Here is a 105,902-nt window from a genome sequence, read left to right on the forward strand (position 1 = left end):
AATGATGATTTGCTATTGAGCAAAACTCTTTATGACGGCTTAAAATAATAGGTCAAAACAAAACCACTCTGAATTTGTTCGAAATAAACAGGTTTTGTTTCTATTTCTTTTAACCATTTAAAAATTAAAGCTTATGGACAATCAGATTTTAAAACCCAAATATTTGGGTTTAACGGGAATTTTTATCCTCAGTGGACTAACTGCTTGCTATGGTCAAGAAAATGAAACTGCTTATTTTTCCGATGTGACCGAAACCAGTATTCCATTGGATCCTAAGACACATGCTTTAGATGTTGTTTTAGTTGATGTAAATGGGGACGGTTCCTTGGATATAATTTTAGCAATGGAGAATCTACCAAACCGCCTTTATATCAATGATGGCAATGGTAATTTCACTTGGCAAAAAGGTGTTTTCAAGGATGCAAATCATGATACAGAGCATGTTCGTATTGCAGATATGGACAATGATGGATTTATCGACGTTGTATTTGTTGCAGAAGATGATCAAAACCATGAATATTATTTGGGAAATGGTGATGGTACGTTCAGAGATGTTTCAGACAGGTTGCTTGGCAAGAGTGAAGGTAATGGTTTAGATTTGGGTGATGTAAATGGAGATGGCTTGCCTGATATTGTAATAGGTAATACGGGAGATAATCCAGGGGTATTACTTTGGTTGAACAATCCAGAGAAGCCAGGGTTTTTAATTGATGTCTCTGCGGATAATTTACCGAACAATAAAGAGCAGGTTCAATCTGTGAAATTGTTTGATGCTGATGGAGACGGCGATCTTGACATGGTATTAGCTAATGAGGTGCCACCAAGCAGGTTGTATTTTAATGATGGCACTGGAAAATTCTCCGAAAAGGAGGGTGCTTTAGTTGAGACTGTAGATCTTCATTCGAGGGAGGTTATTGTATTTGACGCTGATAAGGATGGGAAGGAAGATATTTTCTTCGCTAACTTGACTAGCAATGGAGGTCAGAAGGAACGAAATCCACGAGGACGGTTATTTATGAACAAGGGTGACGGTAAATTCGTGGATGAAACTGAGAGTCGGATTCCGGAATATGATTTTTCTACGTATGCTTGTAATGTTATAGATTTTGATAGGGATGGGGATATGGATATTGTGTTGAGTGCTTTAAAAATCCCACCATTTGAGGCGATGCAATTTCAAGCTTTGAGAAATGACGGCAATGGGAACTTCACTTTAGCTACAGAAGAGGTGATTCCTAAGGTTACTGTTGAGCGTTCCTGGGGAAGCGATGTAGGAGATGTAAATGGGGATAAGATTCCGGATTTGTTGATAGGTGCATGGGGAGACCAAGTGCGCTTATTACTAGGTAAATAAAAAAAGAAAAAATAATTTTTTATTATAGATTTTATGGTTATCTTTGCACCTCGTTTGGTTGCAAATATTGTGTTTGTTGCCATCGAGAATTAAATGTTACGTTATTGCTTCCAACTTACTAACAAACATTTAACAAATTAAATCACAGAAAAAATGGCAAAAGAAGTCAGTGCGTTAGTAAAATTACAAGTGAAGGGCGGAGCTGCGAATCCATCTCCACCGGTAGGACCTGCATTAGGTGCTAAAGGTGTTAATATCATGGATTTCTGTAAGCAATTTAACGCTCGTACGCAAGACAAACCAGGTCAAGTATTACCTGTTGTGATCACTGTATATGCCGACAAATCTTTTGATTTTATCATTAAAACTCCACCGGTTGCTGTTCAATTAAAGGATGCAGCGAAGCTTAAGAGCGGATCGGGAGAGCCAAACCGTAAGAAAGTAGCTTCTATTACTTGGGATCAAGTAAAGACTATTGCGGAAGATAAGATGCCAGATTTGAATGCATTTACTGTAGAATCAGCTATGAGAATGGTTGCTGGTACAGCGCGTAGTATGGGTATCACTGTTTCAGGTGATGCTCCTTGGAAAAATTAATTAACGAAATCAGTTTAAGAAAGTGGCTAGATTAACAAAAAATCAAAAAGCGGCACTATCCAAAATTGAAGCTGGTAAAGCATACTCTTTAAAGGAAGCTGCGGCTTTAGTTAAAGAGATCACCAACACCAAATTTGATGCTTCTGTGGATATCGACGTTCGTTTGGGCGTAGATCCTCGTAAAGCAAATCAAATGGTTCGTGGTATTGCAACATTGCCACACGGTACTGGTAAGACAGTTCGTGTATTAGTTTTATGTACTCCTGACAAGGAAGAAGAAGCTAAGGCGGCAGGTGCAGACTACGTAGGTCTTGATGACTATATCAGCAAAATCGAAGGTGGTTGGACTGACGTTGACATTATCATCACAATGCCTAGTGTTATGGCAAAAGTAGGTAAATTGGGTCGTATTTTAGGTCCAAGAAACTTAATGCCTAACCCTAAGACAGGAACAGTAACTACGGAAGTAGGCAAAGCTGTGACTGAGGTTAAAGCTGGTAAGATCGACTTCAAAGTTGACAAAACAGGTATCATCCATACTTCAGTTGGTAAAGTGTCTTTCGACGCAGATAAAATCTATGACAACGCATTAGAAGTGTTACAAACGATTTCACGTTTGAAACCATCTGCAGCAAAAGGAACGTACTTCAAGAGTATTCACATTTCTTCAACTATGAGTCCTAGTATTCATATTGAAACTAAATCAGTAGCAGGAATTTAATCATGAGAAAAGAACTTAAACATGAAATTGTTGAAGCTTTAGCTGAACAGATTAAATCTTACGGTAATTTTTACATTACTGACACTGCTAATCTGACAGTTGAGAAGGTGAATAACATTCGTCGTAAATGTTTCGAGCAAGGAATCGAGATCAAGGTTGTGAAAAACACTTTGATTAAGAAAGCGTTGTTAGAGGCTGGCGTAGATTCAGAAGAGATCTTTGGCGTATTAAAAGGAGCGTCTACATTAATGTTTTCAGAAACAGGTAATGCTCCGGCGAAATTGATCAAGCAATTACGTAAAGAAGGTGAGAAGCCTGTATTAAAAGCAGCATATATTCAAGAGACTGCTTTTGTAGGTGACAACCAACTTGACTCATTAGTAACTCTTAAATCTAAAGAGGAACTTATTGCAGACGTTATTGCATTACTTCAATCTCCTGCGAAGAACGTTATTTCTGCTCTTCAATCAGGCGGAAATACAATTTCAGGCTTAGTAAAAGCTTTAGAAGAAAGAGGCTAACGAACCCTCAATTTAACAAACGTTCGTTAAATTTTAATTAACAATATTTTTTAAAGAAAATTCAAAAATTCAAAATAAAATGGCAGATTTAAAACAACTTGCTGAACAGTTAGTAAACTTAACAGTAAAAGAAGTTAAAGAATTAGCTGATATCTTAAAAGACGAGTATGGTATCGAGCCTGCTGCTGCTGCTGTAGCTGTTGCTGCTGCTCCAGGTGCTGGTGACGGTGCTGCTGCTGCTGAAGAGAAAACATCTTTCGATGTAATCTTGAAAGAAGCTGGTGGTCAGAAATTAGCTGTAGTTAAATTGGTTAAAGACTTAGCTGGTTTAGGTTTGAAAGAAGCTAAAGATTTAGTTGATGGTGCACCAAAAGAATTAAAAACTGGTGTTTCTAAAGACGAAGCAGAAGCTTTGAAAAAACAATTAGAAGAAGCTGGAGCTGTAGTTGAGATTAAGTAATCTCGCATAAAGCGCCAAAAACTTAGACTCTGATAGTCCAAATCTATCAGAGTCTATTCCTGTTTATAATATATAGTATATGGATCAAGCTCCTGCTGACGCTTGATCGGGAGATGAAATCAGCAGATGTTAGCTCAGTTTTTTTAAACTAAATTCTTATTCCCTTGGCAAACAATAATATTCAAAAAGAAAGAGTAAATTTTGCGACAAGTAAGAAGGTAATTGATTACCCAGATTTCTTGGACGTACAATTGGAGTCTTTCAAGGAGTTTTTTCAATTAGAAACTACTTCTGACAACCGCCATCAGGAAGGGCTTTACAAGGTTTTCGCAGAAAACTTCCCTATTTCTGATTCAAGAAACATCTTTGTGCTAGAGTTTTTGGATTATTTCATTGATCCACCGCGTTATGATATCCAAGAGTGTATCGAGCGTGGATTGACTTATAGCGTACCTCTAAAGGCTAAATTGAAGTTGTCTTGTAATGATGAAGAACACGAAGATTTCGAAACCATTGTACAAGACGTGTATTTAGGAACTATCCCGTACATGACTCCAAAAGGTACTTTCGTTATCAATGGAGCTGAACGTGTTATCGTTTCTCAATTACACCGTTCCCCTGGTGTGTTCTTTGGTCAAAGTAGACACACGAATGGTACTAAACTTTATTCTGCTAGGGTTATTCCTTTTAAAGGATCTTGGATCGAGTTTGCTACAGACGTGAACAACGTGATGTATGCCTATATCGATCGTAAGAAAAAATTCCCAGTTACTACCTTGTTACGTGCGATCGGTTTCGATTCGGATAAGGAAATCTTAGAACTTTTCGACCTTGCAGATGAAGTAAAAGTTAGTAAATCTGGATTGAAGAAATACGTTGGTCGTCGTTTAGCGGCTAGGGTATTGAACAAATGGACAGAAGATTTCGTGGACGAAGATACAGGTGAAGTTGTGTCTATCGACCGTAACGAGATCATCCTTGAACGTGAAACAATCTTAGAAGAAGACCATATTGATTTGATCATCGAAGCTGGAGTAAAATCCATTATCCTTACGAAGGAAGATGAAGCAAACAATGCGGACTATTCGATTATATATAACACTCTACAAAAGGATACGTCAAACTCTGAGAAAGAAGCGGTGGAACACATCTATCGTCAATTGCGTAACGCTGAACCACCTGATGAGGAAACTGCTCGTGGTATCATCGACCGTTTGTTCTTCTCAGATAAACGTTACGATTTAGGTGATGTGGGTAGATACCGTATCAACCGTAAATTGAAACTTGATACTCCTTCAGATACGAAAGTATTAACTCGCGAAGATATCATCGCTATCGTTAAGTATTTGATCAACTTGATCAACTCTAAAGCTGAGGTGGATGATATTGACCACTTATCTAACCGTCGTGTTCGTACGGTAGGTGAGCAATTATATGCTCAATTCGGTGTAGGTCTTGCTCGTATGGCTCGTACTATCCGTGAGCGTATGAACATTCGTGATAACGAGGTGTTTACACCTACTGATTTGATCAATGCTCGTACATTGTCATCAGTAATCAATTCATTCTTCGGAACGAACCAGTTGTCACAGTTCATGGATCAAACCAACCCATTGGCTGAGATTACGCACAAGCGTCGTTTATCAGCTTTAGGTCCTGGTGGTCTTTCTAGAGAGCGTGCTGGTTTCGAGGTACGTGACGTTCACTATACGCACTATGGTCGTTTGTGTACAATTGAAACACCTGAGGGTCCAAACATCGGTTTGATTTCATCATTGTCAGTACATGCTAAGATCAACAACTTAGGATTTATTGAAACTCCATACCGTATCGTTGAAGAAGGTAAGGTTGTAGTTGATAAACCTGTTGTTTATTTGTCTGCTGAAGATGAAGATGATAAAACAATCGCACAAGCTAACGCTTTGTATGATGATAAAGGTAATTTCTTAGATGCGAAAGTAAAAGCTAGATATGAGGGTGACTTCCCGATTATCGAGCCTGAGAAATTAGACTATATGGACGTTGCTCCTAACCAGATTACATCAATTGCGGCTTCATTAATTCCTTTCTTGGAGCATGATGATGCTAACCGTGCATTGATGGGATCAAACATGCAACGCCAAGCTGTTCCATTATTGCGTCCTCAAGCACCAGTTGTAGGTACAGGATTAGAAGCTCGCGTAGCTAAAGATTCACGTACTTTGATCAATGCTGAAGGTAATGGTGTAGTAGAATATGTAGACGCACAAGAAATTCATATCCGTTATGACAGAAACGACAACGATCGTTTAGTTTCTTTCGATGACGATGTGAAGGCTTATAGATTGACAAAATTCAAGAAAACCAACCAAAATACTTGTATCAACTTGAAACCTATCGTAAGAAAAGGTCAGCGTGTTGAAAAAGGACAGGTATTGTGTGAGGGTTATGCAACCGAAGACGGTGAATTGGCACTAGGTAGAAACTTGAAAGTTGCATTCATGCCTTGGCAAGGATATAACTTTGAGGATGCGATCGTAATTTCTGAGCGTGTTGTATCACAGGATTTATTCACTTCATTACACATTGAAGAATTCGAGCTTGAAGTTCGTGATACTAAACGTGGTGAAGAAGAATTAACAGCTGATATTCCTAACGTTTCTGAAGAAGCTACGAAAGACCTTGATGAAAACGGTATTATCCGTGTTGGTGCTGAGGTTGGCGAAGGTGATATCTTAATTGGTAAGATTACTCCAAAAGGAGAGTCTGATCCTTCACCAGAAGAAAAATTATTACGTGCAATCTTTGGTGACAAAGCTGGTGACGTTAAGGATGCTTCATTGAAAACTCCTCCTTCAATCAAAGGTGTGGTTATCGACACGAAGTTATTCTCTCGCGCTAAGAAAATGTCTAAAGAAGTTGAGCGCAAAGCATTAGAGAAACTAGAAGTTGCACATGACAGAAATGTTAAAGCACTTAAAGATCGTTTAGTTGATAAATTGTTCACTATTGTAAATGGTAAGACCTCACAAGGTATTTACAATGTTTACAAGGAGCTTTTAGTAGCTAAAGGAGCTAAGTTTACTCAGAAGATTCTTACAGATCTAGACTATAATAACGTAAATCCTACAGGCTGGACTACTGACGACGATAAGAATGACATGATCAAGATTGCATTGCATAACTACAACATTAAACTTAATGAGGAGTTAGGTGCATTCAAACGTGAGAAATTCGCTATTTCCGTTGGTGATGAGCTTCCATCAGGTATCGTTCAAATGGCTAAAGTATATGTAGCTAAGAAACGTAAGCTGAAAGTAGGAGATAAGATGGCGGGTCGTCACGGTAACAAAGGTATCGTAGCACGTATCGTACGTGATGAGGACATGCCATTCTTAGAAGACGGAACACCAGTTGATATCGTGTTGAACCCACTAGGGGTACCATCTCGTATGAACCTTGGACAGATCTATGAAACTGTATTAGGATGGGCAGGACAAAAATTAGGGGTTAAGTTTGCTACTCCAATCTTCGATGGTGCAGAGATGGACCAAGTAGAAGAGTGGGTACAAAAAGCTGAATTACCTAAGTCAGGTCGTACTTACCTTTACAATGGATTAACTGGAGAGCGTTTTGACCAACCTACAACAGTTGGTGTAATCTACATGTTGAAATTAGGACACATGGTTGATGACAAAATGCACGCTCGTTCTATTGGTCCTTACTCGTTGATTACTCAACAACCATTAGGTGGTAAGGCACAGTTCGGTGGTCAGCGTTTCGGTGAGATGGAGGTTTGGGCATTAGAGGCATTTGGTGCATCAAATATCCTACAAGAGATCTTAACTGTTAAGTCTGATGATGTTGTTGGTCGTGCGAAAACTTACGAAGCAATCGTAAAAGGAAACAACTTACCAACTCCATCGGTACCAGAATCGTTCAACGTATTGGTACACGAGCTTCGCGGATTAGGTTTAGATATCACATTAGATTAATCAAGCAAATTGAGCTTAAGAGGGTGAATAACCTTCTTAAGCTTTCACATACAGCTTTAACTTTTTACTAAGTATGTCTTACAAAAAAGATAATAAAATCAAAAGTAACTTTACATCGATTACGATCAGTTTAGCTTCTCCAGAAACTATTTTGGAGCGTTCAAGCGGTGAAGTTACTAAACCAGAAACCATCAACTACCGTACTTATAAACCAGAACGTGATGGTCTATTCTGTGAGCGTATTTTCGGTCCAGTAAAAGACTATGAATGTCACTGTGGTAAGTACAAGCGTATCCGTTATAAAGGAATCGTTTGTGACCGTTGTGGTGTTGAGGTAACTGAGAAGAAAGTACGTCGTGAGCGTATGGGACACATTAACTTGGTAGTTCCTGTTGCTCATATTTGGTATTTCCGTTCTCTTCCAAACAAAATTGGTTACTTATTAGGACTTCCAACTAAGAAGTTGGATATGATCATCTACTACGAAAGATATGTGGTTATCCAACCAGGTATCAAAGAAGAAGATGGTATTTCATATATGGATTTCTTGACAGAAGAAGAATACCTAGATATTCTAGATACTCTTCCTAAAGAAAACCAATACTTGGATGACAACGATCCTCAAAAATTCATCGCTAAGATGGGTGCTGAGGCATTGGAAGATTTATTGAAACGTTTGGATTTAGACCAATTGTCATATGATCTTCGTCACCAAGCAGCTAACGAAACTTCTCAACAACGTAAAAATGAGGCTTTAAAGCGTCTTCACGTTGTAGAAGCTTTCCGTGGTGCTAATGAACATATCGAGAACCGTCCTGAATGGATGATTGTTAAGATCGTTCCTATTATCCCACCAGAGTTACGTCCTTTAGTACCTTTGGATGGTGGTCGTTTTGCGACTTCAGACTTAAATGACCTTTACCGTCGTGTTATTATCCGTAACAACCGTTTGAAGCGTTTGATCGAGATCAAAGCTCCAGAGGTAATCTTACGTAACGAGAAACGTATGCTTCAAGAAGCTGTTGACTCGTTATTCGATAACTCACGTAAAGTAAATGCTGTTAAGACTGAAGGTAACCGTGCCTTGAAATCTTTATCAGATATTCTTAAAGGTAAGCAAGGTCGTTTCCGTCAAAACTTATTAGGTAAACGTGTTGACTATTCTGCTCGTTCGGTAATCGTCGTAGGTCCTCACTTGAAATTACACGAGTGTGGTCTTCCAAAAGATATGGCAGCAGAGCTTTACAAACCATTCATCATTCGTAAGATGATTGAAAGAGGAATCGTAAAGACTGTAAAGTCAGCTAAGAAAATCGTAGATCGCAAAGATCCAGTAGTATGGGATATCCTAGAGAACGTTTTGAAAGGACACCCAGTATTACTAAACCGTGCACCTACGCTTCACCGTTTGGGTATTCAAGCTTTCCAACCAACATTAGTTGAAGGTAAAGCGATTCAATTACACCCATTAGTATGTACAGCGTTCAACGCCGATTTCGACGGTGACCAGATGGCAGTTCACTTACCATTAGGTAATGCTGCAATTTTGGAAGCCCAAATCTTGATGTTGGCAGCACACAACATTCTTAACCCAGCGAACGGTTCACCAGTTACAGTACCATCACAAGATATGGTATTGGGTCTTTATTATATTACAAAAGGCCGTAAATCTGATGATAACCGTAAAATGAACGGTGAAGGAAGTACTTTCTATTCTGCTGAAGAGGTAATCATTGCCTTGAACGAAGCAAAAGTAGATCTTCACTCATTCATCAAAGTTAAAACTCGCGTTAAGACTAAAGAAGGAGAATTCAAAGATCAAATCATTGATACAACTGTAGGTCGTGTGATCTTCAACCAAATCGTTCCAGAGGAGGTAGGTTACATCAATGAACTATTGACTAAGAAGTCACTTCGTAATGTTATTGGAGAAATCGTTAAGAACACGGGTATGGCTCGTGCGGCGAAATTCTTGGATGACATGAAAGAATTAGGATTCCAGACAGCATTCAAAGGTGGATTATCGTTCAACCTTCAAGATTTGAACATCCCTGCTGCGAAAGCTGACTTGATCCAACAAGCTACAAACGAAGTTGAAGAAGTAATGAACAACTATAACATGGGTTTCATTACCAACAACGAACGTTATAACCAAATCATCGATATCTGGACTCGTATCAACAACAAGTTGACAGCGCACGTAATGGATATCCTTTCGAATGACAACCAAGGTTTCAACTCAGTTTACATGATGTTGGATTCTGGAGCTCGTGGATCGAAAGAGCAGATCCGTCAGTTATGCGGTATGCGTGGTTTGATGGCGAAACCTCAAAAATCTGGTACTTCAGGTGGTGAGATTATCGAAAACCCAATCTTATCAAACTTTAAAGAAGGTTTGTCCGTATTGGAATACTTTATTTCTACCCACGGTGCTCGTAAAGGTCTTGCCGATACAGCGTTGAAAACAGCCGATGCGGGTTACTTAACTCGTCGTTTACATGACGTTGCTCAAGATATGATTGTTGTTGAGCAAGATTGTAACGGTTTACGCGGTATCTATACTACAGCACTTAAGGATAATGATGATATCGTTGAACCATTGTATGACCGTATTTTAGGTCGTACACCATTAAACGATGTTGTTCATCCTGAGACTAATGAGTTGATCGTTGCTGCAAACGAAGATATTACTGAAGAAGTTGCTGAGGCTATCGAGGATGCAGGAATTGAAGGAGTTGAAATCCGTTCAGTATTAACTTGTGAGTCTAAGCGCGGAGTTTGTGCATGTTGTTATGGACGTAACTTAGCGTCAGGAAAACGTGTTCAATTAGGTGAGGCTGTAGGTGTAATTGCTGCACAGTCCATCGGTGAGCCAGGTACACAGTTAACACTTCGTACATTCCACGTCGGTGGTACGGCATCTAACATTGCTGCAGAATCTTCAATTATCTCTAAATACGATGGTAAGATCGAATTTGAAAACGTACGTACAGTTGAAAAAGAAGGCGAGTTTGGCCCTTATCAAGTAGTATTAGGCCGTTCAGGTGAGATCAAAGTTGTAAATGATGATAAGAAAGTTCTTTACCAACAAATCATCCCTTACGGATCGAACTTATACGTGAAAGAAGGCGAGAAAGTTGAAAAAGGCACTAAGTTAGTTGATTGGGATCCATACAATGCGGTAATTATCTCTGAATTTGCTGGTAAGGTTGAATTTGACGCAATCATCGAAGGTGTTACCTTCCGTGAAGAGTCTGATGAGCAAACTGGTCACAAAGAGAAAGTTATTATCGAAACTCGTGATAAAACTAAGAACCCATTGATCAAAGTTTTGGATAACAAAGGTGAGATCATTCGTTCATATAACATTCCAGTAGGAGCACACGTTTCAGTATCTGATGGACAGAAATTAAAAGAAGGAGCTGTATTAGTTAAGATCCCTCGTTCTACAGGTAAGACCCGAGATATTACGGGTGGTCTTCCTCGTGTAACTGAGTTGTTCGAGGCTCGTAATCCTTCAAACCCTGCTGTTGTTACTGAGATTGATGGTGTTGTATCTTTAGGTGGTGTTAAACGTGGTAACCGTGAGATTTCTATCGAGTCCCGTGACGGACAAGTGAAGAAATATTTAGTTCCACTTTCGAAACACATCTTGGTACAGGATAATGACTTTATCAAAGCTGGTATGCCACTTTCTGACGGTCAGATTTCTCCTGGAGACATCTTATCGATCAAAGGACCTTCTGCAGTACAAGAATACATTGTAAATGGTATCCAAGAGGTTTACCGCCTACAAGGTGTGAAGATCAACGATAAACACTTTGAAACAATCGTTCACCAAATGATGCAAAAAGTGAATATCGAAGATCCAGGAGATACTCGTTTCTTAGAGAAAGAGGCTGTAAACAAATGGGATTTCATGGAAGAAAACGACTCACTATACGACAAGAAAGTGGTTGTTGACGCTGGAGATTCTAAATCTTTACGCCCAGGTCAGATTGTAAATCTTCGTAAATTACGTGAAGAAAACTCAAGCTTGAAACGTCAAGATTTGAAATTAGTAGAAGTGCGTGACGCAATTCCAGCTACCTCAAGTCCATTGTTGCAAGGTATTACAAGAGCTTCTTTAGGTACGAAGTCATTTATCTCAGCTGCATCCTTCCAAGAAACTACAAAAGTATTGAATGAAGCTGCTATTGCAGGTAAACGTGATAACTTATTAGGATTGAAAGAAAACGTAATTGTTGGTCACTTAATCCCTTCAGGTACAGGTTTACGTCAGTACAGTAACATCATCGTAGGTTCTCGTGAAGAGTATGATCAGTTGTTAGCTTCGAAAGAAGAAGATTAATAAAACATTGGGAAGTTAATTCCCTGTTGAAATATTAAAAAGCTCGGTTGCAAAACCGAGCTTTTTTTATTAGGCTATTAAAGGTTTAAATCAACTTTTTCGTATTATATTTGTTCACACATATTATAACTATTAAATCATAATGGATTATTTTTTCGACCAGATTGTATGGGATTGGAATGATTTGCTCAAAGCGGTTTTGTCGCTATGTGCAGGTTTTGTATTGGGATTTGAAAGAGAATGGAAAGATAAATCAGCCGGATTCAAAACGATCTCCATCATCTGTTTGGGAAGTACGCTCTTTTCATTGTTGTCTTTTAAATTAGGAGCCGGAGAGTCTGAGGATGCAACACGTATTGCGTCCTATGTGGTTTCAGGTATTGGCTTTTTGGGTGCAGGTGTAATCTTCAAGGATGGGGTCAATGTGAATGGACTTACTACTGCCAGTATCATTTGGATGTCTGCAGCAATCGGTATGGCAATAGGGTTTGGAGTATATGTTATTGCGGCAATATTTTTATTGGCTTGTTTTGCCATTATAGTTTCTGGACCATTATTAAATAAATATATAATCCATAATGTTGTAAGGGTTTTAACAGTTAGTATGCATAGAAACGATCTAGAAGTAAAGGATAATTTGCTCAAAGCAATTAAACCTATGGCAAAACATGTTAAAATAAAAAAGCAGACGATGTCTGCTGATGTTCTCACCATTGAAATGGAGATATTAATAGATAAAAGAAATATCAGAAAATTTGAAAGAGCAGTTCTTGAAAATCAAAAACTTACCGAAATCAGTCTTTAATATCCTTTTGTTTTCCGTCTTGCCCAATTCAGTAAATTGTCACAATTTTCACTGATAGCACCATATTGATATTTTCCATCGATTTTCACGAAGAGTTTAGAACCTAGTCCCACTGCGCTTACTCCAGCATCAAACCATTTGTCAATACTATCTTCTGTACAGTCCACACCACCTGTTGGCATAAACTTCAATTTTGGGAAAATAGGTTTTATGCTTTTCAAAAATCCAGGTCCTAATGTTTCTCCAGGAAATAGTTTAACAAATGTGCACCCTACATTTTGAGCTGCTGCAATTTCGCTTGGAGTCATACATCCTGGAATCCATAGCATGCCATCTTTAATAGCTGAAGCAATGCTATCTGAAAATATCGGACTTACTAAAAAATCAGCCCCCATTTCACTAAATAGTTTCGCTTGGTCGGCATTCATGATAGTGCCGATTCCTAATTTTAAATCCTTGAAATTTTTATCCCTGTAATCCAGAAGTCCCTTAAAGTTCTTCTCAGCTTCAGGACCCCTATTTACAAATTCAAAAACTCGAATACCTCCTTGATAGCAACTGGTAAGGATTTTAATGCAAGTATTTATATCAGAGTCATAAAAAACCGGGATAACCGGACTTTGAACTATTTGATCTATAATTTGATTTTTCATATTAAATTGCTTTTCCATTTCCGAAGTCACCTTCAACAAATAATTTTTGATATCCCGCTGCTGTGGCAAAGTTTACTATTTCCTGCGCAGACATGTTGTTTTTTAGGGCATGAATCAACCCAGCCATAAAAGCATCTCCACTGCCAATCCTGTCAATCACTTCTTGGGTTTCATATGTATCAGATATGGTGTTTTCTGATTGACTATGATAAGTGCCAAAGAAAAGATTATGTTTTGCATGATCCATAAATCTAAAAGTATTCGCTATATATTTAGCTTTTGGAAAATGATTAAAAATATAATCAGAGGATTTCTGAGAACAATCAAAATACTTGTCTTTCTCAGTATTTCTAGTCAACCCTGGCTCTACTGGACTGCCAAGCATATTGTTTGCTGCCCAAATATTTCCCATAATTACATCACAATATTGCACCAGTTTGGGCATTATTTCTAATGGTGATTTACCATACTTCCATAATTTATTTCTATAATTTAAATCTACAGAAATAGTTATATTTCTTTTATTGGCTTCATTCAGAACCTGCTCCATTAACTCTGCCATGCCTAAAGATAGAGCTGGCGTCAATGCTGACCAATGCAACCAAATAACATCATCGAATAGTTTGTCAAAATCTAGGTCTTCTAATTTCAACAAACTAAAACTAGAATATTTCCTGTCATATACGACCTCACCGCTAGATAATCCATTTGCTGAAAGCAAAAGATAGCTGCCGATCCGATCCCCAGTAATTATGGATTTAGAACAGTCCACCCCAAAGTTCTCTAAGGTGTTTTTTAAATCGTTTGCAAATACATTATCTGGGAAAGCACTGCAATACTGAACCTGGTTTCCCATCTGAGCAAGCCCAACAGCAACATTTGCTTCCGACCCTCCAGGGAATATTTTTAAGCGATTTGAACCAGCCTCAAAGATTGATTCATTTTCACTTTGAAGCCTATAAAGTATTTCTCCGAATGTTAAGATCTGTGGCATAGGTTATAAAAAACTTCAATATAGTGGTTTTGAATTTATTGTCAACGATAAATTACGAAAACGATTAAGTAATTAACCAAAGGAGAATACCCATTTTTCGCTTTTATTTCAGTATTATTGAATTATAATCTAACCAAAAACTATGAGTATTCTAGAGAAATTTTCCCTAAAAGGTATGGTGATCGTTATAACGGGTGGTACCGGAATTTTAGGTAAATCATTTGTAAAAGCCCTTGCTGAAGCAGGAGCAACGATTGTTATCATTGGGAGAAATCAAGATAAAATCAATGAACGTGTTAATATGGCAACTGACCTGGGTGCTGAAGCCATTGGTTTGGTAGCTGATGTTATGGATGAACAATCCGTAAAAGATGCAAAACAAAAAATTGTCAATAAATATGGTTCAATTGATGGGTTGATCAATGCGGTAGGTGGCAATATTCCTGGAGCTACTATTGGAGATGACCAATCCATTTTTGACAATAAAATCCAAGATACCATCAAAGCAATTGAATTAAACTTATATGGTACAATCATTCCTACTCTGATATTTGGTGAATTAATTGCTGAAAAAGGTAAAGGCTCCATTATCAATATTTCTTCTTTGGCGGCATCTCGTCCACTGACTCGTGTATTGGGATATACTGTTGCAAAACATGGTATCGATGGATTTACTAAATGGATGTCAACGGAATTGGCACTTCGATATGGTGATCAAGTTAGAGTTAATGCCATTGCACCTGGTGTGTTTTTAACAGAACAAAATCGGACGTTGTTAACCAATGATGATGGAAGCTATACTGATAGAGCTCAAAAATTCATCAATGGAACTCCATATAGAAGATTAGGAGATCCTTCGGAATTAGAAGGTACCTTGATCTATTTGTTGAGCGATGCTTCGGCCTTTGTATCTGGAGAAGTCGTATTTGTAGATGGTGGTTTTAACTCATGGTGTGGTGTATAATATGGAAAATAAAAAAGTATTAGAGCAAACATGGAGATGGTATGGTCCAAATGATCCAGTATCTCTCCAAGATGTCAAACAAGCTGGAGCAACTGGAATTGTATCGGCTTTACATCATATCCCTCATGGTGAGGTTTGGCCAATTGAAGATATCCAAGAAAGAAAACGCATCATTGAAGAAGCAGGACTAACTTGGTCTGTGGTAGAGTCTGTTCCTGTCCATGAAGCGATAAAAACAAAATCGCCAGAAGCAGATGAATATATCAAACGATATAAACAATCATTGATCAATTTGGCAGCCTGTGGCATATATACAGTTTGTTATAATTTTATGCCAGTCCTCGATTGGACCAGAACTCAGTTGGATTTGATGATGAAAGATGGATCCAAGGCTTTATATTTTGATTGGATTGACCTTGCTATTTTTGATATATATATACTCCAGCGCGAAGGTGCGAGTCAAGATTATCCAAAAGAGGTTCAATTAGCAGCAGATAAAAAATTCTCCGAAATGGGAGAGGATGAGAAAACTCATCTCCAATTTAATATTCTAATGGGAATTCCAGGAGAAGGAGATATAACTTTAGAATCACTGCATAACAGCATCAATATTTACAAAACTATCGGTAGAGATGGTCTTAAGCAAAACCTTCTCTATTTCTTGGGCGAAATAGCTGACACCTGCGAGGCAAATGGAATTAAGATGACTATTCACCCCGATGATCCTCCATATCCAATCCTGGGGCTTCCCAGAGTGGTTAGCAACGAAGAAGATCTTACCTTTATAATCAATGAACAACCCAAGGAGTTTAATGGAATTTGTTTCTGTACCGGTTCTTTAGGAGCAGGACCTAAGAATGACCTTCCAAGTATATTGGAAAAGGTAAAGCATAGAGTATATTTTGCCCATTTAAGAAACGTGAAAAAAGATGAATTGGGTAGCTTTTATGAAGCTGATCATTTAGATGGGGATGTTGACATGTATGAAATTGTTAAAGGATTGAGTCAAGAAAATCAAAATCGTGAAAAACCGATTCCATTCAGGCCCGACCATGGCCATCAGATGTTAGATGACTTGGATAAGGTCACTAATCCCGGTTATTCTGCAATCGGAAGATTGAGAGGCCTAGCAGAATTGAGAGGATTAGAATTAGGGATTTTAAGATCTTAACCAATCTAAACCATAAACTAAAATTATGACATCAACTAAACCTACCAGATATCGGTGGACCATCTGCGCATTATTGTTTTTTGCAACGACCATTAATTATTTGGACCGACAAGTACTTTCCCTGACCTGGAAAGATTTTATAGCTCCCGAATTCCATTGGACTAACAATGACTATGGTAATGTAGCGGCTATATTCGCTATTGTTTATGCCATCTCCATGCTTTTATCAGGGCGGATAATTGATAAACTAGGAACTAAAAAGGGCTATATGTGGGCAATTGCGATTTGGTCTGTAGGGGCAATTTTGCATGCATTCTGTGGTATGATTACTTCAGGAATGTTAACAGGACAATGGCTAGTTACCTTTGAACAATCCAAAGAAATCATAGCTGGTATTGAGGATATCAGTAAAGTCGTCAATATTTCTGTAACCGTGTTTATTTTTGCAAGGATTGTATTGGCCCTTGGAGAAGGAGGTAACTTTCCTGCTGCAATGAAAGCCTGCGTAGAATACTTTCCTAAAAAGGACCGCGCATTTGCTACTTCCATATTCAATTCCGGGACAACCATTGGCGCATTAGTAGCTCCGTTGGTAATTCCAGTGATAGCTGCCCAATATGGTTGGGAAATGTCTTTTATTATTATTGGTGCCTTGGGATTTATCTGGATGGGATTTTGGCAGTTTATGTATAAAAAACCAGAAGAAAACCCACAAGTCAATGAGGAGGAGCTTAACTATATAAAACAAGATGTTGACCATGGGGAGATAGCGACAGCTGAAACACCAGTCACTTCCAAAGTTTCGATTCTGGAATGTCTAAAGTTCAAACAAACATGGGCATTGATTTTCGGAAAATTCTTCACAGATGGTGTATGGTGGTTTCTTCTATTTTGGTTTCCGGCTTATTTAAGTTCTGTGTATGATATCAAATCTTCAGATTTTGAAGGACAGATAGCAATTTTTGTACTATATGCTATTACCATGCTCTCCATCATTGGCGGTTGGTTGCCAACTTACTTTGTTGAGAAAAAAGGAATGGAAGTATATGCTGGTCGTATGCGTGCCATGCTCATATTTGCATTTTTTCCACTGTTAATATTGTTTGCACAGCCACTGGGTGAATATAGCTATTGGTTTCCTGTGATCTTGATAGGTATAAGTGCTGCAGCACATCAGTCATGGTCAGCCAATATATTCTCTGCAGTTGGGGATATGTTCCCTAAAAAGGCAATTGCCACTGTGACGGGTATCAGCGGATTAGCTGGAGGTATAGGTTCTTTCTTGATCAATAAGATCTCAGGAGTTTTGTTTGACTATGCTGAACAAACAAATATGAAAGTTTTTGGATTTGAAGGAATTGAATCTGGTTATTTTATAATATTTGCAGTCTGTTCAGTAGCTTATTTAATAGCATGGACCATTATGAGGATACTAGTTCCAAAAATGAAATTGATACATCTGTAGGGAGATATGAGATGTGAGATATGAGATATGGGAAATAGAATTTTTTAATAAAAACCCCTTTGTTACAATGCAAAGGGGTTTTTGTATTTATTTGATTTTATTTATCGAATGATTGGTAGTATTCGTATAATTCTTTGATATTCCCGGAGCTTAATATGGGCATGGCTTTTCTGAGCTTGTCGTCATCCCAATTCCACCATTTTAATTCTAATAGCATCTCGATTTCAGCATCATGAAACCTTTTGCGGATTAATTTGGCAGGATTGCCTCCAATAATCGAATAAGGCTCCACGTCTTTTGCCACCAACGCACGACTACCTATGACGGCTCCATCTCCAATTTTAATTCCAGGCATAATCATCGCCTCTGTACCTATCCATACATCATTTCCTATTACAGTATCGCCGGATGATTGATAACCATTCAGACTACCTTCAAATATGTCCACATCTGGCATGTAATAGAATGGGAATGTTGAAATCCAATCATACCTATGGCCTTGATTCCCCGCCATAATAAAACTAGCACCACTTCCGATTGAACAAAATGAGCCAATAATTAACTTGTCAATACCTTTTTCATCAGGAAATAAATAGCGAGCACAGTCATCAAATGAATGTCCATGATAATAACCCGAATAATAGGAAAACCTACCGGCAACTATATTGGGATTTGTAATATGATCTTTGATTATTTTGCCCTTAAAAGGGCTTTCGAAATAATTTTCCATTTTAGCTTTTTATGATTCAATAATATACTAGCAAAGCATTAGTTGCCTTACTTAAATTAGGTGTATGTAGTTGAATGCTGCTAATCTGACTTTTTCATTAATCAAATATAGTGAACTCTTCTTAATAGATTGCTTTCCATGTTGTTAATTCCTTTGAAAGAATTGAGGCAATTCAGGTTTCTGCCCTTTTTTGATTGCTTTGATATATGGTAAATAATGCTTTTTATACCATGGAATACTTTCTCTAAAACGATCTGACAGCCTTTCTTCCATTTGGTTGTTAATTTCTAAGGCTTCTTTCAGCTTTCCTTCCCCAACGAGTTTATAGATAAACAAAAGAGAAATGGAATATAAATTTTTAATCAAAATAAAGTCTTCAATTGGCTCCTCGGATTCAAAAATGTCTATATAATAATGATACGGTTTTGAGAAAAATTTTTCTGGAAACTCAGTTTCTATTTTTGCGAGGTATGCGCCGTCTAAATTATCGGCAATAGTGAAAAATTCATTTAATGATTTGATGACAGCCTGATCCTTTGATTTCAAGGGAAGCAACCATAATCCCCATACATTTAGTTTTTTTTCAAACTCCTTGTCGTATGGGATTAGTTCAAAAAGTGAAGTTTTAAAATGTGCGTTTTCGATTTTGGTGCTGGTTTCCACATTCTGCCATTTCATTAATAGATCATACTGAACATAAGTGTCAATGAATATAGAGCTAAATTCAACGTCTAAGGTTATATTATTGAAAATCCTACTATTGGATAACTTTGTTTTAACATCTTTAAAACAAAGCCATTTATGAGTATTTAAATCGTCTGATACCTCATATGAAAGAAAGGAGTAGTCTGATGATTCGATTTTTTGATTTACATAGTTTTCAACTGTTAGAACATTTTCAGCTATATTTTCAAGTGATTTTTTATTCTTGAGATAGGATGTGTAAATTTTATCAACAGTCTTTTTGGAATCCATCAGGAATTCAATTTTGGCTTTCTCATCTGGTGTTGGGAATCCGCCAAGTTCATTTGTCCGACTAGGAATTTCAAATTCTGTTTCCTTTTTCTTGATTGACAATAGGCTGTGTTGAATGAAAAGTTCGCGCAGTTTGAGAAGCTCTCCATTGTTTGTCCAATCCTCAAAATATTTTGGAATACCATCTTCTGATGAAATGTCAAATTCAAAAAATGCATTTAAAAACGCTAAATAGAAATCATGCATCAACGATTTATCCTTAAATTTTTCTGCTAACTCAATTCCTGTTGAAATTAAATTTAATGCGGGAATTTCCTGTGGTTCTTCTTTTGCTTCAGACCACTTACCTTCTTCAACTAACCTCTTCCAAGTATCGGAACCATATTCAGGAAAAATAAAACCATCCTCGTAAAAAACTACATCGCCTTCATCTGCTTGATCAATGTTGGAAGGTATCCAATTCTCTTCAATCGATGCAAAATATTCAGGGTCACTTTTGTAATCTGGGTGTTGATCAACAGGGAGTTTTTTAATATATCCGATTTTCTCCAAAAATGAAAAACAACGTAATGTGGTATAACTTGTATCAAAGCGATTTTGGAATTGGTACAGATTATAAATCAGATTACGTTGTTCTTCAATTGAAAGATTGCTCCTTTCAATGATAAGAATAGTACTTTCTACTAAATTTTCTATAGCATGGTATGACATAAAAATCCTAAATGTTTGATTTATAAAAATGCAAAAGATATTTCTAAAGCAATTTATACTTAACAGTTTAGGCTATTTACATTTTATCTACATACTAGGAATTTACGATTTCATCTACTGATTTGTTTACAAATATCTTGTTCAACAATAGGTTCTTGATTGCAGTTGGTTCTACAATATTTTCTAACTGTTCAAAATTTCCTATCAGGATAGGATAGTAATCTTGATCAACATCGGTAATTCCGTGAGAACCTTTCACCAAGCTTGAATCTAATGGAGTAATGTCTAATACTGCTCGGATACCAATTTTTTTCAATATTAGTTTATAGATTGCTCTAGATTTGGATGTCATGAACATTTCTACAGGATCATATCCTGGTTTTTTATGTATATCTACCATTCTAGCGTAATCTGGTGCTTTTGCATCATCCTCCCAGAAGTAATATGTAAACCAAGCATTCCTTTTCGCCAATAAAACTAGGTCTCCAGACCGTTCATGGTCTATGCCGTATGCTGCTTTATCTTCTTTGTCGAGGACTTTGTCAATTCCTGGTACATCTGCCAACAGTGCTTTTACTTTTTGTTTTGTAGCTTCAGATTTGGTATAGATATGTGCTATTTGATGGTCAGATACTGCAAATGCCTCCGACGCAGCAGCATCCAAAAGTTCTAATCCTCTCTCAACTCTGATATCCAGTAGTCCTTCCTTTCGTAAAATTCTATTGATATGAATAGGTTGGTCAACAGGACCTATTCCGTATTCAGAAATCAATACCACTTCTACTTTTCTTTCCTTAAAAAATGTGACCATCTTTTCTACCAATTCATCAATGAGTTTAAGCTCAACTGCTGTTTGTTCACCTTTTGGGCCAAATTTTTGTAAGCAATAATCTAGATGTGGCAGGTATATTAAGTTTAATGTTGGTTGATGTTTTTCTTCGACATACATTGCAGCGTTTGCAATCCAATTTGATGAAGTAATGTTTGCATTAGGTCCCCAAAAATTAAACAATGGGAATTTTCCAAACCTGTCAGTTAATTCATCTCTTAGGCTGCTAGGATAGGCATAGCAATCAGGCATCTTTCTTCCATCGGCTAAATAATTTGGCCTAGGGGTTGCCGAAAAATCGGCGCCATTGTACATATTATACCACCAAAACATTTGAGCGCATGTGAATGCTGGATTCATTTTCTTTGCGGTGGTCCAAATATTTTCACCTTGAACCAGCTTATTCGATTGCTTCCAAAATTGGATTTCAGATGCAGTTTCATCAAACCAACCATTTCCGACAATTCCATGTTCACTCGGGGTAACACCAGTTAAATAAGTCGTCTGAGCAGAGGTGGTGAGGGCAGGCAGAACCGGTTTAATATGTCGTAGTCTGTTCTCCTGTATGAATTTTTGAATAAAAGGTGTATGTTCTCCAATAACAGAGCTTGAAAGCCCAACAATATCAATTACAGCAATTCTTTTCATCTTAACTCTTTATTTTTTCCACTAACCAATTTATTTCCCTTGATATGGACTCCTCAATCGGGACCTGCAAAGTTTTGGGCAATACACCCCAAGTATAGGTTTCTACCTCAATATGATTGGTTCTTTGTTTCTCATTATGCAATCTAACAACCTTTAAGATATCTTCCTGTGTAGAATCTAGTTCTCCATAGCTTTCCAAAAAAATTGGTACATGGAAATGACTTCTCCATTCCACGTGGGTAGAATCATTACTGTCATTCAATGCATCTGGCAAATCTTTGTATTTTATCAAATTACCCGTACTATCCTTTGCAATTACTTGATGCAAATAGATAGGTTCGTTAAATTCTTTGAGCTTGTTCTTTTGCTTTTCTCTTGTTTCAGAATCCTCAGACAATTTCACTTTCAATGCAGAACTTACCTGGAACTTACCTATTTTAATCTTCAGTTCTTCAAGCTTGGCCATACACTTTTCATGATCTTCGTATTCTAGTGCAAAATGGCAAACGTCATAGCATAAACATATATAACGATTTATAATTGCCTTGGCTTGATCAGCATCCAATTTTTCTTTTTCCTGAAAGTACGAAATGGCCATTGGAATCAATTCTTCGCAGTACCACTCGATAAATTCCTGCGAATCTTCAAGCATGCCATCAGGTTCTGGTTCAATATCTAAATGCATATATTTTCCAGTAGTGACCTCTTTTTGGAAAAGGTATTCAGCTATGAGCAAAATATTTTTTGTACACAGATCTCTTTTGGACTTCCATGCCTGACTTTTGTCTTCATACCAAAATCGATAGGAAAGGGGAGAGGTAGAAATTCCACCTTCTTGTCCATTCTCCAACAGCTCGTTTAAAAGGTCAAATAGAGTTTTGGTATATTGAAATCTTTCCGCACTTGTCCAATCGGGAGCATGTACTTGATCTTTAACTTCTTTAATATGGAAATCACCATAAGGGAAACCATTCATTGTAAAAACATAGATTCCATTATCTTTCAACCATATCTTAAATTCCTGCAATTTCTGAGGATCTTTAAGATCTTCTGCTGCTTGTGCTGAAAGCCTTAACCCTAGTCCGAAATCTTGGTCGGGGGAAACTGCAGCTTTTATTTTTGGCAAATGCTTCTTCAATTCTTGAAAGTGATCCTGCCATGCTTCGCCAGGATGAATATTGCTGCAATAGGATATATGTGAATTAGCTAGCTTCATAAACTGGGTTTTGATCTTGACAAAAATTCTTGAGCAAATCAAGAGTCTTTAATACCAATGGATAATCTAAGTGGTGATAATCTTTGCCAACACCTAATTTTTCCAATAACACAATTGTTAATTTACCGCCTAGATGCTCTTGAAAATCCAACAACCCTGAAAGAAGAATAAACCTTGCTTCTTCAGTATCTAAAATTGGATGATATATAGGCAAACCTAACTTATTCATGAGCTCAACAACTCGATATGCTTCTTCCCGAGTGATATTTCCAATCAGATACGAGTAAAGCACATCAATAGAAATCCCAATGGAAACTGCCTCTCCATGCAATACCTCAAAATCAGTCATCTGCTCTAATTTATGGGCACTCCAATGGCCAAAATCAAGTGGCCTCGATGATCCTAATTCAAATGGATCACCATTACGGATATGTTCTAAATGTTTGTCAGCACATCTGAAAATCAAATCCTCCATTTCTGAAGAATTTCTTTCTTTTATCTTTTCAGCATTATTCTCAATCCATTCATAGAATGATAGATCCTTGATTAATGCTACCTTTATGGCTTCAGAAACACCCGCTATCCATGACCTTTCATCCAATGTTTCAAGGAATTCAAAATCGTTGAATACAGCTTTTGGTGGGGCGAATGTCCCTAAAAAGTTCTTCTTACCTTTAAAATTCACCGAATTTTTAACCCCAACACCCGAGTCATTCTGAGATAATACCGTTGTTGGAATTCGAATATGTTTAATCCCTCGATGGGATATCGTTGCTGCAAAACCGACCAAATCCAATATGGCTCCGCCTCCTATACCTACAATGTAGGAATGACGGTCGATACCGTACTGATCTACAGCCTGAATAATATTGTCCAAACAAGTTGGGTCATTCTTGCAAATCTCTCCGCCGGGAATTACCAATGGTTCACTTGCAAGGATAAAGTCTTCGGATTCCATAAAATAATTCCGAATCTGTTCAGCAAGATTAGAATGTGCATCCATAAAACCTTCGTCAATAACAAATAGAATTTTCTGTTTGAAACCGGGATTACTTTGGTCTGTTAAAAAATTTTTAAAAAGGTTGTTCCCCAAAGAAAATAATCCCTTGGTGAAGAAAACATTATATTGGTATTCTATAGTGAATTTTTGTTCTAATACGCGTTCCATATATTGAGATTTAGGTTACGGCAAATTTTTTAGCTAGGAAAATCGAAACAGGTAAAATAGCACAGATTGCTAATGCCAATACCCAATAACCCGAGATTGCTATCCAACTTGCATTCATTAAAATCAAAGCCAATACGCCAAACTTGACTGACTTCCGAACATCCTGTGGTGCTAATGATTTCAATGCCTTAAACAAAGGCGAAGCAATCATAACTGTGAAAAACAAGATAAATATAAATGCCAGATAATTTTTACTGACAAAAGCAAAATAGATTAAAGTAAGGATCACAAGTGCATACAGCCCCATGGATACCAAAATGGCTGTTTTATTATTACCATAAACTTCTCCTCGACTAATGTTAGTAACAGCAGCAATGTAAATAATAGGTACAATGGCAAGATAAAAATAGCTTAGCGAGTCTGGTAGAACTGCCATTCCCAATAACAAGTTCAATCCTCTACATGAACCCATTACAATTGGCCCAGCAATAAAATTGTGTTTTGCTTTCCCATTATACAGTAAGCACATCAACACAATTGCCAATGCAATATAAAAGGCTGTCATATTAACCTGATAGGCTAGAAAACATCCAAGTGAAAATGCAATAGTACCTAATATTGCTGCCGATGATTGTTTAACCTTTCCTGAAGGAATTGGCCTTTCTGGTCTTTCAATTTTATCTAACGCAGCATCAAAGACATCGTTGAATACTATGCCGCCAGTATATAGCAACATACTTGACAAAGTAATCCAGATCAAACTTCCGGTTTCAGGTAGCTCAGATTGCAGGAAAAGACAGGCTAATGCGACACCAGCTAAAACATCAGATATTGCTGTTAAAACATTGGAAGGCCTGATTAATTGGATCCATGCTTTCAACATAATCAGAGAATTAAGAAATAATAATCGAATCCTTATTTACTCTAGGTTGTTGTCCGCCACGAAGTATGGTATTACCTTCAAACTTTTCATTTGGATCTGCAAATAAAGTTTTGTCTAGATCATTTAGATCCATATGGTTGCTAACTTGAAAAGCATCCAATGCATTTTGGAAACAAACTTTTTCTACATCTTCTCTGGAGATACCATGTTGTAGCATCAATGCTGCAGTTTTAGGCACAGCCAATGGGTCGCTTATTCCCCAGTCAGCAGCAGAATTTACCATAATTCTTTCTGAACCATACTCTTTGACAATCTCAACCATTCTTTCATTACCCATTTTGGTAAAAGGGTAAATAGTAAAACCCGCATAAAACCCTCTGTCCAACACCTCTTTTACGGTTTCTTCTGAATTATGGTCGATAATAACTGTTTTAGGATCAAGACCATGTTCTACTGCCACATCCATGCTTCTTGTAGTTCCCTTAGTTTTGTCGCGATGCGGAGTATGAACCTGGACAGGTAGTCCGGCTTCTTTTGCGAGCTCTAGTTGAGCCCTGTAATATTTGTCCTCAGCTGGAGTTTGATCGTCATAACCGATCTCCCCAATTCCTAATACACCCTCTTTATAAATAAAATGAGGAAGTAATTCCATTACTTGTTCTGCTAATGCCTCGTTGTTTGCCTCTCTAGAGTTGAGACCTATAGTGCAGAAATGTCTAATCCCAAATTGAGAAGCCCTAAATCTTTCCCAACCAATAAGGCTACTGTAATAGTCCTTAAAAGTATCAATCCCTGTCCTTGGTTGACCAACCCAAAATGCAGGCTCAATCAACAAAAGAACTCCCGCATCAAACAGCGCTTGGTAATCATCCGTCGTTCGTGAAACCATATGTATATGTGGATCCACAAATTTCATCCCTTTAATTAATTCAAAGTCTAACGGCATTGGTCTCCCCATGCTCGCTAAGTCTCTATTTAATTCTGTACACATTCCTGTCTGATTTTAATTTTTCTCTAATAATTCTGGGCTAGTCTTGTTTTGCTGTTTTAAGATCTCTACAGCTCGAGGTGGTAGGTGATCCTTTGCCAGTTCCCATAACATAGGGTTGATCTCTCGCTTGGCGGAATCACGTTCATAAATATAGTCAACAATAGAATTTGAGAGATTTTCATTATTACGGTCATATAAACCGTAAATCTCCCTTATTTCCTTGCCGGTGAAAAAACTCTTTAAAACTAATTGGTTCCAAGCTTCTTCCTCCAAGTAAAGAGCAGGATATTTATTCCGCTCCATAATGGCTTCTTGAACCGGACCAATATTGTTACGGATACCTTCCTTGCAACGCTCAACCCAAATCCTTGGAAATTGATAAATATTCAAAGCCGAATACAAGGCTACAAGCTCTTGCATGTCAGCATAATTGAATAACTTTTCTATAAAAGTAAAATAAGGTTCCTGTTGATCTTCTATTAATCCTAGAAGATAAACTCTAGCAAGTCTAAGTACAGTCCAATTCTCAACAATCAATGGATTGTCATCGCTTTGGACCATACTTACTAATTTGTCCTTGCTATTATTTAATTTCCTGCTCAATGAGGAAAAAATTCTTACAAAACTGCTCGAATAATTATCTGCAATCGCCTTTTCACATTCTTCCATATAACTCTTTTCCTCTGCTGTCAGCATTTGGAACAAAGTTTCTCTCACTGTTGCTTTCCATTCCATGGTACGGATAATTATTTTATAATGATTATTTCAAGATTTTAATCTGCATGTCTTTGTATTCAACTTTCATAGGTGGACCAACATGCACTTGAACACCTATCAATCCTTTGTCCTTACGGTTTTCAGGATCATTGTCGACTACCTCAGCGATTACTTTACCATTGATGAAATGTGTCAGTTTATTTCCTTCAGCTACAATTTCCAATTCATTCCAATCATTTGGTTTTAAAATAGATTGAAGCTCTTCTGGTGTTGCAACTGAATCAATAATTTTCAGATTTGTCCAAGCATTGTTCTTGGACTCACCTTTATTTCCGTCTGCAGGATTTAAGATTTCAGTTCGTTGGCCACGGTAAGCTAAGGTCGTGCGCTTACGTTCTTCATAGTTCTGACCCGTGTAGTTGTTCTTGCCGTCAATGTCAGCTTGATATCCTCTCAACGCATTCGGAACTTCAGTGAAACGATCGCTTCTGTAATTTACACCACTATTTCCATTTTCGGAAATTTTAAACTTAGTTTTCAGTGAAAAGTCACCTATTTCACCACCTTTCCAGATCAAAAAAGTATTGTTTTTTAACGGTTCTTGGTCTTCTCGAATCTCTCCGGAAAGAACGCCATTTTCCATTTTCCAATACGTAGAATCTCCTTCCCAACCCGACAAAGAGTTGTCCTCAAACATGGCCACATAGCCTTCTTCCAAGCCTATTGTATCAGTCGATGTGCTGTCAACTTTGCTGTTTTGTTCCGCATTTGTACCGTTGCAAGAACTCAGTAAAACGGTCGCTGTAAGACAGATACAGCTAAATTTGAATATTTTTTTCATGATGAGAATTTCGTTTGATTATTTGTTCTTCCAGTCAACATGTGTGTCTTCCCATCTCCGGTTGTTGGCTGAGTTGATGACCGCTTCACAAACCTTCTGAGTCTCTAGTGCATCGCGGAAGGTAGGGTGGCATTCTTCGCCAGTTTCTAGAGTTTGTAAAAAATCTGCTACTTGATGAACAAATGAATGTTCGTAACCTACTGATAGACCAGGAACCCACCATTTATCCATGTATGGTTGATCGCCATCGGTAACATGAATAGATCTCCAGCCACGAACAGTAGAATCATCAGCGTTGTTGAAATACTCTAACCTATTTAGATCATGAAGATCCCATTTCAAGGAACCTTTTTCTCCATTGATTTCAAATGTGAAAAGGGCTTTGTGACCACGTGCATAACGTGTTGACTCGAATAGACCTAATGAACCATTGTCGAAATGACAATGGAATAAACAAGCATCATCAATTTTAACATCTTCCATCTTTCCAGTTTCATCATGAACACGTTGTTTAACAAAGATTTCTGTAACGGATGAAACATCTTTAATACCTCCATTAAGCCACATAGCAAGATCAATACAGTGAGCTAAAAGATCTCCTGTTACGCCAGATCCTGCAGCATCAGCATCCATCCTCCAGAATGCAGCGCCTCCTTGTGGAAGATTCTCATTGATCGTCCAATCCTGTAGGAAATTAGTGCGGTAATGAAATATCTTACCCAATGCGCCACTATCTACAATCTGTTTGGCCAAGGTAACCGCCGGTAATCGACGGTAATTGTACCAAATTGTGTTTTTCACCTTATTGGATTCTACTGCATCAACCATTTTCTCCCCTTCTTCAAGTGTTCTAGAAAGTGGTTTTTCACATAATACCATTTTGCCAGCAGCAGCTGCAGCAACGGCAATTTCCATATGCATATTATTTGGAGTACATATGTCTACCGCATCAATATCATCTCTTGCTATCAGTTTTTTCCAATCGGTTTCATATGATTCATATCCCCATTGTTCAGCAAAAGCCTTGACCTTGTCTTCACTACGAGCACACACAGCTTTCAAAACTGGCGTATATTCCAGATCTGGAAAAAAGTTACTTACACGTTTATATCCATTCGAGTGGGTTCTTCCCATGAAGCCACATCCGATTAATCCTATTCTTAATTCTTTTTTACTCATGATTTTTGATTTATTCTGACCAACCATTCAAATCCCGCACATCGATCATCGTTTTCAAGATTGAATTCCATGTTTCTTGTTTGTGCATTACTTCATTAGGGAACATACATCCATCCCAACAGATATGATTGAATGCTTTCGTCAGGTTGCCATTTTCATCTCTCAACCAATATCCTGCATCCTTTGCGATATCCAATCTCCCGTTCGGGTCTGTCGGAAGGCAATGTCTGCCGGTCTTATCATGTGAACCCGATCCGAATACTGTTCCATCATTCTGAGCAACGTGGAAATCAATTGTCCATGGACGCAACTTAGAAGTCAAGAATTTCAAGCCTCTTTCCAGTTCTTCGCGGTCCTCCCATTGGAAATCTTCTTTCAAGATGCGGTCTTCTGGCGCATTATATCCCAGTAAATAAAGGAAAGTGTGCGACATGTCCGCTTGGAATCCGATGTTGTCACGATCCACCATTTCTAATGTATCCAACATGGATTTCCAACTTTGCATTCCTCCCCAGCAGATTTCACCCTCAGCCGCTAAGCGTTCTCCATATTCTGCCGCAGCATCACAAGCACGACGGAAAGTATCAGCTATTAATTTAGTCCCTTCAGTAGGATTCTTTGCCCATTCTTCAACGCTAGTAGCTGAATCTATGCGAATAACATTGTTCGTGCGAATTCCTTCTTTTCTTAATTTATAACCAAATTCTGAAGCTTTTCTCACGACTTCCACAAAACGGTCACGATCTTCCTGCGAACCCATTGCTGATCCACCATCAGGTGGCCAAATAGGAGCTACTAAAGTCCCGATCGAAAGACCATACTGTCCACCTATCTTATCGACTACACTTTTTATATAATCATCCGAAGGGTCAAGTTTTACGTGCGGATCAAATAATCCTAAATCAACACCATCGAATTTTACTCCATTTACTTCTGCATTGGCCGTTTTTTCCAAAAGCTCATCCAATGAAATGATAGGCTCATGGTCTCCTTTTCCAACAATGCCTGGCCATGTAGCATTATGTAATTTTGGGAAATTGTTCTTGCTCATAACTAATTCTATTTATCAATTATTAACCTTTTACATCTAAATCTGGGTTGTCAGGACCAAAGTGTTTTAGCATAACAATAGGGTCTGTTTGCGAAAGATTCTGAATAGTAACCCCTCTTTTTGCTGCTTCCTCCGATACGAAGAATTCATCATTGGTCAATTGACCATAGCGGATTAAAGCTGGTGTTTCAATTGTCCAGTCATTCATTTTGCCATAACCTTGCATCATGATCAAGCCGTATGCCGCAGCATCGGTGATCGTTACAGTTTGCCCCGGGAATACTGTTAATTCCTTAGCACTGAATGCCGTGGATTTATAGCATACCCATTTCTCTGAATAACCAGCATTTTCCATTTCTTTCTCATCTTTCACAGGTAGGGGAGCCATAAACCTATTCTTCATCATGTCAGGGTCAACATTCAGATCCCAGTCAATGATATCCATCAAGGCATCGTAATCACCTTTCATATTTTCAGGAACTCCTTTCCACAACAACTCTTCAGGTATAATTGCTTCATTGACCAATGATTGGTACATCGCGAATACATCTGATGCTTTTTGAGGTTCGTAGGTACAAAGACTACCTGGTGCGTGCAATAGACCAGGAGGAACGTCCCAACCTGTCCCTGGTTCTAAACGGTAAGCCTGAGAGTAGTTGGTTATTTTATTATCTCCTTTTGCGAAATTTTCTAAACATTCTTTGATAGTTTCTTTAGAAGTTCCAGGAGCAATTCCCATAAATGTATAAGGGAAATCACCACCATGGTTGTTGAGCTGCGGCGGGAAATAATAAGCTTCAGGTTTTCCTTGTTGCTCAATTAAAGCCGCTTTTTCATCATTGTGATGGATATGATGCGGAAGAGGACCCATATTATCAAAGAATTTTGAATACATAGGCCAACTTTGGTATTCGTCCCATAACCTATTTCCAATCAGTTTTCCTTTTAATTCGTTGACACAATCCGCCAACAATACCTGCTCTGTTTTTCCGTTTTCTTCATATACAACAAAACTCAAACCTTCGAATTCTCCAGTAAGCGGACCATTTTTAGCTGGTGTAGTGGATGAAAACCATCTTTCATCTATACCACCTCTTTCACCACCTAAGACATAATAATCATCGGGGTGTAGCTTAATCCGTCTTCCTGGTACACAAAAAGATCTAGGAACCCAGTTTGGGGCTAGTCTCAATATTCCTTTTCCTTGTTCGAATGCTTTTTCAATGATGCTCATTCTATTTATTTTTATAGGTTTATATACTTGTTTACAAATTCGTTGATGGAGGTAGAAGTATTCAATATACTGATTTCTAAATTATATTTTCGCTTCTCTCCGGGTTTCAATTGGATTAATTCCCCACGCTCACGCATAAGTTTCTGTCCAAGAGGGGGATTTGTGCCAGGTTCGAGGCCCGTCACATATTCGCCTTTTCCCCAATGTTGCCAATTCGTTAACCATGGCAATTGGTTTTTGTTAAAACTTAATTTCAGAGCAAATCCTAATTTTTCATTGTAGATTCCACATTCAGCTTTTCCATCTGATGTTGCTTCTACATCTATTAGGGCTGCTTCTTCACCAGAACCGCTGTGATCTACACGTGGCTCTTGGCAAGTACGGAAGTCTTGACCTTCCTTGAATATTTTGTTGTCTTCCCCTGTTTCACGAGACGTCCAAGACCCTTTCCATAATAGCTTGGCTCCCGAATCAATAAAAGGCCATCCAAAGTTGAAATGGTATAAAATCATATGGGAAGAATTGATATTACCAACATTTTGAACTTCGTCATCCAAATAAATAGTTGGTTGACCAAGGGTACATCTTATGGTGCGCTTAACTTCGATGTTATCTCCTAAGGGATGGCCCTGAAATATTTTTGCTGTAATGGACATCTCCAGGTCCCCATTTGAGGGGTCTGGTTGCTTCACCGCGATAAGTTCTGCAGGACTATTGCTGTATTGGTCATGCAGCCCTCTCATTCCATATTCATCTTCCTCAGGTCCACCAACATGTGTCACTCCGCAAGTAGTCAATAAACCGCCTCCAAAAGTTCGGAGCCAATCTACTCCCTTATCAGAGAATGGCTGTGGAGCCGTAACTCCCAGTCGGCTCAGCCAACTCAAATTAAACTGGTTGAAAGAAGCATCCGCAATATCCAATCCCCTGTCGATAACAACTTTAAAACGTAATCCTGCTCCTGTATTGAACCATGCAATACGTGTTCCTTTCCCTCTGCCATTATCTAAAATGGAAGTTTCAATGCCTCCAACTTGAGCAATATGGGAGACTTTATTCAACCAGTCTTGATTTGAGTTTTCCAATTTTTAATTATTTTTTCTTATAAATCTCATTGTTCTCATTACCGCCTGACATCAAATAGGCAATAATATCTTTTACTTCATCCGGACTCATCACATTCAGCGTTCCTGGAGGCATGATCGATACTTCAGAACGATTCATTGATTTCACATCACTCTTCGCAAGAGTTTTTGTGACATGTGGTGCATAAGGATTTTGTGATATCACATAATTCTTTTCGTCCTCACTCATTAAACGTCCTAAAACCGAAGTACCGTCTTTCATGTTGAATACTTTTGACTCATATTGGTCAGAAATTACCTTGCTAGGCTCTATGATTGCTTCCAACATGTCACGTTTTGAGAAACGTGTGCCTAACTGCGTAAGGTCCGGACCAACTGATCCTCCTTCACCCTTAATGGTATGACATGATCCACATTTCATCGCCAAGAATAATTCCCTGCCGCGTTTAAAATCACGAACACCAGTGTTCTCATCTACGACTTTTAGTGCAGAATCTACTTCCCAAGCTCTGCCCGGACCTTTTGGTCCTTCGACGTTTTCTGCAAGCCTTGTTCCTTTTTCATTTAACAAGGAGTCACCAGACATCTTGCTGTACATCGCAAATTGATCTTTAGGAACATGTGACAAAGCCATTTTACGTGCGTTATCGATGAAACCGATATAACTGTTACCACCTTTATAGCCAAAAGCTTTATAAAACCAATTGAAATAGTCTTCACGTGTTTCCGGGGTCCAGCCACTGCTAGTATTGCTCAGCGCAGTAGCATAGAATATTTGCTGAGCAGGAGGGATGTTTGCCAACATGTCGGCAATATCCAAACCGTATTGAGGGTTCCTCAAAATCATGTCCGAAGAACTCATGTAGGTAGTTTGAATGGTGTCATCCTTAGCTGTCGCCAATAATTCCAATGTTTTCTTAATTGCAGGCTCACTGTTTAGTGCTAGTAATACTTTTGCTAATTCTCTATTTGTATAATTAGATTTTGCAGGATATAATGGCTCAAGTCTTTGTGCCAAAGCTGCTGCTTGAGCTCCTTCGATCTTGCCCATTCTTGAAATCACGATTTCATAAACCCTTAATAAGTTCTCTAACATTTTTGGAGTGATTTTCTCCACAGGAATTGTAGCTAACTTATTTAAAACTTGTTGTTTGATGGATGGATCAGCTACATGAGCAACTGCAACCATAGCTTCTGTCAAACGAACCACATTTCTTTCTCCAAAAACTAAGTTTTTCCAAGAATCAAATGGTTGATGTTCAAGTGCTACACGAGCTGCATAACGAATATGACGATCTTCATGGCCTAAGTATTCCCAGATTTTTTCTGCTGTACCTGCCGGAGAAGGTTTATGGTACTGTTCAATTTCACGACGTAATTTGACCTCTGCGTTTACATTTGGTTTTGGAGTTTCAGGATTGATTTTATCTCGATCTTTGTGATAAACACGATAAAGATCAGATTCTAACCTACGACCTCCAGTCAAGAAATAAAGAGAACCATCTGGCCCAATAGTACCATCTGTCAGTGGAAGTGGAGAACCCGAAATGAATTCTTCAGCATTTGCCTTATAAGATGCGCCATCAGGAGTCAAATGAATCGCGTAGATAATACCAAAACTCCAGTCAAAAGCAAATAAACTGTTTCTATATTTATCTGGGAATTTGGCTTTATTTGGGTTAATAAAGTTAGTAGGAGAGCCTTGGCCGATGTTTAAAGCTGCTGGTAAGTTATCTAAAAATCTCTCATCCCATTTTGCATCACCTTTTCTCCATCCATATTCTGCTCCGCTTGTAACGTGTAGAATACGTGTTGGACGGTACCACGGCATCCCAAAATCCCATTCCATATCGGAATCGTAAGTAAATAACTCGCCATCATTATTGAATGCCAAGTCAAACCCATTACGCATTCCTGAAGCAATCAATTCCCAATTCTTACCTTCAGCATCTGTTTTTGCAATCCATCCACCCGCGTTATGAGAATCTGAATCATGACCATGCGTATCATAAATCATAGGAAGCAAATTGTCCAAACTGTCGTTAGGCTTCAATCTATAACTGTTCATTTTAGGGACTTTCGTGAAATTCCCCGCAATGACATAAATTGCTGAATCAGGACCTTGAATAATACTGTGTGGACCATGCTCACCTTCACCCTCCAAGGCCAAGATTTGAGTTATCTTGTCCAATTTATCGTCGTTGTTGGTGTCTTGGATTCTATATAGACCAGAACCTTTTGATAAATTCTCGTTTGGACGATGGTTGATCATCACATATAAGCTGTTATTTGCCCATAACAATCCTTGTGCAAAACCCATTCCTACCTTGGTTTTGGAAGTGTCTGCTGGATCCTGACCCTCGATAGGAAAATCTAAAGGCTCAATCTTAGGCTTAACAGTGGTGTCAGAACCAATCGGAGGTAATTCCACGCGGAATAATCCGCCAAATTGATCTGAGGTAATCATACGACCTTTGTCATCAAAAGTCATAGAAACCCAAGACCCTTTTTCGTCATCAGAAGGGCTATATATGTGTTCAATCTCAAATCCATCCGGTAAGACAATCTTATCAGTCTTTGGATTTGGCTCCTTTACCACTTCTGTTTCCTTTTCTTGTTTACATGATCCCGCAAATATCAGCAGGAACATACCAAACAAATACAATTGTGCTCTTTTCGTTTTTATCATTTGGTTATTATGTTGAATAATTTATAACAGCTTATATTCCTACCAACCTTCATTTTGTTCAATGCCATTGATCTGGATTTCTCTTTGAGGAATCGGGAACAATAATTTGAACGGTTGGATATTATATGAAGCACTGCTTAATCTCGACAATCTTTTCTTTTCTTCAGCTCCGTGAGCAGTCATCACTTCGATGGCCTTACCAGTACGCAATAACTGATACCATCTATGACTTTCAAAAGCCACTTCCACGCGTTGCTCTTTTGCAATAGCATCACGTAAAGCATCTTTTGATAAACCAGACAATGCTGGTAAGCCTGCACGTTTTCTGACTAGGTTTAAGTGTGCATATGGATCTCCTGATCCAACTTCATTTTGTGCCTCCGCTAACATCAATAAGACGTGGGCATAACGGTATACCGGCCAGTTTTCATCTGAACGACCATCCTCAATATATGGTGGATGGTAATATTTCTTGATAAATGGCATATTCCCGTTAAATGCTTTAGATTCCTGGAAATTTGCGTTCGAAGGATCAGAAAACATCTGGATAGATTTATCACGTCTATTATCTCCCGCCTCGTAAGCATTGTAAATACTCGGAGTTGGAATATTACTACCGCCTAAGTTTCCTGAAAAACCTATCAACTTCATCTTCGCATTCCGAGGGCCAAACATGTAGATAAAATTACTGTTCTCACCCTCTACGGATTGGTCGTATTGTATTTCAAAAACCGATTCCGCATTGTTTTTAGAATTTGGACTAAAACAAGAAGCGTAGTCTGGCATTAATGAATACCCTAATTTAGTAACTTCTGTGAAATTTGTCACAGCGTCTGCATATTGTTTCCGTGTCAAGTATACATCTCCCAATACCGCATGTGCCGCCCCTTTTGTAGCCCTTCCTTTGTTATTATCATCATAACCTGGAGGTAAGCTGGCAATGGCATCCTTGAAATCCTGAATAATAACAGTATAAATTTCATCAACAGTACCTTTTTTGCCATCTGTAAAAGCATCCTGAGGATTCGCTACTTCTTTTGTATGCAATGGAACCTCGCCAAACAACCGAACAAGGTGGAAATAGGCAAAGCCACGGATGAATTTTGCCTCACCAAGATACTGTTGTTTCACTTTTTCATCAGCAAAGGGAACATTGTCAATTCTGCTAATGATGACATTGGCCTGCTGAACGATACCAAACAGAGCAACCCAAGCATTGTTAACATAATTGTTAGAAGAAGTAATGAGAAATTCATCAATCTCCTCACGTTGTTGTGCACCACGGTCTGTTTCATCGTACTGATAATTTGTGTTATCAGCCCTCATTTCCGTCATTGCCCAAAAATCACTCGTATATAATCCTTGCAATCTACTGTAAACACCGTTTACAGCTCGAAGGACCTGACCTTCATTTTCGTAATAATTATCACCACTTGAAAAGGTATAAGGTTCTACATCCAATAACTTGTTGCAGGAGCTCATGCTCAATAAACCTAGACCTAATAGAATATATCTTAATTTCATAACTCTTGCCTTAAAAATTGAAATTCAACCCTAATGTATAAATCCTTGGAACTGGGTATGCTGAGTAGTCAATACCTGGAACTAGCGGACTAGTATCTCCTCTGTTGATATTCGTTCCTTCTGGATTTCCTTCATAGCCTGTGAATACAAACGGATTTTGTAAGTTGGCATAGATTCTAAGATTATTAACTACACCTGCAATACTTTTTGGAAGCGTATAACCTACTGTTATATTCTTGATCCATAAATAGTCTGTTTTTTCCACAAATAATGAATGCGTATCACGATACATTACACGGCCTCTACCAGTACCATTAGTCGTTGGAACCAAACCACTTCCAGGATTGGATTCTGAACGCCAACGATCTGCTACCTCTTTCCTCACATTAAATACACCGTCAATATTGTCGGTATAAAAGCGAGTTGCGTGCAACATCTCTTGGCCCATCGATGCAACCATATTTACGCGTGCATCAAAACCCTTAAAAGTCAAGGTGTTCGTCATGCCTAAAGTAAAGTCAGGATAAGGATTTCCAATAACATCAAAGTCATCATTAGGAGTGATTTGTCCATCGCCGTTCACATCACGCATTCTTAAGTTTCCAGGAATTGCCCCAGGGAATGCAGGATACTTTTCTAAATCAGCTTCATTTTGGTAAATCCCTTCAACCACATAACCGATGATCATCCCAACAGGCTCGCCAATTCTCGTGATATTCGTGAAGTTACCTTCAGAACTTGCCCCTGAATAGATCGGATCTTTACTTCTTCCCAAGTCAATAACTTTATTTCTGTTGAATGAAATGTTGAAATCAGTATTCCAAGTGAAGTTTTCACGAGCAATGTTGGCTGAACTTATTGAGAACTCAAAACCTTTATTTTCTACATCACCTCTATTTTCAGTTACTGAACCAAATCCAGAAGATTGTGGAATAGGTGTGTTCAATAATAAGTCTAATGTGTTGCGTTTATAGTAGTTAGCGGTAAAAGTCAAGCGGTTGTTCCACGTGGTAAAGTCTAAACCGATGTTCAACTCTTTCATTCTTTCCCATCCCAAGAAACTATTGCCCAGACTGTTCATTGTACGTCCTGGTGCCAATGTTCCATTCAATACATAATTCGCAGTACCGATACTACTTAACGATGCGTAGTTTGCAATGTTGAAGTTACCACTACGTCCATAAGAAGCCCTTAACTTTAATTCATTAATCCATTCTTTATCTTTCAAGAATGCTTCCTCAGACAAACGCCAACCTACAGCGACAGAAGGGAAAGAACCCCAACGGTTGTCTTTACCGAAACGGGATGATCCATCTGCACGGTAAGATGCTGTCAAAATATAACGGTCTAAATAGGAATAGTTAATCCTTGCCAAATAAGAAATCAAACCCCAATCCTCTATACCTGTACCACCAGTAATCCTTGCAGCACCATTTAGAGTTTTAATGTCATCATCTGGAAATTGCGAACCATTGAAGCCTGCACTCTTATTTTTTTGCATCTGGATGGAATAACCCGCCAAGGCTGATATGGTATGACCGCTCTCAGTTGAATAATCATAATTTAAGGTATTCTCATTTGCCCAGTTCAAATATTGGCCTCTCCAATAACTACCGCTAGGAATTGATAATCCTGGTGCATTTTGATTAGGGATAGTTGATGGTCTAAAATATTCACCACTTTCATCTTGGTAATCTACGTTGAAGGTAGTCTTGAACTTCAAATTGTCCAAAAAGCTATATTCAGCAAATGTGCTCATCAATAACTTTAACTTTGAACTCTTATCCGTTCTTTCGTTCATATATAAAACTGGGTTTGGGTTACCAAATGTTCCCGATGATTGGATATATGGAATTAAATTGCCAGCATCATCATAAACTTTTGCAACTGGAGTCGTGATTTCAAAGAACTCATCACGTCCTTGACCGTTAATACCCCCTTCAAGATAGGTTAGGGTAGGAGATATGTTCATGCCTAATTTTAATTTCTTGGCAAGATTTCCTTCCACATTTGCGCGAATGGAGAAACGGTCGAACCCTGTGTTCAACATGACACCTTCTTGGTTTAGATAACCAGCAGATACAAAAGAACGTACATTTTCATTTCCACCACTGAAACTTACGTTGACATCAGTCAATGGAGCTACACGAGTAACTTCATCATACCAATCAACACCTTCACCTAAAGCAGCAGGGTTGCGGTAGTCTTCAGGGATATCGTCGATAGTTGGTTCTCTGCCTTCTTCAAACCTGATTTTATCTTCGATAGCTTCTTTGCGGAATTGCGCAAACTCTGCTGCGTTCATCAAGTTCGGTCTTCCTTTCTGAGGTACTTGTTGCAAACCAGAACTTACTGCCACATCGATTTTCATCGGACCATCAGCTCCACGCTTGGTATTGATCAAGATAACACCGTTGGAACCCCGTGAACCATATATCGCAGTTGCGGATGCATCTTTCAATACAGTCATGGACTCAATGTCATTCGGATTAAGAGTTGCCAATGGATTCCCTCTCTCACTAGAAGATGTTGGAACTGGGAAACCATCAATAACATATAATGGTTGACTTCCAGCACCAATTGCACTCATACCACGGATTTGAATTTTAGGACCTCCTCCTGGTGTACCATTTGATGTGCTTACTTGTACACCGGCAATCTGACCAGATAATGCTTGGTCAGCACTGGCTACAGCTTGTCCTTTTACATTTTTCATAGAAACGGCAGCAATCGAACCGGTAACATCTTTTTTCTGTTGGCTACCGTATCCCACAACTACAACTTCTGAGATATCTTCACTGCTGCTATCCAATGTTACATTTTGCGTTCCAGCAGCATTGACAACAATTTCTTGAGAAGCAAAACCAAGATTGTCAAAGGTCAACGTCTGGCCTTTGTTCAACTCGATTTCATACTTTCCATTCAGATCGGTAGACGTGGCAGAATTTGTGCCTTTTACGCGTACCGAAACACCTGCAAGAGGCACTCCTTGGGCATCACTAACTGTACCGGTGACTTTGACTTTTTCTTGCCCCAGTGAAGTAGTTTTCAAGTTGCCCATAGAATTGTCCATGGAAATGTTAAACGCTTCTCTATCCATATTAGAATATGTGTTGGCTTCGGAATAGCCTGCCTGCGATAGTATCAACGCAGGAAAAATTAATGCCAGTTGCAGGAATCTTTTCTTGGGTTCTTTTCCGAAAGTGAACCCCAAAACCTTCCTAAATGTCGCTTTAGGCGCAATCAAGCATGGTGAATTGGTTTTGTTTAATTGGTCATATTGCATACCTTTGCAAAGTTAAATGGTTAAACAATAAAGAGTTTCGACCCTCTTGGTTAGTTTAAAGACCTTTAATGATCAACCGATGGTGCGGGAACACTGTCGGTTTTTTTATGAGGTACTTTTCATCGTTACTTGTAAATAACAAATCAGCTATCTTCTAAATAATACATGTTTTCGTTTTCTTTTGGTTTATGGGTAACTAAGGTTGAACAGTTACCGAAATTAGTTATTTATTTGGGCGCCTATGTTATAGGCTAATGAACCAAATATAGTTATAGCCTTTAGGTTAAGCATCCTGCACCGTCCTGTAAAATACCTGGAAACCTACCTGCACTATCCTGCTAAAATTGAACCTCAAAAATTCGCCTTTTTACTTATTTCTTTCCTAATTTTATCAGAAACCTAATATACACCTAATGAAAAAAGGCTTCTTACTAACTATCCTTTCTATAGGTATTTATACCTGTTCGATTTCTCAGTCTATCCACGACCAAAGGACACCCGTCAATCATATTGATCTTGAGGGATATATTGATGAAAGGTTGGAATCTTCCGTTCAAAATAGAATTCTCGCTCAAGATGTGGATCGATTAATAAATGCATTCGACCCGAATAAAAGAACGGAAACTCATATGTGGCAATCCGAGTTTTGGGGAAAATGGTTTACCTCTGCGGTACTTGCTTATAAGTACAAACCTTCAGATGAACTTTTTAAAACTCTTGAAAAAGCAGTATATGGGTTGATGGAACAACAAACAGCGGATGGTTATATTGGTAATTATGCAGCAGATAAACGTCTCCAACAGTGGGATGTGTGGGGAAGGAAATATTGCCTACTTGGATTATTGTCTTTTTATGAAATTAAACCAGATAACAAGGTATTACAGGCAGCCGAGAAATTAGCGCAGAACCTTATGGATGATCTCCAAAAAGCTGATGGTATTTTGGTTACTAAAGGTAATTATAGAGGAATGGCAGCATCCTCCGTTCTTGAGCCCATCTGTAAGCTCTATGTAGTTACCAATGACAAAAAATACCTTGAATTTGCTGAAACTATTGTCAAGCAATGGAGCCGTCCTGATGGTCCCCAATTAATTGAAAAAAGTAAAGTGAATGTAGCAGAAAGATTTGAAAAACCGAGTTCTTGGTACAGTTGGGAACAAGGTCAAAAAGCATACGAAATGATGTCTTGTTATGAAGGATTATTAGAGCTATATAGAATTACTGGTAATCCAACGTATAAAGAAGCCGTTATAAATACTTGGGACAATATAAAGGCTACTGAAATAAATATTGCTGGATCTGGTGCTTCAACGGAAATGTGGTTCGGCGGGAAAGCATTGCAAGCTGATCCTGTGCACCATTATCAGGAAGTATGTGTCACTGTAACATGGATAAAATTATGCCTACAATTGTTCAGGTTGACTGGAGAGAATAAGTATGCTGAAGAAGCTGAATATGCTTATTATAATGCTTTATTGGGATCTTTAAGTAAAGATGGAGCACAATGGGCAAAATATACGCCACTAAATGGACAAAGGTTACCTGGATCGGAGCAATGTGGAATGGGCCTGAACTGTTGTGAAGCCAGCGGGCCAAGAGCACTGTTTCTGATGCCATTTTATGCTGTAACGCAAGAAAACAATGCTGTTCAAGTAAATTATTTTATCCCGGGAGCATATGATATCCAAATAGGAAAGCAAAAGGCACAACTGATTATTCAAACTGATTATCCCAAATCGTCGACTGTTAGCATTGGTCTAAAATCCAATAAACCTATTGATGTTCCGATTGAAATTAGAATACCAAGTTGGAGTGAGGAAAGCAAAATAGCATTCAATCATGTAAACGTCGAAGATAACATAGAACCTAATACCTATTATCAAATCAATAAAAAATGGAAAGGTTCTGATGTTATTAATCTGGAATTAGACTTAAATCCAAGAATTCTCAAAACTGGTGATCAGGTTCAATCTTTGGCCATCATGCGCGGCCCAATAGTATTGTCCAGAGATGCTATGTTTGCTGAAAATATTCCTGTTTCAGCGGTGCTAACTCCTGTAATAAACAAAAATAATAGAATTGAGTTAGTCGAAACAGAAAATCCAAATAGTTGGATGTCGTTTAAAGCGAAGTTTATCCCAGAATCTTATTCAGAAACTGGTTCGGCACCTGTAGAAATTCAACTCAGTGATTATGCATCCGCAGGGAATATGAAACCTTTGACTTATTTTCAAACTTGGTTTCCTCAATTAATCAATAAGAGTAAATAATTAAAGTTTGTCGCATGAAAGAACAGGATAGTACTTTTAAATTGCTTTTATATCTTTAAAAACATTTTCAGAATTATAACCTATTCAATCATGAAGCATAAACCTATTCTAATACTGGTTAGTATTATATTGTCTCATTTTGTTGCACAGGCACAGCATAAATTAAGCGATGGATCGAAACATATTAGCCCCTTGACAAGGGAATACATCTATCCAACTCGTATAATTTGGCAAGAAGGGGATATCAAAGGGTCAGAAAGCTTAAAAGTGGAAGGAAATGGACAAGCGAACTTGACTAATGATAATATTACCATCTTAAAAAATACAGGTTCAGCAAAAAGTTCTGTTCTTTTGGATTTTGGAAAGGAAATGAACGGATCATTGGAAATTGTAACGGGTATGTGGGGAGGTGGAAATGCTCCGAAAAATGTCAGAATCCGTCTTGGAGAATCTGTGTCGGAAGCAATGTCAGAAATAGGAGCAAAAGGAGCGACCAATGATCATGCCATGCGGGACATGAACCTCCAATTGCCTTGGTTAGGGAAAAATCAAACCGGAGAATCTGGGTTCCGATTTGCTAGAATTGATTTCTTGGATCCAGATGCTGAACTACACCTTAGAGAAGTCAGAGCAATAGCAACCTATAGAGACATACCTTACCTGGGATCCTTCAAAAGTTCAGATGATAGACTCAACAAAATTTGGGATGTTGGAGCTTATACTGTTCACCTTAACATGCAAGATTATCTTTGGGATGCCATTAAGCGCGATCGTTTAGTGTGGGTAGGGGACTTACATCCTGAAGTTGCAACTGTAAATACCGTATTTGGATTTAATGACGTAGTGCCTAGAAGTTTGGACTTGGCCAGAGAATCAACACCGCTCGGCTCATGGATGTGTGGAATCAGTACATATTCCATGTGGTGGATCGTATTACATTACGATTGGTATATGGCACATGGAGATCTAGCTTATTTAAAGGAGCAACAGCCATATCTTCAAGGGTTAGTTAAACAGATTTTAGGTAAGGTTAAAGATGGAAAAGAAGAAATGGATGGTACTCGTTTCTTGGATTGGCCATCTAGTGAAGATAGCTTGGCAATTCATGCCGGTTTACAAGCCATGACAATTTTAGGTCTTGAAAAAGCGTCTCAAATAAGCACATTCTTAAATGATCCAGAAACAAAAAAGCTATGTGATGATGCTTTGGTGAAAATGAGAAAAATAAAACCTAAACACAACAATTCAAAGCAGGCCGCCGCACTAATGTCTTTAGTTGGCTTAATGGATGAACAAAAAGCATATAATGATGTCCTAAAAGTTGGTGGTGCAAAGAAATTCTCAACCTTCTATGGGTATTATATGTTGGAAGCCATGGCAAAAGCTGGAAAATATAAGGAAGCAATGGATATTATTTCCGAATATTGGGGAGCAATGCTTGATTTAGGAGCAACCACTTTTTGGGAAGATTTCAATATTGAATGGCTTCCGAATGCTAGTCGGATCGATGAACTGGTGCCAGAAGGAAAAGTAGACATTCATGGTGATTTTGGAGCATATTGTTATGTGGGACATCGCCATAGTTTTGCGCACGGTTGGGCATCAGGTCCTACTTCTTGGCTCTCGGAACATGTTTTGGGAATTAAAGTCGCTGAACCAGGTGGCAAAGCTTACTCAGTAAAACCAAATCTAGGAAACCTGACATTTGCAGAAGGAACTTTCCCAACAAAATATGGCCTCATAAAAGTCAAACATACAAAGGATGCTAATGGCAAAGTGGTTTCCGAAATCGAAGCCCCAAAAGAAATTAAAATAATTAGATAATAACCATGAACCTACATACTTTTTATAAAATCACATTTTTCTGCTGTTTGGTTTTCTTTTCCTTGCTTAACATAGCTTTTGGACAAATTAATCCAACATATTTAAGAACTGAGTATAAGGTAAACCCTTTTGTTGAAGAAGCAAAACCACGCTTAAGTTGGGAACTTGAAGGGAAGGGGTTCAATAAATCCCAGTCAGCATACCAAATTATGGTGGCTTCATCTGAGGGTTTATTGGAAAAAAATAAAGCTGATTTATGGGATAGCAAAAAAGTAAATGGAAACAATACAAATCAAATTGAATATTCAGGCAAATCAATAGCATCAGGTCAACGTGTGTATTGGAAAGTCAAAGCCTGGGATGAGAAAGATAAAGAGGGTAAATGGTCAAAAATTCAATCTTGGGAGTTAGCAAAACCAGATGAAAATGATTGGCAAGCAAAGTGGATAGGAATAGATCTTAATCATTTGGCAGAAAAGGGTGAATATCATTTGCCTCCTTCTCCATATCTTCGAAAACAGACTAACCTTAGCAAAAAGATAAAATCTGCTCGCCTTTATATCAGTTCTCTAGGCTTACATAACTTTTATATCAATGGTGAGAAAATTGGAAAAGATTTCTTCGCTTCTGGCTGGACAGATTATAACAAAAGAGTGTATTACAACGTCTACGATGTAAGCGATAAGCTCAAAGCAGGGGAAAATGTATTTGGAGCTATTTTATCGAATGGCTGGTATGCAGGATATTTAGGTTATGCACTTTTAGTTGGGTCTCCACAAGTAAAGCAGTTTTATGGAAAGTTTCCTTTGTTGAAAGCTCAGGTTGAAGTTCAATATGAAGATGGTTCGAAAGAACAGATTATCACGGATGGATCTTGGAAAACCAGCACTGGAGCAATTCTGGAATCAGATTTCCTTGAAGGAGAAAAACATGATGCAAGACTAGAACCTATCGGTTGGGACAAGGTTGGTTTTGATGATTCCAAATGGAAAAATATCCAAGCATTTGAAGATAAACCCGGACAATTGCTTCAGCTTTATCCAAGTAATCCTGTTCGCGTTGTCGAAGAATTAAAAGCTAAATCTATCAAGAAAATTGCCGAAGGCAAATATATTGTTGATTTTGGTCAAAACTTCGCTGGAAATATTCATTTAAAGTTGAAAGGCAAGCCGGGTGATTCTTTAGTATTTCGTTATGGAGAGATGCTTTTCCCTGATGGATCATTGATGGTTGACAATCTAAGAAAAGCCCGAGCTACGGACACATATTTCTTTAAAGGGGATAAGGTTGAAGAATGGAGCCCAAGCTTTACATTTCATGGATTTCAATTTGTAGAAATCTCAGGCTTGAATGAGGAACCTAAATTAGACTTCTTGACAGGATTGGCATTGAGTTCGGATCTAGACCAGGTTGGTCATTTTGAGTCTGATAATGCAATGCTTAATCAATTGTACAGTAATATTATCTGGACCCAACGTGCCAACTATATTGATATTCCAACTGATTGTCCTCAGAGGGATGAAAGGTTGGGCTGGACTGGTGATGCACAGGTTTATATGCGTTCAGCGATTTTCAATGCTGACGTAGCGCCATTTCACAAGAAATGGCTTCAAGATTTACATGACTCCCAATGGGCAAACGGTGCATACCCCGTTTATTCACCGATGCCTGTAAATGAGCAAGGGGTTGCAGCAATACGTGCATCCGATGCTTTCTCTCCGGGATGGTCTGAAGCTGGAATCATTTGTACCTATGAAATATTTAAAGCCTATAATGACCACCGAATCGTTCGTGAGTCGCTGCCGTTCATGAATAAGTTTATGGCTTTCCTGAAAGCAAGGACCAAAGGTGGAGTCTTAAAAGAAAAATCGTTTGAAGACGTGAATCCTAAAGGCGGGTTTGGGGATTGGCTTTCAGTTGGTGAAAAAACCAGCCCTGATTTATTGGCTACAACATATTATTTTTACTGCAATAAGCTAATGGCAGAAATGTGTCGTGCCATCGGTGACCTACAGTTGGCAAATGATTATGAAAAGGAATCATTAACCGTTAAAAATGGCTTCAAAAAGCACTACATGGAAAAAAGTGGAAGGCTCAAAACTAATTCAGCACTTTATGGAAATGGAGAAGGGTACGTCGAAGGGCAAAATGGTTTTGCCGGGCATACCCAAACAGCCTATGCTAATGCCTTGTATTCCGGAATATTGAATGAAGAAGATCAGATATTAGCCGGTAAATTCTTACGTGAGTTGGTAGAAGCGAATGATAATAAGTTGACAACTGGATTTTTAGGATTCAAACCACTCTTACCAGCATTAACTTCCTCCGGATCTTCAGATAAAGCCTATCAATTGTTGCAAAGTACAGAATACCCATCCTTGGGATACGAAGTTGTCAATGGTGCGACCTCAATATGGGAACGCTGGGACAGTTTTACTAAGGACAAAGGATTTATTCACAATGCAGCCATGAATTCTTTTTCACACTATGCTTTTGGATCAGTGAATGAATGGATGTTCGAAAATATGTTGGGGATAAAAGCAAAGGCAAATGGTTACCAAGAAATTTATATTCAACCAGAAATAGGTAACTACGGAATAAATAAAGCCTCAGGGTCATTTAGATCTATGGCAGGAAATATTAAAAGTGGTTGGACAAAATCAAACGGCGAATTGATTCAACAATTAGAAATTCCGGTAAATGTAAAAGCTTTTTGTTTTGTTCCCGTTACAGAAACAGCAAGCATTCAAATCAACGGTGAACCTATCGACAATAATAATATTGTGAAATCAATTAAGAAAATGGAAGGAAAAGTATTGGTAGAGCTGGGGTCTGGAAATTATACGATTAAATCCAAAATTTAATTCCTGTAAGATGAAACAAGTAGCATTTAAGATGAAATTGTTGGCCGGCAATGAAGAAGAATATTTGCACCGACATCAAGAAATATGGCCGAAATTAGCCGAGTTATTAAAACAAAATGGTATTTCTGAATACAGTATCTTCTTAGATCCTGAAACATTGGATCTGTTTGCTGTTCAAACACTCAATGAGCATTATAATGATTTAACATTGAGAGAACATCCAATCATGAAGGAATGGTGGGAATATATGAAAGATCTCATGGAAATAAATGCAGATTATTCACCCAAAACATTTCCATTAAAACAAGTATTTTACTTACCTTAGGTCATATACAATTGAACCAATCTTAGTAATACTTCTAACTTATGACTAATAAGGTAACTGATTTCTTGAAAACCATTCAGATTAGTGACTTTTCTGCCACACCTAAATATAAGCAGCTAGCCAGTGCCATAATCGATGCAGTTAAAAGCGGAACGCTGGAGAAGGATGATATGCTACCTTCCATCAACGAGCTTTCCGTCTATGTGGATATCTCTCGTGATACCGTAGAAAAGGCCTACAAATTCCTGAAAAATGCAGAAGTAATCGCTTCAATACCAGGAAAGGGCTACTATATCGCGACAACAGATGTAAAGCAGAGAGTAAAGATTGCAATCCTTTTAAATAAATTGAGCGCACACAAAAAAATAGTATACGACTCATTCGCAAAGGAATTGGAAGATGATGCTGCATTAGATCTCTTCGTCTACAATTCTGATATAACCTATCTAAGAACATTATTAGGCGGACTGACCAAAACCTACGATTATTACGTTCTGTTCCCGCATTTTAAGGAAGGGAGAGATCAAGCTCCGGAGATTATTAATAAGCTCATACCGAGAGATAAGTTGGTACTGTTAGGCAAATACGTTGATGATATCCAAGGGGACTTTGCTGCGGTCTATGAAAACTACGAGAAAGACATTTATGGTGCTCTGGAGGAAGCATTACCTTCATTAAGTAAATACCATACCCTAAACCTCATTTTTCCCGATAACAGCGATTATCCAAAAGCAATCATTAAAGGATTTTACAAATTTGCCCAACAATATGCTTTTAACCATTCATTGGTCAGTGAACTTGAAAAAGAAAAGATCGAACTCGGAACTTGTTATATCAATATCGCAGAAGATGACTTGGTCAAACTTCTCGACAAAATCATCAAGAAAAATCTTCAGATTGGAAAGGATGTGGGCGTTATCTCATATAATGAAACCCCGCTCAAAAAGTTTATCCTTAACGGAATCACTACGATCTCAACCGACTTCGAAATGATGGGCAAAATGGCGGCAGAATTAATTAAAAACCGATCCAAAGACCATGTTGAAGTCCCTTTTTATCTGAAACAAAGACAATCAGTATAAAGCTGGAATGCGGCCGCTGAGCACTATAGGAATGGCGGTCGCTGAGCGTAGCCGAAGCGCCCGTTATATAACTAAGCAGAAATAAAAAAGGGCGAAAATCTTCGCCCTTTTCCCTACTTCGTAGGATATTCTTTAAATATTCCTTCTACAACTTTTGGAAGGTTATTAATAGCTTTTTCAGGGTTATGGATCTCACCTGATCCTCTAGCTTGCCAGATTACAGAGTTTGTCCTGCGGTCTCTAGCTTCAATAATCAAATGTGAATAACGAACTTTTTCTTTTCCAACCGGATAAGAACGTCCCCATCCGCCGAAGCCCCACCACGGGCTAAAGCCCCATGGACCACCCCAGCCCCAACCAAAATGTCCGTAGACCATTCTGCTTTTGTTGTTCACGATCGTAATGTAACGGAACAACAAGTCTGGATTGTCCTTGCTGTAATTCATGCCCCTGGCTTCCAACTCATGATTTGCAGTAGACAGAATATTGTCCTTAGCAATATCATTGGTGAAATAATCTTTCGAAAGTGAATCTACCGGAGGTAACCAACCATAAGTTTTATATTGCGAGAAATCCAACTTTTGGACCCTCGTCATATTATATTTATAAGAGCTACAAGAACCCAACACTATGATGGCTCCTAATAGCATAACTGACCACAACTTTTTCATAAATCTCAATTTATATTGTTAGACGATTTTTCAATCAAAAAGTTTAATGCTAAAATGAATATTTTGCAACCAAAGGCATGGACCGTCCTGGACCGAATGCTTTAGGGCTAACTCGCAGGATAGGAGGAGCTTGGAATCTTTTGAATTCTGCATTACAGAGCATTTTATATACCCTATTTACCAATGCCTCATCAAACCCCAAATGGATAACATCATCCTTCGATTTTTCCATTTCAATCAACTGGAACAATACAGCATCCAAAATATCATAGGCTGGCAAGGAATCTGAATCTTTTTGATCAGGTCTTAATTCAGCGGATGGTGGTTTTACAATAGTGTTGATAGGAATGATTTCTCGATCTCTATTGATATAACGTGCAAGTTCAAATGCTTGAGTCTTGTAAACATCACCAATTACACTAATTGATCCGGCCATGTCGCCATACAAGGTGCCGTAACCGACAGCAGCCTCGCTTTTATTTGAAGTGTTCAGTAAAATATTGCCGAATTTATTGGAAATAGCCATCAATAATGTACCTCGAGTTCTCGCCTGAATGTTTTCTTCCGTAGTATCATTTTCTCTGCCCTCAAAAGTCTCTGCTAAGGTGCTGTCAAAAGCTGCTGCAATATCTTTGATAGGAATTATTCGATGCTGGCATCCCGTATTCTTAACTAGATCTAGCGCATCCTTTAAAGAATGATCCGAAGAATATACTGAAGGCATCAGAACAGAAAGCACATTCTCTGCACCCAAAGCTTCACATGCCAAAGCCGCAACCAGAGCAGAATCCAAACCGCCCGAAAGACCTAACACAGCTGTCTTGAAGCCCGATTTCTGAAAATAATCTCTTAAACCTAAAATTAGAGCATCATGAATTAATGAGATTTCTGAGGTCTTCAATTCTTGATGTACCTCTTCAACTTCCAAATCATTATTGTTCAGCTCAACATATTGTAAGTCTTCATCAAATGCGTTTAATTCCATGATGACCTCCGCTTTTCTATTTAGAGCAAGCGATCTACCATCGAAAATAATATCGGTTTGTGCTCCAACCTGATTGACATAAATCAATGGCGCATTTGATTTGATTACATTACGTTTAAGAACGTTCTTGCGGCTTTCAAAATGAGTATACGAAAATGGAGAAGCCGCAATGTTGATAACTAAGTCAGGATTTTCCTTTGCAAGTTCGAGCATAATGTCTCCAACATAAGAATTAGGACCATCATCATCCCAAAGATCTTCACAGATCGTTAAAGCAATTGTTTTACCTTTAAAATTGATACATGATACTACCTTGTTAGGCTCAAAATAACGATACTCATCAAAAACATCATAATCTGGAAGCAGGCTTTTTTTGGTAATGTGCTTAACTTCACCATTGTCTATCAATACTGCTGCGTTGTATAACGATTTTCCTTCACCATCTTTATTAGGAACAGGAGCACCGATAATACAAGCGATATCCTTGCAATGTTTGGCAATAAATTCAATGCTCTGATAGCAATGTTGAAGAAAAGAAGAATTTCGAAGAAGATCCTTTGCAGGGTAGCCGCCAATTGCAAGTTCTGCAAAGACGATCAATTCCGCACCTGCGGACTTAGCTTTTTGAATGGATTCAATAATCTTTTCGTTATTCTTTTCGAAATTTCCAATATGGTAGTTGATCTGTGATAAAGCAATCTTCATATGCCTGAGTTTACAGTAAAAATAGTAATAAAATTTAGTTTTGATACAGAAGAACCATGCCAAATCAAAGTCTTAAACAAGAAAAATGAAGAATTAGATTTCTTGTTTTTAAAACACTAGGATAAATTATAGCCAATAAAAAAAGGCAATCTATTGATTGCCTTAAAGTAAATATTACTGATTTTTTGTTGGTACTAATTTGCACTCTTCAATTTAAGTACTTCAATATTGAAGATTAAAGGAGAGTTCACAGGGATTTTTCCATTTTTATCCGGTTTATTGTCATAGCAATAAGGTGATGGGGCAATAAATCTGATTTTATTTCCAATCAAAAGGCCGTGTGGAAGAATTCCCGAAAATGCATTTGGAGAATTGTTTTCTGGATAAAATATCTGCAACCATGCTGGAATTAATCCGTTAATATCCATCTCATAATTATTTTGTGAATCAAATTCAGTTCCATTCATCAATTCACCTTTATAATTTATGGTAGCGACTACAGGCACCCAAGAGTTCCCCGTTTTAATATACTCGTATGTACTGTCAACAGTAGATTCCAAAACTTCATACCAAATGCCTGTTGTACTGTCGATTTTAGCATTTTCGCCAAAATTCTGCTCTGCATATTCTTTTAAAATAGGAGCTTGTGCCTTTAAAATAGAATCAATTCTTTTTAAATTTTCTTCATAATCACCAAGTCCGTTGTCAGAATCTTTTGAACAAGATGAGATTGTTGTAATAGCTAAAAATGCTATAAAAAGTAATTTTAAATTTTTCATTTTGAGTATAGGTGTTCCATAAAAAAGGCAGCATGTAGGCTGCCTTTATTTGATAATTTTGAATTTCTTGAATGTCTTTTAGCGACCAATTTCAACCACATCGATGACAACATCTAATGGAGAATTTGGAGGAAGAGTACCTGTTCCATCTTTATCCGCAACCTCATTTAGATCATAGTAATAGATAGAAGGAGTAATTAATCTGATTTTAACATTTTTCAACAATCCTTTTGGTAATAAACCAGGGTAGTAACGTCCATTGATGTTGTTAGGGTAGAAAGCAGCTAGCCAAGCACCTGGAGCATAACCTGTTTGAATAGAAGCTCTTGTTGCTGTAGTCACGTTTTTATTATATTTACCATCCAATGACTTCTCCGAATATTTTACACTTGCCGTAACAGGCATAAATGTAGCACCAGATTGAATATATTCAAAAGTACTGTCTACTTCTGCAGTTGTAGGAAGAACCTCAAACCAAATTCCCAATGAATCATTGTATTTTCTTCTCTCAGGATTTAAGTTCGCCTCTGCATAAGCTTTGATTTCATCTTGTTGTGCATCCTTAGTTGAATCTAATCTTGCTTGTTCTTTTTCCCAATCAATTTGCTCATAATTGTTATCATCCTTCATACAAGATGAAACTGCAACCACCGCTAAAAAAGCTACTAAGAGTAATTTTAAGTTTTTCATATTTGTTTAAGTATCTTATTTCTGATGTTGTAAACGTTAATCAAATCAATTTTGCTACAACAGCAATGTTAAATTTATAAAATATTTAATATTTGCTTAATACTTAAGTAATTAATTTTTTTCATTTTCACCGAAAAATCTGCATTCATGACCAAAGTAATCGGGAAAACATGTTTGTCTGAACCCCCCATTAAAATTTTGAATAATTCATGATAATTACCCGTCCTTTTTCTGGAACTTGAATTGGTATATATTACCCTATCGAAAAAAACACTATCGATTGACTCCGCATCAAATTCAACAGCATAGTATTCAGAGTTGAGTTTTTCAATCACCTCTTTATTCCTAAAAGTCTCCCTTAGCATCTTCTTGCAATAGCTGCACCATTCCGTATGAAAGAATATCAAAACTGGCTTTGGATTGCTGTCAAGGGAGTCGCCAAGCTGTTCAAAACTGACCCAGTTGACCACAGGTTCAGGCTGCTCTTGAGCCTGAACTTGTGATGACATCAATAAGATGAATAATATCAATATTTGTAACAAACGCATTAGTGAAAATGTCCTATTTTAATTCCAAATGTTATTGTTCTTGGTCTTGATGGCCCATAGATATAATTTGAATCACGGAGTGCACCTCGATCAAAATCTTTTTGGAAGGCATTGAAAACGTTCTGCATCCCCCCAAAAACTTCCAAGCTCAATTCTTTCTTAAGTGAAAAGGTATATCCCAATCGGAAATTGGCCTCGAAGAAATCTGGAGAAGTTTTTAAAATCATTTCTTCTCCTTCTAACACATGTGGTACGATCATGCTTCCTGTATAAACACCAGTTACATCAACGCTAAACGGATCTAAGGGCTTCCAATTGGCGTTTAAGTAGCCATATACATTCGGGGTCCTAACAAACCTTCTGCTGCTGATATTCTCGGCTGGAGTCGCCCCTTCATAAAGAAGTTGATCGTCATTGAATTCTGAACGCTGGATTGTGCCACCCATCTGAAAAGTATATTTCGACGAAGGGGCAACATTCAATTCAATATTTGATCCATAAACCTTAGCTCCTGTACCATTTCTCATTTCCTGTATGATTAAATTTTCATCTTGGGAAGTCATAATGTTGGTAAATGGATTCTGAAGGTCAGTATAAAATCCCTCCACCAAGAGACTCGTTTGAATTGGGCCAAATCCTTTTGTGAAATTCAGTGATCCAGTATATGCGTTCGAATATTCAGTCTCAAGGTTTTCTCCGATTAACACAAAAACTTGTTGACCTCCAATGGAAGTGACGTGCATGTCTTCATTGAATGCTTGGGGAGCTCTAAAACCTCGGGCATATCCACCTCTAAACTGCAAATAATCTGTAATATCATATAGTAGTGTGAATCTTGGACTGAAAGTGCCGAAGTTTTGTGATGATTTTCGGTTATATCCCGCCAGTTTGTAATTGCCATCTACATAAGTATAATCATATCTCGCGCCGATCAAGGTTTTCAAATTTTCAAGGACATTCCATTCGTATTGAGCATAGGTCCCAACACCATGTGTCTTTTGATCGATAAGACGTTCATACCCAGGAATATTGTCTTTGGTTCTGTTATTGTTATATTCAACACCCGCTGTGATTACATCACGTTCGAAGGTATAAGTATATTGAGCGCCGGCAACCATTGCAAAATCATCCGTCTCGCCATATGAATTCGAGGCAAGCAAACTGTCCTGTGCAGATCTACCGCCTCCCAAGCCTCCATAAAAACTTTCTCTATCGGTAAACTGTGCTGAACCATAAATGCTTAATTTATGTTTATAATCCTTGGAATATTGATCATACGTTAATCCTCCAATGAATGTATTGGTTCTCAGCTGTTCGGTGACATCCGTAAAATGTGGAGCCTTGTCCAAATTATCTCCTCCTCGTCGAAATTCATTCAGAGCACTCAGATCCAATGTTATTTTGTTGAATTCGGAAGGTTTGTAAAAAGCTTTTGTCCCGAATGTGAGGTTCTTTAGTTTGGTCATCTCAGTAAATCCATCCCCATTTGCATCATAAGCCTGACGGTTGCGGTGCATCCCGTAAAAGGTAGCTCCGGTTTTCAGATCATTGTCAACGTAGGAGGTATTGAAGTCGATGGTGTTATCCCAAGCTTGACCGTCAATGATCGAATTCGTAGATTTGATCTGCCAATCATTTTCTACAGGATCTTTAGTAATGATGTTGATCGTACCGGCAATAGCATTTGCACCAAATAGGGCAGAACCGCCAGAACGTACAACTTCAATCCTGTCAATCATGGAGGTCGGTATTTGATCAAGGCCATAAACGCTATTCAAAGCAGAAAAAACCGAACGGCTATTGATGAGGATTTGTGAATAAGCACCTTCCATACCGTTCAACCTTACTTGTGTAAATCCACAGTTCTGACAGTTGTTTTCTACCCTAACACCGGGTTGGTAATTTAGGGTCTCTGACATAGCTACGGATTGAGTTGCTGTGAATAATTTGGGACTCAGAACATTCACGATAACCGGAGCCTTTTTCCTTTCCATACCGTATCGAGATGCGCTGACTACAACCTCATTTAGGTTTAAATTATCCTCATACAATATAATGTTCAAGCTTTCGTGCGCATTTGGTTGAATAGCTTTTTTTGCATTCTGGAAGCCTACAGCTCTTACAGAAATCGACCTGCTGCTTTGATTTTTGTTGTCAAGTTCAAAATAACCCAAACTATCTGTGGAGGTGCCAATTTTTGTGCCTTCCAATAAAATCGTAGCATTGGCAATGGGGTCTTGTTTATCCGTTATGACACGGCCCGAAATCTGGGAATAACTAGCCTTAAAGCCTAGGCCAAGGCATATAATGATCAGGAATGACCTGAGTAAAAATAGATTCATATTCTTATTATATCGCTTAATTAATCGCAGGGACAATCCAAACCTCAATAGGGGAACCCAGCAATCGGTAGGAAAATAATTCTTCCTACATCATGAAAAAAATGGTGGACAATACAATAATTTTATGAATAGCAATCGCTAATCATGATTGAATGAAGTCCGTTTTTTGAAAAATGATTTAAGAAATATAAGAAGGGGGACCGCGTCCGGAGTGGATTTCATGGTCTTGTAAGAGAATATGGTAAGTCCTATAGCCGAATTCAAAAACAGTGAATTCAGGTTGAATAGGTGCCTCGAAAACAAATGGTGACCAATTAAGGTAGCTGCCCTGATAAACGATGTCCAAGAAACGAATCTCAGCATCAGAATGGTGCTGGTGATGTTTCTTTTCGCCAAGGTTGTAAGGGTGAATGTGAGTAACGATCTCACCAGTGGAGGTGACCTCCTTGTGCATGAAGACTACGCCGCTCGTAATAATGCCACACATCCATACCAATAGGAAGTGGGCAAGTAATTGGCGATATGAGGTTAGTCTATGCATGCACAGGTCAAATGTATGCTAAAATTAGCAATTTTATTGCTATTTGAGGATATTAAACGATTTTGTTGTGCTCATCAGGGAATACCAAAAGAGGTTTGTGATTTCTAGCTTCTTCGCGTTCCATCAATGCATAGGAAATAATAATTACGATATCTCCTACCTGAACAAGACGAGCAGCAGCACCATTCAAACAAATAGTTCCAGTCCCACGTTCTCCAGGAATCACATAAGTCTCCAATCTGGCCCCATTGTTATTGTTTACAATTTGTACTTTTTCATTGGCAATAATATCGGCAGCATCCATCAGGTCCTGATCGATGGTGATGCTACCTACATAATTCAATTCAGCTTGTGTAACACGCGCTCTATGAATTTTTGATTTCATTACTTCTATCATCATAATGCAAAGTTAGTCTTTTAATGTAATTTGATCTGTAAATTATTCTAATGAGAAAGTAATATATTGTCAATTAAACGTACGTTTTCAACCCATGCAGCAATTAATCCTACGTATTTTTTGCCTTCTTCCAACTTAGTTACGGGAGTCAAGGACTTCGTTTCGCAGATACTCAAATATTCTAACTCCACCTCTGGGTTTGAAGCAATAATCGCTTTTGCTCCTTCTAATAGTTCCTCAACAGATTGTGTATCCAGGTTATCTTTTATATACCTGAGAGATTTTATAAGTGTTAAAGCATTCTCCTTGCCGGCTTCTGTAAGACGAGCATTGCGTGAGCTCAATGCCAATCCTTTTTCGTTCCTTACAATAGGGCAGATCAACAGTTTGATATCAAGGTTCTTGATTTCTAACATACGCTGTATGACCATAACCTGTTGAAAGTCTTTTTGTCCAAAGCAAGCTTGGTTGGGTTTTACAAGGTCAAAAAGCTTGTAAACGATTTGTGTAACACCCTGAAAGTGGCCTGGACGGTGTTCTCCTTCCCAAATACGATCTAAATCTCCGAGGTCAATTTGCCATTGAGGGTCATTTTCAGGATACATTTCTTCCACTGAAGGCAAAAATAGAATGTCGCAACCAACAGACTCTAAGAGGGCGATGTCATTTTCAATGGGTCTGGGGTATTTCTCAAGATCCTTAGGGTCATTGAACTGGGTCGGATTGACGAAAATGCTACAGATTGTTACATCGGTCGAAGGCTTGGCGTAATTAATTAAAGATAAGTGACCTTCATGCAGTGCACCCATGGTAGGGACCAAGGTGATGACTTTATTTTCTTTGCGGATTCCACTCAATTCTTGTTGGAGTTCCTGCTTAGTGCGAAATATTTTCACGTGCAAAAATTATGAAATAAGGTGCAAAAATGGGCAATAATCTTTAAATTATAAAATGATGATTTTTAATCAATTGTAAAATTGATAAATTAATTGTATCTTTGTAGACCGATTTTACTATTCAATAATATAAAAAACAGTTGGAGATGGCAAAAACGAAAATCTTGTTTATAACCCATGAAATGTCGCCTTTCCTTGAATTAAGTAAAATTTCTGAAATAACACGCCAGTTACCACATGCTATGCAAGAAAAAGGGTTCGAAATCCGAATTCTCATGCCGCGTTTTGGTAATATTAATGAGCGCAGAAATCGTCTTCATGAAGTGATAAGGTTGTCGGGAATGAACATTGTGGTGGACAATAATGATAATCCGCTAATTATTAAGGTAGCATCCTTGCCAGCAGCAAGAATGCAGGTGTACTTCTTGGATAATGAAGAATACTTTCAGCGGAAAAAAGTTTTTCGTGATGAGCAGGGAAAAGGTTTTGCAGACAACAACGAACGTTCATTGTTCTTCTGTAAAGGAGCCTTGGAAACCGTTAAAAAACTCGGTTGGTCACCAGATGTAGTGCACTGTCATGGATGGTTTACAGCAATGGTACCAGCGTATTTGAAAACAGTGTATCAAGACGACCCAACCTTCAAAGACTCCAAAGTGTTCTTCTCATTGTACAATGAGGATTTCGGAAATGATTCATTAGGAACAAAGTATGCTGAGATGGCTGCACAAACAGACATCGATGCAGAAAAACTGAAGGATTATGCCTCAGGAAGCTATGTAGACATCTATAAAGGAGCACTGTCCTTTACTGATGTAGCCGTAAAAGCTGATGCAGATATCAATCCGGAAATCCTAGCTTACATCCAAGAGAACAACATCCGTACCTTCGAACCATCATCAGATGAAGACTATGAAGCATTCTCTGAATTATACGATGAGTTCGTAAACGAAGAAGTTTCAGCGTAAGCTGAAAATAAAAGGAATCAAAAAAAGGTCGCTGAGGAATACCCTCAGCGACCTTTTTTGTTTAGGATAAAGTTGGAAAGGTAAGGTGGGATTTGTTGCCAATTTCATTGAATTATGCTAGAATAGTTGCACCTCTCTAGCCAATGTCAACCTCATGGGTTTTGCAGGTTTGTTAATATCCAACACTGTAGTTACCGTCCAAACTGATCATCACCTTGAAATGTCCAATGTCTTATGCCTATTTCCCCAAAAATAGCCTCTTAAAAAAAAAGAACCTGTCATTCCAGAGCTAAAGCTCTGGAAACTATTTTTTGGTTATAAAGGTTATACACCTACCGGGCAGCATCGTTAACTTAATGACATTGCCCGCTATGGGTGCCACTATTCTACCGCCACATAGACATCTTACCCACCTCAAATTATATCATCGAAATAATCCCTATCTTCGCTCTTATGAAAATAAAAGTAGGTTTCGGTTTTGACGTTCATCAAATGAAAGAAGGTCATCCATTCGTTGTTGGCGGAGTGACCTTAGATCACCATGCTGGTGCATTTGGACATTCAGATGCAGATGTTTTGGCGCATGCAATCTGTGATGCCATATTGGGTGCTGCTAATCTTGAGGACATTGGTTATCATTTTCCGAATACAGATGAGCGTTGGAAAGGTGCAAATAGCTTGGATCTATTGAGACACTGCATCGTTTTAATCAAAGAAAAAGGCTTTGAATTAGGGAATATTGATGGAATGCTTTGTTTGGAAGCTCCCAAAATCAAACCCTATATCCCGCAGATGAAAGCTAATATTGCTGAAGCAGCAGGTATTTCTGTAGAGGATGTATCCATTAAAGCTACTACAAATGAACAAATGGGTTTTATTGGCCGAGAAGAAGGTGTCGTTGCTTATGCGGTTTGTTTATTGGAAAAAATAAATTATTGATTGTTCTGTCTAAAGTAATTGATAGCAATAATCACAGCGATCAATGCTAAAAGACTTCCGAGATAAAATGGTGCGCCCGGTAGATACATCGGACCATTTTTTTTGGTGAAGAATGAAAAAAGGGAGGTCATGACCAAAGGACCAATTATAGCTGTTAAGCTGATAATACTGGTGAGTCCGCCCTGAATCTGTCCCTGTTCATTCGCAGGGGTATGGTTGGAAATGGAACTCTGCATGGCTGGACCCGCAATTCCAGCAAAAACATAGAAAATACTGGTTACAAACAGTAGGAGGGTTGTGTCAACAATACCAAAAGCAAATAAGGAAATACAGTTGAGGAATAGACCCGTGACAATACTTTTCGCCAATCCCAGCTTGGGAATGATAACTCGGATCAGTCCAGCTTGAACAATGGTCAATAAAATCCCAATCACTCCTAAGGAATATCCGACCATTCTTTCATTCCAATGGAATTTTTCCATGGTAAAATATGACCAAGTACTTTGAACGGCATGAGCAGCAATGTTGATCAGGAAAATACAGACCACTAAAGGCATGATGATAGGATATTTTTTGATATGTCTGAAACTGCCGATGGGATTTGCGTTTATCCAACGGAAATTGCGCCTATGTTCTTTTGGCAACGACTCAGGAACAACAAAATAGCCATATAGAAAATTAAGAAACGTTAGACTTGCTGCAGCGAAGAAAGGGACTCTGGGTCCATAATGGCCTAAAATTCCACCGATTACCGGGCCTATAATAAAACCTAAACCGAAAGCTGCACCGAGCAAACCAAAGTTTTGAGCTTTATTTTCCTTGGTCGAGACATCAGCAATATAGGCTGCTGCGACTGTATGACTAGCGCCAGTAACTCCGGCCACCAGCCGACCTACAAAAAGCCAAAAAATGGATGGTGCAAAACCAATCAGCAGATAATTGATGGTAAATCCAAATAAAGAACATAGCAAAACTGGCCTTCTACCATAATGGTCACTTAAGTTGCCGAGAATAGCAGCAAAGAAAAATTGCATAAATGCATAACAGAAGGTTAGCCAGCCTCCATATGCCGAAGCTTGACTCAGGTCACCATGGATCAATTCCCGGATCAACGCAGGCATAACCGGAATTATAATCCCTAGCCCAATCGAATCCAATACTACAGTGATAAAAATGAAAAGTAATCCAGCTTGCGATTTTATTTTCGGCATATCAAACTAAGGTAGTTATTTTTTTCTGCCCTCAAATCGATTTAAACAGACAATTTCTATGCTCGAATAATATTTTTTAATACTATGAGACCTAAGATTTATTTACGTCGAGAAAAATATGGTATTTTTGTTGTTGCCAAATGAGAATTGGCACACTTACTGTTTATATGGAAATGAACTTAAAGCAGTAAGGATAAGTTCGTTGTTTCATTAAATTTACAAATGAAGAGAGAATCAAAAAGTAGTAAACTTACAGAAGAAGACGTAAAGCGATATACGGGGCTCTTTTGGAAGATATTGTTGGGTTTGGTTGTATTTGCAGGTCTATTCCTCCTGAGCGTTAGAATTGGAATATTTGGTAAGTTGCCTACGTTCAAAGATCTTGAAAATCCAAAAAGTAATTTAGCATCAGAAATTCTGACAGATGACAATAGAGTGTTAGGAACTTATTTCGTTCATAACAGGTCTAATGTAAAATATAATGAATTGGCACCTTCGCTAGTTCATGCCTTGATATCTACCGAAGACAAGCGTTTTTACGAGCACTCAGGAATTGACTATTCTCGTACCATGTCTACCATTATTTTGACTTTGGCAGGAAACAAACAAGGGGGAAGTACCATCACGCAACAGTTGGCACTGAACTTATTTGCTGAAAAACGTGAAAGAAATCCGATCAAACGTATTATGCAGAAATTCCAAGAATGGATTACAGCAGTTCGCTTGGAAAGAAACTATACCAAAGAAGAAATTGTAATGATGTATTTCAATACCGTCGACTTTGGTGCATACAATACTTTTGGTATTAAATCTGCCGCAAGAACTTTCTTCAATACAACTCCAGATAAATTAACGCCAGCACAATCTGCCTTATTGGTAGGTATGCTAAAAGGACCAGGATATTATTCGCCTGTTCGTTATCCTGAAAGAGCCATTGCCAGAAGGAATCTGGTTCTGCAAAATATGCGTGATCAGAATTTTATCACCAATGAAGAGTTTGATAAAGCTAAAGAAGATCCAATTGGCCTTAAATTGACCATCTCTAATTATGGTGAAGGATTAGCACCATACTTCCGAGCGGTATTAAAAGAAGAGATCAAAAAAGAGTTCCAACGTTTGGCGATTACAAAACCAGATGGAACACCATATGATTTGGATCGTGATGGATTAAAAATATATACTCCGATCAATTACAAAATGCAACAATATGCTGAAGAAGCTCAGAAAGAGTGGATGAGACGCTTGCAGAATGAGTTTGACAAACAATGGAGACGCAGAAATGCTTTTACTGGTGAAAATGCTAAATTGTTGGTCAGAGGGATGAAGCGTTCCGATCGTTACAGGGTATTAAAAGCAGAAGGTTTATCTGAAGATCAAATCAAAAAGGAATTCGACAAAAAAGTTCCTATGAACCTATTCACTTGGAAAGGTAGTGTGGACACGGTGATGACGCCTATGGACTCTATTAAATATACCAAGCTGTTTTTGCGTAATGCAATGGTTTCGATGGAACCACAAACGGGTTATATCAGAGCATGGGTAGGAGGGATTGACTTTGAACACTTCAAGTATGACCAAGTGAAATTAGGTACACGCCAAGTAGGTTCAACAGCAAAACCATTTGTTTATGCTTATGCAATCGACAATGGCTATGGTCCTTGTGTTTCTATTCCAAATTACATGCGTACTTATGGAGATTGGACACCAAAAGGAACTACCCAAGGTGGTAACCCAATCACGCTTAAGAATGCCATTAAATATTCACAAAACTTTGCTTCAGCCTATTTGATCAGCGAAGTAGGTGCTGCGAATGTGGCAGACTTAACGAAGAGAATGGGGGTAACCTCAAATATACCAAACAACTTATCAATTGCACTAGGTTCTTACGATGCCTCATTGTTTGACATGGTGGGTGCTTATTCTGCATTCGTAAATCAAGGTACATGGGTTGAACCAACTATGATCTTACGTATTGAAGATAAAAATGGATCTCCAATCTATGAAAAAGCTCCGAAAGTGTTGAAAGCATTGAACAGTGAAACCGCTTATGCAATGGTGGATATGTTAAAAGGTGTGGTTGATGGTGGTACAGGATCACGTTTGAGATGGGATCCTAATTTTGGTGGCTTGAAAAACCCTATCGGAGGTAAAACAGGTACTACCAACGATAACTCCGATGCTTGGTTTATCGGTATTACACCAGAATTGGTAACAGGAGTTTGGACCGGTGCTGAAGATAGAGGAATTAGCTTTAGTAGTATGCAATATGGACAAGGTGCTGCAGCAGCGATGCCGGTATTCGGATTGTATATGAACAAAGTATATAAGGACAAAGACCTGAGTTATTCGCAGGAGGATTTCCCGCAGCCTCCAGGTGGTATTACAAGGTTTGAAATGAACTGTTCGAATTACTCGCAATTCTATGGAAATGATCCGGCGAAGAGTGATTCTCAACTGATGGAAGACGATAGGTTAGGATTTTAACCGATTCTTTAATAAATTAGACCAGACCTTTATTCTTCAAAAATAAAGGTCTGTTTTTTTGTGCTACGATGGAATTTAACTATAAAAAGGAATTAACCAAGATACCTCATAAACCTGGGGTCTATCAATATTTTGACAAGGATGATACGCTGATCTATGTTGGAAAAGCCAAAAACCTTCGAAATAGGGTGGGTTCATACTTTGTTAATGAAAATCAACTCAACAGTAAAACAAGGGTTCTGGTCAGAAAAATAAACCGGATCGCTTTTACCATTGTAGATACCGAAATTGATGCTTGGCTGTTGGAAAATAACCTCATCAAAAAGCATCAACCCCGATATAACGTCATGTTAAAAGATGACAAGACATATCCATGGATTGTCATCAAAAATGAACCTTTTCCCAGAATCTTCTGGACCAGAAAATATATCAAAGACGGATCAAGATATTATGGACCTTATGCTTCGGTAGGCATGATGCACATCATTCTGGATATGATCAGGGAATTATTCCCTTTAAGAACCTGCAACCTCAGCCTCACACAAGAAAATATAGCCAAAGGAAAATTCAAAGTCTGTTTAGAATATCAGTTAGGCAACTGTTTGGGCCCATGTGAAGGATACCAATCCGAAGAGAACTATGACCAGAACCTGTCTGATATAAAAGATATTCTCAATGGAAAGATTGCCGTCGTAACAAATCGACTTAAAGATCAAATGAATGCTGCGGTTCAACAAATGGATTTTGAAGGCGCTCATAAGTTCAAGGTTAAATTGGATAAACTATCCAACTATCAAAGTAAATCTACTGTCGTTAGTTCTTCAATTACCAATGTTGACGTTTTCAGCATAGCTTCTGAAGATAATTATGCTTTTGTAAACTTCCTTAAGGTAGTCAATGGTGTAGTTATTCAGACCCAGACAGTGGAACTCAAGAAGCGTTTGGATGAAACAAATGAAGAGTTGCTGGCAATAGCTATTCCTCAATTGAGGTCAAGATTCAGAAGTCATTCCAGAGAGATAATCGTACCTTTTGAATTAGATATCGAAGGTAATGAAGACATCAAGTTTCTTGTCCCTAAACTGGGAGATAAAAAGAAATTATTGGAACTTTCTCAAAAAAATGTGGCTTATTTCAAAAAGGAAAGACTTCTACAATATGAGAAACTGAATCCCGAGGTGAAGGTAGACCGAATCTTAAAGCAGATGCAAAAGGATCTTCGCTTACCCCAACTTCCCAGACATATTGAATGTTTTGACAACTCAAATATCCAAGGTAACTATCCTGTTTCAGCAATCGTGGTCTTCAAAGACGCCAAACCTTCCAAAAAGGATTATAGACATTTTAATGTGAAAACCGTGGAGGGACCGAATGACTTTGCTACGATGGAGGAAGCAGTTTTCAGGCGTTATAGAAGACTTTTGGATGAAGATCAATCATTGCCACAGCTAGTGATCATTGATGGCGGGAAAGGGCAGTTAGGGGCAGCATTGAAGAGCCTCAAGTTGCTGGGTATAGAAAAGCAAATGACCGTTATTGGTATTGCCAAGAGACTGGAAGAACTCTATTATCCAGGAGATCAATATCCAATGTACTTGGATAAGAAATCTGAAACCTTAAAAATTATCCAACATCTAAGGGATGAAGCACACCGTTTTGGTATTACTTTCCATAGAAATCAAAGAAGCCGTAAAACCTTTGTTTCTGAACTTGATAATATCCCCGGAATCGGAAAAGTTACGGTTGAGAAACTTTTGAAGACTTTTAAATCAGTCAAAAAAACCCGCGAAGCTTCAGATGAAGAATTAATGAAAGTTTTAAATCTAAAACAACTAAAGGCTTTAAAGATTTATTTTGGAGAAAAGACAGATGAATCTAAAACTAATAGTTTAGATTAAAATATATATCCAGATTTACGGTTATAAAAACCCTAATTCCAATTTAGCTTCTTCCGTCATCATATCCTTAGTCCAGGGCGGGTCGAAGGTAAGTTCAACGATTGCCTCATCGATACCATCAATTGCAGCAACTTTTTGCTGTACTTCATTCATGATCTCGCCAGCAACTGGACATGCTGGGGCAGTTAAGGTCATAACAATCTTAGCCTGCTTATTCTCTTTGGTGATGATTTCGTAAATCAGTCCCAGATCAAGAATATTCGCAGGTTTTAATTCAGGGTCATATACGGTTGCAAGAGCCTCTTGAATTTGAGGAGCCAAGCCCAATCTGTCCATTATTATGATTGTATTCATCTCTTAATTTTTTGATTCAGCCAAAACATCAGAATAGATTCTTTCTAATTCCTCCATTACAATGGGTTGGCTATATTTCTCTAAATATTCCTTACGGCAATTTTCCTTAATCACTTCGATTTTTGCTGTCGGTAAGGATTTCCACTCTGCTAATTTCTGAACCAGATCAATATGATTGTGAGGGTCAAAAAGCAAGCCTGTATACAAAGGTACAACCATTTCAGTTAATATGCCAATACTACTGGCAATGACTGGGGTCCCTAAGGCAAAGGCTTCCAAAACAGATAAAGGCATCGATTCATAACATACAGAAGGAACAACTACTGCTGTCGCAGACGCAATATTATTACTTAAAGTCTGCTTGTCCTGAAACCCAAAATATTGCATGTTAGGACTATTGCTAACAATTAATTCAACTTCCTTTTGCAAAGGACCTGTACCGAATATTTTTAATTTATGATCGGTAGCTTTCCAAGCATGTAGAAGAGGAAGAATTCCTTTTTCCTCAGACAAGCGTCCAACATAGACAAAATAATCGCTTGGATATTCCTTGTTGACAGCCTCAACCTTTACAAAATTTGGCTTCACCACAAACTTATCCATCGAAACGTTGAATTTGGATTTAGCAAAAATGGATTTTGAAAATTCTGAGAGTGTAATAAATCGATCTATATGTTTAAATGTTCCTCGTTTTCTATGAATCCAATAAGTGAAGGCTGTCCAAAAGGTTTTGAGATACGAGTTTTCGAGAACTTTTCTCTTTACAGCATCCCATGGGAAGTCTTCTTTGATAGAATTCAAGAAAATATTGCCATCGTGGAACAGCGTAGCAGAAGGGCAGATCAACCGAAAATTATGTAAGGTCATTACCATTGGAATCTTCAATTTCTTGATATGAAGGATAAACAAGGGCCCAAGAGCATAATGCATATTGTGGATATGGATTAGGTCAGGTTTAAACTCTTCTATTTTTTGCTTTATCTTCTTTACTTCAGGCCAATTCATTGGGTAGAATAAATATTGCAGATATCCCTGAGATCCTTTTTGATTCCTGACGGTATAGAGATCAATCTCATGATTCTTCCTCAAAGCCTCCATTTCCTGTCCCATTACAAAATCTTCGCCCCCTATGTGTTGGTATTGATTGTGAATGATGAGTATACGCATAAGTTGATCTCTATTTTTCTTTGCAATTTACGGAGTAAAAGGCTAAAATCAAATCCATTCTGTGGTACTAAATCAGCACAAATCCCTATCTTCGTGATTATTTTAAATGATTATGTTCGAACAGCATCCATATGGCAAGTTGATCGCGGAATATATTCAAAATACTGAATATCCAAAGCAACCTGCCGACCTATATGATCCAATCAAGTATATTCTTTCCTTATCAGGCAAGCGCATTAGGCCAGTACTTGTGTTGATGGGCGCCAAATTATTTGGAAAGGAGAACCTTCAGGAAGTGGTTCCAGCAAGTATAGCTATCGAGTATTTCCATAATTTCTCATTGATACATGATGATATTATGGATAGGGCACCACTAAGAAGAGGAAAAGCAACTGTTCATCAAAAATGGAATGACAATGTGGCTATTCTTTCCGGAGATGCTTTATTGGTAAAAGCTTATCAAGAACTCGGAAAAAGTCCTTCAGCACATATTCCTGATTTATTGAGTGTCTTCAACAAAGTAGCTTTGGAGGTATGCGAAGGTCAGCAATATGACATGGATTTTGAAAAGAAATCAAATGTGTCAGAAGATGATTACTTGAATATGATCAAGTTGAAGACTTCTGTATTATTGGGCGGAGCGCTTCAAATGGGAGCTATTTTAGCCAATGCAGATCAGCAACAACAAGAATTAATCTATGATTTTGGAGTTAATTTAGGAATCGCCTTCCAGTTGCAGGATGATTATTTGGATGTATATGGAAATCCTGAAACTTTTGGAAAACAAGTAGGCGGTGATATCCTGTGCAATAAAAAAACAATCTTAAGAATTAAGACAGAACAATTATTGGACGAAGAATCAAAAGAGGAATTTCAGAAACTTATCGATTTGGATACAATTGAGGATGCTGATAAGGTAAGTCGTATGAAAAACTTGTATGCTAAATTCGAGGTTGACAAGTATGCCGAGGACATTAAGTCTAGATATATGGAGCTGGCATACAATAAATTGGATTCAATTGCCGTTTCAGAAGCGCAGAAAGCAGAATTAAGGATGTTAGCCGATACGTTAATGCATCGTACGCGTTAATTATGATATTTGCTTTGTTTTTTATAATTTGGGGAATTGAGTTTAAGATCATACAGAGTAAATGACGCTAATGGAGCCACTAAAAATCACCATATTTCAAGCATATCTTTTTTGGGAAAATGTAGATAAAAACCTGCAGAATTTAGGTTTGAGATTGTCTTCATTACGCGAGAAAACAGATTTGATCATTCTACCCGAAATGTTCAATACTGGCTTCACCATGAATGTGGAGAAATGTGCCGAAACAATGAATGGAAAAACCATGCATTGGTTGTTTGAAACATCAAAGAAATTTGGATGTGTCGTTGCTGGCTCATTGATAATCGAGGAAAACAGTAAATATTATAATCGTTTTGTATGGATGTCTCCTGATGGAAGTTTTGTGCATTACGATAAGCGTCACTTGTTCACAATGGCAGGAGAGGACAAAATATTTACTCCAGGAGAATCAAGAATAATCTTTCAGCTGAAAGGCTGGAAAATATGTCCAATGATATGTTATGACCTCAGGTTCCCAACCTGGTCTAGAAATCAAAATGGAGCATATGATTTAATGGTATATACTGCTAGTTGGCCAGATAAGAGATCAGCACATTGGAGAGCATTGATCCCAGCGCGAGCAATCGAAAATCAAGCCTTTGTCATCGGTGTCAACCGCGTAGGACATGATGGAAAAGAAGTATATTACTCAGGAGGGTCAATGTGTATATCCCCAAATGGCGATGTGGTGTATTATAAACCTGAAGATGAAGATTTATATACTTTTACGCTAAATCCTAAAGATCTAGAAGAGAATAGAGAACAATTTCCATTCTTAAAAGATCAAGATCCTTTTAAATTTCTATAGAAATTAATCTTTATACGGACGTTCTAGAACGGCTTGTTGAATGATTGCTTTTCGAAGGTCAAAATGCTGTGCATCAAGATCTTCTATTTGAATCTGTTTCGTTGGAGTTCGTTGTCTTTCTTGTTTGAGACGTCTTTCAGCTTCAAGCCTTTTTTGTTCAATTTTCCGCTGCCTAGCAATTTCAACTTCATCAAATTCTGGATAATCATTAAATGATTCCGCCTTTTTCTGGGTTACTAGAGGTGGTTTAGAGCTAGTCTTGGCAGGTTGGGGAATAGGAACCTGAGGAACTGGCGCCTGATGAGGATTTTTGTTCTGAAGCTCTCTTTTGATTTGCTCCAACCTTTTCTTTGCCTTCTCCTGTTCTTCTATGTAGCCTTTATAGATTTTGTAAATCGCTCCAACTACAATAATAAGAATGATGAGGTTCTCCATATCAATAAAAATAGCTAAATTTTTCCTTCAATTTCTTATACTGCAATAAAATAATTTGCAAATACAGTAATTTATCATTTAATTGCATCAACAACTTATTTACCATATTAATTAACCTTACATGATGACAAGTGAAACTAACTATGCTAGTGAGTTCTATTCTTTCTTAACGGGGAGAGTTTCCACAGCAATTGGCAGACGATTGCAGCGAAACTTTAAGGAGAGTGGCATTCCAATTACAGCAGAACAATGGAGTGTTTTATATTTCCTTTGGGAGACCGAAGGATTAAGCCAACAAGACATTGCCAAATTGACCTTCCGGGATAAACCGAGTGTGTCAAGATTGATTTCAAACCTCGAAAAACAGAAGATTTTAGTGCGTGTTTGCAGTTCCGGAGATAAACGAGCAAACCAAATCTATTTAACAGCCCAAGGCCATAAGATCAAAGATAAGTGTATGCAACAAGCAGAAAAAACTATCTCTGAAGCGCTCGAGGGTGTTGATAGAGGCTCTATGCAACAAGCTCAGCAGCTTTTAGAGATAGTTTTTAATAACTTAAAATAGGTGTCGTTAATCAAAAACCTCCGGAGCAAAGTCACTACGGTTGTTAACCAACTTACCCGTATTTTTAAAGTAAATGTCTTGGAAGCTTAGGGTATTCTGGCTGTCCACTTTACGGAAGAATTTGTCAGCATTGACTTCTTCCAGGCTATTGAATCCACAAGCTTCCATGATTTCTACAGTAGCACGTAAAGTGTTACGGTGGAATTGTGCTACGCGGACGTATTTGTCGTCTACATTAAGACCTTTATAAAGGTGTGGTTGCTGTGTTGCAACTCCTACTGGACATACGTCTTCATTACATTTTAATGCTTGAATACAGCCTAATGCGAACATCATACCACGAGCACTGTAGCATGCATCAGCACCCAATGCGATTACTTTCAAGATGTCAAATCCAGTAACGATTCTACTCGAAACGATAATCTTGATATGTTTTTTAAGACCGAAATTTATCAATGTCGTAGTTACAAATGCTAAGGCATCATATAATGGCATACCTAAGTTGTCTGTAAATTCAAGAGGTGCAGCTCCTGTTCCGCCTTCAGAACCATCTATCGAAATAAAGTCAGGCATAATCTGCGTTTCTTGCATCGCTTGACAGATCTCAATAAATTCTTGTTTATCACCAATACAAAGCTTAAACCCTACAGGTTTATAATCCGATAATTCACGCAATTGTTGGATAAAATGCATCATCTCAACCGGTGTTTTAAATGAACTATGCGCAGGAGGAGACATAACGTCTGTTCCAGGTACAACGTGACGAATAGCAGCGACCTCAGGAGTATTCTTTGCTGCAGGAAGGATACCACCATGTCCAGGCTTTGCTCCTTGAGACAATTTCAACTCAATCATCTTAACATAAGGACGTGTTGATTTCTCGCGGAATAAATTTGGCTCAAAATAACCGTTCTCGTCTCTACATCCGAAATAACCTGTACCTACTTGCCATATCAAATCTCCACCATTGATATGATATTGTGAAATACCACCTTCTCCGGTGTTGTGAGCAAAGTTCTGCAAGGCAGCTCCTTTGTTCAAGGCTGTAATTGCAGTACGACTCAACGCACCATAGGACATTGCCGAGATATTGAATACACTTAAACTATATGGTTGTTTACAGGCGCTATTCCCGACCGTAGTGCGGAGGTTGTGATCTTCAATATGAACAGGGAAAATACTATGGGCAGCCCACTCATTTCCTACCGCCTGCGGATCACTTTGCATACCGAAAGCAACAGTCTCACGTTGATTTTTTGCACGTTGATAAACAATAGATCGTTGACGTCTATTAAATGGTCTACCGTCCGTATCAGACTCCCAAAAATATTGCCTTAATTCAGGACGAATAGATTCTAAAAAGTAACGGAAATATCCAACTAATGGGTAGTTTCTCAAAATCGCATGTTTCGTCTGAAAACTGTGATACAATGCGATTATTAAAAGAGGAAATGGTATAATAAGCAACCAGAACCAGCTTGGTGTGAAGATAATACCAAAAGAAATTATTATTAAATTGATAACAATAATGATCCCTAGGATGAGTTTTCTTACCTGCATGATGTAATTATTATGCTAAACTTATATTTTTAATATTTACCACAGTCTAGGTTCCGCTATAAATGTGCCATAAATAGGGCAAGAACCAACTAACCGGTTATTTGCATGCAAAATTAGTAAGTTCAGTGGGTATAAAGAAAAAATAAACAGCTAGATGAAAGAATTGCTGAATTCCTAATTTTCTGATTTATTCTCTCTTGTTTTGATAATAAGGTCTGATATTTTTTGGTAAATAAGTTGCCAATCAGGATGGGAACTAATAAAGTTGAAATGCGTTAACATCGTGGAATTGTCATTTCTCAAGGCAGGACCTGTCTGAACTTGCTTAGGTATATGATTTTGTACCTTTTCTGCCGTCTCAAGAATGATAGGACGAATCAAATCAAAAGATAATTCTTGCTCCGCCAATAGATCATAAGAAATCTGAAATAAAGCATTACTGAAGTTGTTCGCAAAAACAGCAGAAATATGAAGAGCTAACCTTTGTTTGGTGTTACAACGGAAAACTTGATCTGAAACTTGACACGCCAATCCAAGCAAAAGATCATAGCTTAATTCTGTATTTGTTTCAATTCCAAAAGGAGTATGGCTGAGATCTAGTTCTTTGTTCTTGGAGAAACTCTGAACAGGGTAAATAACCCCATGTTGATTAAAATCTTTAAGAATAGAGATATCAGTTGCACCTGAACAATGAGCTACTATACCTTTTAGATTTTTAGGAATAGCATCTGCAACATTGCTAATTGCAGAATCTGTAACTGCTAATAGGTATAAATCGGAATCTAAGTCAATTTGATTTAAATCGTCAATCGCTTCACTATCTAAAACATTAGCCAATGCAGATGCATTGGCTAATGTTTTGCTATATACTTGCACGATTTGATGTCCAGCATCAGAGAAAGCCTTACCCAAATGGGTAGCAATATTTCCGCTGCCTATCAGGACGATCTTCATTATGCAGCTTGTTTTGATTCCTTTAATTTATTGTCTTTTACCCGTCGATAGATTGCCATACAGAAACCAATCGTCATTACAATTGTACCACACCAGAAGAAATTGATGTATGGGAATTTAATCGCTTTAAAAACTACCCATTTCTTCTCAGGAAGAGGTTTTTGGTAAGACATCAATTCTAACTTGTTCTTCTCAGGCATAATTTTCGTAAACCTGAATCTCAAACCTTGATCAGGAACATCTTTGTAAAAATCAAATGTATTGCCACCCTTGATCAAAAATATAGGTTCTACAGGATATTCTTTTCCATCTGCGGATACAACCTTGATCTTTAAACCTACCAAGATATCATCTTCAGCTTTTGGCATATTCTCAAGTTTTGCATCTTTATTGATGCCTTCAATAACATAATATCCGTTTCTATAGCGTAATGTATCCCCAACATTGACTTCATAGGTTGCTGGTTCTTCATATTCCTCAAATCCGGCACTTTCACCTTCACCTTCTGCCTGAGCTGGTTTCTGAGAATCAGATGCCGCAGCAGTAATCAAGGTGTAAATATCGTGTGTGATAAAATGCTTGGTGCCAGGAGTTCCGATCAAACCACCCATTTGAGGGTTGTTCTGAGCAAATGGCTTAAGAATAAATGATTTCTTCACATTGCCAGTTTCCTCATCGACTTCTTCGTATTTGATTTTGTAATATACATTCGGTCGGGCAACAGAATCTCCAACATAGGTAATTCTATATTTACCCATATTTACGGGCTCACCTTCTGTCAAGAATAAGTTGTCACCAGGTTTCTCAACTTGGTCAAATCCTGCTACTGCTATGTAATTACTGCTATTTACTGAAATTACTTCATTGGTAGCAGCTGCAATTAAAGCTCCGATAAGGAGAAGACCAAAACCTATATGTGATACCGCAGATCCTGCCAAACGCCATTTTCCTTTGAATGAATCCCCTAAAATCCTCAAGTTGGCCAAAATACAGAAGATAGAGGCAAACGTTAGGAGGATATACATGATATTGGTGTAGATATGGGTAAAGTACACCACTAAGCCCGAGATGATTAAAGCAAATATAAAAGACGCTAATGTAGCAGCCCAGAATTTCTTGCTGTCCGAACGCTTGTATTTTAAGAACTGTGTAAAAGCAGTTAATAACATAACTACAACTGCAAATGCTCCCTGCCACTTGTTGTAATGTGGAATAGGGTCAATTGGAGGTGCTACTTTTGTGCCAAACAATGCATTGAAAACCGGAATGGAAGTTGTAGCGATCATTTGGACACAGGCAACAGTCAATACTAATGCACCGATGAATAACCAAAATTCGCGGGAATAGATTTCTTCTTCCTTCTTGGTGCTTGGCATATCTTTTCTTCTCACAACCAATAAAACAATCATGATGATCAAGAAAGCCACATTGAAGAAGATCAACTGTCCTGACATTCCCAAACTGGTAAAGGAGTGAACCGAAGTCTCGCCAAGGATACCGCTACGAGTTAAATACGAAGCGTAGATAACCAAAACGAAACTAATCATCGCCAAGAAAACCGCGGTAAAATAGGCATGTCCTGTGTTCTTGTAAGCTACCATAACGTGAACGGCAGCAATTAGGGTTAACCAAGGTATGATAGAAACGTTTTCTACCGGGTCCCATGCCCAGAATCCTCCAAAGTTTAGAGCTTCATATGCCCAAAAGGATCCCATAATAATACCTGCACCTAAGATCATCACTGCAAATAATGCCCAAGGTAATCCTGGTGTGATCCAATCTTTATAGCGCTTTTGCCATAATCCAGCAGCAGCGTATGCGAAAGGAACAATCATAGACGCAAAACCCAAGAAAAGGGTAGGTGGGTGGATAACCATCCAATAGTTCTGCAACAATGGATTTAATCCTCGGCCATCTTTGATCATGCTTAGATAATTAGGGTCCTTTAGGATTGGCCAATCCATAGCATCTCTCAATAAGATAAAAGGTGAACTACCAATACGAGAGCCAAATATCTCGACACCTAACAGCATTGATGCTAGAAATACCTGACATAGCATAACAAAGGTCATCACAGGGCTTTCCCAGCTCTTGGCTTTGAATAATAAGATAGAGCCTAATACAACCTGCCAAAACATCCATAACCAAAAACTACCTTCCTGACCTTCCCAAAAGGAAGATATAATGTAATGCGTAGGAAGCGTCATCGATGAATGCGCATATGCATAATGATATACGAAGAGATGGTTGTAGATAATATAAAAAAGTGTGGCACCAATGACAACAATGGAAAGTGCATTCAGCCAGAATCCAATGCGTCCTAATTGTTTCCAAGACTTTTCTTCAGGGTACTGGCTGGCAAAAAAATAGGAAATGAAGGATAATAATGCTGCTCCAAATGAAAGGACAACGAAAAACTGTCCAATTTGACCTGGAAGTAGATTTTCTCCAACGTAATTTACGTCCATAGAATATTGAGGTAAAGATTTTTTAATTTACTGATGCTGTCGCAGGGGCAGAGGATGTCTCAATTACCTCCATCTGATCTTGATTGTATTTTGAAGGACATTTCATCAAAATCTTGCTAGCATGGAAAACATTGCCTTCCATTTTTCCTGTCAATACAATTTGTTCAGAACGTTCGATATCTTGTGGCTTCGACCCATTGAATACCACCTGACATTCCGTGCTGTCGTTGTCAAACATATAAAACGAAAAATGATTGGCATCCTTTACAGGATCATAATGTAAGTCCTTCTGTTTATTCAAAACACCTACAACATACAATTCTGTCTTCTTCTCCTTCGCTTCAGTAAATGTTGAATATGTACTAGAATCGGTATAGATCACAAGTATCATCGCAATAGCTATAGCTATAATTACAATTAAAATGATCGAACTTTTCTTCATTGTGATAAGAATATAATATTAACCAATTGCAAAATTACGAAATACTAGTTCAAGGAATGAATTTAGCAAAGAAAATGACCTATTTAGAATAATTCTAATTAGTTCTCGCTGAGTATTGTAAAATATTGATATTTAACTTGTTGAAAAACGAAAGATTTTGGTTTAAGCCTCCGCTTGTTCAGGGTTAAATTTCTCACCAGAGAATTTAGTGACCAACATGGCAGCAACAGTGTCGCCAGTAGCATTTAATACAGTTGCTAAGGGATCAACTAAAGCACCAATAATTAATATGGAAGGTACTGCTTCATTGGGGATACCATAAATTGAAATCATCAACATCTCACCAATGAATCCTCCATTTGGAATCCCTCCAGCAACCATCGAAACTAAAACCGTAATCCCAACAGCTGTCAACAAGGTTGTAGGTTCAAAAAAGTCCCATCCAAGGATGGAAAAGGCCACATAAATCTTTAAAATAGATGAAATAGAAGATCCATTTTTATAAAGTGTGTTTCCGATAGGAATTACGATGCTGGAGATTTCTTTTGGTATTCCTATCTTATTGGCTGCTATAAGATTGGCAGGTAAGGTTGCCAAACTGCTACAGGTACTGATGGCAGTTAAGGAAGGTGAAATATTGTGCTTCCAAAATGAGCTTACGCCTGACGTGCCTTTTGCAATAAATGCATAGATACTGAAAAACACAAAGAAAAAGATAATCCCAAAAGCATAATAGAAGCCAAGTGGTTTTGCATAGAACCCAAATAATTCAGGGCCCAAAGTTTTTACCTGGTAGGCAAAGTATGCACCTAAACCTATTGGGCCAGCTTTCATCACCAAAATCAATAAGTTTTCCATCACCTTGTTTCCTGCATTCAGAAAAGCAGTGAATTGTTTTCCCATTTCGCCAGATTTGCGAGTCGCTGTACCTACCAAGAGCGAAAAAATTACAAAAGCCAGGATATTTTTCCGTGAAAGAAGGTTTGCAAATTCATCAACAGTCAAAAAACGAACAATTCTATCACCCCAAGTTTCATCGGCGTTGGTCGATAAAGCTTCATTAACAGCTGATCCATCCGAAATAGCAGTAACAGGAAATGCCCAAAGACCAGCAATCGTTGCAATAGCGGCAATGATAATCGTAACAACAAAAACCGAGGTCATAATGCCAATGGTTTTCCCCAATTTGTTACTGTCTTCAATATTCGCGATCGAAGATGATATAGCAAAAAATAAAAGTGGAATAACGGATACAAAGAGTAGATTAAGGAAAATATCACCAATAGGTTTTAGGATATCTACCATTTGAGGGAAGAATATGCCTATCAGACTACCGACGGTTATACCTATCAGAAGTAAGATGATACTTCCGTAATTTTTAAGAATTTCTTTCATTTAAGTAATTGTTCAAGCTAAAATACTTGTTTTTATTTTAGATTTGCCAAAAATAAATAATGGAATTCGTTAAAACAGCAGATGGCTCAAAAACTTTATACCATGATCAGGTAGGTGAACACTATCATTCAAAACATGGTGCCCAACAGGAAAGTATCCATGTGTTCCTGAATACGGGTCTCCGCTATTGGCTGGACAAGGAATCCGCCCAATCGGCATCCATATTGGAGATTGGTTTTGGTACAGGATTGAATTTCTTGTTAACAGCTGATTATTGTTCTAAAAACAATGTAAATCTCAATTATATTGGTATTGAAGCCTATCCGCTCAAGCCAGAGCTAATTGTGCAGTCCGAATACAATCAATATGTAAACACCGAAATATGGGACCAATTTGTTGAGAATTATGCTAATGCGCTTGAATCCAAACTCTCTTTTAATGAACTCATCCAACTTGAAATCGCACACCAAAAGGTTATGGATTTTCAATCGGAAGAAAGGTTTGATGTAATTTATTTTGATGCATTTGCTGAAATCCATCAACCTGAAATGTGGACTCCAGAAACTTTGGCGCATGTATGTCAATTCTTAAGAACGGGAGGTGTTTTTGTAACTTATGCCATCACCGGAAATTTAAAAAGAGCCATGAAGGCATTGGGATTCAGTATCGAAAAAGCCGCTGGAGCACCCGGAAAGAGAGAAATGCTGAGAGCAACGAAATTATAGGCTTCTTCTCTATTTTATCCTGCCTAACGGTCTTCTGTTTTTACCTTCAGACTTGGTCAGATTGTCGCCAAGGTCATTTCTGGCTTCCTCAGCTATGCCTAGCAAAACCTTCAAAATTTCAGGATTCTGTTCAATAACATTATAGCGTTCGCTTGGGTCTCGACGAAGATCATAAAGTTCCATTTCTTTTATCTCATGTTCATTGTATTTTCCGCCAAAGCCATCATTGTCCGGCAAAATACCTTCGTAAGATCTTGATCTATGCGGAAATACCAGTTTCCAATTCTTATATCTGACCGCCTCAAGATCATTTTTGTTATAGTAGTAATACATGGATTGCCTATGTGCAGGGGCATTGGAATCGGAAATCTGATCTAAAAAACTGATACCATCAATTTGATTTTTTTGACCTTTAAAATTGCTGAGTTCTGCAATAGTAGCATAGATATCCATGCTACTGGTCAGGTTGTTGTTAATTCGACCTTCTTTGATTTTGTTTGGCCATGATATGATGCAGGGAACACGTTGACCACCTTCCCAGCTAGCACCTTTTCCCTCCCTGAATCCTCCAGAAGATCCGTTATGGTTTCCAAAGTTCAACCATGGACCATTATCACTTGTAAAGATTACGATGGTATTATCTGATATGCCGTTATCTTTCAAAGATTTTAAGATTTGACCCATGGAATCATCGATTTCTTGCATCACGTCTCCAAATAAGCCTTGTTCTGAGGTTCCTCTGAACTTTTTGGATGCAGCAATTGGAACATGCGTCATGCTATGTGCTAAGTATAGAAAAAATGGCTTTTTCCTGTTATTGTTGATAAAGTCAACAGCTTGTCGAGTATATTTTTCTGTTAGAACAGCTTGGTCTTCCAAGTTATTGATTTTCATGACCGTGTCTGGTCTTGCCTGACCTCCCTTGATCTGCAATAAAGGCAAAACTGGATATTTGGCAACATAACTGTCAGTTTTTGCAGGTTTCCCGTCAAATCCTACCGGCCACATATCATTTGAGTAAGGGATCCCATAATAAGCATCAAAACCCTGTTTAGTAGGGAGGAATTCAGGCTCATTTCCCAGATGCCACTTTCCAATGATTTGGGTAGCATAGCCTTTACTTTTCAGCATTTCCGCCAGGGTTTCTTCCTCCGGTGCTAAGCCAACCCCTGCATTTGGCATAAATGCGCCACTGATTCCCATTCTATTGGGATAGGTACCCGTCAACAATGCTGCCCTCGAAGCCGAACAAACAGCTTGAGGAACCAAAAAATTCGTGAACCTAATACCATTATTTGCCATCCGGTCCAATACCGGAGTATGATAATCCAAAGCACCCGTAACCCCCAAATCCCCATACCCCAAATCATCCATAAATACCAAGATAATGTTAGGTTGCTTTCCCTTTCCTTGACCCAAGGAGATCGAAGAGAAAGCTAATAGAAATAAGATTGTCGTAAGGAATCGGTTCATAGGATAAAGATAGTGAATAGATGTGGGATGTGAGATATGAGATTTGAGATATGAACCGCCGGACAGACTGGTTGGGACAACTGCCAGAACATTTAATGCCTTGGCTGGTGGAACACAAGCAAGCAATACAAAGCCTAATAACTTGCCAGAGATCTAGAATAGTGGTCGGTGGAGACACCGACCACGGCACTTACGAACACCCATAACGGCACACCTATGGCAACACGTCTCGGTTGGTAACTACAGCCATTCATCACAGCATCTACAGTTGCGTCATTACGGCTGTCTTGCTGCCCTGGCTGGTGTCCCCACCAGCCAGCGATTCAGTCCCAACCACAGCAAATTCAGCCACGCTATGTCGTGATGTTTTTTGTAATCCTATCTCTTCCCATGTCTACCTTTCAATTTCCAATTTACTATCTCAAATCTCAAATCTCATATCTCACATCTAAATCGTCATATCCCAAAAAAAAGGTCACTGAGATTTTTTTCTCAGTGACCTTTTTTTTGAGGTGTTTCCGTCTCTTAGTGACCTTCGTTACCATCAGCACCATGAGCGTGTCCATGAGATAGTTCTTCTGGAGTTGCTTCACGAGTGTTTAAGATTTCGATATCGAAGTTTAATTTTTTTCCAGCCATTGGGTGGTTTAAGTCCGCAACAACTGCTTCTGGAGTTACTTCAACTACTACAGCGCGGAATTGATTTCCTTGGTTGTCTTGTAATGGTAGAACTTCTCCTACTGGAGGTAATCCTGTCTCATTGAACATGTCAGCAGGTAATTGTGCAATAGCACGATCATCACGCTCACCGTAAGCATCGCCAGCCTCTAATTCGAAAGATTTCTTGTCACCAGCATTTAATCCAGCGATATTCTCTTCAAACTTAGGAAGCATCATACCTACACCGTATAAAAAAGTTAAAGGATTTTCAGTTGTTGTTTGCTCTACAAATGTCTTCTCACCATTATCTTCAATTGTGTGAAGTACATAATTCAATGTTACTACATTGTTGTTTTCTACTGCCATTCTAATTAGATTTTGGGATTCTATCCCTGTTTATTATTTATTAATTCTATAATATTTGCAATCGACGATTGAGGAAGACTGCAAGTCTTATCTTGACAAAGATATGCTTTTAAGACAGCACCGTCTTTATGCTCTAACAAAGGAAGCTTGCTATTTGTTCCTCCCAAAGTGATTTTATTTGGGATGTAATACTTATCAAGTTCTTCTCTCCATTTTAGGCCATCGTCTCCTGTGATTGCAATCTCCCAAACTCCAAAATGTAAATCCAATAATTGGATTGCCCAATTTGAGTAGGCGGAACCATAAGATTTGATGTGTGGAAATACATTCGCAAAAACACGATCTGCAATTTCCGTGTACCTACTATTATCAAATAATAAGCCGAGTTTATACAAATCCCTGACAATTGTTGAGCTCGAGGCAGGAATAACATTGTCCATAATCTCACTTTTCCTCGCAATTAATACTTCTGCCTCGGAACTGCTATAATAAAATGTGCCTATTTTCTCATCATAAAATAGGGATATAGCGGTATCTGAGTAGGATTTTGCTTTGTTTATCCACACTTCATCAAAGGTCGCTTCATAAAGAGAAATGTAAGCCTCAATGGTAAATGCATAGTCGTCCAAAAAACCGTAAATTGTTCGATTATGGTCTGAGGGTTGATGTAAAAGTCTGCCATTTTGGCAACATTTATCTTCGATAAAGTTTGCGATACCTATGGCGAGATCTAGGAATTCTTGATTATTGAAAGTTCTGTAGGCATCAACCAATCCTTTGAGGAATAATGCATTCCATGTGGTCAACTGCTTATGGTCTAATCCTGGTCGAATCCTCTTCGACCTGTACAACAATAATTTTGATTTTATGTCTTTCAAATGCTCCTGCCATTCATCTTCCGAATAGCCAGCTTCAGAAATCATGCTTAAGTCATCTGAATTGACAAAGGGGATATTGATCTGCTCCTCAGTCCAGTTACCGCTCTTTTTGATGTTGAAGAAATTCCTTGCTAACTCTGCATCATCTTCCAAAACATCAAACTCATCATACTCAAAGGTGTAGAATTTTCCCTCCACTCCTTCAGAGTCAGCATCCAATGCAGAATAAAATCCTCCATTGGGATTCAGCATCTCTCTTTTTGCCCATTCGATAGTTTCTTCAACAACATTCTTATAAAGGATATTTGGACGTTGCTGGTATGCCTCACTGTAAAGGCTCAAGAGTTGACCATTGTCGTAAAGCATTTTTTCGAAGTGCGGTACATGCCATTTGCCATCTACGGAATATCTCGCGAAACCACCACCAATCTGATCGTAAATACCACCATTTGCCATTTTCTCCAAAGTAAAATGGACATGATTCAATATCGCTTGATCATGATTCAGAAAACCGTATTTCAGGAAAAAAATCCAATTATTGGGCAGAGGAAATTTTGGAGCGCGAGTATATCCACCATCTTTAGGGTCAAATTGCTCTTTCCAAGGCTCTACAACCTGTAGAATATCTTCTAGTTTAAATTGTTTTGGAATATCTTGAATGGGAAGTTTCTCAGCCTGTTGGATTCCTTGAGTAAGGCGCTCGGCATAATCTATCGCTACCTCAGGTTTTTCTTCCCACATTTGCGCAATCTGAAGCAGTACCTGCTGCCAATCATGTGGTTTGAAATAAGTGCCTCCATAAATAGGGCGACCATCAGGTAAACAGATGCAATTTAATGGCCATCCACCAGAATTGGTCATCAACTGAACCGCTATCATATAAATCTGATCGATATCAGGACGTTCTTCCCGGTCAACCTTAATAGAAACAAAGAATTTGTTCATTGTCTCTGCGATCGCATCATTCTCAAAGCTCTCTCGTTCCATCACATGGCACCAATGACAGGCGGAATAACCTATGCTGACAATGATCAGTTTATTTTCTTCCTTAGCTTTCCTTAGCGCCTCATCACCCCACGGAAACCAATGAACAGGATTATGTTCATGTTGCTTTAAATAGGGTGAACCCTCTCCTTGTAATTTGTTTGCCATACATTACGAAGGTAAAAAAATATTATTTTAATAAGCCAATTAGGTTCGCAGTACCACCACCCAACATTTCAAAAGTAAGGTCTCCTTCCAATTGTAAGATCGAAACATTGGAAGTCGCTAAATCAATTTCAGAATGGCTTAAATAGTTTGTCAAGTTAGAAAGACCGGGATTATGACCAAATACCAAGAGCTTATCATATTGGTTAGACACTGTATTGATTACTTTGAGGATATCCGTAAAATGAGCCTCATAAATATCTTTAGTCTGTTGAATGGAATCAATTGGATAACCTAAAATTGAACAAAAAATTTCTGCCGTTTGAATCGCACGGTTAGCTGAAGAAGAAATAACTAATGTCTTCTCATCAACATGAAGAGATTTCTTGAGCTCATTCGCTATTTTATTTGCTCTATCGATCCCTTTTTGTTGTAAATCCCTGTCAAAATCATCCTTTGTAAAAGTATGCTCTTCTGCTTTAGCGTGCCTGATAAGGTATAGTGTATTCATGATATTATTAGCTTGTGAGGTATACAAGATAAAAATTTAATAATTAATAAATCGTTCTGAAATTGTTAAGAAATAGTATTGTGACAGATGTTTATTAACTTCGTTGAAAATAGTGATACAGGTTAATAAATAAAATGGATTTTGAAAAAAAAATATCGCTAATAGTAGGATTAAAAAATAATTTGGACTACACTCAGTCTTTTTACAAAAGATTACGCGAATTATATAAAGAGGTCGAAGTGGTATTTGTCAGTTATGGTAGTACCGATGGAACCCATGAGTGGTTGGATAGTTTAAATGATAAGAATTTAAAATATTATTATTCCGAAGAGTCCAAGTCACTTTCTCACACTTATAATAAAGGAGTTGAAATATCTACTTCAGAACTAATTAGTTATCTGCATAATGATATCATAATTGGCAAGGGATTTTTGGAGGAATTGGTGAAATCATGGCAAAAGGATGCTGTGCTCTTCTATTCGCTTGTGGAGCCACCAATCTTTGCAGATGATAAAAGAGATTGGAAAACAAATATCGATTTTGGAAATGATATAATGAGCTTTGATGAGGAAGGCTTTGATAAGTTTGTTGAAGAGGAGGCTCATAAGCAACAAAATCCTTTTGAAACGAATGATGAAAGTTTCTTTATATGCGTCGAGAGAAAATGGTTAGTTGAGATGGGCGGGCTTGATACCTTGTTTTATCCAATGTTTTATGAAGACTCGGACCTAATAATGCGGTTTTATCTTCAAAATGCAAGGTTTATAGTTGTACCAAAAGCTATTGGTTATCATTTTGTCAGCAAAACTTCTAGGTATTCCAAGGAATTTGAAAAAAGGACAAAAGCTATTGAGGAATTGAGTTTTAAGAACTTTTTCAGAAAATGGAGATGTCATCCCAATGGCTCTTTTAAAAAGGCATATGACCTAGTTGCCGTTGTCGAAAATGCATCTGTCGATGGAATGTTTGAAATTGAACCTTTTTTCGCGAAAGTATATTCTGATCTCGATAAAAAAAGTTATGTGGATAAATATCAATCAACCACAAAAATTGATTTAAGTGAAAGATAGGAATCAAAAAATAAACTCCAGAAACATGATATAATAATCTATTTGGATGAAAAAAAAATGAAAGCGAAAGATTACTTGCGGATAAAAAACCTATCTGATATAATTGCTAGAAATGAAATAAAATCAAAAAAATTCATCAAAAGCCTATTTAAAGATTATACGAAAATTAAGACAGGAAATATTTCTGGAAAAATAAATAATTTTCGATCTTTGGAAAAGAATTTTCCAACAGTTGTTAATCAAAAATAAATTTATTCTAGTGTCTATATTTTCATATTTATTTGGCAAACGTCCCTCAATCACATATGCAATTACGGTTTGTAATGAACGATTGGAAATCAAAAAATTATTAGATTTTTTAATACCAAGAATTAGACAGAAGGATGAAATTGTAGTGTTACAAGATGTAACGAATAGAGATGAGGGTGTTTCCGAAATTCTAAGTGATTATGGAAACAAGATTATTAAGGCAGAGTCAAAATTAAATGGGGATTTTGCTACATTCAAAAATCAATTAATAACATTGGCAAAGTGTGAATATCTATTTCAGGTAGATGCTGATGAACTGCTTACTGATGAATTGATCAAATCTTTGCCTGGATATTTATCGCTAAAGTCAAAATACGACGCCTTTATGGTATCCAGGATTAATACAGTAGCTGGAATTACTAATGATCATCTTCAACAATGGAATTGGAAAATGAATGAAGACGGTTACATCAATTTCCCAGATTGGCAAACGCGAATATTTAAACTCAACACAAAATATTCTATATCATGGAAAAATAAGGTTCATGAAATACTTGTAGGATATAAAAAATTAGGACGTGTAAAAGGTAAAAAATATGAGATGTCTCTGATTCATGATAAAGAAATTAAAAAACAGGAATCTCAAAATGCTTTTTACGACAATAATTTCTAAAATTATTCCCAATTATACTTCCTATCCTTTCCTGATATACGATTTTTAAAATCCTTAAATTTCAATTTTAATTGTACGGAAGGTAATTTTTTAATTGAATTGAGTTTTTCTTCTAATTCTCCAATTTTTATTTGTTGAAGAGATATTTTATTTAAATATTCTTTGTGATTCCTAGATTCATTTAAGTTTTCCTGAATTAATTCTAATCTGTTTTTAATTGTTATTCCTGTTTTTTTAGGATTCAATTGATTTTTTATATCTAACATTCCTTGTCTGGCAATTTGAGATGCATGCGTCGGATTATTGTAAATGTCTTTCATGCATTCTGCAGCATGTTCAATATTTGGTTCTGCCCACAAATCTTGATCAGTACTCATATTATTATAGTTTTTTGCTGAAGTAAGTGAGTATTTCACCATAAAACTATTGTTTACGTTCATAAAATCAGTATTTCCGGAATATGCAGTTGCAATAACAGGTTTATTTAAAAACATGGCTTCAGCCATAGTTAATCCAAACCCTTCCGATTTATGTAGAGAAATGAAGCAATCACAAACATTTATTAAGCTATAAATTTCATCCCTTTCCAAACTTCTTTCAATATAAATTATAGATGAATTTATTTTTAATCTTTCTTCTATAAGGGATTTTTCTTCTTTGTAGCCTGGTCTAATAGAAGATTTTATTATTAATTTAATTTTTGGATTATTTATGCCAAAAGCTTTTTCATAAGCTGATATAGTGCCTAAAGGGTTTTTGCGTTCAATCGAACTAGAATAGTCAAATATTGATAGAAAATAAAAACATTCATCCTCCAGCCCAAAGTGTGATCTTTTATGTGGAGTTCTATTAATATTAATGGAATGAGGAATAGTAATAACTGGAATTGGTGATGACTTAGCGATTGAAGCTGCAGAAAAAGAGCTAGGTGTCCAAATTTCATCGAAAAGATTATAAAATTTCTGACCTTCCTTAGGGAAATTATTTAGCTCCCAAACCCAAAATCCGATGTTATACTTGCCTTTAAGATATTCACTACCTCCATGTTCTATAAATGTGGTTAATTTATCAATATTAAGTTGTACGATATTAATAGGGGAGTCGTTTGATAAACTAAGTTTACTAATTTCATCATGATTTTGATCTTTTATAGTATCTACTATATTAAAATTAAAATCGTTGATTTCTAATGGTAAATCAATGGCATTTAACGATCTAATATTTGCTCTAGTCCCTTCACCTAGACCAAATTGTTTATTAATATAGCCAATAATATTGACTGAGAGGTTTTTCATAAGTGTTCTTAGATTGATAGTATTGACAGAATATCTAAATAGCTATATCTAAGTAACGTCCAAAAATTAAGTTTTGCTACAAATTGATTTGTTTATTTTAAGAAGATCCATTTTTTTGAATGCCATTGTCCACCCAAGTAATCTTGTTTTGAATGGTTAAATTTAAGATCTTTTCATTTTTGTCAAAGTTTGCCTTGCTGTTTTCTTTATGATAAAGGTGATAAGCAACGGCAGAGAATTTTAAGAATCTCTTTTTTACACCTTTATTGATTAATCGAATTGCAAGCTCCGCATCCTCGCTACCCCAACCCTGAATATCTTCGTTATATCCATTTACAGATAAGAGGTCAGACTTCCAAAAGGACATATTGCAGCCTCTTAATATAGTAGGTTTATTTTTTTTGTATTTATCTGCCAAGAAATGAGAAAGTGAAGAATTTCTTAAACTATTTAAAATTGTGGATATTGGAAATTTATTCCTATTAATAGAAAATCCAGGAGGGTTTTCTAAAATTTCTGCACTTTGTTCTTGTGTAATCCATACTCTACTTCCACATAAAAAAGCACTTTTCTCAACTAATGAAATGTGGTCGGAAATAAAGTGAGAATCTAGTATTATATCTCCGTCAATTTGAATTATATATTCATGATTTGAAGCAATTATAGCTTTATTTCGAATTTCTCCCAACCGAAAGCCATGATCTTCATGCCAGACATGTATGATTGGAATTGGTGAAGTGTTTTTTAATTTATTAATAAGGATAAGTGTTTCTTCTCTAGATCCGTCATCAGCTATGATGATTTCATCTGGCAAATGATCCTGAAGAAAAATTGAATTTATACATCTTTCTAGTGCTTCTGGCCAATTATAGGTAGAAACCATGATGCTTATGCTTTTTGGAATCATTTTTCTTTTAATCTTTTAAATATTGATTCAACCCTTTTTCTGTCCAAATAACTTGGTCCTTCAGGGTTTGCTCCATTATTAATTTGTTTTTCAACTCTAGATCTGGACGAATATTTTCAGCATGATACAAATGATACACAATGGCGGCAAACTTAATAACAGACTTCTTAACGCCATTGTTCATCATGCGTAAAGTTAAGTCACTATCTTCATGGCCCCATCCTTCATAAGACTCGTTGTAGCCATTGATATCAAATATATCTTTTTTCCAAAATGACATATTTGCACCACGGGCATAATAAATCGGATATTTATTTTTATATCTGTTCAATAGATAATCAGAGAGTAGAGGTAATCTAACAGAATTTTCAATTCTTTTGTTTCCCTTTCCAAAAAGATTGAAATGGGGCTTTTGTTCATGCAATACTTTTTGTGAGTACTCTTTACCTAACATCACTCGACTCCCCTGCAATAAATAATTAGGTCTCGAAGCATGAATATGATCTTTAATAAAATGATGATTTAGAAATACGTCACCGTCAATCTGAATAATATAGTCATAATTTGACCTTGCAAATGCTTGATTTAAAATCCTTGATTTTCTAAATCCAATATCTTCTTGCCAAAGATGAATAATTGGAACTGGAAAATCTTTTTTAAAATTATCTATGAGTTGCTTAGTTTCATATGTGGATCCGTCATCAGCAATGATAACTTCTGTCGGTAAAATCGTTTGCTGTTTGATACTCACCAAGCATACTTGTAAAGCCGATGGCCAATTGTAAGTTGATAAAATTAATGTAATAGAATTTGCAATCATAAAAACATATTCAGACCGAATTAAATAATTAAATATAATTCTTACGGTTTATAACAAAAGTACAGAAATTAAGTACATTTGAAATTAGAATAACTTAGTTTAATTAATAAATATTATAATTTATATTTCAAGATTTTAAATGGAAAAATGCTCTTTAATAATTTCTACTTATAATTGGCCAAAAGCATTAAACCTTTGTTTAGAAAGCGTAATTCAACAAACTGTTTTGCCAACTGAAATCATTATTGCAGATGACGGATCAAGAGAAGATACAAAGGCATTGATTCAAAAATATCAAGAATTGAATGTTTTGCCAATAAAGCACGTTTGGCATCCTGATCAGGGTTTTTTAAAATGTATTATTTTAAATAAAGCAATTTCTCAAACTTCTACAGATTATATTGTGCAGATTGATGGTGATATTATTTTGGACAGAAATTTTATTAAGGACCATTTATATGTAGCAGAAAAGAATTGTTTTATAAGAGGGACGAGGTCACATATCACACAAGAATACCTACCAACATTGTTTGAAGATAAAAATGTCAATTTCAATTTTAGTTCAAAAGGTGTTAAACATCGATTTAATGCCTTGAGAATTCCTGTGCTTTCATGGATGTTGACAAAGAAAAAATCCGATAGTAGCAGTGTTCGAGGATGTAATATGGCCTATTGGAAACAGGATTTTATTGATGTAAATGGATATAATAACGATTTGCAGGGCTGGGGACATGAAGATGAGGAATTAGCCACTAGACTGGTCAATAAAGGAGTGCTTAAGAAAACTGTAAAACTGAGATGTGTACAATATCATATATATCATCCTTTGGCCTCTAGATTAAACGAAAATACACATGAAAAAGTGATAGAAATAGTGAAAAATAGCAATTTGATTAGATGTGATAATGGATATGCTCAATTAACTTAAAAAATGTATACCGCAACGTTATTAGATTGAGGATATCAAATTTTTAAGTCTATTAATAATTAATTGCCAATTGTAATTCTCTTCTACATAAGCCATAGCTTTTGATTTATTTAAAGCGATTAAATTTGGTTGACTAATATACTTTTGAATTTTATTCTGAAAATCAGTTTCATTTGTGTAATATTCTGCGGCAAAATCACTTCTAATAGCGTGGGCCTTCATAACATCAGACTTCGCATTAACTAATACTGTTTTTCCTAAATTCATAGCCTCTAAAAGCAATAGCGATAAACTCTCGTTTTTAGAAGGATTAATAATTAACCTTGAATTTTTAATCAATCCAATTTTCTCTTCATCTGTGACAAAACCTGTATATATAATGTCTGGATGAACAATTTTTTCTTGGAAAAGACGACCTGTTAAAACTAGTTTTAAGTCACTTGGATACTTAGATTTATAATTAATAAACCAAGGAATAAGTTTTTCCATTTTTGAAACACAAACTCTTCCAAAATAGTGAATATAGTTTTCTGATAAGTGAAATTTTTCCTTGAGTTGTTGAAAAGGAATTTCATGTTCGGTATCAGTCTCTACGCCAACTGCTATTATGCTATTATTTGACATCTTATTCCCAAAAATTTTATAACTAAAGTCTCTCTCTTCAATTGTATTAAATCCAATATGTTTTACTTCAGTAAAAACATGGGTTTGAATTGATCTAAAAATATCACTATCGTTATGAACAGTTGGAATTAATATGGTTTTATTGGGGGCAACTCTTGATCCAAATACAGTATGTGGATATAAGTATGTAAAGCATATGATAGCTTTGTAATCTTTCTGGTGTGATTCTAAATAGGATAATAAGGAAGTGGAATAAAAACCATGACTTTTCATTAGTTTTTCCTCATTTTCAATTCCTAAGTCCCACTTTGGAATAATATTGGACAGGGTCTCCAATATGCCCAATCGATATAAATTTCTTCTTATCTTTCTGGAAAATTTTGTTTTTTTACGCCAATTTTGATGGACATCAGCATTATAAGGTTCACAATCAAATCTTAAAATGTTAACCCCATTTAATGATTCTTTTTCATTTGTGTAATACGGTTCAAATGTGCTATAATTTATAGTTTTACTTGTCAATACATCAACATCATAATCATCTACTAAACGTTCTGCTAGCATCCTGCAATGGTATTCCGCCCCACCATTTACTTCCTTCCCATACTGACAAACTAAAAAACAAATCTTTTCCATATCTAAAATAGAATTATTAAAATAATACGTATTTTCAACAATAAATCGCTACTCAAAATCTAATTTAGCTTTCACCTTCTCAATCACCATCTCACTAGTTACGAGGTCTATGGCCTCTACTCCATCACACAAGCATGATTTATTTCCATAAACCGAATTTGGTCTATTGGGGTGTTCCACTTGGACGCAGTCTTCCATTTTTTGGCCATAACCAAGGAATCCTGCAAACGGATGTGTTGCGCCCCAGATGGATATGCAAGGAACTCCCATTAAGGATGCCATATGCATTCCTGAGCTGTCCATACTGATCATTAAATCCAAATGTGCAATAATATCAAGCTCTTCACTCAGCTTATATTTCCCAACCACAGAATGAACGTTTGGAAATTTCCTTGCCCATTCTTCAGTGATATCTTTTTCAGCTTGACCACCTCCAAATAAAACCACCTGAGTACCAAGGTCGGACAAATATTTAATTATCTCGGTCATTTTCTCCATAGATAAAACCTTAAATGGATGTTGAGCGAAAGCTGAAATACCTATTTTTTTTGAGTTTGAAGCTAATATAGGCATCATCCCTGAAGGAATGAGGCGATGTTGTTTTTCTAAATGATGTTGAAGATTTACTGGATATCCCAAGGCTCTGAATACATCGGCGTATCGCTCTGTAGTAAGTTTGAGTTGTTTGAATATTTTGTTCTGTTGCCTTGTTAATGCTTTTTTCTCAGGTCTACCCTTGTCTAGGATTTTCACTTGGTAACCTGCGGTTCTGAAAAGTAAATCCAAAAACCTTGACCTTAGGTTATTATGGAGGTCAGCCACTTGTTTTGCTCCATACGGTTTCAATTCTTTGAATAATTTCACCAGCCCAGACATGCCTCTATGTTTGTATTTAGGGTCAAATTGGTGAAATTTCAAACGCGGAATCCCATCAAAAAACGCAGAAAATAAAGGGCGTGAAACCATGATAATCTCTGTGTCTTTATGTTGATCTTGAAACTCTCTCAATACCGATGCAACCATGGCTACATCACCCATGGCAGAAAATCTAGTGACCAAGATCCGCTTCATGTAGAGAATTTACTTTTGAGCTCCGTACAGTACGGGGTTTAAATTAGGGTCGTTGTACATTTTCATCTGTTTGTAGACCTTCATATATTTTTTACCAGTTTCAATATCTGACAACAACTCGTCAATACTTTGAGACAGATCCTTTCTTTGTTCCAACAGGATTTGAAGTTTCTCTTGGCAACTTTCAAGATGAGCATTCGAAACATCTGTACGCAAGGTTTCCAAGTTCATGTGGTAGATCTTAAGAGCTAAGATTGATAGCCTGTCAATTGCCCATGCAGGGCTTTCAGAATTGATCTTGGCATCAGGTAATGCCACAACATCAGCAAATTTCTGAAGATAATAGCTGTCTATAAACTCAACAGTATCCGTGCGTTCCTGATTTTGGCGGTCGATCCTTCGCTTCCAATAAAGTCCTTCCCGAGGGTCAATATTTGGGTTTCGGATAACATCCTCCATATGCCACTGAGCTGTGTCTATCCAGCATTTAAGGTAAAGTAAATGCTCCAAGCTCTCCCGACCATATGGATTGGCAATCGGCTGGTCAATCTTATCATGAACGTGGTAATCTTCAATTACCTTCTGAAAAATATTGTTTGCTATAGCACTGATCATGTACAAATATAGTGAATAGAGGAGATATGAGATAGGTGATAAACGTTTTGTGATAATAAATTTATAAACAAAAGGAATCTATTTTTCTAAAATAGATGATTTATTATCAATGTAGGAAAAATTCCAAACAGCACGACCAACACTGTTAGCACAACGCCTATTACCAGCATAATGCTGATTTTATTGTCTTCAGAAATAACCGCTTCATCTTCTTTATTTGCCTTTAGAAAAGAATAAAGGGGGATTTTGAAGTAATAGAATAGTGAAATCACTGAAGTCAATGCTCCTACGATAAGTAACCACAGGAAGATCTGATCACCGGCAGATTGGTAGATTTCAAAGATACTGCTGAATACTAATAGTTTCCCTACGAAACCTGCCGTTGGAGGTAAGCCGATCAAGGAAATGCCGACAAGGGAAAAACACGTGAATATGAGCGGTAATTTTTTGCCGAGCCCGGTATATGAACTTATTTGTGTGCTTCCCAATTTCTGTTCCAGCACGTCAATAAACGCAAAACTAGCCAAATTCATCAGTGTATACACGAGAATATAAAAGAAAAGGATGTCTTGTTGTCCATTACTGTATCCTATAATCGCCATCATCAGAAATCCAGTGTGCCCAATGGAAGAATAGGCCATCATGCGTTTAATATCCGTTTGCCTCAATGCAATTAGGTTTCCTGCAAGCATCGTGACAATGGAAACTATACTGATGAAAAGGAACGTAAGTTCGCTGAAATAAAAGGGGGTACTGATCCAAGCTGTAGCCAACCTTGCCATCAGAATAATGGCAGCAATTTTAGGGACAGTGGAAAGAAATGCTGTAACAGGGGTAGGAGCACCCTCATATACATCTGGCGCCCATAAATGGAAAGGAACAAAACTCAATTTAAACCCAATTCCAGTAAATACAAACAAAATCGCTATGCTGACCATGACCTCTGGTGCTGCGATCAAACCTTGAATATGCCTTGCACTCGCAAAATTAAGGTCGCCGGTAAAACCATAGATCAAAGACAACCCATATAACATAACCGCTGAACATGCAGAACCAAATAAGGCATATTTCATCGCCGCCTCTGCCTGTTTCTTGTTCTCAGAAAAATAACCAACCAATATATAAGAACAGATGGAAACCATTTCAATCGCAATAAACGCCATCAACCAATGGGTGGTCATTGAAAATAAATTCAGTCCAATTCCTGCAGCAAGTAAAATACTATAAAGGTCACCTTTTCTTTTCTTGAAATCTCTGTTTGCAAAATGTTGCTGTAAGAATATCGTAGAAACAAATAATCCAAGAGAGATAAAAACCCTAGCGAAAAATGAGGTTTTGTCAACCGTTAACATCCCATAGAACCCATGATTGGTATAATCATGTTGGGTCAATAAAATGATAAATGCAGAAATTATAGTCAGGATTGTAATAAAGAAAGAAGATTGCTTCCAATATTTATCAAAAATAAGAGTACAAGCTATACTCAACAGAAAGCCAATACACAAGGCAAATTCAACCTTGAACAAAGTAATTGACCGAATGATATGGTCTATACTATCTGTTACCTGGAATACAAAATCATTCATCTATCAATCCTCTACAAGTACGGTGTAACCAAATTTAATAAGTTCAGAACAGAGTCATTCAGCACAGCAAAAACCAATGAAGGCATGATGCCCAATAATAGCGCTAAAGCCAAAGTTGGGAATAAAATGATTTGTTCTCGGGTATTCAGATCTGATAATTTTTGGGCCCATTCTTCGCCACCTTTCAATCTTGTCTGACCAAAGAACATACGCTGTAAGGTCCAAAGGAAATATGCTGCACTCATCAGTATCCCTAATGATCCAAAAATGGCCATCCAGCGAGGAATTCCAGTATTGATGCTTTCAGCATTGAATGTTCCGATGATAACAAATGCTTCACCAATAAATGCGGAGAATCCTGGCAAACCTAAGGATGCAAAAAAAGCAATGGCAATATAAGCGGTGTATTTGGGCATAAGACCAGCCAATCCGCGGAAATTATAGATATACCTGTCATGAACGCGGTCATAGATTACACCAACCAAGAAAAATAGGGCAGCTGATAAAAACCCGTGACTCAGCATCTGGAACATAGCGCCTGAAATACCTTCAGCGGTAAGAGAAGCAATTCCCAACAATACAAAACCCATATGCGAAACTGATGAATACGCAATCAAACGCTTTAAATCGGTTTGTGCCAAGGCATTTAATGCTCCATAAATAATAGAGACAACACCTATTAGGCCCAACCACCAATTGGCGTCGGCGGCTGCATCAGGAAAGATTCCCAAACAGATACGGATTACACCATAACCACCAATTTTCAACAGTATCCCTGCTAGAATAATTGATACAGGGGTCGGAGCTTCTACGTGTGCATCAGGTAACCAGGTATGTAAGGGAACAATAGGAATCTTGATGGCGAATGCAATGAAAAGTACTATAAAACCAATCATTCTCGCCGATATACCCAATATTTCATTGTTATTTCCCAAGAAATCAAAGAATGAACCTTGAACGTAGTTTTCAGGGTTCATCATGTAAAGCATATTGAAGGTATGTGCTCCAGTATTTGGATTTTGAACCGAAAAATAAAGTCCAACAATCACCAATAACATAAATACTGACCCGAATAAAGTATAAATAAAGAACTTGATCGCGGCATATTCTCTTCTGGCACCTCCCCAGATACCTATCAAAAAGTATAGAGGAAGCAACATCACTTCATAGAAAACATAGAACAAGAAGAAATCAAGAGCACAAAATATACCCATGACAGCAGTGTTCAACAGCATCAAAAGCGCAAAATATCCTTTTTTACTTTTCTCCATATTCCATGATGCGCCTACAGCCATTAGCATCACAAAAGCACTTAACAATAATAAAGGCAATGAAAACCCATCGACACCAAGGAAATAGTCAATTTCAAGCTTACCAAGGGATCCTAAATCCAACCTTATCCAAGGTAATTGCTCGACATATTGATAGCTTGAAACTTCGTTAAAGTTGCCAGCTATTCCATTGTAATTAGCATACAGATAACCTGCCAACCCAAATTGAACTAAGGTGACAACCAATGCGATATACTTGAAGCTTTGCCCAAACCGGTTGGGAAGAATCAAGATCCCTGCTAAAGCAATCAAAGGAAGAAATATAAGTAAGGATAATGCACCCATCTTATTTTAATATCAAATAAATTATTCCAATTAATAATACCGTGAAGGCAAAACCCAAATAATTCTGGAGCCTTCCATTTTGTACCCATCTCAATAAGTGGCCGATATAATAGGTCGTGCCACCAATTGTATTTACCAATCCATCCACTATGTTGCGGTCAATCCAACTGCTCAATTGAGCGGTTCCTCGAACGACCGAGGCCAACATGTTTACAAACCCATCAATAATATTTCTGTCAAACCAATATAAGCCATTGCTCAAGCTCAAGGTGCTATTGACAAAAGCCTTTTGATAAATCTCGTTAAGATAACCCTGATTCTGGGAAAGTGCGATCCATCCATTCTGAGCATTTAATGGATACTTATTTTTTACATACCAATTCCAGCCTATTGCCCAAGAAATTGCCGATCCAAGAGTCAAGAAAATCGGCAGAATAATATGCAATGAATGAATTTCAGAGAATGTATATTTTACATCAAAACCACTTAAAATAAAAGAATGATGATATGCAAATGGATTCCAAGAAAACACAAAAAATAATGAACAAATTGCTAAAAAAATCATGGGACCAATCATGGTTAGGTTGGCTTCATGAATAATCATTTTCTCAACTTGTAGTCTAAATTCTCCAAAAAACACTTTGAAAATCAGCCTTCCAATATAGAACGCCGTCAAAATACTCACAAAGGTTAAAACGATTGGGATAATTACAAAACCTTGTCCATGATGCAAAGCCCATTCAAACGTGGATATCAAAATAGCATCTTTTGAAAGGAAACCTGAGGTCAATGGGAAACCAGCTAATGCTAGAGAAGCAATCGACATGAGCATGAATGTCTTTGGCATCCATTTCCTCAATCCTCCCATGTTGTTGATGTCTTGGGGGTCTATGTCTAAATGATTAGCTTTTTTTAGGTGTGCCATTTCATGTATGATTGCACCTGCAGAAAGGAATAGGAGGCATTTAAAGAAAGCATGGGTGGCTAGGTGAAACATCGCAGCATCCCAAGCTCCAACCCCAACCGCTACAACCATAAAACCTAATTGCGAAATAGTGGAAAAAGCCAAAATTCGTTTGATATCTTTTTGACTAAGGGCAAAATATGCCGATAACAATGCTGTAAGGGTACCTATGATGGTTATAAATAGCAGGACAGTCTCATTGAAAAGTGGGAATACGGTGCTTATTAAGAACACTCCGGCAGCAACCATGGTAGCAGCATGGATTAAAGAGGAAACTGCAGTAGGACCTTCCATAGCGTCTGGTAGCCATACATGCAAGGGAAATTGAGCCGACTTTGCCATTGCACCAACAAAAAAGCAGATGCCAGTAAATGTCATCCAACCTGCAGTTGCCTGAGGTAATGTTGATACCAATCCTTCCTTGCCAAAAAGTTCTACCAAGTTTAAACTTCCATAAATAGAATAAACTGAGGCGATACCCAATAAAAATCCTAAATCACCAATTCTGTTGATTATAAAAGCTTTTTTGTTTGCTTGTACAGCTGATTCTTTCGTGAACCAAAATCCAATCAGGAGGTAAGATGCAAAACCAACCAATTCCCAGAAGATATACATCATTAATAGATTGTTGGAAATAGTCAGCCCCAACATCGAAAAACAAAATAAACTCAGGTACATCCAATACCGATGGATACCAGGGTCTCCCTTAATATAAGTCCTAGAATAAATATGAACTGGCAATGCGATAACGCAAACAATTAACTGCATTAATACAGTTAGATTGTTTAATAAAACTCCTATCGTAAACGTATGGGTGCCTATGGTAAACCAATTGTAGTCAGCAGAAATAGGAGTAGATCTCCATACCTCAGCAAAGACAAATATTAGACTCAAAATAGTGCTTAGAAGAATCGCAATCAATGAAACATTACCTGATTTGCCTCTTTTTCCAAGGATTGCTTGAATGAGGAACGCAAGGAAAGGCAGAAGCACGACAAGTATGCTTCCCATTACTGACGATATGTTAAGCAGCTCACTCATTAGTCTCTTAAATCGGTTATATTATCCGGATTGATTGTTTTGTATTTTCTATAGACATTTAAAATAATGGCGAGACCTACTGCAACTGCTGCTGCTGCCAAAACAATGGCGAAAAGCGCAAATATTTGCCCGCCATAGTTTATTTTATCATATCGGCTGAAAGCTACAAGATTCAAGATTGAAGCATTGATAATAAATTCAATCCCTACCAAAATCATAATGGCGTTTCTCTTCGCTATAATGGCGTAAAGACCAATACAAAATAAACACGCAGATACAATCAGAAAATGGGTAAGCGTAATCATTTACTATCCTCCTTTCGAGATAAATGTGCTGCACCGACCAAAGCTGCCAATAAGAAGATAGATATAACCTCAAATGGCAAGAGATATTGGGTCATAAATTTGATTCCCAATTGATTGATGTTGTTATCAGTAGATTTGATAATTTGACCACTGCGAATATTTTCGTTTATCCAATTTGGACTATTTTCCTGCCATTCAATAATTCCGTAAACCATTACAGCAAGAAATCCTATGCACAGTAATAAAGATTGCCAATTGGGTAAGGAAAGAAACCTTGCTGAGGTATTCTGAAGATCTGCCAATAGTTCTTTGTTGGAAAGCATAAATGCAAAAATCATAAGGATTAATACACCGCCCACATAGACCATGATTTGTGTAATTGCCACGAAATCAGCTAAAGCAAATATAAACAGCCCGACCATGCCGAATAAAACAACAAAGAATAGAAATAATGCCCGTGCAGTATTTTTAAGACTAACTACCAATAGGGCAGACCCTAAGGTCAAAGCGGCAAAAGCATAAAATATGGCTAACTCCATTATTTTTTCTTTGCTGCCTCCTTTTCAGCTTGAAACTTTGTCCATTCTTCCTTTCGAAGTTTGATTTCTTCAGCGGTCATATCTGCGAAGGAATAGGTTAAGTCGGCAAGATTAGTAGTTACACGATCATATTTATCAGTCATGGTAATACACTCTGTAGGACATACTACAGTACATAGACCACAATACATGCATTTTGCCATGTCAATATCGAACTCTGCAGCATAAAGTCTTTTTACTGAGCCATTAGAAGTTTTGCCAATTGCCTCTGGAGATTTAATGGCCTCAATGGTTATACAGTCAACTGGACATGCCTTCGCACATAGATCACAAACAATACAATCATCTATTTCTACGTCCAATTGGTACCTGGCGACTTCAGGGATTGGCATTTTTTCCCTAGGATATTGTACCGTCGTAACCCCGGCTTGTTGGTCAAAATAATTCTCTTTCTTAATATCCAGTGATTGACGCTTTTTGCGGGCACTAAAAAGGTGTCTCACCGTTAATGTAAGTCCTTTAAGGGCAGTCGCCACTCCTTGTATCGTCGTTTTAAGTATCAATTATATCATTATTAGTATTCTCCATAATCCTGAAATGGCCATACAAACAAAAGCCAAAGGAATAAGGATCTTCCAACATAAAGTCATCAGCTGATCAGCACGGAATCGAGGTAATGTCCATCGAATCCAGATTTGAACAGCAACAATAAATAGGGATTTCAACAATGTCCAGAAAATCCCCCAAATAGGACCGGTAGTCCAATCCGCCAATCTTGCCGGGCCAATATTAGGCAATGGCGTATTCCATCCTCCCAAGAAGATCACAACACCCAACATCGATACCAAGAACATCATGGCATACTCCGCCAAGAAAATAAAAGCAAACCGAATTCCACCGTATTCAGTGTGGAATCCTCCAATCAATTCACTTTCGGCCTCTGGAATATCAAATGGTGCCCTATTACACTCGGCCAAAGTCGCTATAAAAAATATAGCATAGCTAATCAGTAGATGGGGTGCCTGAAATACATTCCATGCCAATAAGCCACCAATATCATTCACTTTCCAGAATCCCAAGAAGTATATATCTTGGGTGGCCCAAACACCTTGGTTTAAAGCTATATCATTTAAATTGAGGGTTTGGGTAATCATAACAGCTGCTATCAAGGACAATCCTACTGGTAGCTCATAAGATATCATTTGTGCAATGGCGCGGATGGATCCCAATAAAGAAAACTTATTATTTGACCCCCAGCCAGCCATAAGGATACCAATCGCATCTATCGAAACGACTGCCATAATGAAAAATAGACCTGTATGTGTATTGGATGGTAATAAGTCTGGTCCCCAAGGTACAACGCTGTAACCAATGAAAACGGCAACGAAAATTATAACCGGTGCGGCAGCAAATAGGATTTTGTCCGCAGCGGATGGAGAAATCAATTCCTTTTGAAGGAGTTTGAGGATATCAGCAAAAGTCTGCAATAAACCATATTTCCCCGTCTCCATGGGACCTAACCTATCCTGAACAAAACCCGCTATCTTACGCTCTGCATACACAGCAAATAGCGTAAAAAGTGCAATAAACAGAAATATTGCTACAGGTGTTAGGATATTAATGATTAAGCTGTCCAATCTGCTTTTTAGATTAATTCTTAATTAGCTACAAACATAAGGAAAATCGTATTAAATAAGCCATATATAATGTCATTTACAAAGGTTTTTTGACTGTTTATTCAAAATTTTTGAAAGTTTATCCTAGTTTTAAATCTTTGCATGGTATTTGTCATATCCATCCAAAATTGACTGATCGGGAAATTATATTTTAAACCTTTTGGAAAATTTTAGGTATTAATAATAAGAGTTTAAACAATGATATATATGAAAAAATCTATTTTTAGTGCATTGGCAGTTTTAACTATTTTATTTGCTAGCTGCGCTGGAGGGAAAAAAGTTGTAGCAAATCAATCATCTGAGCAATCTGAAATAACAGGTAACAGATGGGTACTGATCGAACTGAATGGGAAAGAAATTACCGGTAAGTTAAATAATAAAGAACCATTTTTAGACTTCATGAACGACGGAACTCGATATGCAGCATCCGGCGGTTGTAATACAATGGGAGGTGAATACCTTTTTGGTGGAAATGGAAAAATCACATTTAAGCCAGGAATGTCTACCATGATGGCTTGTGATGATATGGAAACTGATAAATTGTTGTCAGAAGTGTTCAAAAACACGAATAATTATACCTTGAATGCCGACATCCTATCCTTGAATCAAGGAAAAAAAGCTCCATTGGCGAAATTCCGTAAAGTAGATGCTCAAAATAATTTGGCAGGAACATGGACCTTGGATTATATCGATGGTGCAGGTAACACATTCGAAGAATTGTACCCAAATAATAAACCAACAATTACCTTCGATCCTAATTCGAATAAAGTAACAGGTAATGGAGGTTGTAATAACTTTAATTCAAGTGCAGAAGTTAATGGTCGTAACATTAAGTTTTCACCAATTGCATCGACAAGAATGGCTTGTCAAGGAAATGGCGAACCTTTATTCTTCCAAACTTTGCAAAAAGTAAATGTCCAAAGTGTAAATGGTGACCAATTAACTCTTATCGTTGGTGATATTGCCGTAATGAGATTTAAAAAGAATAAATAAGAATTCTATTTCGAATATCTAGATAAATGAAAAGCGCCTGAGAAATTTTCTCAGGCGCTTTCTATTTTTTATAGTGTTGGCTTTAGTTAAGGGTTTCTTCAACCCATAAGCCATCTGATTTAATGATCTCAATCAGTTCATCCAATGCTTTTGCCGAGGATACATTTCTTTTCACCACCTCTTTCCCTCTATATAAAGTGATTTTATCGGGGCCAGCACCCACATAGCCATAATCTGCATCGGCCATCTCACCGGGGCCATTTACGATACATCCCATAATACCAATCTTTAACCCTTTCAGGTGATTGGTCCTGCTACGGATCATCTGTGTAGTTTCTTGAAGGTCAAATAGTGTCCTACCACAACTCGGACAGGAGATGTATTCAGTTTTTGAAATCCTAGATCTTGTCGCTTGTAAAATCCCAAAGGAAACCGACGCAATTTTATCTGTTGGTGTTGCTGGGGAGTCCAACCAGATCCCTGATCCCAAGCCATCAATAAGCAATGCCCCAAAATCCGTGGCTGCATACAATTGGATCTTGGAAATAGGCTCCTCCGGATTCATAATGTCACCAATAGGACCTGAAAACTCAGACGCTGGATAGCTGCGTTTAATGATCACTGGAGCATGAATACCGATCTCTTGAAAATTCGCAAAGAATTGCCTTTGATCTGCCATGCCATGCAAATGGTCGGTTTCAAGAATAAAAACAGTAGTCTTATTAATCTGCAAGGCCGCAAAATCTTCCGATTCCAATTGATCGTTGCTCACATAAATCAGGTTCATCGCAGCGTCTTTAGTTTCTGCTGCGTTATATTCCTGTAAAGTATAGATCGGATGGATATTAGTCTTGTTTTCTAACCCCAACCAAGTTTTATAATTATAAAGCTGTTTTAAGTTTCCAGGCATAGAAAAGGAGGGAAGGGAATCTCCTAAGAACACAAAATCTACAGATTGGTCCCCCATATGATATTTGTCTAACAGCGCATCATACTTATACCCTACATCAGAAAGAATAAAAGGATCTTTCAGATTTTGATTTGAAATATCAACGATAATTCTTGGAACCAATGATCCTCCAATAAAAGCATTTACTTCATCCGATTCATAAGGACTGGTTGCTCTTTCTGGTGCCAATTGGATAACCTCTCTTTTTGGAGTTTCCAATAAATCCTGGACACGTTTACTGTATCTATTTACTAAGGCTATTGCTACTGGAGCTTCCTTTTCGGGTTCTTCTGTCAAAGAAACACGAACGGTATCTCCAAGGCCGTCTTCCAGTAAAGTCCCTATTCCAACTGCAGATTTGATTCTGCCATCTTCTCCGTCACCTGCTTCAGTAACACCTAGATGCAATGGGTAATTCATGTTCTCCGCAATCATCTTCTCAACCAACAGGCGGTAGGCTTGTACCATCACCTGTGGGTTTGAGGATTTCATGGATACACATAAATTGTAATAATTCAAGTCCTCACAGATACGGATAAATTCCAATGCCGATTCAACCATACCTTCAGGAGTATCTCCATAACGGCTCATGATCCGGTCAGACAAAGAACCATGATTCGTACCGATCCTCATGGCAGTACCATATTCCTTACAGATATTTACTAATGGGGCGAATTTTTTATAGATACGGTCCAACTCTGCCTGATAGGCATCGTCAGTATAATCGATTTGGTCAAATTTCTTTTTATCGGCATAATTGCCAGGGTTCACTCTTACTTTTTCAACGATTCGGGCTGCAACCTCAGCAGCATTTGGAGTGAAGTGGATATCTGCTACTAAAGGAACAGTATAGCCTCGAGCTCTAAGTTCCTTCTTAATATTGGCTAGGTTTTCAGCTTCTTTGATACTAGGTGCAGTGATGCGAACATATTCACAACCGGCATCAACCATTTTTATGGTCTGCTCTACTGAACCCATCGTATCCATCGTGTCAACCGTAGTCATACTTTGGATTCGAATAGGGTTGTTGCCACCCATCGGGATATCCCCAATTTGAACCTCCCGGGTGAAAAACCTAGAATATTCAGTCTTGCTGTTGCAATACCCCCCTGCCAATGTTGTCAAATGCTTACTTTCCATATCGATGCAAAGTTAGCTAATTTCACGTTTAATAGCGTAAGATCGATAATGAATTTGCCGCACCCGAAACCTTGATGTCATATTTATTGGCTTCTTGGTCGTAATTTTTGCTCTTACGGTAGTCATCTTGCACAATATCAACATCCTCGTATTTATTGTTTGAGAATAAAGCATCTGTTTCTACTTGGCATGCGGCACCCTTCGGTAAGTATAGAAGAACTTTCGAAGCAGCTGTATTCACCTCAATTTCTGAAACGCCAGCATTTGGTTTGGGAAGGTGGATGTCTAAAGAACTTGCACCAGAATTTACTTCAAGTTTCTTGACACGAATATCTTTGAAATCTCCAATAATAGCTGCCGCTCCAACATTAAACTCAAACTCCCAGATCGGTTTTCTGTTTAACTCAACATTGATCAAGCTATTGTTGTATTTGTTGTTTTTCATCTTGCTGTTCAACTCCAGTTTGACATCACGATCACCTTTACTCTTCAGATTTAAAGAAGCAGTTGATTGGGATGTTTTCGCTGTCATAACATGGCTGGAATCATTGCCTGTCGTAAAATTATATTTTGCCGCTCCACCATTCACAGTGAGTTTTGCCGATTCAATGACCGCTGGCATGGGTTGAGAAACCAATTGAGCAAAAGGACCCGACACCTCATTGTCAGATGATGAAAAATCTATGTTCTCAAGTTTATCGTAAACACTTGCTTTACTGGTAACACCATTATAGAATATTATGCCACATAAAATGATGTTGGTTCCTATAACGATATATTTCCCATAGGTCCGACCCTGCAGTAACATACTCACCCCGATGGAAACCAAAATTAATGGCCATAAATTAATAATGCCGAAAAAATTGAAGTCTATAACTTTCAGATTGTGTAGCAAGAATACAACTCCTGCAAATACCAACCATATCCCTGTTGCAATTTTATTGTTCATTGTTTGTTAGCTTTGTTATCCAAAACTAATACGATAATACAAATTAAATAATGGAAAATAGGCTTGACTTGTCATTTTTTCGGTAAATCAATTAGTTTTGTCGGTGAAAAGATTCATTCAGAATTTGTATCTTGAACGCATCTAAAACAATTTTGTTAAGGATACGTTAGAATTATTGATTAAAAACAAAAATATATAAGAAAACCAACGTATGATATTTTATTATTTTGGTGAATATATCCTGTTGTTGAAGAAGGTTTTTCGAAAACCTGAAAAAATGAAGATCTATCTCAAAGAGATCTTCCACGAAATGACAGAGATTGGAGTTGGGTCGTTGGGCTTAATTGTTATCATTTCTACTTTTATCGGTGCGGTAATGACCATGCAGATTGCCTTTCAGTTGGTTTCGGATTTGATCCCAACTTCTGTAATCGGTCAGATCAATCGTGACTCCAATATCTTGGAGCTCGGGCCAACCATTTCAGGATTGGTATTGATGGGGAAAGTAGGATCCGCTATTTCATCGCAAATCGGTTCCATGCGTGTTACCGAACAAATCGATGCCCTAGAAATCATGGGTATAAATGCCGCTGGATATTTGATCCTCCCTAAAATCATTGCTGGAGTAATTATGGTACCTGTATTGGTTATTATAGCTATCGGTTGTGCATTGGTGGGTGGTCTTCTCGGTGGAGCATTGTCAGGAGCTGTAACACCAGATGATTATATTGAAGGGATTAGAGGTGGATTTAATGGATTCACAATGGTGGTAGCGATGGTAAAAGCAACAGTATTTGGGTTTATTATCACATCAGTTCCAGCATATAAAGGATTTCACGTTCGCGGGGGAGCATTGGAGGTTGGACAAGCAGGCACGAGAGCTGTAGTAATAGGATGTATATCCATATTAGCATGTGATTATCTGATCACAGCATTAATGTTGTAATTAATTTATGATTGAAGTAACAAATATACATAAGTCATTTGGTGACAACCTTGTTCTTGATGGAATTGATGCCATTTTTGAACCGGGCAAAGTAAGTCTTATTATTGGTGGATCCGGTTCTGGGAAAAGTACTTTGCTGAAGTGTATCGTCGGATTGCATCAGCCTGACCAAGGTAAAGTCTTCTTTGACAAACAAGAATTTACAAAAATGGATTTCGAAGAGAAAGTTCCAATTCGAAAAGAAATTGGAATGCTCTTTCAGAACTCCGCACTCTTTGACTCCATGACCGTTGAACAGAACATCGTCTTTACCCTGGATATGTTCACCGAAATGAGCAAAGCGGAAAAGATTGATCGTGCAAATTTCTGTTTGGAACGTGTAAACTTAGCCGGGAAAAATGATTTATATCCATCTGAGCTTTCAGGGGGTATGAAAAAAAGGGTAGGTATCGCCAGGGCATTCAGTATGAGCCCAAAATATCTATTCTGTGACGAGCCCAATTCTGGCCTTGATCCAGCAACTTCAATTTTGATCGATGAACTCGTGCTCGATTTGACCGAAGAATATAAATGTACAACCGTCGTGGTGACCCATGATATGAACTCCGTAATGGGGATCGGAAATTATATCCTGTTCTTATATAAAGGAAAAAAATACTGGGAAGGGTCAAATCAGGACATGTTGAAGTCTGACAACAAAGAATTAAATGACTTTGTCTTTGCTAGTCCATTGATGAAAGCCGCTAGGGAAAGCTTAAAGGAAGAAGACAGGTAGAATATTAGTTCCGTTGAATTTTCTATCTTTGCAGAAAAACAAGCATCTTGAACAACAATTCCCAAATACAACTACTAACGCCTCAGCATTGGAAAGATTATGAATTAATCGACTGCGGGGACTTCGAAAAACTTGAACGCTTTGGAGAATTAATCCTAATTCGTCCCGAACCACAAGCTGTATGGCCAAAAGCACTTGGAGATGCGGAGTGGAACAAACGCTATCATATTAAATTCAAAGGCCGTTCGGCAACATCTGGTGATTGGTTGAAAAAAAATCCTAAAACACCAGATAGATGGCATATTCAGTATAAAAACAAAGACGCTGAAATCAAGTTCAGACTGGGACTTACCTCCTTCAAGCACGTAGGTATCTTTCCTGAGCAAGCAGTAAACTGGGATTATATTTCTGATTCGGTTAAGTCTTTTAAGAACCCAAAACCTAAGGTCTTAAATCTATTCGCTTATACTGGTGGTGCATCGCTGATTGCTAAGGCTGCTGGAGCAGATACAACGCATGTCGACTCCATCAAACAAGTAGTAACTTGGGCAAATGAAAATCAAGAGCTTTCCGGATTGACAGATATACGTTGGGTAGTGGAAGATGCACTCAAATTCGTGAAGAGAGAATTGAAAAGAGGAAACACCTATAACGGTATTATCCTGGATCCTCCAGCTTATGGGCATGGTCCAAAAGGAGAAAAATGGAAACTGGAAGACCATATCATGGAAATGATGCGCGACGTCGTGCAGTTATTGGATCCTAAAGAACATTTCTTGATTCTTAACACTTATTCTTTGGGTTTCTCATCTGTGATTGTAGAAAACTTGATCAAGACTTCTTTCCCTAAAGTCGAAAACTTAGAGATCGGAGAACTATACCTTCAAGCTACTGCAGGACCAAAATTACCATTGGGAGTATTCGGGAAATTCAGAAAAATAGCAAAGTAATTGCATTAAGATATAAATGAAAATAGCCATCGAAAGATGGCTATTTTTGTTTTTCATAGGTAGGTCAATATATAAGTATTACACATCTAAGGGCACATCCAAGGATTTAAATCATCATATTTAAAGAATGCTCCTGCTAATTTCCCACACCTCCCTGTACGGGAAACTCATTCTGCAGGAGCCATTCACTATTTAGACCTAAATCTTTCTGTTCACTATCCAAATCGATAGCTACTGTTTTCCATTTATCATTCTCAGAATCGGACTTAATATGATTTCGCTGTTGGCAAACGCACGACACTGCTTAAGCCCGACTCCTTTCCTCATCCTCAACACATGCAAATAACAAAACAATCACGAAGTAAAAAGTAATATCAATCGGCAGGAAAAATGATGTTGGTCACAATAGTGGTTTCATCCAAACGGGGTTGGTTAGCCGTGGCAGGTGTCCCCACCTGCCACATATCACGCCATACCGCCCCAGCGGGGCGGCACTATTATAGAAAATATCATGTTTAGACGGCCACTAACCCTGTAGGGGTGTCACTATAAATTGCAGAAAAACTAACCACGCTGTGAAAAACAAAACACTAGCACGGCGCCTAAATAGTTTCCCGAGCTAAAGCTCGAGAATGACACGTTCTTTTATTTAAATGGGCGATTTTTGGGAAAATGGAGTTGCGGCTCGCCGCAACTCCATTTTCCCAAAAATCGCCCCCTTTCTAACGACATGCCTGTCATCCTAATCGCAAGATTAGGAAACTGTTTTTTTTATGATTTAAAAACAATAGTGGTCGGTGCATTCACCAACTACGGCGAACCACATCCAACACAACGCCATCAGCTTGGCATGTTTGTTTAACACACTTAACTTAATGACATTGCCCGATGGGTTGGTCAGCCGTGCCAGGTGTCCTCGCTATAATAGTTACACTCCTCAGGGGTTGGTCAGCCGTGCCAGGTGTCCTCGCTATAATAGTTACACTCCTCAGGGGTTGGTCTGGCGTGGCAGGTGCGCTCGCTATAATAGTTACACCCCGCTGGGCAATGTCATTAAGTTAAGGATTTTATCATGCCGGTTTGTAGTTTGTGTAGGTCCTGTGCTTGCACTTTTTATTCGAGGTCTTAAGCTGCCTTGGGAACGATCTTCCCTTTCGAATGGGCAATGTGTCCTTGAGGAAATAGGCCGTGAGCTCCCTGAGGATTTCCCTTTCCCTGTTTTTGAAAAAGATGGCTATCAGGTTTTCCTTTAATTTTCCGAAGGATTTGTTCCCGTTGACCTTTTGGGGGTACTTTTTCGTGGATGTATCGCGGTCGAGCTGGACCTGGGCATCCCTGAT

At 37.8% G+C, this 105,902-nt stretch carries 89 protein-coding genes (1 of these 89 running past the window's edge); 33 read left to right on the forward strand and 56 right to left on the reverse strand.

Translation table 11 applies throughout. The features are described from left to right. The 9 genes from CRT24_RS15140 to CRT24_RS15180 form a co-directional block, all read left to right on the forward strand. Positions 1–48, forward strand: partial view of a glycoside hydrolase family 18 protein gene (locus CRT24_RS15140; RefSeq protein ID WP_257214061.1) — the 3' end only. Its footprint begins 966 nt before the window's first position; 48 of the gene's 1,014 nt are visible here — the last part of the coding sequence; its start codon lies off the left edge, out of view; its stop codon occupies positions 46–48. Positions 49–133: 85 nt separating this feature from the next. Further along, entirely contained in the window at positions 134–1,354 is a 1,221-nt protein-coding gene (locus CRT24_RS15145; protein WP_099372048.1) for a VCBS repeat-containing protein, read from the forward strand. A 153-nt stretch (positions 1,355–1,507) separates the two neighbouring features. Next, positions 1,508–1,951 carry a 50S ribosomal protein L11 gene (gene rplK / locus CRT24_RS15150; RefSeq protein WP_094255405.1) on the forward strand — a complete coding sequence of 148 codons (444 nt, stop codon included), beginning with the start codon at positions 1,508–1,510 and terminating at the stop codon, positions 1,949–1,951. Between the two features lie 22 nt (positions 1,952–1,973). Then, a complete protein-coding gene (rplA, locus tag CRT24_RS15155; RefSeq protein ID WP_099372049.1) occupies positions 1,974–2,672 on the forward strand; it encodes a 50S ribosomal protein L1 in 699 nt (232 codons plus the stop codon). A gap of 2 nt (positions 2,673–2,674) precedes the next feature. Beyond that, positions 2,675–3,193, forward strand: coding sequence for a 50S ribosomal protein L10 (rplJ, locus tag CRT24_RS15160; RefSeq protein ID WP_099372050.1), 519 nt, complete (start codon positions 2,675–2,677; stop codon positions 3,191–3,193). Between the two features lie 79 nt (positions 3,194–3,272). Beyond that, positions 3,273–3,653 carry a 50S ribosomal protein L7/L12 gene (rplL, locus tag CRT24_RS15165; RefSeq protein ID WP_093098564.1) on the forward strand — a complete coding sequence of 127 codons (381 nt, stop codon included), beginning with the start codon at positions 3,273–3,275 and terminating at the stop codon, positions 3,651–3,653. A 164-nt stretch (positions 3,654–3,817) separates the two neighbouring features. Then, positions 3,818–7,627 carry a DNA-directed RNA polymerase subunit beta gene (rpoB, locus tag CRT24_RS15170; protein ID WP_099372051.1) on the forward strand — a complete coding sequence of 1,270 codons (3,810 nt, stop codon included), beginning with the start codon at positions 3,818–3,820 and terminating at the stop codon, positions 7,625–7,627. Between the two features lie 73 nt (positions 7,628–7,700). Continuing rightward, on the forward strand, positions 7,701–11,978 hold the full coding sequence (gene rpoC, locus CRT24_RS15175; protein ID WP_099372052.1) for a DNA-directed RNA polymerase subunit beta': 4,278 nt from the start codon (positions 7,701–7,703) through the stop codon (positions 11,976–11,978). Between the two features lie 142 nt (positions 11,979–12,120). Further along, positions 12,121–12,783: an MgtC/SapB family protein gene (locus CRT24_RS15180; RefSeq protein ID WP_099372053.1), complete on the forward strand. Its 663-nt coding sequence runs from the start codon at positions 12,121–12,123 to the stop codon at positions 12,781–12,783. Here CRT24_RS15180 and CRT24_RS15185 read toward each other — a convergent pair. Both CRT24_RS15185 and CRT24_RS15190 read right to left on the reverse strand, forming a co-directional pair. Continuing rightward, the gene (locus tag CRT24_RS15185) at positions 12,780–13,436 is read right to left on the reverse strand and encodes a bifunctional 4-hydroxy-2-oxoglutarate aldolase/2-dehydro-3-deoxy-phosphogluconate aldolase (protein ID WP_099372132.1); all 657 of its coding nucleotides are present in this window, start codon (positions 13,434–13,436) and stop codon (positions 12,780–12,782) included. The genes CRT24_RS15180 and CRT24_RS15185 overlap by 4 nt on opposite strands. A 1-nt stretch (position 13,437) precedes the next feature. Then, a complete protein-coding gene (locus CRT24_RS15190) occupies positions 13,438–14,430 on the reverse strand; it encodes a sugar kinase (RefSeq protein ID WP_099372054.1) in 993 nt (330 codons plus the stop codon). Positions 14,431–14,572: 142 nt separating this feature from the next. Between CRT24_RS15190 and CRT24_RS15195 the strand changes: the two genes are divergently transcribed. From CRT24_RS15195 to CRT24_RS15205, 3 genes are read left to right on the forward strand one after another with little or no spacing between them, the layout of a single operon-like run. Continuing rightward, positions 14,573–15,394 (forward strand): SDR family oxidoreductase, encoded by an 822-nt coding sequence (locus tag CRT24_RS15195; protein ID WP_099372055.1) that lies wholly within the window; start codon positions 14,573–14,575, stop codon positions 15,392–15,394. Between the two features lies 1 nt (position 15,395). After that, positions 15,396–16,565, forward strand: a complete 1,170-nt coding sequence (uxuA, locus tag CRT24_RS15200; RefSeq protein WP_099372056.1) for a mannonate dehydratase — start codon at positions 15,396–15,398, stop codon at positions 16,563–16,565. Positions 16,566–16,590: 25 nt separating this feature from the next. Beyond that, complete coding sequence (locus CRT24_RS15205) at positions 16,591–18,030, forward strand: MFS transporter (protein WP_099372057.1); 1,440 nt, start codon at positions 16,591–16,593, stop codon at positions 18,028–18,030. A gap of 97 nt (positions 18,031–18,127) precedes the next feature. Here the strand turns inward: CRT24_RS15205 and catB are convergent, their stop codons facing one another. The 16 genes from catB to CRT24_RS15285 all read right to left on the reverse strand — a co-directional run bounded on the left by catB (position 18,128) and on the right by CRT24_RS15285 (position 39,787). Further along, complete coding sequence (gene catB / locus CRT24_RS15210; RefSeq protein ID WP_099372058.1) at positions 18,128–18,760, reverse strand: type B chloramphenicol O-acetyltransferase; 633 nt, start codon at positions 18,758–18,760, stop codon at positions 18,128–18,130. Positions 18,761–18,904: 144 nt separating this feature from the next. Continuing rightward, positions 18,905–20,446 carry a hypothetical protein gene (locus CRT24_RS15215; RefSeq protein WP_099372059.1) on the reverse strand — a complete coding sequence of 514 codons (1,542 nt, stop codon included), beginning with the start codon at positions 20,444–20,446 and terminating at the stop codon, positions 18,905–18,907. Between the two features lie 94 nt (positions 20,447–20,540). After that, positions 20,541–21,923, reverse strand: coding sequence for an alkaline phosphatase family protein (locus CRT24_RS15220; protein WP_099372060.1), 1,383 nt, complete (start codon positions 21,921–21,923; stop codon positions 20,541–20,543). A 1-nt stretch (position 21,924) separates the two neighbouring features. Continuing rightward, positions 21,925–23,139: a metabolite traffic protein EboE gene (gene eboE, locus CRT24_RS15225; protein ID WP_099372061.1), complete on the reverse strand. Its 1,215-nt coding sequence runs from the start codon at positions 23,137–23,139 to the stop codon at positions 21,925–21,927. Next, entirely contained in the window at positions 23,126–24,307 is a 1,182-nt protein-coding gene (locus CRT24_RS15230; RefSeq protein WP_099372062.1) for a 3-dehydroquinate synthase, read from the reverse strand. The genes eboE and CRT24_RS15230 overlap by 14 nt, the downstream gene beginning before the upstream one ends. Before the next feature lie 10 nt (positions 24,308–24,317). Further along, a complete protein-coding gene (eboC, locus tag CRT24_RS15235; protein WP_099372063.1) occupies positions 24,318–25,190 on the reverse strand; it encodes a UbiA-like protein EboC in 873 nt (290 codons plus the stop codon). A 10-nt stretch (positions 25,191–25,200) separates the two neighbouring features. Continuing rightward, positions 25,201–26,181 carry a TatD family hydrolase gene (locus CRT24_RS15240; RefSeq protein WP_218962643.1) on the reverse strand — a complete coding sequence of 327 codons (981 nt, stop codon included), beginning with the start codon at positions 26,179–26,181 and terminating at the stop codon, positions 25,201–25,203. A 12-nt stretch (positions 26,182–26,193) separates the two neighbouring features. Further along, positions 26,194–26,916, reverse strand: a complete 723-nt coding sequence (locus CRT24_RS15245; protein ID WP_099372065.1) for an EboA domain-containing protein — start codon at positions 26,914–26,916, stop codon at positions 26,194–26,196. Positions 26,917–26,941: 25 nt separating this feature from the next. After that, positions 26,942–27,739, reverse strand: coding sequence for a DUF1080 domain-containing protein (locus CRT24_RS15250; RefSeq protein ID WP_099372066.1), 798 nt, complete (start codon positions 27,737–27,739; stop codon positions 26,942–26,944). Positions 27,740–27,757: 18 nt separating this feature from the next. Beyond that, on the reverse strand, positions 27,758–28,918 hold the full coding sequence (locus CRT24_RS15255) for a Gfo/Idh/MocA family protein (protein WP_218962644.1): 1,161 nt from the start codon (positions 28,916–28,918) through the stop codon (positions 27,758–27,760). Between the two features lie 10 nt (positions 28,919–28,928). Further along, on the reverse strand, positions 28,929–29,969 hold the full coding sequence (locus tag CRT24_RS15260) for a sugar phosphate isomerase/epimerase (protein WP_099372067.1): 1,041 nt from the start codon (positions 29,967–29,969) through the stop codon (positions 28,929–28,931). 22 nt (positions 29,970–29,991) lie between these two features. Beyond that, positions 29,992–31,203 carry a hypothetical protein gene (locus CRT24_RS15265; RefSeq protein WP_099372068.1) on the reverse strand — a complete coding sequence of 404 codons (1,212 nt, stop codon included), beginning with the start codon at positions 31,201–31,203 and terminating at the stop codon, positions 29,992–29,994. Between the two features lie 11 nt (positions 31,204–31,214). Beyond that, entirely contained in the window at positions 31,215–32,288 is a 1,074-nt protein-coding gene (locus CRT24_RS15270; RefSeq protein WP_099372069.1) for an aldose 1-epimerase family protein, read from the reverse strand. Positions 32,289–32,295: 7 nt separating this feature from the next. Further along, positions 32,296–34,977 carry a c-type cytochrome gene (locus CRT24_RS15275; protein WP_099372070.1) on the reverse strand — a complete coding sequence of 894 codons (2,682 nt, stop codon included), beginning with the start codon at positions 34,975–34,977 and terminating at the stop codon, positions 32,296–32,298. 39 nt (positions 34,978–35,016) lie between these two features. Next, positions 35,017–36,501 carry a RagB/SusD family nutrient uptake outer membrane protein gene (locus CRT24_RS15280; protein ID WP_099372071.1) on the reverse strand — a complete coding sequence of 495 codons (1,485 nt, stop codon included), beginning with the start codon at positions 36,499–36,501 and terminating at the stop codon, positions 35,017–35,019. 10 nt (positions 36,502–36,511) lie between these two features. Next, on the reverse strand, positions 36,512–39,787 hold the full coding sequence (locus CRT24_RS15285; RefSeq protein WP_099372072.1) for a TonB-dependent receptor: 3,276 nt from the start codon (positions 39,785–39,787) through the stop codon (positions 36,512–36,514). A 413-nt stretch (positions 39,788–40,200) separates the two neighbouring features. Between CRT24_RS15285 and CRT24_RS15290 the strand changes: the two genes are divergently transcribed. From CRT24_RS15290 to CRT24_RS15310, 5 genes are all read left to right on the forward strand, one after another. Continuing rightward, complete coding sequence (locus tag CRT24_RS15290; protein WP_218962645.1) at positions 40,201–42,057, forward strand: beta-L-arabinofuranosidase domain-containing protein; 1,857 nt, start codon at positions 40,201–40,203, stop codon at positions 42,055–42,057. 90 nt (positions 42,058–42,147) lie between these two features. Continuing rightward, entirely contained in the window at positions 42,148–43,881 is a 1,734-nt protein-coding gene (locus CRT24_RS15295) for an alpha-L-rhamnosidase C-terminal domain-containing protein (protein ID WP_180269149.1), read from the forward strand. A 5-nt stretch (positions 43,882–43,886) separates the two neighbouring features. Beyond that, positions 43,887–46,745 (forward strand): alpha-L-rhamnosidase, encoded by a 2,859-nt coding sequence (locus CRT24_RS15300; protein ID WP_099372074.1) that lies wholly within the window; start codon positions 43,887–43,889, stop codon positions 46,743–46,745. A gap of 10 nt (positions 46,746–46,755) precedes the next feature. Beyond that, on the forward strand, positions 46,756–47,070 hold the full coding sequence (locus CRT24_RS15305; RefSeq protein WP_099372075.1) for an L-rhamnose mutarotase: 315 nt from the start codon (positions 46,756–46,758) through the stop codon (positions 47,068–47,070). 41 nt (positions 47,071–47,111) lie between these two features. After that, positions 47,112–48,152 (forward strand): GntR family transcriptional regulator, encoded by a 1,041-nt coding sequence (locus CRT24_RS15310; protein ID WP_099372076.1) that lies wholly within the window; start codon positions 47,112–47,114, stop codon positions 48,150–48,152. Between the two features lie 113 nt (positions 48,153–48,265). On the opposite strand, the gene CRT24_RS15315 is transcribed toward CRT24_RS15310, so the two are convergent. From CRT24_RS15315 to panC, 9 genes are all read right to left on the reverse strand, one after another. Then, positions 48,266–48,823 (reverse strand): DUF4136 domain-containing protein, encoded by a 558-nt coding sequence (locus tag CRT24_RS15315; protein WP_099372077.1) that lies wholly within the window; start codon positions 48,821–48,823, stop codon positions 48,266–48,268. Positions 48,824–48,872: 49 nt separating this feature from the next. Then, on the reverse strand, positions 48,873–50,513 hold the full coding sequence (locus CRT24_RS15320; RefSeq protein WP_099372078.1) for an NAD+ synthase: 1,641 nt from the start codon (positions 50,511–50,513) through the stop codon (positions 48,873–48,875). A gap of 194 nt (positions 50,514–50,707) precedes the next feature. Then, positions 50,708–51,292 (reverse strand): FKBP-type peptidyl-prolyl cis-trans isomerase, encoded by a 585-nt coding sequence (locus CRT24_RS15325; protein ID WP_099372079.1) that lies wholly within the window; start codon positions 51,290–51,292, stop codon positions 50,708–50,710. A gap of 78 nt (positions 51,293–51,370) precedes the next feature. Further along, a complete protein-coding gene (locus tag CRT24_RS15330) occupies positions 51,371–51,982 on the reverse strand; it encodes a hypothetical protein (RefSeq protein ID WP_099372080.1) in 612 nt (203 codons plus the stop codon). A 74-nt stretch (positions 51,983–52,056) separates the two neighbouring features. Further along, the gene (locus CRT24_RS15335) at positions 52,057–52,491 is read right to left on the reverse strand and encodes a thioredoxin fold domain-containing protein (protein WP_180269150.1); all 435 of its coding nucleotides are present in this window, start codon (positions 52,489–52,491) and stop codon (positions 52,057–52,059) included. Positions 52,492–52,529: 38 nt separating this feature from the next. Continuing rightward, on the reverse strand, positions 52,530–54,872 hold the full coding sequence (locus CRT24_RS15340; RefSeq protein ID WP_099372082.1) for a TonB-dependent receptor: 2,343 nt from the start codon (positions 54,870–54,872) through the stop codon (positions 52,530–52,532). 178 nt (positions 54,873–55,050) lie between these two features. Next, positions 55,051–55,413 carry a hypothetical protein gene (locus tag CRT24_RS15345; RefSeq protein ID WP_144034594.1) on the reverse strand — a complete coding sequence of 121 codons (363 nt, stop codon included), beginning with the start codon at positions 55,411–55,413 and terminating at the stop codon, positions 55,051–55,053. A 52-nt stretch (positions 55,414–55,465) separates the two neighbouring features. Then, entirely contained in the window at positions 55,466–55,813 is a 348-nt protein-coding gene (gene panD / locus CRT24_RS15350; RefSeq protein ID WP_094255370.1) for an aspartate 1-decarboxylase, read from the reverse strand. A gap of 44 nt (positions 55,814–55,857) precedes the next feature. Then, positions 55,858–56,706 (reverse strand): pantoate--beta-alanine ligase, encoded by an 849-nt coding sequence (gene panC / locus CRT24_RS15355; protein ID WP_099372084.1) that lies wholly within the window; start codon positions 56,704–56,706, stop codon positions 55,858–55,860. A gap of 146 nt (positions 56,707–56,852) precedes the next feature. On the opposite strand from panC, the gene CRT24_RS15360 reads away from it, so the two are divergent. Both CRT24_RS15360 and ispF read left to right on the forward strand, forming a co-directional pair. Beyond that, on the forward strand, positions 56,853–57,674 hold the full coding sequence (locus tag CRT24_RS15360) for a glycogen/starch synthase (protein WP_099372085.1): 822 nt from the start codon (positions 56,853–56,855) through the stop codon (positions 57,672–57,674). A 453-nt stretch (positions 57,675–58,127) separates the two neighbouring features. Then, positions 58,128–58,613, forward strand: a complete 486-nt coding sequence (gene ispF / locus CRT24_RS15365; RefSeq protein WP_099372086.1) for a 2-C-methyl-D-erythritol 2,4-cyclodiphosphate synthase — start codon at positions 58,128–58,130, stop codon at positions 58,611–58,613. Here the strand turns inward: ispF and CRT24_RS15370 are convergent. Further along, entirely contained in the window at positions 58,607–59,824 is a 1,218-nt protein-coding gene (locus CRT24_RS15370) for a TCR/Tet family MFS transporter (RefSeq protein WP_099372087.1), read from the reverse strand. The two genes, ispF and CRT24_RS15370, sit on opposite strands and share 7 nt — an antisense overlap. Positions 59,825–60,046: 222 nt before the next feature. On the opposite strand from CRT24_RS15370, the gene CRT24_RS15375 reads away from it, so the two are divergent. Beyond that, positions 60,047–62,308: a penicillin-binding protein 1A gene (locus CRT24_RS15375; protein WP_099372088.1), complete on the forward strand. Its 2,262-nt coding sequence runs from the start codon at positions 60,047–60,049 to the stop codon at positions 62,306–62,308. Positions 62,309–62,376: 68 nt separating this feature from the next. Continuing rightward, positions 62,377–64,206 carry an excinuclease ABC subunit UvrC gene (uvrC, locus tag CRT24_RS15380; RefSeq protein WP_099372089.1) on the forward strand — a complete coding sequence of 610 codons (1,830 nt, stop codon included), beginning with the start codon at positions 62,377–62,379 and terminating at the stop codon, positions 64,204–64,206. A gap of 21 nt (positions 64,207–64,227) precedes the next feature. Here uvrC and CRT24_RS15385 read toward each other — a convergent pair whose 3' ends face one another. Both CRT24_RS15385 and CRT24_RS15390 read right to left on the reverse strand, forming a co-directional pair. Then, positions 64,228–64,542: an iron-sulfur cluster assembly protein gene (locus CRT24_RS15385; protein WP_099372135.1), complete on the reverse strand. Its 315-nt coding sequence runs from the start codon at positions 64,540–64,542 to the stop codon at positions 64,228–64,230. Positions 64,543–64,563: 21 nt separating this feature from the next. Then, on the reverse strand, positions 64,564–65,727 hold the full coding sequence (locus CRT24_RS15390) for a glycosyltransferase family 4 protein (protein WP_099372090.1): 1,164 nt from the start codon (positions 65,725–65,727) through the stop codon (positions 64,564–64,566). Between the two features lie 112 nt (positions 65,728–65,839). On the opposite strand from CRT24_RS15390, the gene CRT24_RS15395 reads away from it, so the two are divergent. Both CRT24_RS15395 and CRT24_RS15400 read left to right on the forward strand, forming a co-directional pair. Beyond that, a complete protein-coding gene (locus CRT24_RS15395; RefSeq protein ID WP_099372091.1) occupies positions 65,840–66,817 on the forward strand; it encodes a polyprenyl synthetase family protein in 978 nt (325 codons plus the stop codon). Between the two features lie 70 nt (positions 66,818–66,887). Then, on the forward strand, positions 66,888–67,664 hold the full coding sequence (locus CRT24_RS15400) for an amidohydrolase (protein WP_099372136.1): 777 nt from the start codon (positions 66,888–66,890) through the stop codon (positions 67,662–67,664). A gap of 3 nt (positions 67,665–67,667) precedes the next feature. Here CRT24_RS15400 and CRT24_RS15405 read toward each other — a convergent pair whose 3' ends face one another. Beyond that, a complete protein-coding gene (locus CRT24_RS15405) occupies positions 67,668–68,099 on the reverse strand; it encodes a hypothetical protein (protein ID WP_099372092.1) in 432 nt (143 codons plus the stop codon). 121 nt (positions 68,100–68,220) lie between these two features. Here CRT24_RS15405 and CRT24_RS15410 point away from each other — a divergent pair, with 121 nt between their 5' ends. Further along, positions 68,221–68,664 carry a MarR family winged helix-turn-helix transcriptional regulator gene (locus CRT24_RS15410; protein WP_099372093.1) on the forward strand — a complete coding sequence of 148 codons (444 nt, stop codon included), beginning with the start codon at positions 68,221–68,223 and terminating at the stop codon, positions 68,662–68,664. A gap of 6 nt (positions 68,665–68,670) precedes the next feature. Here CRT24_RS15410 and CRT24_RS15415 read toward each other — a convergent pair whose 3' ends face one another. The 5 genes from CRT24_RS15415 to CRT24_RS15435 all read right to left on the reverse strand — a co-directional run bounded on the left by CRT24_RS15415 (position 68,671) and on the right by CRT24_RS15435 (position 75,483). Continuing rightward, entirely contained in the window at positions 68,671–70,062 is a 1,392-nt protein-coding gene (locus CRT24_RS15415; protein WP_257214062.1) for an FMN-binding glutamate synthase family protein, read from the reverse strand. Between the two features lie 336 nt (positions 70,063–70,398). After that, on the reverse strand, positions 70,399–71,178 hold the full coding sequence (locus CRT24_RS15420) for a Rossmann-like and DUF2520 domain-containing protein (RefSeq protein ID WP_099372095.1): 780 nt from the start codon (positions 71,176–71,178) through the stop codon (positions 70,399–70,401). Continuing rightward, positions 71,178–73,646, reverse strand: coding sequence for a heme lyase CcmF/NrfE family subunit (locus CRT24_RS15425; protein WP_099372096.1), 2,469 nt, complete (start codon positions 73,644–73,646; stop codon positions 71,178–71,180). Before CRT24_RS15425 ends, CRT24_RS15420 begins: the two co-directional genes overlap by 1 nt. Positions 73,647–73,668: 22 nt before the next feature. Beyond that, positions 73,669–74,088 carry a cytochrome c maturation protein CcmE gene (locus CRT24_RS15430; protein WP_099372097.1) on the reverse strand — a complete coding sequence of 140 codons (420 nt, stop codon included), beginning with the start codon at positions 74,086–74,088 and terminating at the stop codon, positions 73,669–73,671. Between the two features lie 162 nt (positions 74,089–74,250). Then, entirely contained in the window at positions 74,251–75,483 is a 1,233-nt protein-coding gene (locus CRT24_RS15435) for a dicarboxylate/amino acid:cation symporter (RefSeq protein WP_099372098.1), read from the reverse strand. Between the two features lie 59 nt (positions 75,484–75,542). Here CRT24_RS15435 and mnmD point away from each other — a divergent pair, with 59 nt between their 5' ends. After that, on the forward strand, positions 75,543–76,208 hold the full coding sequence (gene mnmD, locus CRT24_RS15440; protein WP_099372099.1) for a tRNA (5-methylaminomethyl-2-thiouridine)(34)-methyltransferase MnmD: 666 nt from the start codon (positions 75,543–75,545) through the stop codon (positions 76,206–76,208). A 9-nt stretch (positions 76,209–76,217) separates the two neighbouring features. Here mnmD and CRT24_RS15445 read toward each other — a convergent pair whose 3' ends face one another. The 4 genes from CRT24_RS15445 to CRT24_RS15460 all read right to left on the reverse strand — a co-directional run bounded on the left by CRT24_RS15445 (position 76,218) and on the right by CRT24_RS15460 (position 81,245). Then, on the reverse strand, positions 76,218–77,681 hold the full coding sequence (locus CRT24_RS15445) for a sulfatase (RefSeq protein ID WP_099372100.1): 1,464 nt from the start codon (positions 77,679–77,681) through the stop codon (positions 76,218–76,220). Between the two features lie 525 nt (positions 77,682–78,206). Next, on the reverse strand, positions 78,207–78,707 hold the full coding sequence (locus CRT24_RS15450; RefSeq protein WP_099372101.1) for a peptidylprolyl isomerase: 501 nt from the start codon (positions 78,705–78,707) through the stop codon (positions 78,207–78,209). A 20-nt stretch (positions 78,708–78,727) separates the two neighbouring features. Next, positions 78,728–80,737: a thioredoxin domain-containing protein gene (locus tag CRT24_RS15455; RefSeq protein WP_099372102.1), complete on the reverse strand. Its 2,010-nt coding sequence runs from the start codon at positions 80,735–80,737 to the stop codon at positions 78,728–78,730. A 22-nt stretch (positions 80,738–80,759) separates the two neighbouring features. Next, complete coding sequence (locus tag CRT24_RS15460; RefSeq protein ID WP_099372103.1) at positions 80,760–81,245, reverse strand: histidine phosphatase family protein; 486 nt, start codon at positions 81,243–81,245, stop codon at positions 80,760–80,762. 134 nt (positions 81,246–81,379) lie between these two features. On the opposite strand from CRT24_RS15460, the gene CRT24_RS15465 reads away from it, so the two are divergent. The 3 genes from CRT24_RS15465 to CRT24_RS15475 are packed head-to-tail and all read left to right on the forward strand — an operon-like array spanning position 81,380 to position 83,237. Continuing rightward, positions 81,380–82,315, forward strand: coding sequence for a glycosyltransferase family 2 protein (locus CRT24_RS15465; RefSeq protein ID WP_099372104.1), 936 nt, complete (start codon positions 81,380–81,382; stop codon positions 82,313–82,315). 57 nt (positions 82,316–82,372) lie between these two features. Next, complete coding sequence (locus tag CRT24_RS15470; protein ID WP_099372105.1) at positions 82,373–82,564, forward strand: hypothetical protein; 192 nt, start codon at positions 82,373–82,375, stop codon at positions 82,562–82,564. A gap of 10 nt (positions 82,565–82,574) precedes the next feature. Further along, positions 82,575–83,237: a glycosyltransferase gene (locus CRT24_RS15475; protein WP_180269151.1), complete on the forward strand. Its 663-nt coding sequence runs from the start codon at positions 82,575–82,577 to the stop codon at positions 83,235–83,237. Positions 83,238–83,239: 2 nt separating this feature from the next. Here the strand turns inward: CRT24_RS15475 and CRT24_RS15480 are convergent, their stop codons facing one another. From CRT24_RS15480 to CRT24_RS15490, 3 genes are all read right to left on the reverse strand, one after another. Then, on the reverse strand, positions 83,240–84,532 hold the full coding sequence (locus tag CRT24_RS15480) for a glycosyltransferase (RefSeq protein ID WP_099372107.1): 1,293 nt from the start codon (positions 84,530–84,532) through the stop codon (positions 83,240–83,242). A gap of 97 nt (positions 84,533–84,629) precedes the next feature. Beyond that, positions 84,630–85,439, reverse strand: coding sequence for a glycosyltransferase family 2 protein (locus tag CRT24_RS15485; RefSeq protein ID WP_218962646.1), 810 nt, complete (start codon positions 85,437–85,439; stop codon positions 84,630–84,632). Positions 85,440–85,446: 7 nt separating this feature from the next. Then, positions 85,447–86,259 (reverse strand): glycosyltransferase family 2 protein, encoded by an 813-nt coding sequence (locus CRT24_RS15490; protein ID WP_099372108.1) that lies wholly within the window; start codon positions 86,257–86,259, stop codon positions 85,447–85,449. Positions 86,260–86,398: 139 nt separating this feature from the next. On the opposite strand from CRT24_RS15490, the gene CRT24_RS15495 reads away from it, so the two are divergent. Beyond that, positions 86,399–87,187 carry a glycosyltransferase family 2 protein gene (locus CRT24_RS15495; RefSeq protein ID WP_099372109.1) on the forward strand — a complete coding sequence of 263 codons (789 nt, stop codon included), beginning with the start codon at positions 86,399–86,401 and terminating at the stop codon, positions 87,185–87,187. A 21-nt stretch (positions 87,188–87,208) separates the two neighbouring features. Here CRT24_RS15495 and CRT24_RS15500 read toward each other — a convergent pair whose 3' ends face one another. The 10 genes from CRT24_RS15500 to nuoH all read right to left on the reverse strand — a co-directional run bounded on the left by CRT24_RS15500 (position 87,209) and on the right by nuoH (position 97,821). Next, the gene (locus CRT24_RS15500) at positions 87,209–88,447 is read right to left on the reverse strand and encodes a glycosyltransferase (protein WP_099372110.1); all 1,239 of its coding nucleotides are present in this window, start codon (positions 88,445–88,447) and stop codon (positions 87,209–87,211) included. 48 nt (positions 88,448–88,495) lie between these two features. After that, entirely contained in the window at positions 88,496–89,518 is a 1,023-nt protein-coding gene (locus tag CRT24_RS15505; protein ID WP_099372111.1) for a glycosyltransferase family 9 protein, read from the reverse strand. A 9-nt stretch (positions 89,519–89,527) separates the two neighbouring features. Beyond that, positions 89,528–90,133, reverse strand: a complete 606-nt coding sequence (locus CRT24_RS15510) for a DUF4254 domain-containing protein (protein WP_099372112.1) — start codon at positions 90,131–90,133, stop codon at positions 89,528–89,530. A gap of 86 nt (positions 90,134–90,219) precedes the next feature. Next, a complete protein-coding gene (locus CRT24_RS15515; protein WP_099372113.1) occupies positions 90,220–91,719 on the reverse strand; it encodes an NADH-quinone oxidoreductase subunit N in 1,500 nt (499 codons plus the stop codon). A gap of 11 nt (positions 91,720–91,730) precedes the next feature. Next, positions 91,731–93,335, reverse strand: coding sequence for a NuoM family protein (locus CRT24_RS15520; protein WP_099372114.1), 1,605 nt, complete (start codon positions 93,333–93,335; stop codon positions 91,731–91,733). Position 93,336: 1 nt separating this feature from the next. Next, complete coding sequence (nuoL, locus tag CRT24_RS15525) at positions 93,337–95,310, reverse strand: NADH-quinone oxidoreductase subunit L (protein WP_257214063.1); 1,974 nt, start codon at positions 95,308–95,310, stop codon at positions 93,337–93,339. A 29-nt stretch (positions 95,311–95,339) separates the two neighbouring features. Then, entirely contained in the window at positions 95,340–95,645 is a 306-nt protein-coding gene (nuoK, locus tag CRT24_RS15530; RefSeq protein WP_099372116.1) for an NADH-quinone oxidoreductase subunit NuoK, read from the reverse strand. After that, the gene (locus CRT24_RS15535) at positions 95,642–96,184 is read right to left on the reverse strand and encodes an NADH-quinone oxidoreductase subunit J (RefSeq protein WP_099372117.1); all 543 of its coding nucleotides are present in this window, start codon (positions 96,182–96,184) and stop codon (positions 95,642–95,644) included. The genes nuoK and CRT24_RS15535 overlap by 4 nt, the downstream gene beginning before the upstream one ends. Next, the gene (locus CRT24_RS15540; RefSeq protein WP_099372138.1) at positions 96,184–96,744 is read right to left on the reverse strand and encodes a 4Fe-4S binding protein; all 561 of its coding nucleotides are present in this window, start codon (positions 96,742–96,744) and stop codon (positions 96,184–96,186) included. The genes CRT24_RS15535 and CRT24_RS15540 overlap by 1 nt, the downstream gene beginning before the upstream one ends. A gap of 3 nt (positions 96,745–96,747) precedes the next feature. Further along, entirely contained in the window at positions 96,748–97,821 is a 1,074-nt protein-coding gene (gene nuoH, locus CRT24_RS15545; protein ID WP_099372118.1) for an NADH-quinone oxidoreductase subunit NuoH, read from the reverse strand. Between the two features lie 246 nt (positions 97,822–98,067). Between nuoH and CRT24_RS15550 the strand changes: the two genes are divergently transcribed. Further along, the gene (locus tag CRT24_RS15550) at positions 98,068–98,853 is read left to right on the forward strand and encodes an META domain-containing protein (protein WP_099372139.1); all 786 of its coding nucleotides are present in this window, start codon (positions 98,068–98,070) and stop codon (positions 98,851–98,853) included. An 82-nt stretch (positions 98,854–98,935) separates the two neighbouring features. Here the strand turns inward: CRT24_RS15550 and ispG are convergent, their stop codons facing one another. Both ispG and CRT24_RS15560 read right to left on the reverse strand, forming a co-directional pair. Beyond that, complete coding sequence (ispG, locus tag CRT24_RS15555) at positions 98,936–100,942, reverse strand: (E)-4-hydroxy-3-methylbut-2-enyl-diphosphate synthase (protein WP_099372119.1); 2,007 nt, start codon at positions 100,940–100,942, stop codon at positions 98,936–98,938. 28 nt (positions 100,943–100,970) lie between these two features. Then, a complete protein-coding gene (locus CRT24_RS15560; protein WP_099372120.1) occupies positions 100,971–101,891 on the reverse strand; it encodes a LiaI-LiaF-like domain-containing protein in 921 nt (306 codons plus the stop codon). Between the two features lie 211 nt (positions 101,892–102,102). Here CRT24_RS15560 and CRT24_RS15565 point away from each other — a divergent pair, with 211 nt between their 5' ends. From CRT24_RS15565 to CRT24_RS15575, 3 genes are read left to right on the forward strand one after another with little or no spacing between them, the layout of a single operon-like run. Continuing rightward, positions 102,103–102,837, forward strand: coding sequence for an ABC transporter permease (locus CRT24_RS15565; protein WP_099372121.1), 735 nt, complete (start codon positions 102,103–102,105; stop codon positions 102,835–102,837). Positions 102,838–102,844: 7 nt separating this feature from the next. Then, positions 102,845–103,612 carry an ABC transporter ATP-binding protein gene (locus tag CRT24_RS15570; protein WP_099372122.1) on the forward strand — a complete coding sequence of 256 codons (768 nt, stop codon included), beginning with the start codon at positions 102,845–102,847 and terminating at the stop codon, positions 103,610–103,612. 47 nt (positions 103,613–103,659) lie between these two features. Then, positions 103,660–104,562 (forward strand): class I SAM-dependent methyltransferase, encoded by a 903-nt coding sequence (locus CRT24_RS15575; RefSeq protein ID WP_373604706.1) that lies wholly within the window; start codon positions 103,660–103,662, stop codon positions 104,560–104,562. A 1,070-nt stretch (positions 104,563–105,632) separates the two neighbouring features. Here the strand turns inward: CRT24_RS15575 and CRT24_RS20930 are convergent. Then, the coding region (locus tag CRT24_RS20930; protein ID WP_218962579.1) for a hypothetical protein at positions 105,633–105,902 on the reverse strand (270 nt) is incomplete at its 5' end.

The organism is Sphingobacterium sp. 1.A.5, from assembly GCF_002734235.1.
Taxonomy (GTDB): Bacteria; Bacteroidota; Bacteroidia; order Sphingobacteriales; family Sphingobacteriaceae; genus Sphingobacterium; species Sphingobacterium daejeonense.

Bases quoted from the DNA above. Each gene is read 5' to 3' on its own strand.
- CRT24_RS15570 (WP_099372122.1), top strand. From the start codon at position 102,845: ATGATTGAAGTAACAAATATACATAAGTCATTTGGTGACAACCTTGTT.
- CRT24_RS15190 (WP_099372054.1), bottom strand. From the start codon at position 14,430: ATGCCACAGATCTTAACATTCGGAGAAATACTTTATAGGCTTCAAAGT.
- CRT24_RS15505 (WP_099372111.1), bottom strand. From the start codon at position 89,518: ATGAAGCGGATCTTGGTCACTAGATTTTCTGCCATGGGTGATGTAGCC.
- CRT24_RS15305 (WP_099372075.1), top strand. From the start codon at position 46,756: ATGAAACAAGTAGCATTTAAGATGAAATTGTTGGCCGGCAATGAAGAA.
- CRT24_RS15145 (WP_099372048.1), top strand. From the start codon at position 134: ATGGACAATCAGATTTTAAAACCCAAATATTTGGGTTTAACGGGAATT.
- ispG (WP_099372119.1), bottom strand. From the start codon at position 100,942: ATGGAAAGTAAGCATTTGACAACATTGGCAGGGGGGTATTGCAACAGC.
- CRT24_RS15180 (WP_099372053.1), top strand. From the start codon at position 12,121: ATGGATTATTTTTTCGACCAGATTGTATGGGATTGGAATGATTTGCTC.
- CRT24_RS15310 (WP_099372076.1), top strand. From the start codon at position 47,112: ATGACTAATAAGGTAACTGATTTCTTGAAAACCATTCAGATTAGTGAC.
- CRT24_RS15385 (WP_099372135.1), bottom strand. From the start codon at position 64,542: ATGGACAGATTGGGCTTGGCTCCTCAAATTCAAGAGGCTCTTGCAACC.
- CRT24_RS15375 (WP_099372088.1), top strand. From the start codon at position 60,047: ATGAAGAGAGAATCAAAAAGTAGTAAACTTACAGAAGAAGACGTAAAG.
- CRT24_RS15410 (WP_099372093.1), top strand. From the start codon at position 68,221: ATGATGACAAGTGAAACTAACTATGCTAGTGAGTTCTATTCTTTCTTA.
- CRT24_RS15470 (WP_099372105.1), top strand. From the start codon at position 82,373: ATGAAAGCGAAAGATTACTTGCGGATAAAAAACCTATCTGATATAATT.
- CRT24_RS15315 (WP_099372077.1), bottom strand. From the start codon at position 48,823: ATGAAAAAGTTGTGGTCAGTTATGCTATTAGGAGCCATCATAGTGTTG.
- CRT24_RS15295 (WP_180269149.1), top strand. From the start codon at position 42,148: ATGAAGCATAAACCTATTCTAATACTGGTTAGTATTATATTGTCTCAT.
- CRT24_RS15345 (WP_144034594.1), bottom strand. From the start codon at position 55,413: ATGCATAGACTAACCTCATATCGCCAATTACTTGCCCACTTCCTATTG.
- CRT24_RS15425 (WP_099372096.1), bottom strand. From the start codon at position 73,646: ATGGACGTAAATTACGTTGGAGAAAATCTACTTCCAGGTCAAATTGGA.
- CRT24_RS15220 (WP_099372060.1), bottom strand. From the start codon at position 21,923: ATGAAAAGAATTGCTGTAATTGATATTGTTGGGCTTTCAAGCTCTGTT.
- CRT24_RS15205 (WP_099372057.1), top strand. From the start codon at position 16,591: ATGACATCAACTAAACCTACCAGATATCGGTGGACCATCTGCGCATTA.
- rpoC (WP_099372052.1), top strand. From the start codon at position 7,701: ATGTCTTACAAAAAAGATAATAAAATCAAAAGTAACTTTACATCGATT.
- CRT24_RS15560 (WP_099372120.1), bottom strand. From the start codon at position 101,891: ATGAACAATAAAATTGCAACAGGGATATGGTTGGTATTTGCAGGAGTT.
- CRT24_RS15460 (WP_099372103.1), bottom strand. From the start codon at position 81,245: ATGAATACACTATACCTTATCAGGCACGCTAAAGCAGAAGAGCATACT.
- CRT24_RS15495 (WP_099372109.1), top strand. From the start codon at position 86,399: ATGGAAAAATGCTCTTTAATAATTTCTACTTATAATTGGCCAAAAGCA.
- CRT24_RS15445 (WP_099372100.1), bottom strand. From the start codon at position 77,681: ATGAACCGATTCCTTACGACAATCTTATTTCTATTAGCTTTCTCTTCG.
- CRT24_RS15245 (WP_099372065.1), bottom strand. From the start codon at position 26,916: ATGGAATGGAAAGCAACAGTGAGAGAAACTTTGTTCCAAATGCTGACA.
- CRT24_RS15400 (WP_099372136.1), top strand. From the start codon at position 66,888: ATGGAGCCACTAAAAATCACCATATTTCAAGCATATCTTTTTTGGGAA.
- CRT24_RS15325 (WP_099372079.1), bottom strand. From the start codon at position 51,292: ATGAAAAATTTAAAATTACTTTTTATAGCATTTTTAGCTATTACAACA.
- CRT24_RS15480 (WP_099372107.1), bottom strand. From the start codon at position 84,532: ATGAAAAACCTCTCAGTCAATATTATTGGCTATATTAATAAACAATTT.
- CRT24_RS15455 (WP_099372102.1), bottom strand. From the start codon at position 80,737: ATGGCAAACAAATTACAAGGAGAGGGTTCACCCTATTTAAAGCAACAT.
- rplK (WP_094255405.1), top strand. From the start codon at position 1,508: ATGGCAAAAGAAGTCAGTGCGTTAGTAAAATTACAAGTGAAGGGCGGA.
- CRT24_RS15280 (WP_099372071.1), bottom strand. From the start codon at position 36,501: ATGAAATTAAGATATATTCTATTAGGTCTAGGTTTATTGAGCATGAGC.
- CRT24_RS15360 (WP_099372085.1), top strand. From the start codon at position 56,853: ATGGCAAAAACGAAAATCTTGTTTATAACCCATGAAATGTCGCCTTTC.
- CRT24_RS15465 (WP_099372104.1), top strand. From the start codon at position 81,380: ATGGATTTTGAAAAAAAAATATCGCTAATAGTAGGATTAAAAAATAAT.
- eboC (WP_099372063.1), bottom strand. From the start codon at position 25,190: ATGTTGAAAGCATGGATCCAATTAATCAGGCCTTCCAATGTTTTAACA.
- CRT24_RS15405 (WP_099372092.1), bottom strand. From the start codon at position 68,099: ATGGAGAACCTCATCATTCTTATTATTGTAGTTGGAGCGATTTACAAA.
- CRT24_RS15240 (WP_218962643.1), bottom strand. From the start codon at position 26,181: ATGTGTACAGAATTAAATAGAGACTTAGCGAGCATGGGGAGACCAATG.
- rplL (WP_093098564.1), top strand. From the start codon at position 3,273: ATGGCAGATTTAAAACAACTTGCTGAACAGTTAGTAAACTTAACAGTA.
- uxuA (WP_099372056.1), top strand. From the start codon at position 15,396: ATGGAAAATAAAAAAGTATTAGAGCAAACATGGAGATGGTATGGTCCA.
- CRT24_RS15520 (WP_099372114.1), bottom strand. From the start codon at position 93,335: ATGGGTGCATTATCCTTACTTATATTTCTTCCTTTGATTGCTTTAGCA.
- uvrC (WP_099372089.1), top strand. From the start codon at position 62,377: ATGGAATTTAACTATAAAAAGGAATTAACCAAGATACCTCATAAACCT.
- CRT24_RS15335 (WP_180269150.1), bottom strand. From the start codon at position 52,491: ATGTCATCACAAGTTCAGGCTCAAGAGCAGCCTGAACCTGTGGTCAAC.
- panD (WP_094255370.1), bottom strand. From the start codon at position 55,813: ATGATGATAGAAGTAATGAAATCAAAAATTCATAGAGCGCGTGTTACA.
- CRT24_RS15340 (WP_099372082.1), bottom strand. From the start codon at position 54,872: ATGAATCTATTTTTACTCAGGTCATTCCTGATCATTATATGCCTTGGC.
- CRT24_RS15285 (WP_099372072.1), bottom strand. From the start codon at position 39,787: ATGCAATATGACCAATTAAACAAAACCAATTCACCATGCTTGATTGCG.
- CRT24_RS15230 (WP_099372062.1), bottom strand. From the start codon at position 24,307: ATGGAACGCGTATTAGAACAAAAATTCACTATAGAATACCAATATAAT.
- CRT24_RS15500 (WP_099372110.1), bottom strand. From the start codon at position 88,447: ATGGAAAAGATTTGTTTTTTAGTTTGTCAGTATGGGAAGGAAGTAAAT.
- CRT24_RS15485 (WP_218962646.1), bottom strand. From the start codon at position 85,439: ATGATTCCAAAAAGCATAAGCATCATGGTTTCTACCTATAATTGGCCA.
- CRT24_RS15510 (WP_099372112.1), bottom strand. From the start codon at position 90,133: ATGATCAGTGCTATAGCAAACAATATTTTTCAGAAGGTAATTGAAGAT.
- eboE (WP_099372061.1), bottom strand. From the start codon at position 23,139: ATGAAGCTAGCTAATTCACATATATCCTATTGCAGCAATATTCATCCT.
- CRT24_RS15490 (WP_099372108.1), bottom strand. From the start codon at position 86,259: ATGATTGCAAATTCTATTACATTAATTTTATCAACTTACAATTGGCCA.
- CRT24_RS15215 (WP_099372059.1), bottom strand. From the start codon at position 20,446: ATGTCATACCATGCTATAGAAAATTTAGTAGAAAGTACTATTCTTATC.
- CRT24_RS15290 (WP_218962645.1), top strand. From the start codon at position 40,201: ATGAAAAAAGGCTTCTTACTAACTATCCTTTCTATAGGTATTTATACC.
- CRT24_RS15435 (WP_099372098.1), bottom strand. From the start codon at position 75,483: ATGAAAGAAATTCTTAAAAATTACGGAAGTATCATCTTACTTCTGATA.
- nuoK (WP_099372116.1), bottom strand. From the start codon at position 95,645: ATGATTACGCTTACCCATTTTCTGATTGTATCTGCGTGTTTATTTTGT.
- CRT24_RS15330 (WP_099372080.1), bottom strand. From the start codon at position 51,982: ATGAAAAACTTAAAATTACTCTTAGTAGCTTTTTTAGCGGTGGTTGCA.
- CRT24_RS15300 (WP_099372074.1), top strand. From the start codon at position 43,887: ATGAACCTACATACTTTTTATAAAATCACATTTTTCTGCTGTTTGGTT.
- CRT24_RS15260 (WP_099372067.1), bottom strand. From the start codon at position 29,969: ATGAGCAAGAACAATTTCCCAAAATTACATAATGCTACATGGCCAGGC.
- ispF (WP_099372086.1), top strand. From the start codon at position 58,128: ATGAAAATAAAAGTAGGTTTCGGTTTTGACGTTCATCAAATGAAAGAA.
- CRT24_RS15550 (WP_099372139.1), top strand. From the start codon at position 98,068: ATGAAAAAATCTATTTTTAGTGCATTGGCAGTTTTAACTATTTTATTT.
- CRT24_RS15250 (WP_099372066.1), bottom strand. From the start codon at position 27,739: ATGAAAAAAATATTCAAATTTAGCTGTATCTGTCTTACAGCGACCGTT.
- CRT24_RS15515 (WP_099372113.1), bottom strand. From the start codon at position 91,719: ATGAATGATTTTGTATTCCAGGTAACAGATAGTATAGACCATATCATT.
- CRT24_RS15535 (WP_099372117.1), bottom strand. From the start codon at position 96,184: ATGGAGTTAGCCATATTTTATGCTTTTGCCGCTTTGACCTTAGGGTCT.
- CRT24_RS15420 (WP_099372095.1), bottom strand. From the start codon at position 71,178: ATGAAGATCGTCCTGATAGGCAGCGGAAATATTGCTACCCATTTGGGT.
- CRT24_RS15370 (WP_099372087.1), bottom strand. From the start codon at position 59,824: ATGCCGAAAATAAAATCGCAAGCTGGATTACTTTTCATTTTTATCACT.
- CRT24_RS15430 (WP_099372097.1), bottom strand. From the start codon at position 74,088: ATGAAGAAAAGTTCGATCATTTTAATTGTAATTATAGCTATAGCTATT.
- CRT24_RS15565 (WP_099372121.1), top strand. From the start codon at position 102,103: ATGATATTTTATTATTTTGGTGAATATATCCTGTTGTTGAAGAAGGTT.
- mnmD (WP_099372099.1), top strand. From the start codon at position 75,543: ATGGAATTCGTTAAAACAGCAGATGGCTCAAAAACTTTATACCATGAT.
- CRT24_RS15390 (WP_099372090.1), bottom strand. From the start codon at position 65,727: ATGCGTATACTCATCATTCACAATCAATACCAACACATAGGGGGCGAA.
- CRT24_RS15195 (WP_099372055.1), top strand. From the start codon at position 14,573: ATGAGTATTCTAGAGAAATTTTCCCTAAAAGGTATGGTGATCGTTATA.
- rplJ (WP_099372050.1), top strand. From the start codon at position 2,675: ATGAGAAAAGAACTTAAACATGAAATTGTTGAAGCTTTAGCTGAACAG.
- CRT24_RS15185 (WP_099372132.1), bottom strand. From the start codon at position 13,436: ATGAAAAATCAAATTATAGATCAAATAGTTCAAAGTCCGGTTATCCCG.
- CRT24_RS15395 (WP_099372091.1), top strand. From the start codon at position 65,840: ATGTTCGAACAGCATCCATATGGCAAGTTGATCGCGGAATATATTCAA.
- nuoL (WP_257214063.1), bottom strand. From the start codon at position 95,310: ATGGGAAGCATACTTGTCGTGCTTCTGCCTTTCCTTGCGTTCCTCATT.
- catB (WP_099372058.1), bottom strand. From the start codon at position 18,760: ATGGAAAATTATTTCGAAAGCCCTTTTAAGGGCAAAATAATCAAAGAT.
- CRT24_RS15255 (WP_218962644.1), bottom strand. From the start codon at position 28,918: ATGAGTAAAAAAGAATTAAGAATAGGATTAATCGGATGTGGCTTCATG.
- CRT24_RS15265 (WP_099372068.1), bottom strand. From the start codon at position 31,203: ATGAGCATCATTGAAAAAGCATTCGAACAAGGAAAAGGAATATTGAGA.
- CRT24_RS15450 (WP_099372101.1), bottom strand. From the start codon at position 78,707: ATGGCAGTAGAAAACAACAATGTAGTAACATTGAATTATGTACTTCAC.
- CRT24_RS15275 (WP_099372070.1), bottom strand. From the start codon at position 34,977: ATGATAAAAACGAAAAGAGCACAATTGTATTTGTTTGGTATGTTCCTG.
- CRT24_RS15320 (WP_099372078.1), bottom strand. From the start codon at position 50,513: ATGAAGATTGCTTTATCACAGATCAACTACCATATTGGAAATTTCGAA.